Origin of the sequence: Bradyrhizobium sp. dw_78 (assembly GCF_018449525.1) — a bacterium.
Lineage (GTDB): Bacteria > Pseudomonadota > Alphaproteobacteria > Rhizobiales > Xanthobacteraceae > Bradyrhizobium.
On the sequence record NZ_JAAVUS010000007.1, the window covers coordinates 1 to 115,343 of the forward strand.

General features: G+C 60.8%; 107 protein-coding genes and 1 tRNA gene (1 of these 108 running past the window's edge). 30 read left to right on the forward strand and 78 right to left on the reverse strand.

Going from position 1 to position 115,343, the window contains the following annotated elements; all coding sequences use genetic code 11:
* Window positions 1-158: 158 nt before the first annotated feature.
* Window positions 159-464, forward strand: coding sequence for a hypothetical protein (locus HB630_RS18195; protein WP_213773661.1), 306 nt, complete (start codon window positions 159-161; stop codon window positions 462-464).
* A gap of 149 nt (window positions 465-613) precedes the next feature.
* Here HB630_RS18195 and HB630_RS18200 read toward each other — a convergent pair whose 3' ends face one another.
* Window positions 614-1,297, reverse strand: coding sequence for a TetR/AcrR family transcriptional regulator (locus HB630_RS18200; protein WP_213773662.1), 684 nt, complete (start codon window positions 1,295-1,297; stop codon window positions 614-616).
* 142 nt (window positions 1,298-1,439) lie between these two features.
* Window positions 1,440-2,009: an aldehyde dehydrogenase family protein gene (locus HB630_RS18205; RefSeq protein WP_213773663.1), complete on the reverse strand. Its 570-nt coding sequence runs from the start codon at window positions 2,007-2,009 to the stop codon at window positions 1,440-1,442.
* 172 nt (window positions 2,010-2,181) lie between these two features.
* Here HB630_RS18205 and HB630_RS18210 point away from each other — a divergent pair, with 172 nt between their 5' ends.
* Complete coding sequence (locus HB630_RS18210; RefSeq protein ID WP_213773664.1) at window positions 2,182-2,958, forward strand: aspartate dehydrogenase; 777 nt, start codon at window positions 2,182-2,184, stop codon at window positions 2,956-2,958.
* Window positions 2,959-3,050: 92 nt separating this feature from the next.
* On the opposite strand, the gene HB630_RS18215 is transcribed toward HB630_RS18210, so the two are convergent.
* The 16 genes from HB630_RS18215 to HB630_RS18290 all read right to left on the reverse strand — a co-directional run bounded on the left by HB630_RS18215 (window position 3,051) and on the right by HB630_RS18290 (window position 18,471).
* Window positions 3,051-3,551 carry a cupin domain-containing protein gene (locus tag HB630_RS18215; protein ID WP_213773665.1) on the reverse strand — a complete coding sequence of 167 codons (501 nt, stop codon included), beginning with the start codon at window positions 3,549-3,551 and terminating at the stop codon, window positions 3,051-3,053.
* 425 nt (window positions 3,552-3,976) lie between these two features.
* Entirely contained in the window at window positions 3,977-5,116 is a 1,140-nt protein-coding gene (locus HB630_RS18220; RefSeq protein WP_213773666.1) for a nickel/cobalt transporter, read from the reverse strand.
* 45 nt (window positions 5,117-5,161) lie between these two features.
* A complete protein-coding gene (locus tag HB630_RS18225; protein WP_213773667.1) occupies window positions 5,162-5,806 on the reverse strand; it encodes a DUF1007 family protein in 645 nt (214 codons plus the stop codon).
* 276 nt (window positions 5,807-6,082) lie between these two features.
* A complete protein-coding gene (locus HB630_RS18230; protein WP_213773668.1) occupies window positions 6,083-6,505 on the reverse strand; it encodes a DUF2946 family protein in 423 nt (140 codons plus the stop codon).
* 281 nt (window positions 6,506-6,786) lie between these two features.
* Window positions 6,787-7,395, reverse strand: a complete 609-nt coding sequence (locus HB630_RS18235; protein ID WP_213773669.1) for a thiamine pyrophosphate-dependent enzyme — start codon at window positions 7,393-7,395, stop codon at window positions 6,787-6,789.
* Window positions 7,392-7,892, reverse strand: a complete 501-nt coding sequence (locus tag HB630_RS18240; RefSeq protein ID WP_213773670.1) for a thiamine pyrophosphate-binding protein — start codon at window positions 7,890-7,892, stop codon at window positions 7,392-7,394. The genes HB630_RS18235 and HB630_RS18240 overlap by 4 nt, the downstream gene beginning before the upstream one ends.
* A gap of 19 nt (window positions 7,893-7,911) precedes the next feature.
* Window positions 7,912-8,403, reverse strand: a complete 492-nt coding sequence (locus HB630_RS18245; protein WP_213773671.1) for a nucleoside deaminase — start codon at window positions 8,401-8,403, stop codon at window positions 7,912-7,914.
* Window positions 8,404-8,439: 36 nt separating this feature from the next.
* Window positions 8,440-9,468 carry an ABC transporter substrate-binding protein gene (locus tag HB630_RS18250; RefSeq protein ID WP_213773672.1) on the reverse strand — a complete coding sequence of 343 codons (1,029 nt, stop codon included), beginning with the start codon at window positions 9,466-9,468 and terminating at the stop codon, window positions 8,440-8,442.
* Between the two features lie 46 nt (window positions 9,469-9,514).
* Window positions 9,515-10,279, reverse strand: a complete 765-nt coding sequence (locus HB630_RS18255) for an ABC transporter permease (protein ID WP_213773673.1) — start codon at window positions 10,277-10,279, stop codon at window positions 9,515-9,517.
* 3 nt (window positions 10,280-10,282) lie between these two features.
* Entirely contained in the window at window positions 10,283-11,074 is a 792-nt protein-coding gene (locus HB630_RS18260; RefSeq protein ID WP_346656114.1) for an ABC transporter ATP-binding protein, read from the reverse strand.
* Between the two features lie 348 nt (window positions 11,075-11,422).
* Window positions 11,423-12,346 (reverse strand): LysR family transcriptional regulator, encoded by a 924-nt coding sequence (locus HB630_RS18265; protein WP_213773675.1) that lies wholly within the window; start codon window positions 12,344-12,346, stop codon window positions 11,423-11,425.
* A 249-nt stretch (window positions 12,347-12,595) separates the two neighbouring features.
* The gene (locus tag HB630_RS18270; protein WP_213773676.1) at window positions 12,596-13,300 is read right to left on the reverse strand and encodes an ABC transporter ATP-binding protein; all 705 of its coding nucleotides are present in this window, start codon (window positions 13,298-13,300) and stop codon (window positions 12,596-12,598) included.
* Window positions 13,287-15,167, reverse strand: coding sequence for a branched-chain amino acid ABC transporter ATP-binding protein/permease (locus tag HB630_RS18275; RefSeq protein ID WP_213773677.1), 1,881 nt, complete (start codon window positions 15,165-15,167; stop codon window positions 13,287-13,289). The genes HB630_RS18270 and HB630_RS18275 overlap by 14 nt, the downstream gene beginning before the upstream one ends.
* Window positions 15,164-16,039: a branched-chain amino acid ABC transporter permease gene (locus tag HB630_RS18280; protein WP_213773678.1), complete on the reverse strand. Its 876-nt coding sequence runs from the start codon at window positions 16,037-16,039 to the stop codon at window positions 15,164-15,166. The genes HB630_RS18275 and HB630_RS18280 overlap by 4 nt, the downstream gene beginning before the upstream one ends.
* Before the next feature lie 8 nt (window positions 16,040-16,047).
* Entirely contained in the window at window positions 16,048-17,367 is a 1,320-nt protein-coding gene (locus HB630_RS18285) for a substrate-binding protein (RefSeq protein WP_213773679.1), read from the reverse strand.
* A 57-nt stretch (window positions 17,368-17,424) separates the two neighbouring features.
* Complete coding sequence (locus HB630_RS18290; RefSeq protein ID WP_213773680.1) at window positions 17,425-18,471, reverse strand: carbon-nitrogen hydrolase family protein; 1,047 nt, start codon at window positions 18,469-18,471, stop codon at window positions 17,425-17,427.
* Window positions 18,472-18,615: 144 nt separating this feature from the next.
* Here HB630_RS18290 and HB630_RS18295 point away from each other — a divergent pair, with 144 nt between their 5' ends.
* Entirely contained in the window at window positions 18,616-19,653 is a 1,038-nt protein-coding gene (locus HB630_RS18295) for a LysR substrate-binding domain-containing protein (protein ID WP_213773984.1), read from the forward strand.
* 11 nt (window positions 19,654-19,664) lie between these two features.
* On the opposite strand, the gene HB630_RS18300 is transcribed toward HB630_RS18295, so the two are convergent.
* Genes HB630_RS18300 through HB630_RS18335 form a run of 8 tightly spaced genes read right to left on the reverse strand, consistent with a single transcriptional unit; the run spans window position 19,665 to window position 27,527 of the window.
* Window positions 19,665-20,267, reverse strand: a complete 603-nt coding sequence (locus tag HB630_RS18300; protein ID WP_213773681.1) for a VOC family protein — start codon at window positions 20,265-20,267, stop codon at window positions 19,665-19,667.
* 50 nt (window positions 20,268-20,317) lie between these two features.
* Window positions 20,318-21,037: an SDR family oxidoreductase gene (locus HB630_RS18305; RefSeq protein WP_213773682.1), complete on the reverse strand. Its 720-nt coding sequence runs from the start codon at window positions 21,035-21,037 to the stop codon at window positions 20,318-20,320.
* Entirely contained in the window at window positions 21,034-21,891 is an 858-nt protein-coding gene (locus HB630_RS18310; protein ID WP_213773683.1) for an ATP-binding cassette domain-containing protein, read from the reverse strand. The genes HB630_RS18305 and HB630_RS18310 overlap by 4 nt, the downstream gene beginning before the upstream one ends.
* Window positions 21,888-22,775, reverse strand: a complete 888-nt coding sequence (locus HB630_RS18315; protein WP_213773684.1) for an ABC transporter ATP-binding protein — start codon at window positions 22,773-22,775, stop codon at window positions 21,888-21,890. The genes HB630_RS18310 and HB630_RS18315 overlap by 4 nt, the downstream gene beginning before the upstream one ends.
* Window positions 22,772-23,659 carry an ABC transporter permease gene (locus HB630_RS18320; protein WP_213773685.1) on the reverse strand — a complete coding sequence of 296 codons (888 nt, stop codon included), beginning with the start codon at window positions 23,657-23,659 and terminating at the stop codon, window positions 22,772-22,774. Before HB630_RS18320 ends, HB630_RS18315 begins: the two co-directional genes overlap by 4 nt.
* Window positions 23,652-24,659: an ABC transporter permease gene (locus HB630_RS18325; RefSeq protein WP_213773686.1), complete on the reverse strand. Its 1,008-nt coding sequence runs from the start codon at window positions 24,657-24,659 to the stop codon at window positions 23,652-23,654. Before HB630_RS18325 ends, HB630_RS18320 begins: the two co-directional genes overlap by 8 nt.
* Window positions 24,660-24,681: 22 nt before the next feature.
* Entirely contained in the window at window positions 24,682-26,226 is a 1,545-nt protein-coding gene (locus HB630_RS18330; protein WP_213773687.1) for an ABC transporter substrate-binding protein, read from the reverse strand.
* Window positions 26,227-26,285: 59 nt separating this feature from the next.
* Window positions 26,286-27,527 (reverse strand): dienelactone hydrolase family protein, encoded by a 1,242-nt coding sequence (locus HB630_RS18335; protein WP_213773985.1) that lies wholly within the window; start codon window positions 27,525-27,527, stop codon window positions 26,286-26,288.
* 175 nt (window positions 27,528-27,702) lie between these two features.
* Here HB630_RS18335 and HB630_RS18340 point away from each other — a divergent pair, with 175 nt between their 5' ends.
* Window positions 27,703-28,293: a winged helix DNA-binding protein gene (locus HB630_RS18340; RefSeq protein WP_213773688.1), complete on the forward strand. Its 591-nt coding sequence runs from the start codon at window positions 27,703-27,705 to the stop codon at window positions 28,291-28,293.
* A gap of 100 nt (window positions 28,294-28,393) precedes the next feature.
* On the opposite strand, the gene HB630_RS18345 is transcribed toward HB630_RS18340, so the two are convergent.
* From HB630_RS18345 to HB630_RS18375, 7 genes are all read right to left on the reverse strand, one after another.
* Window positions 28,394-29,695: an ArgE/DapE family deacylase gene (locus HB630_RS18345; protein ID WP_249780910.1), complete on the reverse strand. Its 1,302-nt coding sequence runs from the start codon at window positions 29,693-29,695 to the stop codon at window positions 28,394-28,396.
* A gap of 79 nt (window positions 29,696-29,774) precedes the next feature.
* Window positions 29,775-31,052: a 4-aminobutyrate--2-oxoglutarate transaminase gene (gene gabT / locus HB630_RS18350; protein ID WP_213773689.1), complete on the reverse strand. Its 1,278-nt coding sequence runs from the start codon at window positions 31,050-31,052 to the stop codon at window positions 29,775-29,777.
* An 80-nt stretch (window positions 31,053-31,132) separates the two neighbouring features.
* On the reverse strand, window positions 31,133-32,044 hold the full coding sequence (locus HB630_RS18355; protein ID WP_213773690.1) for a LysR substrate-binding domain-containing protein: 912 nt from the start codon (window positions 32,042-32,044) through the stop codon (window positions 31,133-31,135).
* A gap of 203 nt (window positions 32,045-32,247) precedes the next feature.
* The gene (locus HB630_RS18360) at window positions 32,248-32,955 is read right to left on the reverse strand and encodes a hypothetical protein (RefSeq protein WP_213773691.1); all 708 of its coding nucleotides are present in this window, start codon (window positions 32,953-32,955) and stop codon (window positions 32,248-32,250) included.
* A gap of 102 nt (window positions 32,956-33,057) precedes the next feature.
* Window positions 33,058-35,139, reverse strand: coding sequence for an alkaline phosphatase family protein (locus HB630_RS18365; RefSeq protein ID WP_213773692.1), 2,082 nt, complete (start codon window positions 35,137-35,139; stop codon window positions 33,058-33,060).
* Window positions 35,140-35,516: 377 nt separating this feature from the next.
* Window positions 35,517-36,893: a cytochrome c peroxidase gene (locus HB630_RS18370; protein WP_213773693.1), complete on the reverse strand. Its 1,377-nt coding sequence runs from the start codon at window positions 36,891-36,893 to the stop codon at window positions 35,517-35,519.
* Window positions 36,890-37,732, reverse strand: coding sequence for an EfeM/EfeO family lipoprotein (locus tag HB630_RS18375; protein ID WP_346656109.1), 843 nt, complete (start codon window positions 37,730-37,732; stop codon window positions 36,890-36,892). Before HB630_RS18375 ends, HB630_RS18370 begins: the two co-directional genes overlap by 4 nt.
* Window positions 37,733-37,976: 244 nt before the next feature.
* Between HB630_RS18375 and HB630_RS18380 the strand changes: the two genes are divergently transcribed.
* On the forward strand, window positions 37,977-38,468 hold the full coding sequence (locus HB630_RS18380) for an A24 family peptidase (protein WP_213773694.1): 492 nt from the start codon (window positions 37,977-37,979) through the stop codon (window positions 38,466-38,468).
* A gap of 12 nt (window positions 38,469-38,480) precedes the next feature.
* Here HB630_RS18380 and HB630_RS18385 read toward each other — a convergent pair whose 3' ends face one another.
* Genes HB630_RS18385 through HB630_RS18430 form a run of 10 tightly spaced genes read right to left on the reverse strand, consistent with a single transcriptional unit; the run spans window position 38,481 to window position 46,736 of the window.
* On the reverse strand, window positions 38,481-39,119 hold the full coding sequence (locus tag HB630_RS18385; protein ID WP_213773695.1) for a hypothetical protein: 639 nt from the start codon (window positions 39,117-39,119) through the stop codon (window positions 38,481-38,483).
* Complete coding sequence (gspM, locus tag HB630_RS18390; protein ID WP_346656110.1) at window positions 39,116-39,679, reverse strand: type II secretion system protein GspM; 564 nt, start codon at window positions 39,677-39,679, stop codon at window positions 39,116-39,118. Before gspM ends, HB630_RS18385 begins: the two co-directional genes overlap by 4 nt.
* On the reverse strand, window positions 39,676-40,773 hold the full coding sequence (locus tag HB630_RS18395) for a PilN domain-containing protein (protein WP_213773696.1): 1,098 nt from the start codon (window positions 40,771-40,773) through the stop codon (window positions 39,676-39,678). Before HB630_RS18395 ends, gspM begins: the two co-directional genes overlap by 4 nt.
* Window positions 40,773-41,702: a type II secretion system protein GspK gene (locus tag HB630_RS18400; RefSeq protein WP_213773697.1), complete on the reverse strand. Its 930-nt coding sequence runs from the start codon at window positions 41,700-41,702 to the stop codon at window positions 40,773-40,775. Before HB630_RS18400 ends, HB630_RS18395 begins: the two co-directional genes overlap by 1 nt.
* Window positions 41,699-42,457 (reverse strand): prepilin-type N-terminal cleavage/methylation domain-containing protein, encoded by a 759-nt coding sequence (locus HB630_RS18405; RefSeq protein ID WP_213773698.1) that lies wholly within the window; start codon window positions 42,455-42,457, stop codon window positions 41,699-41,701. Before HB630_RS18405 ends, HB630_RS18400 begins: the two co-directional genes overlap by 4 nt.
* Window positions 42,454-42,867: a type II secretion system protein gene (locus HB630_RS18410; RefSeq protein ID WP_213773699.1), complete on the reverse strand. Its 414-nt coding sequence runs from the start codon at window positions 42,865-42,867 to the stop codon at window positions 42,454-42,456. The genes HB630_RS18405 and HB630_RS18410 overlap by 4 nt, the downstream gene beginning before the upstream one ends.
* On the reverse strand, window positions 42,839-43,303 hold the full coding sequence (locus tag HB630_RS18415) for a type II secretion system protein (protein WP_213773700.1): 465 nt from the start codon (window positions 43,301-43,303) through the stop codon (window positions 42,839-42,841). Before HB630_RS18415 ends, HB630_RS18410 begins: the two co-directional genes overlap by 29 nt.
* Entirely contained in the window at window positions 43,296-43,805 is a 510-nt protein-coding gene (gspG, locus tag HB630_RS18420) for a type II secretion system major pseudopilin GspG (protein ID WP_213773701.1), read from the reverse strand. The genes HB630_RS18415 and gspG overlap by 8 nt, the downstream gene beginning before the upstream one ends.
* A 35-nt stretch (window positions 43,806-43,840) precedes the next feature.
* Complete coding sequence (locus tag HB630_RS18425) at window positions 43,841-45,052, reverse strand: type II secretion system F family protein (RefSeq protein ID WP_213773989.1); 1,212 nt, start codon at window positions 45,050-45,052, stop codon at window positions 43,841-43,843.
* Window positions 45,053-45,056: 4 nt separating this feature from the next.
* The gene (locus tag HB630_RS18430; protein WP_213773702.1) at window positions 45,057-46,736 is read right to left on the reverse strand and encodes a GspE/PulE family protein; all 1,680 of its coding nucleotides are present in this window, start codon (window positions 46,734-46,736) and stop codon (window positions 45,057-45,059) included.
* A 370-nt stretch (window positions 46,737-47,106) separates the two neighbouring features.
* On the opposite strand from HB630_RS18430, the gene gspD reads away from it, so the two are divergent.
* Window positions 47,107-49,425, forward strand: a complete 2,319-nt coding sequence (gene gspD / locus HB630_RS18435) for a type II secretion system secretin GspD (protein ID WP_249780911.1) — start codon at window positions 47,107-47,109, stop codon at window positions 49,423-49,425.
* Window positions 49,426-49,459: 34 nt separating this feature from the next.
* Window positions 49,460-50,035 carry a tetratricopeptide repeat protein gene (locus HB630_RS18440; RefSeq protein WP_213773704.1) on the forward strand — a complete coding sequence of 192 codons (576 nt, stop codon included), beginning with the start codon at window positions 49,460-49,462 and terminating at the stop codon, window positions 50,033-50,035.
* 29 nt (window positions 50,036-50,064) lie between these two features.
* On the opposite strand, the gene HB630_RS18445 is transcribed toward HB630_RS18440, so the two are convergent.
* Entirely contained in the window at window positions 50,065-50,259 is a 195-nt protein-coding gene (locus HB630_RS18445) for a hypothetical protein (RefSeq protein ID WP_213773705.1), read from the reverse strand.
* A gap of 637 nt (window positions 50,260-50,896) precedes the next feature.
* Here HB630_RS18445 and HB630_RS18455 point away from each other — a divergent pair.
* Both HB630_RS18455 and HB630_RS18460 read left to right on the forward strand, forming a co-directional pair.
* Window positions 50,897-52,543, forward strand: coding sequence for an alkaline phosphatase family protein (locus tag HB630_RS18455; RefSeq protein ID WP_213773707.1), 1,647 nt, complete (start codon window positions 50,897-50,899; stop codon window positions 52,541-52,543).
* A gap of 176 nt (window positions 52,544-52,719) precedes the next feature.
* Window positions 52,720-54,054 (forward strand): cytochrome c peroxidase, encoded by a 1,335-nt coding sequence (locus tag HB630_RS18460; RefSeq protein WP_276571612.1) that lies wholly within the window; start codon window positions 52,720-52,722, stop codon window positions 54,052-54,054.
* A 55-nt stretch (window positions 54,055-54,109) separates the two neighbouring features.
* On the opposite strand, the gene HB630_RS18465 is transcribed toward HB630_RS18460, so the two are convergent.
* From HB630_RS18465 to HB630_RS18480, 4 genes are all read right to left on the reverse strand, one after another.
* Window positions 54,110-55,423, reverse strand: coding sequence for an MFS transporter (locus tag HB630_RS18465; RefSeq protein ID WP_213773709.1), 1,314 nt, complete (start codon window positions 55,421-55,423; stop codon window positions 54,110-54,112).
* A gap of 144 nt (window positions 55,424-55,567) precedes the next feature.
* Window positions 55,568-56,002 carry a hypothetical protein gene (locus HB630_RS18470; RefSeq protein ID WP_213773710.1) on the reverse strand — a complete coding sequence of 145 codons (435 nt, stop codon included), beginning with the start codon at window positions 56,000-56,002 and terminating at the stop codon, window positions 55,568-55,570.
* A gap of 108 nt (window positions 56,003-56,110) precedes the next feature.
* Entirely contained in the window at window positions 56,111-56,848 is a 738-nt protein-coding gene (locus HB630_RS18475; RefSeq protein ID WP_213773711.1) for an IclR family transcriptional regulator C-terminal domain-containing protein, read from the reverse strand.
* Window positions 56,849-57,044: 196 nt separating this feature from the next.
* Entirely contained in the window at window positions 57,045-57,788 is a 744-nt protein-coding gene (locus tag HB630_RS18480) for a TetR/AcrR family transcriptional regulator (protein WP_213773712.1), read from the reverse strand.
* A 135-nt stretch (window positions 57,789-57,923) separates the two neighbouring features.
* Between HB630_RS18480 and HB630_RS18485 the strand changes: the two genes are divergently transcribed.
* The 4 genes from HB630_RS18485 to HB630_RS18500 all read left to right on the forward strand — a co-directional run bounded on the left by HB630_RS18485 (window position 57,924) and on the right by HB630_RS18500 (window position 63,501).
* Window positions 57,924-58,217, forward strand: coding sequence for a hypothetical protein (locus HB630_RS18485; protein ID WP_213773713.1), 294 nt, complete (start codon window positions 57,924-57,926; stop codon window positions 58,215-58,217).
* Between the two features lie 200 nt (window positions 58,218-58,417).
* The gene (locus HB630_RS18490) at window positions 58,418-59,590 is read left to right on the forward strand and encodes an HlyD family efflux transporter periplasmic adaptor subunit (RefSeq protein WP_213773714.1); all 1,173 of its coding nucleotides are present in this window, start codon (window positions 58,418-58,420) and stop codon (window positions 59,588-59,590) included.
* Window positions 59,587-62,370, forward strand: coding sequence for a ribosome-associated ATPase/putative transporter RbbA (rbbA, locus tag HB630_RS18495; RefSeq protein ID WP_213773715.1), 2,784 nt, complete (start codon window positions 59,587-59,589; stop codon window positions 62,368-62,370). Before HB630_RS18490 ends, rbbA begins: the two co-directional genes overlap by 4 nt.
* A 3-nt stretch (window positions 62,371-62,373) precedes the next feature.
* A complete protein-coding gene (locus HB630_RS18500) occupies window positions 62,374-63,501 on the forward strand; it encodes an ABC transporter permease (RefSeq protein ID WP_213773716.1) in 1,128 nt (375 codons plus the stop codon).
* On the opposite strand, the gene HB630_RS18505 is transcribed toward HB630_RS18500, so the two are convergent.
* Both HB630_RS18505 and HB630_RS18510 read right to left on the reverse strand, forming a co-directional pair.
* Window positions 63,486-63,704 (reverse strand): hypothetical protein, encoded by a 219-nt coding sequence (locus HB630_RS18505; protein ID WP_213773717.1) that lies wholly within the window; start codon window positions 63,702-63,704, stop codon window positions 63,486-63,488. The genes HB630_RS18500 and HB630_RS18505 overlap by 16 nt on opposite strands.
* Window positions 63,705-63,807: 103 nt before the next feature.
* On the reverse strand, window positions 63,808-65,613 hold the full coding sequence (locus HB630_RS18510) for a tannase/feruloyl esterase family alpha/beta hydrolase (protein ID WP_213773718.1): 1,806 nt from the start codon (window positions 65,611-65,613) through the stop codon (window positions 63,808-63,810).
* Window positions 65,614-66,399: 786 nt separating this feature from the next.
* Here HB630_RS18510 and HB630_RS18515 point away from each other — a divergent pair.
* The 3 genes from HB630_RS18515 to HB630_RS18525 all read left to right on the forward strand — a co-directional run bounded on the left by HB630_RS18515 (window position 66,400) and on the right by HB630_RS18525 (window position 68,386).
* Window positions 66,400-67,152 (forward strand): hypothetical protein, encoded by a 753-nt coding sequence (locus HB630_RS18515; RefSeq protein WP_213773719.1) that lies wholly within the window; start codon window positions 66,400-66,402, stop codon window positions 67,150-67,152.
* Between the two features lie 157 nt (window positions 67,153-67,309).
* The gene (locus HB630_RS18520) at window positions 67,310-67,627 is read left to right on the forward strand and encodes a hypothetical protein (RefSeq protein WP_213773720.1); all 318 of its coding nucleotides are present in this window, start codon (window positions 67,310-67,312) and stop codon (window positions 67,625-67,627) included.
* A gap of 249 nt (window positions 67,628-67,876) precedes the next feature.
* Window positions 67,877-68,386 (forward strand): hypothetical protein, encoded by a 510-nt coding sequence (locus HB630_RS18525; RefSeq protein WP_213773721.1) that lies wholly within the window; start codon window positions 67,877-67,879, stop codon window positions 68,384-68,386.
* A gap of 199 nt (window positions 68,387-68,585) precedes the next feature.
* On the opposite strand, the gene HB630_RS18530 is transcribed toward HB630_RS18525, so the two are convergent.
* The 4 genes from HB630_RS18530 to HB630_RS18545 form a co-directional block, all read right to left on the reverse strand.
* Window positions 68,586-69,863 (reverse strand): M20/M25/M40 family metallo-hydrolase, encoded by a 1,278-nt coding sequence (locus HB630_RS18530; RefSeq protein ID WP_213773722.1) that lies wholly within the window; start codon window positions 69,861-69,863, stop codon window positions 68,586-68,588.
* Between the two features lie 161 nt (window positions 69,864-70,024).
* On the reverse strand, window positions 70,025-70,690 hold the full coding sequence (locus HB630_RS18535; RefSeq protein ID WP_213773723.1) for an amino acid ABC transporter permease: 666 nt from the start codon (window positions 70,688-70,690) through the stop codon (window positions 70,025-70,027).
* A 62-nt stretch (window positions 70,691-70,752) separates the two neighbouring features.
* Entirely contained in the window at window positions 70,753-71,571 is an 819-nt protein-coding gene (locus HB630_RS18540; protein WP_213773724.1) for a transporter substrate-binding domain-containing protein, read from the reverse strand.
* 28 nt (window positions 71,572-71,599) lie between these two features.
* Window positions 71,600-72,400 (reverse strand): amino acid ABC transporter ATP-binding protein, encoded by an 801-nt coding sequence (locus HB630_RS18545; RefSeq protein WP_276571609.1) that lies wholly within the window; start codon window positions 72,398-72,400, stop codon window positions 71,600-71,602.
* A gap of 145 nt (window positions 72,401-72,545) precedes the next feature.
* Here HB630_RS18545 and HB630_RS18550 point away from each other — a divergent pair, with 145 nt between their 5' ends.
* Window positions 72,546-73,457, forward strand: coding sequence for a LysR family transcriptional regulator (locus HB630_RS18550; RefSeq protein ID WP_213773725.1), 912 nt, complete (start codon window positions 72,546-72,548; stop codon window positions 73,455-73,457).
* Window positions 73,458-73,478: 21 nt separating this feature from the next.
* Here HB630_RS18550 and HB630_RS28780 read toward each other — a convergent pair whose 3' ends face one another.
* Together HB630_RS28780 and HB630_RS18560 are read right to left on the reverse strand one after the other, a co-directional pair.
* Entirely contained in the window at window positions 73,479-74,207 is a 729-nt protein-coding gene (locus HB630_RS28780) for a GntR family transcriptional regulator (protein WP_213773726.1), read from the reverse strand.
* A gap of 121 nt (window positions 74,208-74,328) precedes the next feature.
* Complete coding sequence (locus HB630_RS18560; protein ID WP_213773727.1) at window positions 74,329-75,330, reverse strand: succinylglutamate desuccinylase/aspartoacylase family protein; 1,002 nt, start codon at window positions 75,328-75,330, stop codon at window positions 74,329-74,331.
* A gap of 203 nt (window positions 75,331-75,533) precedes the next feature.
* Between HB630_RS18560 and HB630_RS18565 the strand changes: the two genes are divergently transcribed.
* On the forward strand, window positions 75,534-77,528 hold the full coding sequence (locus tag HB630_RS18565) for an NAD(P)/FAD-dependent oxidoreductase (RefSeq protein ID WP_213773728.1): 1,995 nt from the start codon (window positions 75,534-75,536) through the stop codon (window positions 77,526-77,528).
* A 505-nt stretch (window positions 77,529-78,033) separates the two neighbouring features.
* Here HB630_RS18565 and HB630_RS18570 read toward each other — a convergent pair.
* The 7 genes from HB630_RS18570 to HB630_RS18600 all read right to left on the reverse strand — a co-directional run bounded on the left by HB630_RS18570 (window position 78,034) and on the right by HB630_RS18600 (window position 85,255).
* Window positions 78,034-78,987, reverse strand: a complete 954-nt coding sequence (locus HB630_RS18570) for a helix-turn-helix domain-containing protein (protein ID WP_213773729.1) — start codon at window positions 78,985-78,987, stop codon at window positions 78,034-78,036.
* A 114-nt stretch (window positions 78,988-79,101) separates the two neighbouring features.
* Window positions 79,102-79,992, reverse strand: coding sequence for a polysaccharide deacetylase family protein (locus tag HB630_RS18575; protein WP_213773730.1), 891 nt, complete (start codon window positions 79,990-79,992; stop codon window positions 79,102-79,104).
* Window positions 79,993-80,000: 8 nt separating this feature from the next.
* Window positions 80,001-80,642, reverse strand: coding sequence for an isochorismatase family protein (locus tag HB630_RS18580; protein ID WP_213773731.1), 642 nt, complete (start codon window positions 80,640-80,642; stop codon window positions 80,001-80,003).
* Between the two features lie 29 nt (window positions 80,643-80,671).
* Window positions 80,672-81,652, reverse strand: a complete 981-nt coding sequence (locus tag HB630_RS18585) for an ABC transporter permease (RefSeq protein ID WP_213773732.1) — start codon at window positions 81,650-81,652, stop codon at window positions 80,672-80,674.
* A 5-nt stretch (window positions 81,653-81,657) separates the two neighbouring features.
* Complete coding sequence (locus tag HB630_RS18590; protein ID WP_213773733.1) at window positions 81,658-82,650, reverse strand: ABC transporter permease; 993 nt, start codon at window positions 82,648-82,650, stop codon at window positions 81,658-81,660.
* Entirely contained in the window at window positions 82,650-84,179 is a 1,530-nt protein-coding gene (locus HB630_RS18595; protein WP_213773734.1) for a sugar ABC transporter ATP-binding protein, read from the reverse strand. Before HB630_RS18595 ends, HB630_RS18590 begins: the two co-directional genes overlap by 1 nt.
* Window positions 84,180-84,220: 41 nt before the next feature.
* Window positions 84,221-85,255: a sugar ABC transporter substrate-binding protein gene (locus HB630_RS18600; protein ID WP_213773735.1), complete on the reverse strand. Its 1,035-nt coding sequence runs from the start codon at window positions 85,253-85,255 to the stop codon at window positions 84,221-84,223.
* 435 nt (window positions 85,256-85,690) lie between these two features.
* On the opposite strand from HB630_RS18600, the gene HB630_RS18605 reads away from it, so the two are divergent.
* Entirely contained in the window at window positions 85,691-86,752 is a 1,062-nt protein-coding gene (locus HB630_RS18605) for an LLM class flavin-dependent oxidoreductase (RefSeq protein ID WP_213773736.1), read from the forward strand.
* A 62-nt stretch (window positions 86,753-86,814) separates the two neighbouring features.
* Window positions 86,815-87,309, forward strand: a complete 495-nt coding sequence (locus HB630_RS18610; RefSeq protein WP_213773737.1) for a flavin reductase family protein — start codon at window positions 86,815-86,817, stop codon at window positions 87,307-87,309.
* A gap of 74 nt (window positions 87,310-87,383) precedes the next feature.
* Here the strand turns inward: HB630_RS18610 and HB630_RS18615 are convergent, their stop codons facing one another.
* From HB630_RS18615 to HB630_RS18630, 4 genes are read right to left on the reverse strand one after another with little or no spacing between them, the layout of a single operon-like run.
* Window positions 87,384-88,853, reverse strand: coding sequence for an aldehyde dehydrogenase family protein (locus HB630_RS18615; protein WP_213773738.1), 1,470 nt, complete (start codon window positions 88,851-88,853; stop codon window positions 87,384-87,386).
* A gap of 57 nt (window positions 88,854-88,910) precedes the next feature.
* Window positions 88,911-89,759 carry an alpha/beta fold hydrolase gene (locus HB630_RS18620; protein ID WP_213773739.1) on the reverse strand — a complete coding sequence of 283 codons (849 nt, stop codon included), beginning with the start codon at window positions 89,757-89,759 and terminating at the stop codon, window positions 88,911-88,913.
* Complete coding sequence (locus HB630_RS18625) at window positions 89,749-90,147, reverse strand: carboxymuconolactone decarboxylase family protein (protein ID WP_213773740.1); 399 nt, start codon at window positions 90,145-90,147, stop codon at window positions 89,749-89,751. Before HB630_RS18625 ends, HB630_RS18620 begins: the two co-directional genes overlap by 11 nt.
* Window positions 90,148-90,167: 20 nt before the next feature.
* A complete protein-coding gene (locus HB630_RS18630) occupies window positions 90,168-91,310 on the reverse strand; it encodes an FAD-dependent monooxygenase (RefSeq protein WP_213773741.1) in 1,143 nt (380 codons plus the stop codon).
* Window positions 91,311-91,712: 402 nt separating this feature from the next.
* Between HB630_RS18630 and HB630_RS18635 the strand changes: the two genes are divergently transcribed.
* A complete protein-coding gene (locus HB630_RS18635; protein ID WP_213773742.1) occupies window positions 91,713-93,029 on the forward strand; it encodes a dicarboxylate/amino acid:cation symporter in 1,317 nt (438 codons plus the stop codon).
* A gap of 184 nt (window positions 93,030-93,213) precedes the next feature.
* Here the strand turns inward: HB630_RS18635 and HB630_RS18640 are convergent, their stop codons facing one another.
* Window positions 93,214-94,143, reverse strand: coding sequence for a LysR substrate-binding domain-containing protein (locus HB630_RS18640; protein WP_213773743.1), 930 nt, complete (start codon window positions 94,141-94,143; stop codon window positions 93,214-93,216).
* A gap of 374 nt (window positions 94,144-94,517) precedes the next feature.
* Between HB630_RS18640 and HB630_RS18645 the strand changes: the two genes are divergently transcribed.
* From HB630_RS18645 to HB630_RS18655, 3 genes are all read left to right on the forward strand, one after another.
* The gene (locus HB630_RS18645) at window positions 94,518-95,516 is read left to right on the forward strand and encodes a hypothetical protein (RefSeq protein WP_213773744.1); all 999 of its coding nucleotides are present in this window, start codon (window positions 94,518-94,520) and stop codon (window positions 95,514-95,516) included.
* Between the two features lie 80 nt (window positions 95,517-95,596).
* Window positions 95,597-97,117, forward strand: a complete 1,521-nt coding sequence (adh, locus tag HB630_RS18650) for an aldehyde dehydrogenase (RefSeq protein ID WP_213773745.1) — start codon at window positions 95,597-95,599, stop codon at window positions 97,115-97,117.
* A 70-nt stretch (window positions 97,118-97,187) separates the two neighbouring features.
* Window positions 97,188-97,568, forward strand: coding sequence for a DUF779 domain-containing protein (locus tag HB630_RS18655; protein ID WP_213773746.1), 381 nt, complete (start codon window positions 97,188-97,190; stop codon window positions 97,566-97,568).
* Window positions 97,569-97,586: 18 nt separating this feature from the next.
* On the opposite strand, the gene HB630_RS18660 is transcribed toward HB630_RS18655, so the two are convergent.
* Complete coding sequence (locus tag HB630_RS18660; protein ID WP_213773747.1) at window positions 97,587-99,074, reverse strand: aldehyde dehydrogenase family protein; 1,488 nt, start codon at window positions 99,072-99,074, stop codon at window positions 97,587-97,589.
* Window positions 99,075-99,191: 117 nt separating this feature from the next.
* Here HB630_RS18660 and HB630_RS18665 point away from each other — a divergent pair, with 117 nt between their 5' ends.
* From HB630_RS18665 to HB630_RS18675, 3 genes are all read left to right on the forward strand, one after another.
* A complete protein-coding gene (locus HB630_RS18665; RefSeq protein ID WP_213773748.1) occupies window positions 99,192-100,280 on the forward strand; it encodes a substrate-binding domain-containing protein in 1,089 nt (362 codons plus the stop codon).
* Window positions 100,281-100,405: 125 nt separating this feature from the next.
* Entirely contained in the window at window positions 100,406-100,786 is a 381-nt protein-coding gene (locus HB630_RS18670; protein ID WP_213773749.1) for a hypothetical protein, read from the forward strand.
* A 35-nt stretch (window positions 100,787-100,821) separates the two neighbouring features.
* Window positions 100,822-101,562, forward strand: a complete 741-nt coding sequence (locus tag HB630_RS18675) for a glutamine amidotransferase (RefSeq protein ID WP_213773750.1) — start codon at window positions 100,822-100,824, stop codon at window positions 101,560-101,562.
* Here the strand turns inward: HB630_RS18675 and HB630_RS18680 are convergent.
* Window positions 101,549-103,303 (reverse strand): cytochrome c biogenesis protein DipZ, encoded by a 1,755-nt coding sequence (locus tag HB630_RS18680; protein ID WP_213773751.1) that lies wholly within the window; start codon window positions 103,301-103,303, stop codon window positions 101,549-101,551. The genes HB630_RS18675 and HB630_RS18680 overlap by 14 nt on opposite strands.
* 222 nt (window positions 103,304-103,525) lie before the next feature.
* On the opposite strand from HB630_RS18680, the gene HB630_RS18685 reads away from it, so the two are divergent.
* Window positions 103,526-104,953, forward strand: coding sequence for an NAD-dependent succinate-semialdehyde dehydrogenase (locus tag HB630_RS18685; protein ID WP_213773752.1), 1,428 nt, complete (start codon window positions 103,526-103,528; stop codon window positions 104,951-104,953).
* 133 nt (window positions 104,954-105,086) lie between these two features.
* Here the strand turns inward: HB630_RS18685 and HB630_RS18690 are convergent, their stop codons facing one another.
* From HB630_RS18690 to HB630_RS18700, 3 genes are all read right to left on the reverse strand, one after another.
* Entirely contained in the window at window positions 105,087-105,956 is an 870-nt protein-coding gene (locus tag HB630_RS18690; protein ID WP_213773753.1) for an aldo/keto reductase, read from the reverse strand.
* 133 nt (window positions 105,957-106,089) lie between these two features.
* Window positions 106,090-106,827 carry an SDR family oxidoreductase gene (locus tag HB630_RS18695; protein ID WP_213773754.1) on the reverse strand — a complete coding sequence of 246 codons (738 nt, stop codon included), beginning with the start codon at window positions 106,825-106,827 and terminating at the stop codon, window positions 106,090-106,092.
* A gap of 28 nt (window positions 106,828-106,855) precedes the next feature.
* A complete protein-coding gene (locus HB630_RS18700; RefSeq protein ID WP_213773755.1) occupies window positions 106,856-107,914 on the reverse strand; it encodes an NAD(P)-dependent alcohol dehydrogenase in 1,059 nt (352 codons plus the stop codon).
* Between the two features lie 150 nt (window positions 107,915-108,064).
* On the opposite strand from HB630_RS18700, the gene HB630_RS18705 reads away from it, so the two are divergent.
* Window positions 108,065-108,970 carry a LysR family transcriptional regulator gene (locus HB630_RS18705; protein WP_213773756.1) on the forward strand — a complete coding sequence of 302 codons (906 nt, stop codon included), beginning with the start codon at window positions 108,065-108,067 and terminating at the stop codon, window positions 108,968-108,970.
* A 559-nt stretch (window positions 108,971-109,529) separates the two neighbouring features.
* Here the strand turns inward: HB630_RS18705 and HB630_RS18710 are convergent.
* From HB630_RS18710 to HB630_RS18720, 3 genes are all read right to left on the reverse strand, one after another.
* Window positions 109,530-110,186 (reverse strand): SDR family NAD(P)-dependent oxidoreductase, encoded by a 657-nt coding sequence (locus HB630_RS18710; protein WP_213773757.1) that lies wholly within the window; start codon window positions 110,184-110,186, stop codon window positions 109,530-109,532.
* A gap of 154 nt (window positions 110,187-110,340) precedes the next feature.
* On the reverse strand, window positions 110,341-111,234 hold the full coding sequence (locus HB630_RS18715; RefSeq protein ID WP_213773758.1) for an alpha/beta hydrolase: 894 nt from the start codon (window positions 111,232-111,234) through the stop codon (window positions 110,341-110,343).
* Window positions 111,235-111,294: 60 nt separating this feature from the next.
* Entirely contained in the window at window positions 111,295-112,158 is an 864-nt protein-coding gene (locus tag HB630_RS18720; RefSeq protein WP_213773759.1) for a type 1 glutamine amidotransferase domain-containing protein, read from the reverse strand.
* Between the two features lie 750 nt (window positions 112,159-112,908).
* Between HB630_RS18720 and HB630_RS18725 the strand changes: the two genes are divergently transcribed.
* Window positions 112,909-113,856 (forward strand): AraC family transcriptional regulator, encoded by a 948-nt coding sequence (locus HB630_RS18725; RefSeq protein ID WP_213773760.1) that lies wholly within the window; start codon window positions 112,909-112,911, stop codon window positions 113,854-113,856.
* Window positions 113,857-114,257: 401 nt separating this feature from the next.
* On the opposite strand, the gene HB630_RS18730 is transcribed toward HB630_RS18725, so the two are convergent.
* Window positions 114,258-114,334: transfer RNA gene (locus HB630_RS18730), tRNA-Arg, on the reverse strand.
* 192 nt (window positions 114,335-114,526) lie between these two features.
* Window positions 114,527-115,343: the 3' portion of a HAMP domain-containing sensor histidine kinase gene (locus HB630_RS18735; protein ID WP_213773991.1), read on the reverse strand. 635 nt of this gene lie beyond the right edge of the window; only the last 817 of its 1,452 coding nucleotides appear in the window; its start codon lies beyond the right edge, outside the window — the gene reads right to left on this strand; the stop codon is at window positions 114,527-114,529.

Sequence of the window (115,343 nt, forward strand, 5' to 3'; positions counted from 1 at the left end):
TTTTTCCAGGCCGGCAATGTGAATCATTGCCGGCTTTGCCGAACTAGTGGGAGCAGAAGCGCCATAAACGCTACCCGCCGGCTGAGTCTCCAAAGCGACCATTGTTCTTTCAATCCAGCGGCTGACAATCCTCTCACGCGAGATCGCGGGAGCAAGAATTGCGCCAAGGCGCCATATGCGCCGAGCTCTGTGTTGACCGCGTATCGCCCTATTTCTCGATCGTGCTGATCTATGTCTTCATCCTCGGCCAGACGCTGGGCCCTGGCTCGGTCTCGGCATCGCTGGCAGCACTGTCATATCCAGCCTTCCTGCGCGGCACCGGTGCCGGCCGGGCTCAGGGCATGGTCAGGATCAGCACCATCATCGGCCTGTTCTTCTTTCCGCCGCCGCTTGCCAAAATCGGCCTTTCAAGGCTGATGCTGGTGCTCGCTCTGATGCCGCTCACCGGCCTGCTATCGCTGTGAGCCATCAAATGGGAGCCAGTCGGAAGCCGAATCGAAGACGATATCATCCCGGCGCACGCGATTCCGGGAATCGAGCCGGCGATCTAAATCAGAAGCCAACCGGCGTTTGTCCGAAAATGCGCTGGCCACCCCCGGCCAACGGGTCAGGCTCAGCCGGCGCTGACCGCTGCGGATCGCACATTCGGCTTGCGATCCAGCGCTAGGCTAGGATCGGCCACGCAGTATTGCAAAACCAGACCGGTGACGTGCCGGAGCCATTGCTTGCGCGAGCTCACCGAGCTGAGATCCTTGTTAAGCGCGATCTCCAGCGTGTACTGGTTGGAAAGGTAATGATAGCACAGAGATGACAGCGTCACATAGACGACGGCAGGATCGAGCGCCGCGTGGAACACGCCATCTCTGCGGCCGCGTTCCAGGATAAAGCTTAGCGTCTCGACCAGCGGATTGTACAGCTCCCGAATCCGCTTCGATTTGCGAATATATTTGCCGCGGTGCTTGTTTTCTTCGTTCAGCAGGCGGATGGCGTTCGGGTTGCTCTCGAGCGCCGCGAACATGTGCTCGATAAGCTGTTCCATCGCCAGAATCGGATCGCTGGCACGCACCGACAGGTCGCGCTGCTGATCTCGAAAGCTTTCATACATCCGCTCGAGCGCAGCTACGAACAGCCCCTCTTTGGACTTGAAGTAATAATACAGCATGTTCTTACTGACATTGCAGCGCTCGGCGATGCGATCGACGCGCGCGCCCTCAAAGCCGACGCGGCCAAATTCTTCCATGGCCAGCTTAAGTATCTTCTCGCGAACGCGAGCCGGATCGCTGCTACGACGCGCCAAAACGCGCTCCCTCCGTCAATAAGGCGAGCTAAAAAACCGGTTTCGCAAATCCCGCCCCTCAAGCGAACCCACCGCGCTTATCGGGCCGAACCACAGTTCCGCTCGCTCTATTGTTGGGACGAAGCGCAACTGCCCGCGAAAATCAAATTGAAAATGACGAAGTCGCGGCACGGGCGGCCTCCGTCTCCTCGACCAATTGCCAGATCTTCGGCGGCGACAGCGGCAGCTCCATCGGCTGGAAGTTGAGATGCGACAACGCATCCGCGATCGCATTGGCCATCAGGCCGCCGACCGGAATCAGGCCGCCTTCACCGGCGCCCTTGGCGCCGAACGGGTTGTTCGGGCAGGGTTTCAGCTCGACCGTAATCGAACGAATATTAGGAAAATCCGGGACCGCAGGCTTCCGATGATCGGCAAACGACCCCGTCAGCAGCTGGCCTTCATTGTCATAGACCAGATGTTCCGGGAACGCGCCCGCCTCCTTCTCCATCGCGCTCGCCGCGCCGTTGAGCCAGGACGCGCGCTGATGGGCCGGCGTCTTGATGAATTGCCGGAATGCCGCCTTGGCGGCCTGCACGGTGCGGCCGACCTGATCGATGCCCACCGGGTGGACCGAGAAAGCGACGCCGCCGGCCCAGGGGTTCAGAACGGAAAATGCGCCGTCCATCGGCGCGGGCGGCGCAGCCGGGCTATTGACGCTATTCGTTGTCATTCGTTCTCAGTTCTGCTTTTGCTTTGCTGGCCCGGCTTTTAAGGTAGCGTATCAGGGATACGGTGTTTAAGAGTCAAACTTGACATCATGTTGACCACGCAGTCAACATCAGTGCCGTTATTTGCCGTGAGCCCCTGAATCGGGCCGCAGACGCAGACATTGGGGGAAGTTCTTGAAGGTTGCAGTCATTGGTTACGGAGCGATCGGCAGCTTTGTCGTCGCGCATTTGAACGCCGAGCCTTCGATCGAAGTGGCTGCCGTCTTTTCACTGCCGCCGCCCCTGACATGCCCCGCTCCCGGGGTCGGCAGCATCGAGGCACTGCTGGCGACACGGCCTGATCTGGTGATCGAATGCGCCGGACATCAGGCACTCAGGGAGGCCGGTGAAACCGTCATCCGCAACGGAACCGATCTCCTTGTCGTCTCGGTGGGTGCGCTGGCCGACGCCGCGCTGGAACGGACGCTGCGCGACGCTGCCGCCAGCGGCGGCGGCCGCTTGCTGATCCCCGGCGGCGCGCTCGGCGGCATCGATGCCATCAGCGCAGCCCGCGAAGCCGGTCTCGATTCCGTGGAATATTCCGGACGGAAGGCGCCGGCGGCCTGGAAGGGCACGCCCGCGGAGAAGATGATCGCGCTGAACGCGGTCACCTCGGCGGAAACGTTTCTCGAATGCGACGCACGAACGGCCGCGTTGCAGTTTCCGCAAAATGCCAATGTGGTCGCGGCGCTGGCCCTGGCCGGGCTCGGCTTCGAGAAAACCAAGGTGCGGCTGATCGTCGATCCTGCGGCCAACGGCAACAATCATTCGTTCGTGGCGCGCGGCGCGTTTGGCGAGATTACCGCCACGATCCGGTCGACGACATTGCCGTCGAATCCGAAAACATCGGTGCTGGCGCCGTTCAGTCTGATCCAGACCATTAAAAAACGGGCCGGCTTGATCCTGGCGTGATCGCCGACCCGTTCTATACCGCCTCAAGACCTGTCTTGAGGCTCATCTCAGGCTGTCAGGAAGCTTTCAAGTGCGCATCGCAGCGCTTATGCTTATAAAGCCTCGTCATCCAAGTAACCCATGGTTTCCGGCTTGCCGCGACCGAGCATCACCTGAAAATAAACCGGCTCCAGGCTGTTGTTCTCATATCCATGAATCACGTCCGCCGGGCAGGAAATGCATTTCCACGGTACCAGCGGTTTGGTGATCTTGCGGCCGTCCTCATCCTGCACGAAGACGTCGAGATAGCCCTGCAGGACGAAAAACACCTCTTCGACCTCGTGGGTATGCGCGGCATTGCCCTGGCCGGGCGGCACGAACATGATCGAAAGCGTAAAATTTCCAGCCGGGATCGCTGCGGAATCGTTGTGCTTGCCGGAGCCTCCGGCTCCGATGAAGCGATGCTGCGCGCGCTTGAAACCCTCGATCTTCGCGTCCTCGAACGCCGCCCAATCCGCGCGCCTATCGGCGAAACGCGCGACGTAACGATCGCTGATCTGCTCCAGTGAAGCCGATTCAAGCTCGTTGGGACGAGCGTGTCTTGCCGCAGCCATTTAGTTCTCCTGTAACCCTCAAGCGAAATCCGTAGCGGCGAGCGCGAAAGCGATACCGATCGCCCGTCGAACGCAGGCGTCCGGCGCCTTGCACGAAGACGACCGAACCGCACCTATTGGCGGCGCCCCGAACGGATTTTCCATCGACGCGCCAGTGGAAGGCTATTTGTAGTTGACCATTTAGTTAACAAAAAGGTGGCCGACCCCGGCGAATGAAACGGTCTATCATGCCGTGACGCTGGAAGCGGGACTAGATCATGATCCGATCAGGTCGAATCGGATCATGATCTCTTCTTTGTTTGAGCATGATCTTTTCGGAAAACCGGTTCCCACTTTTCCGGATCATGCTCTAGCTTGGCGTGGGCCGCCGATATTCGGGGACACGCCCTCGACATGCCGCGGCCGTACACGCCGCCTGGCCGGTACTAGCCGGTGAACATCCAAAGTTGCTCGCTTGCCATATAGCCGGCCAGCAACAGCGCGCCGAACGCGACGATGAGCACCGAGGCGCAAACCTCGATCGCCCTCATGGCGAGCATGCCAAATCCCGAGCGGGTCTGCGCGATGCGGCTCGCGATCTGGCGCGCGCCGACCGCGACGGTTGCGATCGCGGCGACGGTGATGGCCGTGCCCAATCCCATGATCAGCGTCGCGCCGATGCCGGTCCATAGCAGATCCTGGGCCAGCGCAAAGATGAGCACGATGATCGCGCCGGAACAAGGACGCAAGCCGACGGCCATGACCGCGGACAGGCCGCGGCGCCAGCCGCCCGCGCCGGCCAATTCCGCCGGCTCCGGCCCGTGCGCATGTCCCCAGGCCGATTCGTGATCGTCATGACCATGATCATCATGGCAATGAAAGCCGTGGGCATGATCGGTGTGTCCGTCGGCACCGCATTGTCCGCAGCGCATGGCCAGCGCAGCGTGAGGCAGGGAGCTCTTGCTGCCATGACTTGCTGAAACAGCCGCGTCGCCGGCCCCCTGATGCCAATCGAACTCGCGGCAGGCGCGAAGGAAGCTGCGGCCCTTGACGAACAGAAGCCGCAGCCCGATCAGAATGACGAGCGCGTAACTGACGATCTCGACCACATGAACGGTGAGTCCGATCGCCTTTGCCGTCGCGCCGAGCAGGATCGCCGCGATGGCCACGATGGCAATCGCAACGATGGATTGAATGGCCGCCGACACGAACGACAGAGCGACACCGCGGCGCCAGGTTTCTTCATTGGCGACGAGATAGGAGGAGATCACCGCCTTGCCATGCCCGGGGCCGACGGCGTGAAAAACGCCATAGAGAAACGAGATCCCGAACAGGCTCCACATCGCGGTGCCGTCGTCCTTGCTCGACCGAATGAAACCCGACAGCGCGCGGTAGAACGCCGCCTGCTTGGCGAACACCCATCCCATCACGCCCGATTGCGACATGAAACCTGCCGCCGGATGCGGCGCTCCGAACGGCGACGCGCCTTGCGCCCGCGTAGCGCCGATGGCGCAGATCGCCAGGATTGCAGCGAGCACCGCCATCCAGGCTGCACCGCGCGAAGAATTACCGTTGTAAGCGTTCATCGTTTGCTGACTTTCGTGTTTTGCGAACTGTCGATCGAGCGGGGATCACGGACATCTCACCAGCATCTTGTTGGCGAAGATTTCTCCGTAAGTGCTCGAGGCGTCGAGCGGCGTGGTATCGAGTTGGCTGAGCCGCAACTGCTCGGCAGGCGTCGGCTGGTGCGGCAGATCAACCGTCAGCAGGCATTGCTGCGGCGCTCCGTCCAGGGAAACCGGCTTGTCCTTGGCAAATTCGAAGTCCACGAAGATCGAGGGATCGTAGACTTCGATCTGCATCGCCTTTGCCGTCGCGGGAGCCTTCAAAGGCAGGGTGAAATGCAAAGTGAGCGTCGCATTCCTGTATTCGAGCCAATAGTCGACCGGATCGGAAAACTTCAGCTTCTTGCCGTCCGCACGCGCATAGGTGAAGTAGTCGTATTCCTTCAGCGAATCGACGTTCAACTGAGCCAGCGAGGCGAGTTCCTCGCGGGTGAATTGACCTTTTTTGGCATGGGGAATGCCCTGGGTCGCATAGGCGGAAAACATGTCATCGAACGTCCAGGCATGACGAACCCCGGTCATGGCGCCATCCGCCGCGTAGATCACGTCGCTGTGGAACGTGACCCAGACATGCGGATGCGCCTCCGCGCGCGCGATCGACAAGGACAGCAGGAGCACGGCGTAAAAATAGGAACCTGTGCGTTTCAACATGAGGGCGTCCACCGGCAAGGGTTCGGATAGGAACGGCCGCGTCAGAGATCGCGGCTGATCAGGTTTCAAAGATACGTCTCACGACGCACTGGCCCGATCCGGAATGCAGATCGTTGCGTGGCGCGCGAACCGCTGAAACCGCGTTGCCATCGCGGCACCGAACAGCATCGCTGACGGCTCTCAAACCGTGACTGCGGAAGACGTGGTGGTTTCAGTTCTTTGCGCAGCCGGAAGCGTGCATGGCACAACGTCCGAAGGTCGGGCGGCAAATACCTGTCAGCCCAAGGGCGGGGCGCGCGATTGAAATGGCGCGCGATGCGCCTCGACAGCGATATCGAAGGCGAGCGCTAAAAGACGATCGATATGGTTGAATTCGGACGACGGCGGTGGCCGCAGCGCGTCCGGGATGAAGGAGGTCGACAACAGGAAGGTCGACAGGCAGATCGGGCAATGGTCATCATCGTCCGCCAGTTTCGAGGGAAGCGGCGCCGATATTTCCAGTTTCGCGGGTCCATGCCAGCCGCCAACGGCGTCCGCTTTCACATCGGCAACTTCCGGATAGGCGATGCCAGCATGGAAATCTTGGGCATGAATATGCCCGAACGACAGCGCGAATTGCAGCATCAGGGCTGCCAGCGCGAGATAAACGCCGCACCGCTGCACGAAGGTTCGCAACAACGTTCCGTTGGCCTGCGCCAAAGTAGTCGCCTTTCCCCTCAGATCCCAGCGGGCGCGCCATATAACGTTATAACGTTACACGAGGCAATAGCCATCCCGACGATGCCGTCACCGCTCATGAACGCGCCATCGACATGGTTCCGCGAGAGGTTACCGGTCAGCCCCGGCGAACAAATAGATGTCGGACTCGCCGACCGTCTTGGGGAACTTGACGGAGTCGCCGATCTTCACATGCATCGCAATCATCGACTGGGCTTTATGCCTGCCGACGGCCAACATGCCGCACGGAAACCGGCGCGGGCTCAATTATGTTCGCTCGGTCCCATGATGACGATGCCTTCGGTGGCCTCGATATGGCGCACGAAGATGTATTTGTCTTCACGTCCATCGCTGTGCTTGCGATGGACGTCGCGCCGGACGCCTGGTTCGACTTTCGCGACGATGACATGGGGCACGCGGGCGGCGAGACCGTCCCGGCAGCGCGATTCGAAGGCGTCGAGATCGTACACCGTGTAGGAATGGCCGACGCCAGCGCCGCGGGCGATCGCGGCGATGTCGACCTTGCCCTTTGCGGTGTGGGTCGGGGGACCGCCGATCGACTGGTAGCATTCGTTGTCCCAGACGACGACCAGCAGATTGGCCGGCTGCTCGTTGCCCAGCGTCGCCAGAATTCCAAGATTGAACAGCATACCGCCGTCGGTATCGAGCGAGACGATGCGCCGGTGCGGCAGGCCGACGGCGAGGCCGAAGGCCTGCGGCGTGACGCAGCCGAGCTGCTGCTGGAACAGGCTGGCAGCGCGCATATGGGGCGCGGCGTTGTACCACTCGTCGACACTGCCGCCGAGCGACAGGATCACCAGTTCGTCCTTGAGCATCGCGCCGAGGCGCTCCATGCAATCATATCGCTTCATCGCACCAGCGCTCCGGTCAGCGCGATCGCCGAATGGTAATAGGCCGCATAGGACCATTGAAACGCGTCCCTGATCGAACGCTCGATCTCGTCCTCGCGATCGACCACGCGATAGGGAATGCGCATCGCCTCGAGCAGCGGCTCCATGGTCATGCCGTGCGGGATCGCCCACCAGTTGTTCTCGCCCAGATCGCCGCGATAGCTCATCAGCATCACAACCGGGATTCCGGCGCCCATACCCATCCGGGCCAATGGCTCGATCGAGGCACGCAGGCCCGAATTTTCCATGATCAGCGCCGCGCGCTTGCCCGACAGGAACAGGCCGCCGCAGATCGCCGCGCCCTCGCCCTCGTTGGTGACCTGGATGGTCCGGATATCGGGATCCTGATCGAGCGCCGGATAAAGCTCCTTGAACAGCGAGTCCGGCAGGTAGCAGACCACGCTGACGCCGGCGGCTTTCAGCCCGGCGATGACGCGCGCCACGACATTTGGTTGCATGTCGATGATATCCGAACTGTCAGCGGGTCAATTCGACCGCGGCGGTCGCGTAGAGCTCGATGCATTCGGGAGTCCTCACCCCCTCGATCACCTTCAGATCCCATCCGGTCATTTCGGCGAAACGCTCGACCGTATAATCATTGAAATTGAAAGCGATCTTGGCGAGTTGCTTGATGTCCCGGTTGCGCGCGCCGAGCACCAGCGTGTTGATGCCGCCGTTGAGGATGGCGCCGAGACACATCGGGCACGGCTCGCAGGTCGCATAGAAGGTGCAATCCGGCAGGGTCCGCCGCCCGAGTTTCTGGGTGGCGTATTTGACGGCAAGGGTCTCCGAATGGGCGGTGGCATCGCAGGCCGACACTTTGAGGCTGCGGCTCCTGACCACGACTTCGCCGTTCAGCGCCACCACCGCTCCGAACGGCTGTTCGCCTTGTGCCGCGCCGGCCCTGGCTTCCTCGATGGCAATCGCCATCAGGCGATCATGCTCGGCTGCCATGTTGTTCTCCGTCATTTTGCTTTCCATCCCGTCGTGAAATGAGCGCTTCGATCAATGGGCCGGCGGCAGAATGCGATCGGCCTTGGAGGGCAGGAAAGCGCGGCTGAAGACTTCGTCCATCGCAGGCGTGCGGGGCAGCGCATAGGCGTCCGCGACCGTCTTGATCGCAGCCTGCAGCCGGCCGTCATCGAGGTCGCCGAGCCCGAGCCGTGCCACTTCATCGGTCCGCAATTGCTGGTTCACGGTATAGACCAGCCGCTGTTTCTCGAGATCGACATTGGTCAGCGGCTCGACTTTCTTTAGCGTCGCGATGCCTTCGTCCGGATCGGCTGCAACCTCGAGGATGGCACGGTTCAGGGCCTTGACCAGGCCACGCACCGCTTCGGGATTCTCCTTCAGCAGTTTCTGCGAAACCAGGATGCCGTTGGAATAGAGATCAAGCCCGTTCTCGCTATAGAAGAACCATCGGAAGTCCGTCTCCGGCGATTTCTTCATCGCCAGAAAGTTCATGTAGCTGGTCGGCGCGAACTGCGCGATCGCATCGGCCTGGCCGTTGACCAGAAGCTGTTCGATCAGATTGGGCGCGGCGTTCAAAACCTTGACCTTGCCGGCATCGACGCCATTCTTGAGCGCGAGCGGCTTGAACATGCGCTCGGTCGCCGACCCCGCCGGAGCCGCCAGCGTGTGGCCTTCCATGTCCTTCAGGGTCTTGATCGGACCGTCCGCCTTGACGATCAAAGCGTAGGGCGCACGGTTGTAGAGCATGTACACCATCAGGGGCTGCTCACCCTGACGCTGCGCCGCGTTCTGGATGACGGCGTTGATATCGCCAAATCCGGCATCGTAGGCGCCGGTCATGATGTGACTCACGGCAGCGGCCGATCCGTCACCCTGGTCGATGGTGACATCGAGACCTTCGGCGGCGAAGTAGCCCTTGTCGCGTGCGACATAGAACCAGGCGCCCGGCCCCTGCGCCTTCCAGTCCAGGATAAAACGGATCTTGACCGGCTCGGCATTCGCCACGCCTGAAATCGCCGCGACGGCGAGGCAAGCCAAAGCCCAAACGAACAGGCGCTTCATTCGGAATACTCCATGCTGGTCGGAAACGAGGATGATGAGGGGAACATCAGGCAACCGCGCTCTTGCGGGTAGCCCAACCGGTGAAGCGCGCCTCGGCAAAGGAGAACAGGCCGTACAGCGCAATGCCGGTGATCGAGATCAGGGCAAGGCCCGCGAACAGCAGCGCGACGTCGAAATTGGCGGACGCCACCATCATGACGGTGCCGATACCGTAGTTCGAGGCGATCGTTTCCGATGTGATCGAGCCGATGAAGGCCACCGTGATGGCGACCTTGAGCGAGGCGAATAAATAGGGAAGCGTGCGGGGCAAAGCCACGTTCCATAGGATGTCGCGGCGGCTGGCGCCCAGCGCGCGCAGCACGTCCTCGAGTTCGGGTTCGCTGGTCGAGATGCCGGTCGCGACATTCACCACCACCGGAAAGATCGACAGCGAAAGCGCGGTCAGGATCGCCGGGATCGTGCCGGCGCCGAACCAGATCACGAAGATCGGAATGATCGCCACCTTCGGCACCGACGAGAACCCGATCAGCAGCGGATACAGCGTATCGTAGGCAAGCCGTGAACTGCCGACCATAACGCCGATCACCACACCGGCCAGCACGCCGAAGGTAAAGCCCGCCAGCGTGCTGGCAATGGTCTGAATGAGATGAGGCCAGAGATCGGGGAAGCGCTCAATCAGCGTCACCAGGATCTGGCTCGGCAGCGGCAGCACGAGGTCGCTGACGTGCAATAGACGGCAGAGCAATTCCCAGGCCCCGAAGAAGCCGAGGATGACGGCAGTGGCGGACAAGACCCGAGTGATGCGTGCCATGATTCAGGCGCTCCCGCCGGAGGTCTGAACCGGAACGATCAACTCGCGCATCCGCTTTCCGAGCGCGATGAATTCGGGCTCATAGGTGGTCTCGAGTGTTCTCGGATAGGCAAACGGAACCGGCGTGTCGCTGATGATTCGTCCGGGTCGCGCGCTCATCACGCAAATCCGCGACCCCAGATAGGCGGCTTCCCGCAGATCGTGCGTCACCAAGAGCACCGTCGGGCGCTTGTCGAGCCACAGCGCCTGCAACGTGCCCCAGAGCTCCTCCCGGGTAAACTGGTCCAGCGCGCCAAAGGGTTCATCGAGCAACAGCAGTTGCGGATCATGCACCAGCGCCCGGCAGAGATTGGCGCGCTGAAGCATGCCGCCCGACAATTGCCACGGAAAATGATCGGCAAAATCGCTTAGGCCCACTTGCGCCAGCAGGGCGCGAACACGGTCGCGAAACTCGCCCTTGCGCTTGCGGCGATAATCCGCCCGGAATGGCGGCACGATCTTGAGCGGCAGCATCACGTTTCGCTCGACCGTCAGCCACGGCATCATGCTGGCGTTCTGAAACGCCATGCCGATCCGCAGCGCCTTGACCCCGACCTCCCGGCCTCCGACCACCACGACGCCGTTGGTCGGGCGAACGAGGCCGCTGACCAGCCGCAGGATGGTCGACTTGCCGCAGCCGGAAGGTCCGACAAACGAAATGAACTCGCCTTTACGTACATCCAGCGTGGTTTCGCCTAGCGCCGTCGTGCCGCTGCGGCCCTGCCCGAACCGAACCGAGACCGCTTCGAGCTCGATCACCTTGCTGGGCTGTTCCGCGGAAGTCGCGGATCGGCCGGCCTCGACGGCAAATTTCGATTCTGATTGCACCGATTGGTCCATTGCGTTCGCTCGCGGGTCGCGGCTTGCGCGTGCAATGGACGGGCCACTATCCGAGCGGCGCGCCGGGCGATTGCCGGGACGACGGCGCTGAAACTGTACGGCTTCCCGAGAATGCATCCACCGATCCTGAGAGCGGAATCTTTTCGGAAAACCGGTTCTCCGGATCGCGCTCTGGCAAGCGGACCGTAGCGGCACGAAACCGTTCCAGATAGCCGCTAAATCATGATCGAGATGTTCTCAAAAATGCAACAAGTAAACGGTCTGTCACTGGCCGTCGAGCTGGCCGATCGCGGCGCTCAACAGTTTCGACAGCAGAGCCGGCGGCTCGGTCGGGAAGGTCTTGGCGCGCGACGCCAGCAACAGCCGTCGCGGACGCAGGGCCGGATCGCGCAGCGGCACAAATAGAAGCTCGCCGCGCAACAACTCGCTTTCGACGCCGACCCTGGTCTGGAAAGCCACGCCCAGTTTGGCCGTCACGCATTTGGCCATGAAATCGATCGAGTTGGTCACTGCCCGGGGATCGAATTCGATATGGCTGTCGAGCAGCGCCCCCTCGATCGACGACCGCAACGCCAGCGTCGCATCGGATAAAAACACACGCTCGCCCGCAAAATCATTCAACCGGACCTCGCGGCGCCCGGCCAGCGGATGGGCTGGCCACAACAGCGCGCCGAGCGACAGGCTCGCGCCGGCAAGCCGCTGGGTGCCCCGCGGTACGCGGGTATCGAATGCAATGCCGAGTTCGGTTTCACCCTCGGCGACCAATCGCAAGGCTTCGCTGGAGCCGACGGTCCTAACTTCGACCGCGACATTGGGAAGACGCTTCCAGAATTCGGCCAATATCCGCGGTAGCAGCCCCCGCGTCACGCTTTCCACCGTGGAGACCCCGATCTTGCCGCGCCGCAGGCCGGTGAGATCGTTGATGATGGCGCAGGCCTGGTTGAGTTCGGAGGCGCTCGCCCGGGCGTGATAAACCAGTATCTCTCCGGCGCTGGTCAGCTTGAGGCGCTGGCGGACCCGTTCGAACAGCGGCAGTCCGAGCGTGGCTTCCAGCGCCTGAACGGTCCGGCTGATCGCCGACGGGGCGACATTGAGGACCTGAGCCGCGCCCCGGATCGAACCGAGCTGGGCCACGGTCTGGAAATAATGCAGCCGCGCCGAAACCAGACCGAGCCGTTGCGCATCCATCGACGCTCTCCTGTCAAAGCCGCCGTCGGACGGATGCAGCTTCTTACGCTAATCGCTGCGGATTATAGCGCAGGCGCATGCCCGGTCGTTGCCTAAATCTCAACGAGAAGGATCAAAAAATACGCTGAATGAGAACAAGTCCGCCTCGCCGCGAGGCAAAGCTTGCCGCAAGAAATCTTCAGTGCTGTCCGGATATCGAAAAGAAAAAGGGGACGGTCGGGACCGCGCGCACGGGCCGGCCCGAACCCCTCAGACGCCGACGCCGAGAAAGTCCCGCATCAGGCCCGGATTGGCGGAAAGATCGGCCGGGGTGCCTTCGAACACGACATGGCCGTTGTTGAGGCCGTAGACGCGGTTGGCGAAGCTCAGCGCCGCCGTGACATTCTGCTCGACCACGATCATGGTGCGGCCCTCGGCGGCCAGGTTGCGGGCGACTTCGACGAGATCGCGCACGATCAGCGGTGCGAGGCCTTCAAACGGCTCGTCGAGCAGAATGATGCGGGCATCGCGGATCAGCGCGCGGGCGATCGCCAGCATCTGCTGTTCGCCGCCGGACAGGGTGCGGCCCGCCGATTTGCGCCGCTCCTTGAGTCGCGGAAACACTTGGTAGATCCGGTCAAACGGCCAGGCATTCGGTGCGGTCAGCGCGGCGACGCGCAGATTCTCCTCGACCGTCAGGCCGCCGAAGATGGCGCGCTCCTCCGGAACGAGCTGCACGCCCATGCCCGCGATGGCCGACGGCGGCAACCCGCCGATCGATTTTCCGTCGAACCGGATCTGGCCGCTCCTCGGCGCCAGCACCCCCATGATCGAGCGCAGCGTCGTGGTCTTGCCCGCGCCGTTACGGCCCAGCAGCGCCACCACCTCGCCCTGCTTGACCCGGAGCGACAGGTCGAACAGCACGTGGGAATCGCCGTACAGCGTGTTGATCCGGTCGACTTCAAGCAGGCTCATGCGCGTGCAGCCCCCCGAGATAGGCATCCTGAACCGCCTGGTTGCGCCGGATCTCATCGGGCGAACCGTCCGCCAGCAGCCGGCCTTCGTAGAGCACAGTGATGCGCTCGGCCAGGCCGAAGATCGCGTCGAGGTCGTGTTCGACGATCACGATGGTGCGCGTGCGCGCGATATCGCGAATGAAAGCGCAGGTGGCAACGCGCTCGTGCGGGCTCATGCCCGCGAGCGGCTCGTCGAGCAGCAGCACGTTCGGGCTGGTAGCGAGCGCCATGCCGATTTCGAGCCGCCGCTTTTCGCCATAGGCCAGGATATGTACCGCCGTATCGGCACGCTCGGCCAGATCGAGCAGCTTCAGAATGGCATCGACCTGCTGCTCCACCTCGGGCAGACTGTCGGCCGGCCGCAACAAATCGAGACGCAGCGGCCCACGGCGGCGCGCCAGCGCCGCGATGCGCAAATTGCTCCGCACCGGCAGATTCAGAAACAGCTGGTTGAGCTGGTTGCTCTTGGCGATTCCGAGTTGCGCGGCGCGGCTGACGCCGGCTCCGGTCACCCTGTCTCCGAACAGCAGCACCTCGCCGGAGGACGGTGAGACCTCGTCGAGCAGCATCTTGAACAATGTGCTCTTGCCGGCGCCGTTAGGACCGATCACCGCATGGATCGAACCGCGCCGCACCTTGAAGGAGACGCCATCGACGGCCTTGAGCCCGCCATAGTGGCGCGCTAGCGACCGCGCTTCGAGCGCGATATCGCTGTTGCCGGTCGCAGGCGCGGCAAGCGGCAGCGTGACGTCAACGGCTTGGTGTTCAGGCTCGACCGCAACGCCGTCGCCCGTCGCCTCGATCGCCGCCGTTCTGGCCTCCGCCGCACGCAAGGCGGCGAGATCGCGCCGCTCGTTCCACCAATGAAATATCTCGCCACAGATGCCGCGGCGCAGCCCGATCACTAGCACGATGAAAGCGATGCCGAGAACAAGCTTCCACAGCGTGGCAAGGCCCGGAATCAGTTGCAGATTATCGCGCAACCACAGCCAGACGGCGGCGCCGACCGCCGGCCCGATCAGCGTGCCCGCACCGCCGACGATGGTCTGAACGACGAGCTGCCCGGAGGTCTCCAGCGAAAAGGCGTCGGGCGGCATGTAGCTTTGAAACGAGCCGAGCAGGCCGCCGGCAAGCCCGGCATAGAGCGCCGCGATGACGAAGGCCGCCAATTTGTAGGCCGGAACGTTGTGGCCGAGCATGGCGACGCGGCCGGTGTTCTGCTTGATCGCCTTCAGCACCGCGCCGACCGGCGAACGGACGATACGGCGGGCCAGCACGTAACCGATGAAGAAGATGCCGGCGAACAGCACATACATCGGCATTCCCGCGCTGATGCGGATGGCGTGCTGGCCGAAGCCGATCACGGGCACCGGAACGCCGGGCAGGCCGTTTTCGCCGCCGGTATATTTCGACAGCGGCGAGTTCTCGACGAAATACGCCATCTGGCCGAACGCCAGTGTGATCATGGTGAAATAAATGCCGATCCGGCGCACCGCGAGCCAGCCGACCATAAGCCCGAAGACGCCCGCGGCGAGCGTCCCCGCCGCCAGCGCCAGCCATACGCTGCCGAGTGTGCCGGAGACCAAAAGATAGGCCGTGACAAAACCACCGGCGCCGTAAAACGCGGCCTGACCGAACGACAACAAGCCGGTCAGCCCGAACAGGATATCGAAGCCGAGGCCGATCAGGCCCCAGTTCAGGACTCGCGTCAGCAGATCGGTGGAAAAGCCGGCATGCGGCAGCACGACGGGTGCCGCGACCAGCGTGACGAGGACGGCGAATTCGGGAAGACAGGCCCGCAATCCCCCCGGTCGAACGCGCTTCATACCCGGCCTTCCGAACCGAACAGCCCCTGCGGGCGCAGCACCAGCAACAGCGCCATCAGTGCATACAGCATCACTTCGGAATAAGAGGAGTTGAACGCGCTGGTCAGGCTGATGATCTCGCCGGCGATCAGGCCGCCGACCACCGCGCCGGGGAATGAGCCAAGACCGCCCAGCACGATCACCACAAAGGACTGCGCCATGAAGTTCGCGCCCATGTCGGGCGTCACCGCGACGACCGGCGCGTACAGCATGCCGGCGAGGCCAACCGCGACCACGCCGACCGCGAACACCAGCAGGAAGGCGCGCCGGACGTTGATGCCGAGGATGCCGACCATTGCCGGATTTTCGATCCCGGCGCGGACGACGAGTCCCACCGAGGTGCGATACAGCACAAGATAGAGGCCGAGCAGCAGCATCGCGATGATCGCGATCAGCTGCAAACGATAGGTCGGATAGATCAGGAAACCAAGCTGGGTCGCGCCCCGCCCCCAGGACGGCACCGGGACGCGCTGGGCGTTGCCGCCGAAGGCCGCGCGGAGGCACTCCACCAGCACGATGCCGATGCCGTAGGTGACCAGGATCTGATCCTCGTCGGGCCGGTCGTAAAATAGCCGGATGATGACCCGCTCGAGCAGGATTCCGAGCAGCAGCATGACGCCGCAGCAGCCGAGCAGCGCCAATACAAAGGATGAAGTGTATTGCAGGATGACGAAGGCGACATAGGCGCCCACGGCGAACAAGGCGCCGTGGGCGAAATTGAGCACCCCGAGCGTGCCGAGGATGATTGTCAGCCCGCTGCTGACCAGCGCCAGCAGCGCGCCAAGTGCCAGGCCATTGAAGGCCTGCGAGACCAAAGCGGGCCAGCTCGGCATCACCGCGCTCAGATATACGGGCCGAGCTTACAGCCGAAAAAGTCCGGCGTGTTCATCACGCTCTCGCCGTCGACGACATCGACGACCTCGTAGAAATCCTCCGGATTTTTCATCTCCGCGGGCGCCTTGCCGCGAAGGATCGGAATCGGCCGCACCATCTGATGGTCCTCGGCACGGAAATAGACCTTGCCGATGGTGGTGTCATAAGGCTGCGCCTTGGAATTCTCCATCGCCTTGATCACATCGACCGGATTGAACGTGTTGACGCGCTCGACGGTGAGCGCCCAGAGATAGGTCTGCATGTAGGCGATGTGGGCGCCCCAGCGCGGATAGTATTTGTTCTGGGCGACGAAGGTTTCGACGAAGGTCTTGGCGAGCGGGTAGCGGTCCTGCAGGCTCCACCAGAAATCGCAACTGCCGTAGACGCCCTGCATCAATTCGGCGCCGAGTTCCTTGTCCTGGAACGACGACAGGTTGGGGACGACCAGCTTCATGCGCTTCAGCACGCCGAACTGCTCGGCCTGCTTGGTCGAGGCGATGGCGTCGCCGCCGAAGGCGATGTTGACGAAGACATCGGCACCGCTATTGGCGATGTTCAGGAGCGCCGAGCTGTAATCGGTGGTGCCGAGCGGCACGACCTCCTTGGCGACTTCCTGCCAGCCCTGCTCCTTGGAAAACTGGGCGAAGCTGTCATAGACGGTGTGGCCATAGGTGTAGTCCGGCACCAGGAAAGCAGCCTTGATATTCTTGCCCAGCGCCTTGGCCACGACCGGAGCCAGCGCCTTGGCGGCCATGTAGGCGTTCTGCTGTGAGCGGAAGCCGTAGCGCTGGCAATTCTTGCCGGTGATGTCGTTGGAGCCGGCGATGCCGACCATGTAGAGCACCTTTTCGCGGGAGCCCAGTTCTTCAAGCGCAATGGCGCTGGCGCTTGAGACCGAGCCTGCCAGCATGATCGCCTTGTCCTGCTGGATGAACTTGGTCGCGCTCTGCACATCGAGGTTCGGCTTGCCCTCGGTGTCCGAGACATTGTAGCGGATCTGGCGGCCGAGCACGCCCTTGCCTTTCAGGCTCCATGCCCGCGCGACATCGCTGCCGGCGTTGATCTGCGCGATCGCCAGTTCATAGCCGAGCTTGAGGTCGCCGCCGTCGCCCGAGAACACACCGGTCAGCGGGATGGTCAGGCCGACGAACACCGAATCCGCGGAGACGCCATCCGGAAACGTGCCGATGCTGGCCGGCGACTGCGCCATGGCGCCGACACCTGGAAGCATGAGCCCGGCTGCGGTGCCGGCTCCTCCGAGCAAAAGCTGCCGACGGTCAAATTTCATGACGCACTCCTTATCAGTTCGATCACCACCGGAACCAGCCGGTGACTGCGATCGGGGCTAGGCCCCAGCGAAAAATCCCTTGTCGTCCCGCGCACCGGTTTCGGCCTCGGCCAAAACGGCAGATAGCTCCGGTTCGTTGACGAAGGTGGCAGGACTGAGCCGACGGCGATTGACGTTGAGGTCGAAAATATCGAAGCGGTTATAGTAGCCGACCACGTCGTGAAACTGCTTCGGCTCGACACAACGGTTCAGATCGATGTCGGCGTAGAGGATGCCTTCGTCCTCGCACAGCGATTCGCCGATCTGTTCGCCGGTCGGATCGATGAAGAACGACGCCGCACGCGGCGTGGCGTCCAGCACGGCAGCCGCCGCCGGATCGCGCGCCACCAGCATATCCCGCGCCGCCTTGTCGAGCACACCGGCGGTAACCAGACCGAAGACCTTGGCCTCGAAGCAATGCGCGCTGGCGCGAATCCGGGTCGCGGCCGCGATGTGATAATTGCCGCCTTCGGCCGGACGGCGGGTCGGCCACACCGGCGGCCAGCTTGAAATATGGAACTGTTCGCCCTGCGCCATCAGCGCGTAGCGTGCCAGCGGATTGGTGTTCTCGCCGCAGATCAACTGTCCGACCCGTCCCACTCTGGTGTCGACAACGCGCAACCCGGCGCCGTCACCCGCGCTCCATATCAGCTTTTCATAGAAGGTCGGAACCAGCTTGCGGTGGTGGTTGAGGATTTCGCCATCCTCGCCGATCAGAAGGTTGCTGTTCCACAGGCCGCCGACGCTGGCCGTCGATTTCTCGCTGATGCCGATCGACACCAGGATTCCCAACGAACGCGCCTCGTCCCGGATCGCCTTCACCTCGGGGCCATCGACCAGGACGGACTGATCCGCCATGCGCACGAACAGGTCGTGGTTGTCGATCGGCGCCCACAAGGCGGCCCAAACCGGAAACGCCGGGATAAAAGTCTCCGGAAACGCCACGATTGCGGCGCCGGCTGCGGCGGCTTCCCGGATCAGCGAGATCGCCTTTTTCGTGGTCGCCTGCCTGTCCAGAAATACCGGCGCCGCATGTACCGCGGCAGCCTTGAAGCGAGCCAGCATGAAATCCGTCCTCTGTTGCAGGCAGGCTAGGTTGCTTTGCAGCGATCCGGGTAGAGGCAATCCTGCAACCGGCCTTGCAAACGCCCTGCCAGCCCCACGCCCGCCCAAATTGGCATAACTTTTGCCTATAAAATTGGCATGAACATACAAGACTTTAATTCGCTCGATTGGGACGACCTCAAGGTCTTTATCCACGCGGCCCACGGCGGAAGCCTGGGCAATGCGGCAAAACGTCTGAGGGTGGATCAATCCACCATCAGCCGCAGGATCGCGCATCTGGAGAGCACGCTCGGCGTCGCGCTGTTCGAGCGCCTGCCATCGGGATTGCGCGTCAACGAAGCCGGCGAGCGCCTGCTCTGCCATGCCGAGCGGATCGAGAGCGCCGTGATCGCGATGCGCGAGGACCTGCAATGCGGCGGCAGCCGGATGGCCGGCCGGGTGCGGCTTGCCACCATGGAAGGCATCGCCTCGCTTTACCTCGCCTCCCGCTTCGCCGGCCTGCGACAGCAGCATCCGAACCTGACCATCGAATTGCTGACATCGCCTCAGGCGATCTCGGTCAACCGGCGCGAAGCCGATCTTTTCCTGAGCTTCTTCCAGCCGCCCGGCCAGGGCATGGTGTCCGAAAAACTCGGCTGCTTCCAGCTCAGGCTATTCGGCTCGCAAAGCTATTTCGACCAGAACGGGATGCCCGAGAGCCCGTCGGATTTGGCCCGGCACAGCTTCGTCACCTATATCGACGATCTCATTCAGCTGGCCTCCGTGCGCTGGCTCGACGATGTCATCAAGAACCCGAAGGTCAGCTTTCACTCCAACAGCATGATCGCGCAGATGAACGCCGCGGCCGGCGGCATCGGGCTGGTGCTGCTGCCGAGCTTCGCTGTGGACGGCCGCGACGATCTGGTGCCGGTGCTTCACGACAAGGCGTCGACAGCCCGCGAAGTATGGCTCAACGTCCATACCGACCTGCAATTCGTGCCACGCATCCGCGCGGTGTCCAGCTTTCTCAAATCGACCTTCAAGGCCGATCCGATGATGCAGGCGGACACATCCGATCGTAAACCGGTCGAGCGGTTACGCAGCGTTCCGACCGAGAGCTTTGTCTGTCCGCCGGACCAGCGGCGCCAGAGCATGGGACGTAATGCTGCGGCGCTGTCATTCGAACGGGCGCGGATACGCTGACGAGAAGCGCCTTATTTCATCGGCTCCGTGGTCATCCAGAGCAATGATTTTGCGTCCTTCTCGTAAGCCATTCCCTTGGGATAGCTGATCAGCTCCATCTGCAGGCCCCATGGCGCGAAGAAATACAGGATCGACTGTCCCGCCGCGGGGCCTTCATTGATCGGGACCGGCCCTTGCATCGTCCTGACATTCTTTGACTTGAGATAGGCTGCCGCCTTGTCGATATCATCGACATAGAGAGCGATGTGGTGTCCGCCGATGTCGCTGTTCTTCGGCATATCCTTCGCCTGGTCGGGCGCCTTGTATTGAAACAGCTCGATATTGGAGCCATAGCCGCAGCGGACCATGCTGACCTCTTCGATGACGGCGCGCGGATTGACGTTGACGACATCCTGCATGAACGTTCCCTTGTCATCCGCGAACGGCCCGAACGACATCGCATGCGTACAGCCGATCACGTCGGTGAAGAAGGCAGTGGCCTCCTTCACATCCGGCACGGTGATGCCGGTATGATCGTGGCCACGCAGGCCGGGGATGGAGTCAGCCGATGCCGGCAGCGGCGACACGCCGATCACCAGTGCGGCGAGGGCGAGCAGGAATCCGGACTTGGTCATGGTCGTTTCCTTGTGGTTCGCGGGTTTCAAGCTCTTGAGGCCTTCGCGGATCAGCCCGGCGACGCCAATTGACGTTCGATGGCCTTCGGATCATGCGCGAGCCCCTGGGCGAGACCGCGCGCCATGTCTCCGACATAGATTTCTTCCTCGCCGGCTTCGAAGCCATCGAGGATCTCGGCTGCCGCCTCGGCCGGCGCCATTTTCGGAATCGTCAGCATCGCGGTCATCCTTGTATCGACCGCGCCGGGCAGCGCCGCGACAACACGAACGCCCTTCGGTACCAGTTCGCCGCGCAATCCCTGGGTCAGGCTGAGGGCCGCCGCCTTGGAGGCGCAATAGGATCCCATGAACGGCAGGTTCACCCGCGCCAGAATCGTCAGCAGGTTAAGCACGGCGCCGTGGTTCTTGATCAGCGCCGGCGCGAAGGCCCGCGTCACGCGCAACGGCGCAAGGTAATTCGCCTCGATCTCCTCGCGGGCGAACGCCAGATCGGGAGCCAGCATGAAGGCGGTGTTGCGGTTGACGCCGGCATTGTTGATCAGCAGCGTAACGTCGGTCGCAAGCGCAGCGGCCTTGGCGACCTCATCATCGCTGGTGACATCCATCTTGACCGGCACCAGGCCGGGCAATGCGGCGAGGGAGGAAACATCACGCGCGGCGGCGTAGATCTTGGCCGCGCCGCGGGCCACGAGCCCGGATATCAGCGCCTGTGCGATCGCGCCGGTGGCGCCGGTGATGAGAACGACGGAACCCTTGATGGTCTCGGTCATGCGGCTGATCCTTGCTGGTGAGGGATAACAATCGGGCTGGCATCGTCCAGCCAGCCCGGTTCAACGTCGGGCAGCGGAATCGCCGAGAGCAGCTGCCGCGTATAGGCATGCTGCGGGGCGCTGAAGATGCGGGTGACCGGTCCGTATTCGACGACCTCGCCGCGGTGCAGGATCGCGACATCGTCGCAGAGCACCCGGACGACCGACAGATCGTGACTGATGAACACCAAGGTGAGACCGAGTCTCGCTCGCAATTCCCGGAGCAGCAAAAGAATATGCGCCTGCGTCGACACATCGAGGCCGGATACGATTTCGTCGGCGACGATGAAGTCCGGCTCCAGCGCCAGAGCGCGGGCGATCCCCGCCCGTTGGCGCTGGCCGCCCGACAACTCATGCGGATAACGATCGATAAATCCCGTCGGCAGCCCGACCAGATCGAGCAAGGCCGCCGCTTGGTCACGCCGGTCCCGCCGTCCTTTCAAACGTCCATGCACCTGCAGCGGTCGTGTCAGGATGATGCCCAGCCGCAGCCGGGGATTCAGCGACGACTGCGGATCCTGGAAAATCATCTGAATCCGCGAACGCAGCGGCCGCATCTCCGCCTCGCTGAGGCGGCTGATCTCGACGCCGTCGAACTGGATGCCGCCGGAGGTCGGCTTCAGCAATCGCACCAGCAATCGTCCGAGCGTCGTCTTGCCGGAGCCCGACTCGCCGACAAGGCCGAGCACGGAGCCGCGCGGCACGGCCAGGTCGACGCGCTTGACCACCTCGCGCGGCACCGGCCGGCGAAACAGCCCAGCGCGCTCCGGATAGGCGAAGCTCAGGCTGCCGGTCCGGAGCAGGATATCGGTCATGCCGGCCCCGCTGCGGCCAACCGGTCGAACTGATGCGCTTCCGACCACAGATTTTCGATCAGCGACGGCGGCACCGGACGTAGCGCTTCGGCCGGACGATCGGCGCGCGGCGTCGCTGCCAGCAGCGCGCGCGTATAGGGATGGCCCGGCCTCGCCAGTACATGCGCCGTCTCGCCTTCCTCAAGAACACGGCCGGCATGCAGCACGGTCATGGTGCGGCAAATCTTCGCCACCACGCCGAGATCATGGGTCACGAACAACACCGCCGCGCCGTGGCGTTGCCGCAGCCGCTCGACCAGTTGCAGCACCTGGCGCTGCACGGTGACATCGAGCGCCGTGGTCGGCTCGTCGGCGATCACCAGACTCGGATCGCAGGCGAACGCCATCGCGATCAGCACCCGCTGCCGCATCCCGCCGGAGATCTCATGCGGATAGAGTCCGAGCACCCGTTCCGGCTCGCGGATCGCGACTTCGGCGAGCAGTTCGGCCGCGCGCTGCAGCGCCGCGCGTCTCGACGACGCGAGGTGATGCCGCAACAGAATCGCGACCTGCGCACCGATACGCTTCACAGGATTGAGCGAGGTCATGGGATCCTGCGGAATCAGCGCGATGCGGCGGCCGAGCAGGCTGCGTCGCTCCGGCTCCCGCATGGCGAGAAGATCGCGTCCTTCGAAGGCGATCCTGCCGGCGGCGATGGCCGCATTCGCAGGTAACAGCCCGAGCACGGCGCGGCCCAGCATCGATTTGCCGGCGCCGGATTCGCCGACCAAGCCGCGGACTTCACCGGGCTGAAGCTCCAGGCTGACGCCGCGCAGCACGTTGGCCGCACTGGTGCCTGCGCCGATCGTCACCCGCAGGCCCTGGATAAAAAGCGCCGGTGTCATCGCCGCTGCACCGGATCGAGCAGCAGGCGCAGGCCGTCGCCGAGCAGATTGAATCCGATCACGCTGAGGATGATGCAGCCGATCGGCAGTGCCATGATCCACGGCGCCTGATGCACAATCTGGCGGCCCTCGGCGATCATGCCGCCCCAGGTCGGGGTGTCGCCGGCCACCGAAATGCCGACAAAGGACAGGATCACCTCGACCAGGATCGCGATCCCCATCTCGACCGCCAGCAACGTGACCGTTAGCGGAACCAGGTTGGGCAGAATTTCAAGCCACATGATTCCGCCACGGCTCAGTCCGATCACGCGCGCCGCGGCGGCGTAGTCGCGCCGCAACTGCGTCATGGTCTCGGCGCGCACCACGCGGGCAAAACGGGTCCAGTCGACGACAACAATCGCCGCAATCACCGAGGTCAGCCCCGCCCCGATCACCGCCGCCAACACGATAGACAGCAGCACCGGCGGAAACGCCATCCAGACGTCGATCAGGCGCGAGGTGAGTTGATCGACCCAGCCGCCGAAGCTGCCAGCGATCAGGCCAAAGGCGATGCCGATCACCGCCGCGAGCGACGCCGCGATCAGCGCAACGACGACGGCGGTCCGTGCCGAATAGATCAGCCGCGACAAGACGCAGCGGCCGAGGCTGTCGGTGCCGAACGGATAGGCCGGCTCCCCGCCATTGATCCAGGCCGGGGGCAATTGCGCCGACATCAGATCCTGTTCGATCGGATCATGCGGCGCGATCAGCGGCGCCAGTAGCGAGACCAGCAGCAGGATGCCGACCAGCGCCACGCCGATCCAGAGCCGGGCGCCGCCCCGCTTCAGCCCGGCGACCAACCGCGACGAATGCCCGACGGAAAGATCGTGAGCCAGGTCAACCATGGCGCAATCTCGGATCGAGCAGCGTGACCACGAGATCGACGGCAAGATTGAGCGCGATGAAGAGCACCGCAAAGGTCAGGACCAGGCCCTGGATCAGCGGGAAATCGCGATTGATCACGGCGTCGATCGCCATGTTGCCGATGCCCTCATAGGAGAAGATGCGTTCGACCAGCACGGTGCCGCCGAGCAGCAGCGTGGCCTGGACGCCGCCGAGCGCGACGGTCGGGATCAGCGCGTTAGGAAACACCTCGCGCAGCAGGATTTCGGGGCGAGAAAAGCCACGGGCGCGGGCGATCTGCGCGTAATCCTGATCCTCGGCTTCCGCCAGCGAGGTCTTCAGAATGCGCGCCACCAATGCCGCAAAGGGCAGCGCCAGCGCCAACGCCGGCAGGATCATGTGGTGCAGCAGCGCATCGGCGACATCGAATCGTCCGGTCAGCAGGCTTTCGACCAGATAGAAATTGCTGTGAAAGCTGATGTCGAGCTGAGGGTCGATGCGGCCCGAAATCGGCAATAGCGGGATCAGCACGCCCAACAGCAGCAACAGGATCAGGGCCCAGAGAAAATCCGGAACAGCCAGCAGGACACCGATGCCGATATCGACCAACCATTCCATCCGCCGGCCGCGAAGATGGATGCCGATCAGCGCCGCGATCAGGCCTAGCCCCACCGCGATCAACAGCGCCAGCAACGCCAGTTCGAGCGTCGCCGGCAATCGCGCCAGCACCAGTTCGAAGACGCCCTGGTGTACGCTGATCGATCGTCCGAAATCGCCATTCAGCACCTGGCCGAACCAGGTGACGAACTGCTGCAGGATCGGTTGATCGAGCCCGTAGAACGCCCGCAGCCGTGTGATGTCGGCAGGCGTTGCGCCCGGCGGAATCATCATGGCGATGGGGTCGCCGGGCACCACGCGCAGCAGCACGAAGACGATCACCGCGACGCCGAAAAGCGTCGGCGGTATGAGGACGAGTCGCCTGATGATCTCGCCCCATCGCATCGCGGTATCGCCTTTTGCGTCCTTAAGCCGGCGTGATCAGTTGCGGAAGGATCATGCCGTTGGACTGCGCCACGACCTTCAGTCCCTTTTTGTGGAGAATCGGCTGCACATACTGGAACAGCGGGATCACCTCGCCTTCCTCCGCGATGTATTTGTCGACCGCCTTCCAGCCGGCGATCCGCTTGGCCTCGTCCTTTTCGCCCCACAACGGCCCGATCCGCTCGACCAGATCCTTGCCCTTCCAGGCGCAATGCGGCGATGGGCCGAACATCGCAAAGCCGGTGGACGTCGAGGGATCGCCGATCGCGTTGCCCCAGTTGTAGAACGCGGCCGGCGCCAGCGCGTGACGCGCGCGCAATTCGAAATGCTGCGCGATCTCGTAGACCTCGATGGTGGCGTCGATCCCGACCTTGCGCCACATCCCGACGATCGCCTGGATCATCTCGTAGTCTTTCGGCTTGAAGCCGCGCGTGGTCTGGATCGTGAGCTTGACCGGCTTCTCCGGCGAGTAGCCGCTCTTGGCGAGCAGGCTCTTCGCCAAATCGGGATCGTAGGCGACCTGGATCGAGGGATCGAAGGCGGCGTAGCCCGGCGCTTCCAGCGTTGCGATCGGAACGCCATAGCCCCTCAGCAGCCGGTCGACGATCGCCTTCTTGTCGATCGCATGATTGGCGGCGAGACGGACATTGCGGTCGAGCATCGGATCGATATCGGTGATGAAGATCATTGCGATATCTGACACCGGCTTGGTCTCGCCGACCAATTCCGGCTTCGCTTTCAGGCGGTCGAATTCCTCGTAAGGGATTTCGAACGTGACATCCGATCCGCCGGATTCCATCTCGGCGACGCGGCTGGTGGGGTCGGTGACGAATTTGAACACCACGGTCTCGAACGCGGGCTTGGGCCCCCAATAACCCGGATGCGCCTTGAGGCGGAGGAAGGCATTTCGCTCGAAGGCGTCAACCTTGTACGGCCCCGAACCGATCGGCGCCTTTTCAAAACCATCCGCGCCGACCTTTTCGTAATAGGCCTTCGGCAGGACGTAACCGGTGAGGAATGCCATCCATTTGAAAAGCGTCGGCTCGAATTCCAGCACGTCGCCGGTGATGGCGTTGCCGTCGATCTTGAAATTGCCGACCTTGGACCAGACGAACTGGATGGGATTGCCGCTTTTCGGATCGGCCGCGCGCTGCAGCGACCAGACCACGTCTTCAGGCGTGACCGGAGAACCGTCATGCCAGGTCGCGCCGGTGCGCAACTCCAGCATGATCTTGGTTTGGTCGGCGTTCCAGCCCCATTTCGTCAACAGGCCAGGCGTGAAGGATAAATCAGGCGCCTGACCGATATAGGGATCGAACACCGCCTGATAGATCGACTGGATGGTCGGGTTGACCGCAGACAATCCGACAGTCGGATCGAACGACGGCAAATTGACGTTGTAGGCGATGGTCAGCGTATCGGCGGCAGCGGCTTGCGCTTCGCCGCCGAGCAGGCCGGAGGAAAGCGGCAAGGCCGCCGCGCCGGCGAGCTTGAGGATGGTACGACGGGAAAGCGCGGAGGGCACCATGACCGTTACTCCATATGCGAGAACGGCGCCCGGGAGCGGGCGCCGTTGACTGACTGCGACTATTCGGCGGCCTGCGGCGCGCTTTCGGCCCAGCGCGCCATCAATGTGTTCGACGGCAGCGTCTCGTCGACGAGTTTCTTCGCTGTCTCTATGCCTGCCACCGGGAGCAAAGCAGGGTCGAGCAACCCGATCTGCACCAGCACCGAGGCCTGATCCCAGTAGATGTGTTCGTTGTAGAGCTTGTCGCCACGGAAGCGGACGATCGCGATCAGCGGAATCTCCACATATTTTCCGGTCGGCGGCACGCCCGGCAGCATCCAGTCGATCTCGATGTCGTGGGTGAAACAAAACAGCATCTCGTCGACGACGCGATCGGCGCCGATGGTGCGCGAGATCGGGATCAGCCTGGTGTCCTGCGGCGTCTTCGGAATGAAATGATTCTTGTAGAACCGCAGCAGGTCGCGATAGCCGACGCCCCCGGTCATGGTCGGGATGTGATTGACGTAAGGCTCTGCGACCATCGTCGCCATGGTCTGTTCGGCCGACCGCACCGCGAATTCCAGTTCGGTATGCCGGTCCCACAGCGCCGAGAGATCGTAATGCGGGCCCATCACCTTGCGGAATAGCGCGATCGAGCGCGAATGCGCCATCAGGGTCGCCGGCTTGTTGAAGCTGGCGCGCTCCGGAGCCGCGAAGGCGTGGTCACAGCCGGGATATATATAGAGTTCGACATCGGGGCGCTTGGCGAAGGCGGCCTTGACCTGCTCGCGCGCTTCCGCCGGCGCGAACCGGTCAAGCTCGGCGAAATGAAACACCATCGGGCCTTTGATCTGCGCGGCCTCGCCGAGATCGGCCTCGATGCCGACGCCATAGTAGGAGACGGCGCAATCGACATCGGTGCGGGCCGCGGTGAGATAGGCGAGCTTGCCGCCAAGGCAGAAGCCGAGCGCGCCGACCTTGCCGGTGCATTCGGGGCGCGCACGCAACACCTTGAGCGCGTCGGCGGCGTCCTTGATCGACTGATCGGCGTCGAAGCGCTGATAATAGCCAAACGCCTGGTTGAATTCAGCCTCGGAATAGCCGAGCTCAATGCCGGGCTCCAATCGCCAGAACAGATCCGGCGCCAACACCACGTAACCTTCCTCGGCATAATAATCGGCGACCTCGCGCATCGAGAAATTGACGCCGAAGATCTCCTGCAGCAGCAGGATGCCGGGTCCCGATCCCGAGGCCGGCACGGTCAGATAACCCTTGAAGCTGCCGCCATCCGCGGCAGCGATGTCGATCCATTGTCCCGCCATTGCATCGACCTCCCGTCTGAAACGCTTGACGCCCGTGCCTGGTATCGTCGCTTCGTATTGCCGCTTCATCGTACTTTCTTAATTGAATTTTTAATGTAAGAATCATACTTGTAAATGACATAGATTAAGCAGGGCATGCCTACGCCTTGAGCGCACGCGACATCGGGAGACCGTTTTGAAGAAGACCCAAAAGACCGCGCTGAAGAAAACCGGCAATGCTGCGAAGCCGCAAAATCATGCGGCCGTCACTGAGCGGCCGGGATCCTGGCATCTGGCGCGGACCGAGACGGAGCGGCGGCTGTCGGATTTCGAGTTCAGGCTGGAGCGGCTGGCGCAAGCTTACTATCGCTGGAAGGCGGCGTGTCTTGCCGCCGTCTGCGACGTGCCGCTCACGGGCGACGATGTCGCCGTGCTCAACGTGGTTCGGATGGGCGATGAGCCGAAGCGGCTTTCCGAGGTCGGACAGTTGCTCAACCGCGTCGATGTCCCCAATCTTCAATACGCCACGCGCAAGCTTGTTCGCGCAGGCCTGATCGAGACCGAGGGCAATTCATCGCGCAAGGAAACGCGCTACCGGGCCACCCCGGCCGGGCGCTCCGTCACCGAAGCCTACGCCGCCTTGCGCGCCGCGACGTTGCCGCCGATGCTCGAAGCCCTGGACGGCTGGGTCGCGAAATCCGAGACCACGAGCATCCATCTGGATTTGATTTCGAGCCTCTACGCGCAAGCCGCGCAGGTCGCGATCACAAAGCGGCATCAACCCTGAAAGCCCTAATCCAGAGCATCATCCTGAAAAGCATGCCCTCGGGCTACGACCGATGGCTGGAGACCGGCTTTCCGAAAAGATCATGCTCAAAAAGATGAGATCATGAAAGCCGGCTCAGGCCGCACCATTTGGCGATGAACAGAGCGAGGCTCAGCGTGGTCTTGCGCACGCTCTCGAGTTCGACCCGTTCATCGAACGCATGAGGTCCGATACCATAGGGGCCGTAACACAGCGCCGGAATGCCGAAATCGACGGCGTAATAGCGCGTATCGTTGACCGCGGTGGACAGCCGGTCTTCCATTCTCGTTTGAAAGGCGCTCTCATGCGCGATACGAAGCGTCGCTTCGGCTTCGCTACCCGGCTCGCACAGGGAGGGATCGGCCTGGAAACCGCTCCATTCCAATTCGGTCGGATTTTCCGACAGGAAACTGTCGTTCTTCTGTGCCTGATCAAGACAGCGCTCGATGCCGCGCATGGCCTCCTGCGGCGAAGAACCCGGCAGCAGACCGAGCCGGCAATCCAGGTCGCACCAGGCAGCGGTGGAACTCGCCCAGTCGCCGCCCTTGATGATGCCGACATTGAACTTGATCGGATCCTTGACGCCGCTGAACCAACGATCGTCGGCCGCCTTGGCGTTCAGCTCCTTCGTGTAGTCCTGAAACGCGCGCATCAGGTGCATCGCAGATAGGATGGCGCTGGTGCCGGATTCGGAATAGGCGACATGCACGGGCTTGCCGCGCACACGCAGCCGGAACCAGATCGCACCGACTTGCGCACGCGTCAGCGTGTGCCCGGTCGGCTCGGGAATCAGACAGGCATCGGCGCGATAACCACGCAATAAGGTCGCCAGCGCGCCATTGCCGGTGCTCTCTTCCTCGGTGACGGTTTGCAGATGGATCCGCCCCTCGGGGGCATAACCCGCGGCCCGGATGGCGTCGAGCGCGAAGATCATGGCCGACACGCCGGCTTTCATGTCCTGCGCGCCGCGGCCGATCATCCAGCCGTCGCGAACCGTGGCGGCATAGGGCGGATCGCCCCAGAGGCCGGCCGGACCTTCCGGCACCACATCGATATGGCCCTGGAGAATCAGACTTCGCCCATTGCCGTTTCGATTGCTGGTGGCGACGACCTGCTTCGATCCGGCAAGGTCGATGTCATCCATCGGCGCCGCCTTGGGATGCGCGGTCAGATTTACATCCGCGAGACTGAAAACATCGACCTCGTAGCCGCGATCGGCAAACCGCTCCGCCAGCCAGTTCTGGATCGGCGCCTCCTGCCCGCGCAGGCTCTGGAACTGAACCATGCGCGCCAGAAACGCGACTTGATCGTCGAAGCCACGATCAACGGCGGCGCGCAGGTTATCCGTGAGCTGATCCGGCTTGGTCATCGCGTCGGCTGCCAAAGGCTTCTCCTGTCAGGACTTAAATTTGCGTACGATACCACCGATATTGATAACACCGTTAGCGGACCCGGATGGCCCCTCAGGCGACAAGGCATGTCTCCAGAATGGCGAGGCCTTCGTCGACGATCGCATCCGACGCCGTCAGCGGCACCAGAATCCGGATCGTATTGGCCGTGGTCCCGCAAGACAACAGCACTAGGCCGCTTTCGTAGGCCAGCCGGGTCACCCGCGCGGTGGCCTCCGGGTCGGGCTCGCTGCCGCCGCGCTGCTTGAGAATGTCGAACGCGATCATCGCTCCGGGCCCCCGCGCCATCGAGATCGGCAACAGATGATTGGCAAGGGCGAAACGGTTGACCGCTGTGCGCACCCGTTCGCCGATCGCGTTGGCGCGCGCCAGCAGACCCTCGTGTTCGAAAACGTCAAGCACAGCCAATGCTGCCGCGCAGGCCAGCGGATGACCGGCATAGGTCCCGCCGAGCCCGCCCGGCTCCGCTGCATCCATGATGGCCGCGCGCCCGATCACTCCCGACAATGGGAATCCGCCGGCGAGGCTTTTCGCGACGCAGATCAGGTCCGGCTGCACATCATAGTGCTCCATCGCAAACATCTTGCCGGTGCGGCCAAAACCGGTCTGCACCTCATCGGCAATCAGGACGATGCCGTTTTCGTCGCAAATGCGGCGCAGGCCGCGCATCAATTCCGGCGGCGCCTGGTGAAAACCGCCCTCGCCCTGCACCGGTTCGATGATGATCGCTGCCACCTGCGAGGCGTCGATGTCCGCCTTGAAAATAAAGGCGATATAGCGGAGCGCGTCGTCGACCGTCACCTCGCTGCCGGCGACGGGGAACGGCACATGCCATACGCCGGGCAGCGGCGGCCCCAACCCTTTCTTGTAGGGCACGACCTTGCCGGTCATGGCCGACGCGAAGGCGGTGCGCCCATGAAACCCGCCGGTGAACGCGATCACCGCGCTTCGGCCGGTAGCGGCGCGGGCGATCTTGACCGCATTTTCGGTGGCCTCCGCGCCGGTCGTGAGCAGCATCGACTTGGCCGGACCATTGAGCGGCGCCAGCGCGTTCAGCCGCTCGGCGAGTTCGACATAGGAATCATAGGGAAGCACCTGGAAACAGGTGTGGGTGAAACGATCGAGCTGGTCGCGAACCGCCTGCATGATACGGGGATGCCGGTGGCCGGTATTGAGCACCGCGATGCCGCCGGCGAAATCGACATAGCGCCGTCCTTCGACGTCCCAGACTTCGCTGTTCAGCGCCTTTGCGGCAAAGACGGGCGTCGCGTGACCGACGCCGCGGACCACCGCCGCCTGCCTGCGTGACCACAATTCCGCATTCGACGCCATCGCCTGTCTCCCAAACAAGCGGCCAGCCTAGAAGGCGCGTGCGGCCGATCAATCAGCTTGTTTGTTCGCTCTGGTGGCTTCTATGCACCGTTCGGAGCATCGTGCGCGCCAGCAAGCACCCGCCTCAGCCAGTCCCGCAGCGCCACGATCGCAGGATCGTTCCAGCGCTCCTTCAGCGCGACAAGCTGATAAGTGCCCATATAGACCGATGTCGGGACGACTTCGACCAGCGTCCCGGCGCGCATGTCATCGCCGACCAGAACGTCGTTGGCGAGCGCGACACCCTGACCGAGCCACGCCGCCTCGATCGCGAGGTGGGCATGCCAAAGCCGCTGGCCACGCAAGGGAGGCAGGTCGGAGAGGCCGGCAAGTTCGAACCAGCGCTCCCACTGTTCGGTGGACTCTTCATGGATGAGCGCGATCGAAGCCAGATCGGCAAGGCTCCCGACCACAGGATAGCGCGCAAGATAAGAAGGACTTGCCACCGGAAAAACCCGGGGCCGCATCAGCGGCTCCGCCATCAGGTTGGCGTCCGACTCGATCACCCCGGCGTAGACGATTTCTGCATCCGCCTCCCCGCGCGCGAGATCCGGATGCGAAAGGGTCGGTTGCAGGTTCACGTCCCAATTGCGCGGCGGACCTGTGAGCTCCGGCAGCCGCGACAGCAGCCGGCGATTGGCGATGCCTGGAATACACCAGATATTCAGCGCAGATTGCGATGCCGGACGAACCGACGTCGTGGCACGGGCGATGATATCGAACGCCTGCGATATCATCCCGTGGAATGCAGCGCCGGCCTCGGTCAATGTCACACCGCGCCCTTCGCCACGGACCAGCACCACGCCGAGACTCTTTTGCAGGTTCTGGATATGACGCGACACGACGGTGTGACTGACCGCAAGCTCGTCCCCCGCTGCGCGTATACTGCCGGTACGGCCGACCGCTTCAAACGCGCGCAGCGCGACAAGGGAAGGCAGGCGTGGTCTGGTCATGCCGCGCTTGATTACAGTAATAATGTCTTGCCCGCGCTAATGAAAATGCCGATTCTCATCAAGAGAACTCATTTCGGCTTCGAATCAACTTCTATTTTGAGCAATTATCCACCCGGCCGGGAAATGCCGCGGCAGGCGTCAAAAAACGTGTCAAAATAAGAAGAACAGAGCTTGGGGTCTGATTCCGTCAGAACCGAAAGTCTCTAGCGATGCGAGGGATCAGGATCTTTTTTATCGTCGACCCACACGTCACTTTGCTTGATCCGCTGGATCAGGGCTGCGGGATCGAATTTCCGGGAGCCTGGTGGAATCTCGAATAATTGCGCCGGCTGCGGTTCGTCCCGAACGTTCCGGGCCGTAATGATGATGCCGTCCTCGGTCTTGATTTGCAGCGGGAATTTGCGCGCTGGATCAATCCAGCCGAAGAATTCCCGGCCGGGAGCCGGGATGGCGCGATAGGCGACGACGCTATTGCCGTCGATGGTCTCCGCTCCGACGCGCTCGCAGCGCCAATCTCCCTGATCCGCAATGCCAGCCAGTTTCGACATGGCCTCCCACTGCCCACATGGATTGTCCGGATCGACCGGCACGAATATCCGGGTCAGCCGGCTTGATTGGCGGGCGTCCATGAACAGCCGCGCGGCGGGCCGCACAAAAACGGCCACGGGCTTTGCGCCATCAATGACAAAAAAGCCGTCCGTCAGTTCCGGCGTTTCAATGCGCACATGGTCGCCGGCAACGCGCAGCTGGCCTGCCGGCTCCGCAGCGCCGTCGCCTTTCACCGCGACGAGATCGGCGGAAAACTGCTGCGCCCGTGCCAGAGCGCCGTTGAAGAACAGAATGCTCGCAAGGGCAAGCAAGCTCAACACCGACCTGTTGAGCGGAAAAACAATCGTCTGGCCATTGGCCATCGTCAAAATTCCCAGGGCATGCTCGCATGAGCCGTCGAAAAAAGCAGCGCCGACCGAGCCACCAGGCCCGGTCGGCGCCAACTCTACGAGTTCAGATCACAATCACTCGGTATAGGGCTGAGTGACCGCGCGGCTGAAGTCGAACGCGTCGAACAGGTCCGAAAGCGCCGGGCTGTTGGTCGGCACATAGGGATTGCTCTTCGCGAAGGTCGGGTTCGGCAGATTATCGCGGCTGCGGTTCGTGAGCGGCTTCAGGCTCCAGTTACGCTCGATGAACTTCAGCAACGACACCTGGTCGCCGTAGTTGTGGTAGACCTTGCCGCCGGTCGAATACGGCGAGAGGATCAGCATCGGGATACGCGGTCCGTCGCCGAAGAAGTCGATCGACTGGATGAAACCGGAATCCCAGTAACCGCCAGCTTCGTCCCAGGTGACGAACACCGCTGTTTCCGCCTTCAACTGCGGATTGGCGTCGAGCGCACCGAGAACGTTGAGCACATAGGCTTCGAACAGATCGACCTTCGAGCTCTGCGGATGACCGTCGAGCAGACCGTCCGGCTTGCCGAACGACACCGCATTCAAGGTGTTGTTCTGGATCGCCGTGATCAGATCAGCAGTGTCCTTGACATGCGCCGTCCGCACAGCCGGATCGGCCATGATTGAGGTCGCATACTGAAACGGATTGCAGATCTGGCAGTAGGCTACGCCGACGGCATTCGCCGGATCGGAGATCGCCGCTGCGGTCAGGTTCGGGCTGGTCGGATTCGCCGCAACCGCTTCATTCGAGAGCGCGACGGCCGCATTGTAGGAGCCGCCGTAATAAGCCCAGGAAATGTTCTTTTCCATCAGCTCATCGCCGATGGTCCGAAGCGGGGACGGCGGGAGGTTGCCAGTACCCGACAGCGCACCGTTCGGCAAGAAGCCGGGGTTGACGTTGTTGAGCATGTAGTAATGGTTGGGCTGGCAGTTCGGCTCCGCCGCGTAGGGCAGGTTCTCCAGGTAGGTTATGATCGGCTTGACACCGGGCTGGGACACGTCAGCGCAGGCGCTGAAGTTGCCGTCGACCATGTATTGGTTGACGGTGCCCGAGACCGGGTTCGGGTTCGCGATCTGGTTCGCCGGCGGGGTGGTCGGATTACCCTTTCCATCGCTCCAGAAAACAACGTCGCCAGTACCGAGCATGACGTGGTTGGCAGCGGTGCCGCCATGGAACGACTGATGGAAATTGTCGGTCAGGGTGAACCGGTCAGCCAGCTCCTTCAGGATCGGAGCCTCTTCCTGCTCCGCGTTGTAGAATCCCATCGAGTTGCCGAGGCTCTTGTTGCCCGAGGAGTAGGTCGCCATCACGAAAGGAAACAGGTCGGTCTTGCAGCCGGAGGTGTTGGTCTTGGTCACGTTGTCGAGGCTGCAATCATCCTGCTGCCAGTCCGTGTAGAAGCGGTGCGTCGTATCGCCGGTGTAGTCGTCGTCGGTGAGCTGGGGACCCTGCAGCTGGAACGGTCCCGTCAGAGTGCCGGCGCCCGGAACGCGAGTGTCCAGTGAATTGGCCGGCAGGTTGGTCGCTCCCGTGGTCAGGATGTCGAGAGACGCCGGATCCATATCCTTTTCGACGCTTGCTTCGGCGATCGTCTTGAACGGAGCGCCAGTGTCGCTTTGCGTCGCCGGAGTGCCTTCGGTGTTGGGCTGCGGCATCACGTTGGTCGCGCCATAGGGCGACTTGGCAATGGCCGGAGCACCGATGTAGTACGACGACTGTGCGGCGACCGAATACTGCTGAGCCTGAGCAAAGTTCGGGCCGGGGGTGCCGTCCTCGTTGACAATGCCTTTCGACAGCAGGTTGCTGATGGTCTGGCCGGCGCCCTTCGGCTTGTACACACCGAAGGTGTGATCGAGGCCGCGGTTTTCACCGATCAGGATGATGACGTGCTTGATCGGCGTAGCGGTCGAACCGGTCGGGCTCGTCCCCTTGCCACCAGCCTTGTTCTTGGCGAGCAGGTTCTGGAGATCCTGATCGATCTTGTTCTGAACCGTGCTGAGGAAGCGGTTGGGATGCGAACGCAAATCCCAGCTGCTCCGGCCCCAATTGCTTGCAGCGTAGCTGGCGGTTCCGACCGCCATCGTCGAAACGATGCACAGCGCGGTGGTGACCCGCCATCTTCTATTCAAATTGAACGTTGGTTTCATTTGTCGACCCCAAGGTTAAAGTTAACGTCGCGGTACTTAGTGGGTCAACATGACGCACGCATATCGATGATGTGAACGAGCGAAAGAAAATCAGAACGATTCAAAAAAGTTTCGTCGAAAAAATTTTCGACACATCCCGCGCAAGAAAATCCTGGAAAGAAATTTAAACTTCATCCGCCCGTCACCTGCGCCGGGGCAGCATTGATACGCGAATCAGCGCGCCATCTTCGCAAGATCGCTGAGCAATCTTTCGCCGTCGAATCTCACCAGTCGAATCCCGCGAATTCGGCGGCGCTAAATCCTCTCCAGAAAACTAAATTTCCCGATCGGAAAAGGTTTTTCGCACTTTACGCAAACGGCGCGGCGCAATATGCGCGTCAATGCGACATGTGCTTCGTCTGCAAGACCTGCCGCAGCGCCGCGTAATGCGAATCATGCACCGCGGGATTGAACAGCGACCACGGCTCGGCGCTGGCCAGCACCGCGGGAACGGCCGCGGCCATCAGCGAACGATAGTTTCTGAAATCGGTCGCCGCATCGGAAGTCCGGCCGTCTGCGACCGCCATATCGATTCGCCGCAAGGTAAGGACGAGCTCCTTCAGCGCCGTGCGCGCCAAGACCCTCTGTTGCTCGCCGCCCGACAGGCTGGTGTCCTTCCGGTCGGGATATTGCTCGGTCAATTCCCGCAGCTCATTGCCGATGGTGTCGACCGCGAGCGAAACGATTTCCTTGTTACCGGCCGGGATCGCAACCGCAAGAACGCTGGTGAAATCGTTGACTTCCCTCAGCGTATCGCCCGCGCCATCATGTTCGTAAGGCAGCGCGCCATCACCGACCACGGTGAGATAGGCGATAAGATCCTGCCTGTCCTGCGTGGATAGTCCGAGATCGAATACGCGGTCGAAATGCGCCACCACCTGGTCATAGCTGTCGAAACGGCCGTCGTGGAAATACGGCGCGTTGAAATCGGCATTACGCAGCGTCGGGGTCTTGAAAAAACCTCCCGAGCCGACGTCGTGCTGCTGATGATCGACAAACGTGGCCGAGGGAACGTGACAACCGGCGCAGCTCAAATTCGGATCGTGCGGAAACGGTTTTGAGAACAGGGCTTCACCGCGACGCTCCGAATCGCTGACCTTCCCGATCAATCGCCCGCCCGGACCGAGAGCCGCATTGGGCAGGAAATCGATGTCCTGGATATAGGCAACGAGGGCATCGAGGATGGCCGGCGACGGCTCAGGACCTGAAAATTCATTGACGATGACATTGTGGACGAAATCGCGCAGCGACGCAAAGCGACCGTCATGGCCATAGGGCGACAAATATCGCGCGCCACGCAGGCTGGGGATCGTGACCGGATCGAGCACGAAATTGTCGGCTTCCGGGTTGAACAGCGGCCCGGTGGTGTCGAAAGTGCCCGGGCGCGTCGACATCTTCGGCATGAAGAATTTGGCGTTGCCGGCGCCGTTGACGTGGCACGTCTCGCAGCTCACGCTGGCCTGCCGCGCCACTCCGCCGAGGATCGCCGGCGAACTGAAGGCCAGATTGCCGAGATTGATCATATACGACTTGCCGCCGGTGATTTCGGAGTGAAATATCTCGCGCGGCTTGTCGAGCGCGTCTTCGTTGAGCTCGGTCTTCGGCGGCAGCGTCGTTTGGTCGCCATCGACCGGAAAGGCCATGACACGCCCATACACACCAGCAAACAGCAGGCCGAACGCAAGAGCAGCAATTGCTGAGCGGCGAATCATCATCGCGACGCCGCCTCCAGCGTGGAGCGATGCAATCCCAGCTTGTTCGATGCGTCCTGCAGCGTGATCACCAGCTCTTCGCTGGCGCGACGCAATGCGGTGACATCGATATGCTGCAGATCGGGCGCCGCGACGATCGTCTTCAGTTGCGCGATTCTTGTATCCACTGCACCGGCGAGCTTGGCGTCGGCATTCTTGAGCGAGGGCGAGAAAATCGTCTGATAGGCGAATTCGATGCCGGCGACGTTGTTGCGCATGTCGTCAAGCGATGTTCCGCTGATACGCGATTCGCCGCCATCAGCCTTGCTCTCGCCGACCTCATAAGCCAGACGCACGGTACCGTCCAGGAGACCTTGCGGCGGCAACGGCATGTCGCGAAGCTTCGCGTGAAGACCGTCCAGATGTTCCACGAGCGCGTCGGCATCTTTGCCGACGTCGGTGCGGCCGGCGCCAAATAACGCAGCCTCGATGGCATGGTAGCCGCTATCCGCGTTGGGCCAGGCATCGATCTCGGCATCGAGTTCGGGAACAAAGCCGGCGGTGAACACTTCGGACCGTTCCCATCCGGCACGCGCCGAGACCCATGCCTTTTTCGCCCCCGCCAGATCTCCGGCGGCAGCGCGCTCGCGCAGATTCCGCGCACCTGCCAGCGCCTGGCCGATACCCTCAATCATGTAAGGCCGATACTGCTCCGCCGCGTCATCGAGCGCTGCTGCGCTTGCCGTGCGCACGCCAAACGCCAGCAGCGCAAGACACGCTGCTACTCTCGTATCGATCATCGTCTCAAAGCTCCTGGCCGCAACGAGTTCGCGGCCGCCACAGAACGTGGCAATTACCTGCACGCAATATTGCCAATTCACTATGCTATTTTGTGACGGTTTGTTTCACACTGCGAATTTTCCTTAGAATAAAGAAATTTTTCTACCGGAATAATCCGGCTGATAAAAATATCGCATGATCGACTGCTGTTCGTTTTCGGAAAAATAATTTCTTCAAGAAATTTGCGTATTCTCGTCACAAGATCGATACGTTGTCATCGCCTCGATCATCCCGAGCTGAATCTCCCGTCATCTTCGGCAGGACTCCATGCCTATCGATACCGAGTCTCTGCAACTCTCCGGATTGTTCGCCGCGCTTTGCCTGCTGTGCGGCGCGTTGGCACTGACCGATATTCGACGCGGCATTATTCCGGACGGGCTGAATCTGTCCATCGCCGTTCTCGGGCTGGTCAAAGCCGTCATTGCCGGGGACACAATGTCCGGCATCGGCGCCCTATATGAAGGCATGGCGGTCGGGCTGGTCTTCTGGCTGTTACGACGGCTGTATTTCATGTTGCGAAAAGTTCAGGGACTCGGCCTCGGAGACGTCAAGCTCCTTGCCGCTGCGACGCCGTGGATCGGCATCGCCGGGATTCCAATGTTGTTGCTGATCGCCACGCTCTCCGCGCTCGCCGCAATCGGCGGCCTGCAACTGGCCGGGCACGCCATGACGCGGCAGACGTCGCTGCCGTTCGGACCGTTTCTGGCGATCGGCCTGCTGTTGACCTTCACCGCACAGCAATTCCTCGGTGCGGCCTGACGCTCTCCCGAATCATTGTTGCATTACCACCGCCGGCCTCCCGGTCGCGTTCACCGGCAACAGATGGCCCTCGCCGCTCGACCCGCCGCCCGGCGGCGGCAATGTCAGCACGGCGGCTCGTTCGTCTTTTTCCATCGTCACTTCGCGCCCTCTGATGGCGCGCAGCTTCCAGCCTTGGTAGTCCTCGCCGATCTTCAAACGCAGTGCGGCTTTTGTCGACTGGTCGAGAAAAATCCCGAAGCTTTCGTCGTCGCTGGCGATGGTGCCGACCAGGGAAAGCGGCGGAGGCTCGATCTCCTTCTTCGGTGGCCGTAGTTTGACCGGCGCGGATTCGGCTGCGGCTGCGACCGGTGGCGGACGGCGCGAAGGCGAAAAGATCGGACGGTCGCGCGTACCGGACAATTGACTAAGTGGCACCGCCCACAGCGGATTGGCACTTGGCGTCCGCACCGCCGCGGCCGGCGGCGCCACGACGCGCACGCTCGTAACCGGTTCGGCTGGTGCGGCGGATACCGCCGGCACGACGGCGGATCGCGAATTATCGTCGAGGTTGGCGTCCAGCGCGTCGCCGGGAATGGCGGCAGCCGAAACGGCGGCGTCGAGAACCAGCGACACCAGCAATGCGAGGCTGATCATGAAGCTTCGCTTCATTTGGCACCTCGCCATTGCCCGGACACGGCAAGCAGGATTCTCAACCTCCCGCTGCTCGAGCCCGACGCAGTCAGCGGAGTCTGGACCTCGAGCTGGTCGATGAACAGGAAGGGCATCCCCGCCTCGAGATCGTAGAGCAATTGTTGCAATTGAGGCTGATCGACCTCGCAACTCGCGATCATGCTGAGAAACCCGGTCTTTGACGGCGTTCCCTCCAGGTCAAGCTGGGTCGACAGCACGTTGCCGCCGAATTTCACCACGGCGCCGGCCACGCGCTGCAACAACGTCGCGCCCGCGACCGTGACGGTCGCCCCCTCGAGATAGGCTGAGCCCGAAGGGACCGTGACGTCGCCGGCCGAGCCGCTGATAGCGGCGGGCTTGCGGCCGTCGAGTTGTTCCAGCATAGCCGATGCCGCCGCCACCTGCCCGCGCTGGTCGAGCACATCCGAGATCGATGTCACGATGAAGAACAACAACGCCGCCACGAGACCGGCATAGAGCGCGGCCGCCAGCAGGGGCGAAGTGACGATGGCGTTTTTCGATGCAGAGAATGCGTTCACGTGCCGGATCCAAAATAGGCGGTGATGTGGGCTTCGATATGGAAGCGCTCGCCCGGCTCGTTCGCCGCGCGCGTGGTCGGAGCGAAGAAGGTGGCGCGGGTGAATTGCGGCGACTGCTCCATCAGGCGAATCAGGGACGGCGCATCCTGCGTCATGCCCACGACCTGGACCTTGTCGCCCTCGATCCGCAGTTCCGTCACATAGGTGGTGTCGGGCAGCACGCGCGAGATGGCTTCAAGCACCATGACGCTCGATGGCGTCGCCTGCTTGCGCTTCGCCAACAGTTCCAGACCCGATCCGGCCCCATTCGAATCGAGGCGCAATGCGGCGCGGCGTTGCGAAATCTGCCGCTGCAATTCGCCGAGCTCCGATTGCAGCGAACTCTCGAAATAGGCCGAAATCAGCAGCGAGGCCGCAGCGGCAACACCGGCAGACAGCAGAACGGCGCGCAGAAGACGCGGTGTCCTCGCCGCCGACCCGGTCGCACTGCGCCACGGCTGGTCGAGGAGCTTGATCCTGACCGGCGCGCCGGCGCCATCGGAAGCGGTGGTGTAGATGGCGACGGAAGCGACATCCAGCGCTTGCGCGAAGTGAAGCAAAGGCTGCACCTCACGCTTCGACGTCGCTGCGAAGGTCACGTCGATCCGGTCGTTTGCCGCGACTACCGGCGGGCTCCAGCCGAACACCGCATCGCTGGCGGTCCAGGGCGTGAGGCGATCGATCTGTGTCCGGATCATGCCGTCGAGAAAATCACCGGCCTTGCTCGGGAAGTCGAGCAACGACGTCATCACATGATCGGCCTGCAATTGCGCTTCGACGCGGCTGCCGCGGAATGCAGCTTGCCAGGCTGCCGGCAATGGCGGATGGGGCCTGCCCTCATCGAGGCGGAAGGACAGATCGGGCAGCGCCTGCGCCTTCTTTCCCGGAACCGTCTTGTTTCCCGAAACCGTCCTGGCCGAATAGGCGCCATCCTCGCCTTCATGGAGCAAGATCCGGCGCGAACGCACGAATTTTTCCGTCGCCGCTTCGACGGCACTGGTCACGGCGGCAATCCATTCCGTGAAGAGCTGCTTCAATTCAGGGATCACAGCCATCATATCCCCCTGCGCCTTGGCGCGTCGCGGCGCGGCTCCATATCGTCCTGCCAGGACAACACGCGATATGGTTCCACCTTGTCACCGAGCACAACCACGACTTCCGAGGCGGTGCGGCGGCCGCTGCTGAAATGGATCGTGGCTTCGATCCGGTAGCATGGGCTTTTGACCGTCGGCACGTCGCTCTTGGCTGCCGCGGATGAAGATGAATTCATAGCCGCGAGCGGATCACTCGACGGCGCCGATGGCTGGCCAAGTGCATCGGCGGGCTTGTCCTGTCCGGTGACGGGCAAGGCAGCGACCACCTCGGGCGCTGCGATCGTGGCATCGACACCGGCCGAGCCGTTGAACACCGTGACGAAAGGCAACGCGCGGTCCACCAAGGCTGGCGGCAGGCCGACTACCAGCGCGAGTTCGTTCACATGGGTAAACAATGATTGCCGCGGTCCATAATTCAAGCCGGCCGCGGCATAGAGCGATGGCTCGTCGCCGGCGCTATCGGGCGCTGCACGAGTCCGCCAGCCGACGATCCGGTCCGCATCTTCCTTTGCCGCGGCCTTGCTCGCGCCGAGGCCTGCAAACAAAGCGGCGAGCACTTCCTTGGGCGCAAAATTCAGATCGATGCGGGCGGCCTCGGAAGTGAAGGTGACGAGGACATCGGCATCATCCATCCGGAAGTGGAACGATCCGCGCGAGGGCCGGTCCTTGTCGCCGGCGAGTGTCAACTGGTAGGCGGTGAGTTCGAGGCTCGCGGACACCAGCGCCTCGGTCTGGAGCGCGGTGTCGTTGAGCGCCAGTGCTTGCGCCGAGGCCGACAGATACACCGCGAAGATCGCCGCCAGCGCCGACAAAGCCGCGAGAATCCAGATCACGGCAACGAGTATGAAGCCGCGCTCCGGAGATGACGCGCTGGCGCGATCCCGCGTCATAGCGTGCCGCCCTGGTTCGCGATCCCGGCCCGGGCATCCGCGGGCGGGTTGGCTGAATCATCCGGCGTGTTCTTATCGGGCGTGTCCTTGTCACTGCACTTGCCGTCCGGCTGCAGGCAATCGCTCGGCACCTGAACGTGGACAGGCGCGATCGTCGACACCGACAAAACCCGTTCGGTGCCGCCGTCGCGAATGGTCAGCCTGATCATGGACGGCAGCTTATCGGCCCCGCTCCATGTGCTTTTCCAGATCCGGTCCAGTCCGGCATAGGCGAACGACAGGCGGTATGGCGCATGCAACAGCACCACCGGATCACTGAAATGTATCTGTTCCGACAGCGAGGCAGCCGATGGCAGCGGGGCGAATCGGGTCCGCGAACGCACCGTCACGAATTCGTGGCGCTCGGTCGTCTCGCCGACACGAACCAGATCCAGCCCGGGTCCGGTGTTCGGCCCAAGCGCGGTGCGCACGAATGTCACCGAGAGCTCAGATCCCTCGAACAGCGGGCGGCGCGAATCGCGATTGGCCGGAACATATTCGGCGGCGGCGAGGTCGGCGGCGATTCGCTGCAAAGCGATCCCGATCACCTCGCTGCGCTGGATCCGGCCGAGGCCGCGATTCCAGTTCGGCAGCCATTGCGCGGTGATGCTGGCGAGCGCGGAGAGCACCAGCCCCATCAACGCCAGCGCGACAATGGTTTCAATCAGCGTGAAACCGCGCTCGCCAACACGCTCCCGGATCGGCACGGTGCTCATTCGGAGGGCTTCTGCATCAGGCGGACGGTGCGAATGTCGGACACCGCACCGGAAGGAGATTGGACGCGCACCCTGACCAGTTCTGGCATCCAGGGAATATCGGCATCCGGCACCGTCCAGTCGCCGCCTAACGGCGTGACATCGACGGTCCAGCGGTAACCGTCCAGCTGTCCCGACGTGGTGCCGGGCTGCAGTTCGGCGTGCGACGGAAGGCCCGCGGCCATCACGGTGCGCGCCGCTTGCGTCAGCGCCACATGCCGCTCCAGCGACTGCACCCCGCGCACATTGGTCGCCATCAGCGAGCCGATCGCGACGATCGAGACGGCGACGATCGCAAGCGCGATCAGCACTTCGATGATCGTGAAGCCGCCGTCAGGGCGATCAGTTGCTGCTGGTGTCGTGGGGAACAATTTCGATCCTTCCGGTCAGCCAGTTGACGCGAATTTCATAGCCGGTATCGAAGCGGGTCAGCGTGATGGTGCCGCCGCATGAGGTGCCGTTGGCGAAAAAGCTGATGACCGACAATGCCGCCTGCTGCCGGCAGGTCTGCGGCAATAGCGCGTCGAAGCGCACGTCGTCGGGAACGCGGATTGCGCTCCGCGATGCGCCGGAATGAATCACGCGCCCTTGCGCATCGACGGCGGTAGAGACGCTGGTCTGATTGCGGATCGCCGCGTTGCGGTCCGACATCAGCAGCGCCGCGGCCTGCAGCGCATAGGCCTGCAGGCGCGACCGCGATGTCTCATGCGGCATGAACGGCAACAGAACGGCCGCCAGCAGCGCGATGATGGCGAGCACGCACACCATCTCGAGCAGGGTAAAGCCGCGCTCTGCACCATCACTCATTTTTCGCGGTGACGTTTTCGAGCGAAATGTCGGCGGCAACGCCGCTGCCGCCTTCCTGACCGTCGGAGCCGTAGGACACGATATCATACGGGCCATGCTCGCCCGGCGAGCGGTAGATATAGGCATTGTTCCAGGGATCGGTGGGAACGGTGCCGCCCTTCAGATACGGCCCGCTCCAGGCGGCAACGCCCGGCGTCTGCCGCACCAGCGCGGTCAATCCTTCCGACGTGGAAGGAAACCGGCCGGCGTCGAGATAGAACAGGTCGAGCGCGCTGGCAAAGCTCTGCAACTGAATCCTTGCGGTCTTGACCTTGGATTCGCTGAGATAATTCAGCACGCGCGGACCGATCAGCCCCATGATGAGGCCGATGATGGTGATCACCACCAGCATCTCGACCAGCGTGAAACCCTGTTGGCCGGTATCCGCCAGCCCGCTTCCGTCCCGGCCGGGCTCTTCAGTGCGCGTAACGAAAATTCCGCCGATGCTCTTGAGCGATATCATGATGAACCAACCTTTGATCTAGCCCGACCCTTGATTTAGCCAACGAGTTGCGTGACCGACAGCAGCGCGGTCATAACCGACACGATCAGCCCGCCGACGACCGTGCTGATGGTAACGATCGCGAGCGGGCCGACGATGCCGACGACCCGGTCGAGACTGCGCTGCAATTTTGCTTCGTAGAATTCGGCGACCCGGCCGGAAAGTGCCGGCAATTGCCCGGTCTCTTCGCCGAGGCGCAACATGCGGACCGCCATCGGCGGCAGGCTGGTCGCCACCGACAGCGCGTCGGACAGCTTGCCGCCATGACGGACGCGATCGGCCGCCGCGGTCCAGCTTGCCTCGCCTCCGGTCACCGCCATGATGTCGACCAGGATGCGCAAAGTGGCCGTGAGGTTGACGCCGCTTCCGAGCAGGACGCCGAGATTGCGGCAAAAAAGACTGGTGCGATAGAACTGGAAGATGCCGCCGATGCCGGGTACGTGCGAGATCGCGGTCATAATAGCAGCGCCCGCCCCCGGTCGGCGCAGCAGCCACCACACGCCGGCGATGACCGCCGCGGTCAGCAGCAGCGCGGCGGTGGCGTTGGCCCGCAAGAAGTCCGACAGCTTGATGAAGGTACCCAGCGTCGTATCCTGCTTGGCACCGAAATCCTGCAGCACCGTGGAAAATTGCGGTAGCACGAACAGAATGAAGAACAGCATGACGCCGGCGGCGGCGACCAGCACGAAGGCCGGATATTGCATCGCATCGGTCAATTTGCGCCGCATCAGTTCCGATCGCGCCCGCTCCGCGCCCAGCATGTCAAGCACCTGATCGAGCGTGCCGGAAACCTCGCCAACGCGCACCAGCGCCCCGAACATCGGCGGAAACAGCGCGGGGTGATCCGCGACCGCATCCGCCAGGCTTTCACCGCTGAGCAGCGCCGCGCGGAGCTTGCTAACCACGGGGCGCATCCGCCCGACATCGGCGTCGCCGGACAACAGTTCCAGCGCGTCGTCGAGACGCGCGCCGGCCTTCAGGAGCAGCGCCAGATCCCGCGTGAAGGTGGTGATCTCGGCTGAACTCGGCTTGCCGAACAGACCGAATCCGCCGGAGCTGGAAACAGCACGCTTGTCCTCGACGGTCTCGATCGGCAGCAGCCGCAGATATTCGATCCGGCGCGCGACTTCCGCAGATGTCGGCGCCGAGAGCGTGCCATTCACGATCTCGCCGTTCTGCGTCAGGGCCCGGTAGCGGAAATTCGGCACGCTTTCACCGCACAGTCGTAACACGGAGGATTTCGGCAGGCGAAGTGAGTCCGGCGCGGCATTTGGCGATGCCATCGTCGAGCATCGTCGTCATGCCGTCGCGGATCGCCATCGCGTCGATCTTCAGCCCGTCGGTCTTGTCCGAGATCAGTTCACGGATCTCGCCGGTCAATTCGAGAAGTTCGAAAACGCCCAGCCGGCCGCGATAGCCGGTGCCGCCGCAGCGTTCGCAGCCGCACGGCTCCTGAATCACCTCGCCGGCGCGGAGGCCTAGCGCTGTGAGCCGCGGATCTTCGGCAAAATCGGCATCGGTCAGCGCCCGCGGCGCCTTGCAATGCTCGCACAGCTGGCGAACCAGCCGCTGCGCGATCACGGCGCGCAACACCGATCGCAGCAAATAGCCCTCGACGCCAAGGTCGAGCAGCCGCGGCACCGCCGCCGCCGCGGTTTCCGTATGCAGCGTCGTCAGCACCAGATGGCCGGTCAGCGCGGCATGGACGGCGACATGCGCGGTCTCGGAATCGCGCACCTCACCGACCATGATGACATCCGGATCCTGGCGCACGAAGGAGCGCAGCGCGGCCGCGAATGTCAGCCCGATCCCCGGCTTGACCTGCGACTGATTGATTCCGGGGATTTCATATTCGACCGGATCCTCGATGGTCAGGATCTTCCGGACCGGTTCGTTCAGGATCGACAGGATGGTCGCAAGCGTCGTGGTCTTGCCGCTGCCGGTCGGGCCGGTGATGACGATCATGCCGTGCGGCAGCTTCAGCAGCCGTCGCAACGTGGCATCGTCGGGCGCTGAAAATCCCAGTTTTTCGACGACCAGCAGGCCGCGGTCCTTGGGCAGGACGCGGATGACGGCGGATTCGCCATGCTGGGTCGGCATGATCGCGACACGGATATCGACATCCCCGCGCCCTGCCCGCAGCCGCGCGGCGCCGTCCTGTGGCAGGCGTCGCTCGGCGATGTTGAGGTTGGCGACGATCTTGATGCGGGAGATCACGGCTTGCGGCAACACCCCTGTCGGCGCCGCCACCGGGCGCAGCAACCCGTCGATGCGCATGCGAACGACAAGGCCGGCGGAAAACGGCTCGATATGAATATCGCTGGCGCGCAGTTCAACCGCCTTTTCCAGCAGATCGTTGACCGCGCGCACCACCGGTGCGCCGCTGGCGAGATCCCGCAGACTTTCGATGTCGTCTTCCCGCGGCTGTGACGCCGGGTCCAGGGCGGGATCGACATCGTCTTCGCCCAGACGCTGGTTGAGAACGACCGCAAGGTCCTCCGACGTCGCGATCCTGATCACGATGCCCATGCCAAGCACGATCTGCGTCGCGCGCTGTGCCGCGACATCGCTCGGATCCGCGACCGCGAGCGTTGCCTTGCCATCGGACGACTGATACGGAAAAACCATCATCTCGCGCAGGAAACGTTGCGAGAACGACGCCACCAGCGGCGCTGCCGACATCATGTCCTGCAGCGTGACCCGCTCGAGTCCAAAAAACCGAGCGGCTTCATCCGCGAACCCGGCGGCTGACAGATCGGTCAGTTCCCAGAGCTTGGCCCGACGGCCGTCGGAAACGCCCGGCCCGGCCGCATCGTCACGACCGTCCGCGCTCGTCAAATGTTTGCCTTGACGCAAATATTCCACGAACTGCAAAGACAAGTCGCTGGCCATTCGCTGTTCCGGTCGTACCGCGTGTCAAGGGATCGGTCGGCGGATCATTGAACATCGCTCGACCGTCATTCTTCGTTATTGATCCGAAGTGTGACACCTGTACGAAGCGCCCGACGCGCATGCCGTTCAAAAAAAATTTGATCTCAATATTCTGCGGCGGGGCACAGCGTCATGTGCTCCGAAATCAACGCCGCAAAATGTTTGACGTGCGATCCCGCCGGCAATTATTTCTGTCACGATCCATCGCTAAGGATGCCCACCGGGGGGCGTGAGCGGATCGTCATGCATGATCTGCGGGCCTAAATGTCTTGAATGTATAGTAGAAATGGCGGGAACGATGGTACGCGTCGGCAGTCTGGGCCGGTACCTAATGATCGGTCGCGGCGCTCGCGCTGCCTTTATTATAATGTCTCTGGGCCTGTTAGCCTCGTGCAACTCGGCAACCGTCAATTCAACCAATGACGGCGCCCAGCTTGACATTATGGACAAGGTGCGTTCGGTGGATTTGCTGCCGCGTCAGCCGCAAGCCGTGGGCAGCATCTCCGCGACAGCTTCCGGCCAAGACCGCAGCAGCCGTCCGGTGATGTATGAAGGAGCGGAAGTGACGGCCGTCTCCGATGAACGGCCGCAACCGACCTCAAGCGGCAATGGATTCGATCTCAATTTTGAGAATACGCCGGTCGCTACCGTCGCCAAGGTGGTGCTCGGCGACATCCTCGGCGTCGGCTACACGATCGACCCTCGCGTGCAGGGCACGGTCAGCCTGGTCTCGGTACGGCCGGTCGCGAAATCGGACATCGTCTTCGTGCTGGAAAATGCCCTGCGGCTGAGCGGCGTCGTGCTGATCCGCGACACCGCAGGCTATCGCCTGACCCCGCTCAATGACGCGGTCGGCGCGGGCCGCGTCGATGCGGCCGGCGCCAGCCCCGAACCGGGTTTTGGCGTTTCCGTGGTGCCGCTGCAATATGTATCGGCGCAAACGCTCCTGAAGCTGATGGACAGCTTCGCCACCAAGGCCGGAACGGTTCGCGCCGATACGTCGCGCAATCTTCTGCTGATCCAAGGCAGCGGCGCCGAACGCCGCACCGCCGTCGACACCGCCCTGAGCTTCGACGTCGACTGGATGCGCGGCCAATCGGTCGGCATTTTCCCGATTTCGAGCGGCCCGCCCGCGCCGCTCATCGCCGAACTGGAAAAGATCGTGGACTCCGGCGACAACGGCCTCAGCCAGAATGTCATCAAGTTCGAGGCGATCGCCCGTCTCAACGCCGTGATGGTGGTGACCAAGCGTCCGGCGATGCTGCGCGATGCAGCGATGTGGATCAAGCGGCTCGATCATGTCGACACTGAGAGAACCAGTGTTCACGTCTATCAGGTGAAATACGGCGACGCCCGCCAGATCGCGAAGGTGCTGACCGAGATGTTCATCGGCAGTTCGTCTTCCAGCCTGCTCGATAGTCCGGACAATCAGCTTGCGCCGGGATCCGGCAGTTCGGCGACATCGAGCGGCGACCGCCTCTCGGCGAACGGCGGTTCGTCGTCGACAACCAACGGATTCGGCGCGCGCCCCTCTTCCGGTCCCGGCGGCACCACAGGTTTTGGCCAGCAAGCGGCGGGGGGCAGTGCAAACGGAAATGGAAACGGTGGTGCCGCGCTCGACAGCGGCCACGGCGCCGGCGCCGGCAATGGCCAGCCCCTGCTGCAAGGCGACGTGCGGATCACGCCCGACACCGTCAACAATTCGCTTCTGATCTATGCCGACCAGGCCAATTATCACATCATCGAATCCACGCTGTTTCAGATGGACAAGCCGGAGCTTCAGGTCGCGATCGATGCGACCATCGCCGAGGTGACGCTCAACAACGAACTGAGCTACGGCGTCCAGACTTATCTGACCAGCCACAATCTCGGGCTCCCAGCCAACAGCGGCACGATCCTGAACACGCAGGCAATAACCCCGCCGGCAACCGCCACCGATTCCACCGGAGCCGTCTCGGCCGTAGGATCGATTGGAAACGCATTCATCAACCAAGCGTTTCCGGGCTTCAACTTCCTGGTCGGATCCGCGACCCAGCCGAGTGTGATCCTCGACGCACTACATTCGGTCACCAGCCTGAAGGTGCTGTCCAATCCGTCTCTCGTCGTCGTCAACAACCAGGTGGCAACGCTGCAGGTTGGCGACTCCGTACCGATCTCCACCGGCAGCGCCACGGTGCTAACGACGAATAATACAGTCGTAAACACCGTCGACTATCGCAACACGGGCGTCATCCTGCGGGTGGCGCCACGCGTCAACGCAAATGGCAATGTCCGGCTCGATATCGAGCAGGAAATCAGCAATGTGCCGAACAACAACAACAGCCTGACGCCAACGATTTCGGAACGAAAGGTCAAGAGTTCGATATCGGTCGCAACGGGTCAGACGGTACTCCTCGCCGGATTGGTCAGCGAGCAGCAGTCCGGCAACCGCAGTGGTATCCCGGGCCTCGATCAGATTCCGGGGCTGGGCGATGCGTTCGGGCACCAGGACAACACCACGACCCGCACCGAATTGATCATCTTCATCCGGCCCCAGATCATCCGCAACGGCTCCGACGCGCATATCGTCGCCGAAGAACTGCGATCGAAATTGCGCGGCGATATCGCCACCACCGCCATCACCCAGGCAAAGACCACCAGTGTCCCTTAATAATACCGCAACCCGGCTTCCGCTCGCTTTGGTCATGCGCCGTCACCGTACAATCGCGGCCGTGTCGCGTTGCCTGCTGGCGGCCACGCTCGCCATGTTGATCGGCGTGAGTGCCGCGCCGCTCGCGCATGCCGACGCGCTGGGGCGTGGCACCACGGCCTACTCCCGTGGCGACTATGTTCGTGCGGCCCGGGAACTCACGCCGCTGGCGCAGCGCGGCAATGCCAGGGCACTCGGCCTGCTCGGCTTCCTTTACGAAAACGGCTTCGGTGAACCGCAGGCCTATGACGCTGCCGCCGATTTTTACGCCCAGGGCGCCGTTCAGGGAGATCCCTTCGCTCAGGCCATGCTCGGCCTGTCATACGACAAGGGCCACGGCGTTCCGCAGGATTTCATCCTCGCCTATAAATGGCTTAACCTCGCCGCGGCGCGCACGAACGGCCACGAACGCGACACCTATGCGAGGTTCCGCGACGCGGTCGCATCGAAAATGTCGAAGGATGAAATCCGCGTGGGGCAGCGGCTCGCCATATCCTGGATTCCGGTCCGCTTCGAGCCGTCGCTGCGGGCGGAGCGCGGTTCGTGGGATTCCCGGCATCCCTCCCCATAGCTTTCCGCAGTGCAGCCGTCGTCTTCCGGTCAACTCTGATGTTCGAGCGCGGGCAACCGGTCCGGCAAGAGTGACAGTGAAACGACGTCGTGGTGCGCGGCGCCGTGATGTGCGAGCGGGGACAGTTGCCGCCCGCTCAGCGCATGTAGCGCGACGTAGACCACGGGCGTCACGAGACCGAAGAAGGTCACGCCCAGCATGCCGAAGAACACGGCTACCTTCATGCGTGGCGTATCTCTCCGCGCCGACGCCGCTGGATGATGAGGCAATCGACATTGCTGTCGGATGAATTCGATCGGGCGCCGGACATCGCGTTCAGCAGTTGGTCGCGCGTTAGGATCTTGCGGATATTCCCGGTGAACAGGACCAGGAGCGACCACTCCGCGCGAGTGAATCTCAATTCCTCGCCATTTGGCCGCCGCGCGACCGAAAATGATGGGTCGAAAGTCAGATTCCCATACCGGGCACCGTCCTCCATCCCACGCCCTTGACCGCATCAATCCCGATGACCGTGCCGAGGCACCGCCACTGACGTAGCGCGCGTCCCGAAACTTGTCCGCCCCTGCGATCTTGACGTCCGCTTTTGCGCGCGAGGTAAAAGTTGTGAACAAGCGCCGAGGTCAGTCCGTTTTCCATGCCCGTGACGCAGCAAAATTGCGGATTTACTCCGCTCGCGCAACGCGCTTCATTTCTGATGGCGAAAGGCCGACTCTGAATTCTTAGTTGCACGCGCGTGTTTCACTCGCGCGTCATTTCCATGTCACGCGGTAAATTTATAACGCCATCGCCTAGCAAAGGCCGCCTCTGTCTTTCACCGAGACCGAAGGCGTTTATCCTTTTCAGTCAGAACGAGAGAGCTCCATGCAACGCAACGCTAGCAGGGCTGCGTCTGCCCTTTGTTTATCGCTATTGTTAACCGCTCAGGGCGAGTACCCGGCATTCGCGGCATCGCCGCAGGATTCACTTCAAACCACTACTCCGATCAAGCACGTCGTGGTGATTTTCGGAGAGAACGAATCTTTCGACCACTATTTCGGCACCTATCCGACCGCGACGAACCCGCCGGGTGAACCGGTTTTCACGGCGGCTCCGAACACGCCGAGCGTCCAGGGCCTCACCCCGGCCTTGCTGACCAACAATCCGAACCTGAATTCGGCCAACGGGACCGGCGCGACCAACCCGTTCCGTCTCGACCGCTCGCAGGCCCATACCTCGAGCCAAAACCATTCTTACGGGCCAGAGCAAGCCGCCTTCGACGGTGGCAAGATGGACCTGTTTCCCAAGAACACCGGAGCGGCCGGCACCGGTGGCACCGGCGTTTTCAACACCAAGGGCCTCGTGATGGGCTACTATGACGGCAATACCGTCACCGCCCTGTGGAACTATGCGCAGCATTTCGCGCTGAGCGACAATTCGTACAGTTCGACATTCGGTCCCTCCTCGCCCGGCGCTGTCAACCTGATCTCCGGACAGACCAATGGCGCAGTGGGCTTCGCCCCGAGCAATGGGTCCAATCCCAGCAACACGATCAACAACATCGTCGCTGACGGCCAGGGTGGCTTCACGATGTTCGGCGACAGCGATCCCCATGGCGATGTCTGCTCCTCGACGACGAGCCCGACGACCGAAATGACGGGCAAGAACATCGGCGATCTCTTGAACGCGAAGAACATCAGCTGGGGCTGGTTTGAGGGCGGATTCAATCTCCAGGCCATCAACGCCAACGGCACGACGGGTTGTCAGCGCAGCACGTCCTCTCCGACGGTCGGCTCCAATGTGAACGACTATGTTCCGCATCACCAGCCGTTCCAATACTACCCCTCGACACGAAACCTCAGCCACACGCGGCCGACCTCGGTCGCGTCGATCGGGACTTCGTTCGACGGCGGCGCCAATCACCAGTATGACACCAACGACTTCGTCGCTGCGGTTCAGGCTGGCAACCTCCCGTCGGTGAGCTTCCTCAAGGCTCCGGCTATCCAGGACGCTCATCCCAGCAACTCGGATCCGCTCGATGAGCAGACTTTCGTGGTCAACATGATCAATCTGCTGCAGCAGAGCCCCGAGTGGAAAAGCACTGCGGTGATCATTGCCTATGACGACTCGGATGGCTGGTACGACCATATGAACAACGTCATAAACCCGTCGTCCAGCGCGCAGGACTCGCTCATCGGACCGCAGCAGTGCGCTCCGCTGCCCGGGACTTCCGGCGCGCTTGCTACGCCGCTGCCCGGCATCAACGGCCAACCGGTCAACGGACGCTGCGGTTACGGTCCGCGTCAACCGCTGCTGGTCATCTCGCCTTTCGCGAAGCCGAACTTCGTCGATCATACGCTGACGGATCAGTCCTCGATCATTCGCTTCGTCGAAGACAACTGGCTCAACAGCCAGCGGATCGGCCAGGGTTCGTATGACTCGATCGCGAATCCGATCACCAACATGCTCGACTTCAACCAGACGCCGAATCCGAAGCTGGTGCTCAACGCAAGCCTCGGCACAAAGCAGTAACAACTGAACTAATCGGAACTCGATACCTGGACGGATGGAGATAATCCATCCGTCCAGATTTTGTAATTCTGTTCTTTCTCTGATCTGTACCGGGCTTTCCGATGAAGCGTCCCTCAGAGCGTGTAGCAACGTCATTCCGCACATGGCGCATCCGGCTGCCGGTCCTGCTCTCCGCGATGCTGACGATATCCTTTTCGGCCGCGGATCCCCTTGCTCCGGCAGGCGACGCTCCCAACAGTCCAGAGGCAACGCCCGAACTTTCGGCGGTCGCGCAACTCGGCCGCAAAATGTTTTTCGACCCGTCATTATCCGGGTCCGGGCAGCTCTCCTGCGCGTCCTGTCACAGTCCCGCGCATGCCTACGGCCCCCCGAATGACCTGGTGGTGCAATTCGGTGGACCGGACCTGAAACGGCCGGGTATCCGTGCGGTCCCGTCGCTACGCTATCATGAGCACACTCCGAACTTTTCGATCGGTCCGGGCACCGAGATGGCGGATAACGATCCGCCTCCGCCGGAAGACGTCGCCCCGGCGGCCGAGCCGGCGGGCGATATCAAGGTTGCCTCGGTTGCCAAGGCCGACGCCAATAGCGCGGCGCGAGCGGCGGCGGAGGCAAACGTCCCGCGAGGTGGGCTCGACTGGGACGGCCGGGCCAACACCTTGCAGAGTCAGGCGCTGGGGCCGCTACTCGATCCAAACGAAATGGACAACCACAGCGCCGCGGACGTTCTTGAGCGAGTGAAGCATGCCGCGTATGCCGATGACCTGAAGAAATTGTTTGGCGAGCATATATTCGACGGGCCAGAGCTCGCACTGGATGAGGCCCTGTTCGCTTTGGTGCGCTTCCAAACCGAGGATCCGAGCTTCCGCCCGTATGACAGCAAATACGACGCCTTTCTTGCCGGCAAAGCCGAGCTCAGCGCCGCGGAAGCGCGCGGCCTGAAATTGTTCGACGACCCGAAGAAGGGCAATTGCTCGTCCTGTCATATCGACAGAGCGACCCGCGACGGCGTATTCCAGCCCGCGTTCACCGACTACCAGTTCGAGGCGCTCGGCGCTCCCCGCAATCGCGATATTCCCGCCAACCGCGATCCACGCTTCTATGACCTTGGCCTTTGCGGCCCCCTGCGCACAGACTACACGACTGCCGCCGCATATTGCGGCCTGTTCAAGACTCCAACGTTGCGCAACGCGGCGACCCGCAGCGTGTTCTTCCATAACGGCGTATTCCATTCGCTCGAGGAAGTGATGCACTTCTACGTCGAGCGTGAAACCGAACCGGCCAAGTGGTATCCGAAACTGCCGAATGGTGAGGTCGATCGCTATAACGACTTGCCGCCGGAGTATCGGCGCAATATCGATATTGTCGATGCGCCGTTTGACGGCAAGCAGGGTGACCCGCCTGCGCTCAATGACGCGGAAATCGCCGACGTGATCGCGTTCCTGAAGACCTTGACGGACGGCTACCAACCGGACCAACCCTCGGCAGGCATGACGCCGGCGGCTCGTTAAACCGGAGAACCTGCGGCAGGCGCCCCGCGCAATCGTCGACCGATGGACCGATGCATTACGGCATCGAACGATTAGGCACCATCAATTCGGACGCGGGTGCCCGCTGCCGCAGAGTCAAATGCAGGACGCCCATCGCAAGGACCAGCAGCAATCCCATTGATCCCAGCGACTCATAGAAGCTGCCCGTCAGGTCCTTCATCCAGCCGATATAGATCGGGCTGACCACTCCGCCGGTCGCGCCGATTGAACTGATCAGAGCCAATCCTCCGGCCGCCGCAGGGCCTTGCAGATAGGCCGATGGGATCGTCCAGAACAGCGCCAGAAATGCGAACACCGCGACGGATGCGATCATGAGTATGGCCGTGGTCAAGGCCATACTGCCGGCTGCAAGCGGAAGGAGCATGAAGCAGGCACCCGAGACAACGCCGCAGCAGATCACATGCCAGCGCCGCTCGCCTTCGGCGTCCGAATGGCTGCTGACCAGCTGCATTCCGACCATCGAAACCAGCGAGATGGCGCCGCTGATCCATCCGATCTGCATGATGCTGACGCTCCCGACCCCGCGCAGCAATGTCGGGATCCATACCAGCAACGCATTCTCGACGCAGTAAAAGATGAAATAGCTGAAGGCCAGGCCCCACACCCGTTTGTCCGCAAGCGCCGCCGCGAAGCTGCGGGGGTGTCCGTCAGAGAGTCTTCGACCTGACGCAATGTCCCGTGCCAGCACGGTTCGCTCGGATGGGGTGAGCCAGGCCGCGTGATCGGGATCGCGCGCAATAAAGAAATAGGCGAATACGCCGAGCGCGATCGCCGGAACACCTTCGACCAGGAAGAGATATTGCCACCCCTTGAGACCGTGAGCGCCGTCCGTCGCGGTCATGATCCAGCCCGCGAGCGGACCTCCGATGATGCCGGATACCGGAAGAGCCGCCATGAACAGGCTCGTCATCCTGCCCCGCATCCGCTCCGGAAACCAAAAGGTCAGGTAAAGCAGGACGCCGGGAAGAAAGCCTGCTTCGGCGAGGCCGATCAGAAATCGTAGTCCATAGAAATGGAATTTGCTGTCGGCAAAAGCGAGAAACAGTGTCGCCACGCCCCACAGCGTCATGACGCGCAACAGGGTGATGCCGAGCCCCGCCTTTTGCATCATGAGATTGCTGGGCACCTCGAACAGAATGTAGCCGGCATAGAGCAGACTTGCGGCAATGCCGAATTGCGTCTCGGTAAGATGAAGGTCGGACATGAATTGAAGCTTGGCGAAGCCGACGTTCAGTCGATCCACCATCGCGATAAGATAGCAGACGAATAGAAATGGGATGATCCGTAACGTGACCTTTCGATAGAGCTGGTCCGTTGCCTGGCGTTCCATCGTATTCTCCCTGATTGTTGTTCTCGTTGTGATCTTTTTGCTTATGGCGGTTTCAAGCGAAGCGGATTCCGGTTCGCATGAAGAAAACGCGTCAAACCGAAATAGCAGAGCCCGGCTCTGATTGAATCAGAACCGATAAGGCATCTAGGGACCGAAGCTGGATCGAAACTGCAGCTTCCAGTCGCCATCGATGGCGGTGAAAACGTAGAGGGAATCGAAAACCCCGATCACCGAACCGTCTGCGCGATAGCGCGTATATTGAACGGCGTAATGTGCCTTGATCGGTGACGATTGCAGCAGCCTGATCTCGGTCCACGCGCTGTGGTGCCAGCCCTGAAGCTCGACCAGCTTTTTGAATACATCCATCGGATTGCTGCCGGGCGCATCATAGATGAACAACTTGTTGGCGGCGGCGCGGACATGCGGAAAGCGCATCACGGCGTCCATGCCCGCGGCATCATGGTGGTTCAGAGCGTCCATCCACTGCGCGAGGAGTTGTTCGCACCGCCGTTCGTCGCTCGGACTCATTTTGCCGTCGCGCGCATCGTAAGTGTCTTTAAGGCTCTCCACAGCCAGCATCTGTTTTCCTCCCAAAACATTTGTACAATAATCGTACAAATGTACGATAAATGAAGGATGCGGCAGCCGCCGTGATCCGTCAAGTCACGGATCGTTGCTATTACCGGTTCAGGTGCGGAGCAGAGGGGCCAGTTCAGCCTGCAACTTGCGCAGCTTGGGGAGGGTTTCGTCGATCAGGCGCTTGGAGGAAGAGCGTTCGACGTGACCGCCGACATTGACGGCCGCAACAACTTCCTGGCGGGAATTGCGGATCGGGACGGCAATGGTGAGAAGCCCGAGTTCGAGCTCGGCGCGGACGATGCTGTAGTCCTGCTTCCGCACCCGATCGAGCTCAGCCATCAGATCTGGCAGCTTGGTCAGCGTCGCCTTGGTACGCTGGATCCGGTCGGTCCTCTTGAGGATGTCCAGCGCCTGCTCCGACGGCAGAGCCGCCAGCATGACGCGCCCCATCGCGTTGCAATAGGCCGGCAACCGGGAGCCGACCCGGAGATCGACGGAGATGATACGCTCCGTCGCCACGCGCGCGATATACAGTACGTCGGTGCCGTCGATCACCGCGGCCGAACAAGACTCATTCAGGATCGAACTTAACCGTTCAAGGGCGGGCTGCAGGATCTGCGGAAGATCGGCTTTGGACAGATAGGAAAATCCCAGACGGAGCACCCGTGGCGCCAAGCGAAACAACCGTCCATCTGACGTCGCATAGTGCAAAGTCACCAGCGTCAACAGACAGCGCCGGGCGGCCGGACGCGACATCCCCGTGAGCTGGGCGACTTCGGAGACGCTCAGGGCGTCATGTCCATCGAAACATTCGATGACCGAAAGTCCTCGCTCGAGGACCAGCATATGATCGGCGGACCGTATGGTTGATTCGGAATTCTTTGTCGGCACCATCGATGCATGATGCCCACCGCGGCGCGATCAGGCAAGAGCACCCGCGATCTCCTCCATCGAGCCGGCACGCACTCGCCATATCTGATGATTAAACCATCCCGGCGCGACCGCGTTGACCTCGCAGGATCGCGTCGATTTCCCTCCCTTGTTACTGCATATCCTGGCCACCACTATTGTCGGCGCGCGCCGAGCGAACAACCGCGGCCCGAACGCGTCGCCCTCCTCCTGCGCCGCGCCTGGCAGGAATCCCGGCGCCAACGCGAGGATCGAGAGCGCTCCGGTCCGTTGCAGCCGACCCGACCGTCGACGGATTGGCTTCGCCGCTATCATCCAGGCACATGTTGAGAATTTTTTCGATCAAGGGCTGACTCTCCGCTCTCGATCGATCAAGGAGCGGCCTGACCTTCAGGACATCGCGCAGGATGCTGACTCCCACCAGGCATGCGGTTATCAGGGCAGCGCGCTGCGGCGCGCGATCGTCAAGTTTGGCAGCCAGCGGCCTGATAAAATCTTTCAGGACAAAGGTACGCAGGACTTCTCTGGCCTGGGGGCTGGATAATGAATGAACGAAGATCTGGAGCGCAACGGCATGCCCCGAAGCCGGGTCATTGCCGCGTTCAAAGATATTCCTGGTAAGGGCGGCACCCAATTCCGTCGTCTTTGAAGACAACAGACGTTCGGACTGGACCGCCGCCTTGAACGCCTCGGCGAAGAGCTTCTCCTTCGAGCCGAATGACCGATGCACGAGGGCAACGTCAACTCCTACATCCCGCGCGATGTCGCGCAGACCGACTTCCTCGTAAGAGACCTCCGCAAAGCGGGCCAACGCCGCCTTCAGAATGCGCTGACGTGTAAGGCTTGCGGATCGTTTCCTTGGTACCGCTGCCGGCATACGTGACCTCTTTTTCAACTATTCGGAACCATAATTCTCAATTAGTCAACAGCCGTTGACATAGATCAAGATGATCCGTCCGAACTCCGGCTCATATGATTTTGTTCAGACACTCATGACATTGGAGTCTCGATCATGGCCGCCGAAAACGCGAACTCGCCGATCTCATTTGGACTGCCTCCATCGTTCCTGCCGCAACTGGAGCAATCGAAGAAGCTGGCGGAAACCGCTGCACAATACTGGTCCAATCTGCTTTCCTTTGCCGCGAAACGCAGGCAGGCTGAAGCCGAGTTTGTCCAGAGCCTCGCTCATTGCGACGGCGTATCGGATCTGTTCAAGCGCCAATCAGAATTTTTCCAGGCATCCTGGACCGCCTACTCAACCGAATTGCCGAAAGCCCTCGGATTTCCAGCAAAAGACCCGGCTTGAGCATTTGATCTGGAGCGATGGCCGTTCTGGTTGGCGACCATCTCTCGGAACGATGCTGAAACGGTATTCCGGGCCCGTCAATCCTGGTGGGATTAACGCGTCTCCGATTCCAGTTAAGCCGCCGGTACACGCTCCGCAAACCCCGCCGAGCCGGAACGGCGGCGTGAGGATGTCTTCGTACTTCTTGATGTGAGGATCTGATGCAGGATGTGAAGCCCGACGGCAACCGCACGACCGCGCCTGTGCAGTCCCGCACACCCGATGCAGCGGCTCCTGATGCTGCGTTTCCGGTAGCCAGCCCGCCGGCGCTGATTCCACAACCGCCCCCATCCTCGGGCAAGCCTGGGGGGCGGTCGAAAATGCAGCTTTGGCTGGTCCTCGCCGGACTGCTCGTGATCCTGGGCGGCGGCGCTGGGGGCTGGTACTGGTGGACGCACCATCAGGCGGCATTGCCCGATGGCATCGTTTGGGGCAATGGCCGTCTCGAGGCCGACGATATTGACATCACCCCAAAGTTTCCCGGACGCGTCGCCACGCTGCTGGTCGACGAAGGCGACCTTGTCAAGGCCGGGCAAGTTGTCGCCCGCATGGACACCCGCGATACGGAAGCGACGCTGCGAAAATCAGAGGCGCAGTTGACGCTGGCAGAGCGCTATCTCGATGAGGCCTCGGCCAATCTGGTGCAGCAGAAGACCCTGCAGAAGCTCGCCCAACAGGAGTTCGATCGCACACAAACACTGGTTCAGAAGGGATTCGCGACCGACGAGCTGCTCGACCAGCGCCGGCAGGCGCTGGAGGGCGCCAATGCGGCGCTGAACGCTGCGACAGCCAGGATCGGCGAGACGGAACAAGCCATCGCCGCAGCGACGCAGGATGTTGCCTATAACAAGATCGAGATCGCCGATGGCGTGTTGGTGGCCCCACGCGATGCCCGGGTGCAGTATCGACTCGTCAATACCGGCGAGGTGATCGGCGCTGGCGCCAAGATATTCACCCTGCTCGACCTGTCGAAGGTCTACATGACGATGTTCCTGCCGACCGAGGATGTCGGCAAGATTGCTCTCGGCTCGGAAGGGCGGATCGTGCTCGATGCGCTGCCCAATCTGGTCGTGCCGGGCAGCGTCTCCTTCATCTCGCCGACATCGCAATTCACCCCCAAACCCGTCGAGACGCAGTCGGAGCGGGACAAGTTGATGTTCCGGATCAAGGTGCAGGTCGACCCCAATCTGCTCGCGGGCCATATCGCGGAGGTGCGCACGGGCCTGCCAGGCACCGCCTATATCCGCTTCGATCCCAACGTCGTATGGCCAGCGCGTCTACAGTCGAAGCTGCCGGCCGATACAGGCTCGAGCGCCGGCGCGGTGCCGAAATGAATGAGCCGAACGGGCTTGCCGCGCGGCTGACCGATGTGACGCACCGCTACGGCGCCGTATCGGCGCTCGATAACGTGACGCTCGATCTGCCCGCAGGAATCATCGTCGGATTGATCGGGCCGGATGGCGTCGGCAAGTCGTCGCTGCTGGGCCTTATTGCCGGTGCCCGCAAGTTGCAATCCGGACAGGCAACAGTGCTCGGCGGCGATATCTCCGACGCACGGCACCGACGCGCCATCTGCCCGCGCGTCGCTTACATGCCCCAGGGACTTGGCAGCAATCTCTATGCTGAGTTGAGCGTCGCCGAAAACGTCGATTTCTTCGCCCGCCTGTTCGACCAGGCCGCCGCAGAACGCGCGGCTCGAATCGATGAGCTGTTGCTGAACACCGGGTTGACAGAGTTCCGCGATCGGCCCGCACGCAAGCTATCGGGTGGGATGAAGCAGAAGCTCGGCCTGTGCTGCGCGTTGATCCACGACCCCGATCTGTTGATCCTCGACGAGCCGACGACGGGCGTCGATCCGCTATCGCGCCGCCAGTTTTGGGAGTTGATCGACACCATGCGCGCCAGGCGGCCAGGCATGAGCGTGGTGGTCGCGACCGCTTATATGGAAGAGGCCGAAAGGTTCGACTGGCTGGTCGCGATGGATGGCGGGCATGTGCTGGCAGCCGGCAACGCTTCGACGCTCAAGGCGCGCATGGGCGCCGCCACGCTCGAGGCCGCCTTCGTCGCGCTGCTGCCCGAGACGGCTCGCGCCGGCTACAGGGCCGTCGATATCCCGCCACGCCAGAGCAGTCCGGGCGCGCCAGCCATCGTAGCGCGCGGCCTGACGCGCCGCTTCGATGATTTCGTTGCCGTCGATCACATCGATCTCACGATCGAACGCGGCGAGATCTTTGGATTTCTGGGGTCCAATGGCTGCGGCAAGACGACCACGATGAAGATGCTCACCGGCCTTTTGCCGGCGACCGAGGGCGAGGCGCTGCTCTTCGGCCACAGCATCGATGCCGCCAATATCGATATGCGCCGGCGCGTCGGGTATATGTCGCAATCCTTCTCGCTCTATGGCGAACTGACCGTCCGGCAGAACATGGAACTGCACGCGCGGCTGTTTCAAATCCCGGCAGACCGAGCAAAGACGCGAATCGCCGCGCTGGTCGGGGATTTTCACCTCGCCGGGCTTCTCGACGAGAGGTCGGATCGACTGCCGCTCGGCATTCGTCAACGCCTCTCGCTCGCGGTCGCCGTCATCCATGAGCCGGAAATTCTGATCCTGGATGAACCGACCTCCGGCGTCGACCCGATCGCACGGGAGGAGTTCTGGGCGCTGTTGGCCGATCTTTCGCGCAACCAGGGTGTCACGATCTTCATCTCCACCCACTTCATGAACGAGGCGGCGCGGTGCGACCGGGTCGCGCTGATGCATGCCGGGCGCATTCTGGCGACTGCGGCGCCGACGGAACTGATCAGGGCGCGCGGCACTGTCACGCTGGAAGAGGCCTTCATCGCCTATCTCGAAGAGGCGACCGACCAGGCGCGACCGGCAGCAGAGCGCTTCGCGGTAAAGCCGGAGGCCGATATCCAGGCCGGTTCATCGAAACCGGACCTGGCCGCATCCGTGATATCCGGTCACATGGCGGTGACGGCCGCATCGCTGAGCCCCCGGCGGCTCATCGCCTACGCCCGCTGCGAGATGCTGCAGATCCTGCGTGATCCGGTCCGGCTGGCGATCTCATTCTTCGGCACCGCACTCCTGATGCTGATCTTCGGTTACGGCATCACCTTCGATGTCGAGCATTTGACCTTTGCCGTGCTCGACCGGGATCAGACGCCGGAGAGCCGCAACTATATCGAGGAATTCGCCGATACGCGTTATTTCGACCAGCGGGCGCCGCTTGCTGATTATGCCGCGCTTGATCGCGGGCTCAAGAGCGGCAAGCTTTCCTTCGCGGTCGAAATACCGCCCGACTTCGGTCGCGACGTGAAGCGGGGCACCGCGACCGAGGTCTCCGCCTGGATCGACGGCGCCATGCCTTTCCGCGCTGAAACGGTTCAAGGCTACCTGAACGGCGTGCATTTGAGCTACCTGACGCACCTCAATCTGCGCATGACCGGGGCGCAGACACGCTGGCAGCCGGCCCAGGTCGCGACCCGTGACCGCTACAACCAGGACTTCAAGAGCATCTACGCCATGGTGCCCTCGGTCATCGGCCTGCTGCTGATCTTCATCCCGTCCATCTTGATGGCGCTCAGTATCGTGCGCGAGAAGGAACTGGGCTCGATCGTCAACCTCTACGTGACGCCCGTGAGCCGGCTCGAGTTCCTGCTCGGCAAGCAACTGCCTTATGTCGGCCTGGCGATGGTGAACTACGTCTCCATGGTGATGCTCGCCGTCTTCCTTTTCCAGGTGCCGGTCAAGGGCAGTTCACTGACGCTGACGCTTGCCGCACTTATCTATTCGATAGCGACCACCGGCCTTGGGCTGCTGGTCTCCGCGTTTACCACCACGCAGGTCGCCGCGCTGTTTGGTACCGCCATCCTGACTATCCTGCCCGGGCTGCAATTCTCCGGGTTGATCATGCCGGTCTCTTCGCTCTCAGGCATTGCGGCGACGATCGGCTATGGCTTCCCAACGACCTATTTCCTCAGAATCAGCGTGGGCACCTTCACCAAGGGGCTGGGCTTCGCCGATCTCACCGGCAATCTACTGAAGCTCGCTGCATTCGTTCCCGTGCTGACCGTGGTCAGCCTGCTCCTCCTGCCAAAACAGGATCGCTGAATCATGCACCGGGTTTCGAATATCTGGTACCTTGGAATCAAGGAGTTGCGCAGCCTGGGCCATGACGCCGTGTTGCTCGGGCTGGTCGTCTTTGCTTTTTCTTACGCGATCTACAGCCTGGCGACCGGCATTTCGTTCGAGCTGCGCAACGCGTCGGTCGCCATCGTCGATGAGGACCACTCGCGCCTATCGAATGATATCGTCGCCGCGCTGCTGTCACCCCAGTTCAAGACGCCGGAACAGATCGCCTTCAACGATATCGACCGGCGTCTGGACAGCGGTCGCGACACCTTCATCCTCAACATCCCGCCCAAGTTTCAGGCCGACGTCTCGGCAGGCCGCTCGCCCACGGTCCAGGTCAATGCCGACGCCACGGCGATACTGCAGGCCGGTATCGGCGCTGGCTATATCGAGCAGATCGTAACTGACGAAGTCAACAAATTCTACTATGGAACGGACACCCAGCCTGACCCGCCGGTGGCGCTCCGCCTGCACATCACGTTTAACGAGAACCTGGAATCTTCATGGTTCATGGGCGTCGCCTGGCTGATCAACATCGTAACCATGCTCGCCATTGTTCTGTCGGGCGCGGCTGTGATCCGCGAACGAGAACACGGCACACTCGATCACCTGCTGGTCATGCCGCTATCGCCCTTCGAAATCGCCATGGCGAAGGTCTGGGCCAACGGGCTCGTGATCATGATCGCCGCCGGGCTCTCGCTCATGATCATCGTGCGCGGCGTGCTGGGATTGCCGGCCGCCGGGTCGTTGATGCTGTTCCAGATGAGCGTGATGCTCTACCTCTTCTTCGCCACGGCGATGGGCATCCTTCTCGGCACGGTCGCGCGCTCCATGCCGCAATTCGGATTGCTTTTCATCCTTGTCGTGCTGCCGATGGTCCTTCTATCCGGCGGATATACGCCGCTCGAAAGCATGCCGCGGTTGCTGCAGATCGTCATGCAGGCGGTGCCGTCGACACATTTCGTCAAGATCGCTCAGGCGATTCTGTTCCGAGGTGCTGGACTGGACATCATCTGGCCGAACCTAGCGGTGATTGTGGGGGTCGGCGGCCTGCTTTTCGTCCTGGCGCTATCGCGCTTCCGGGCTTCTATCTCTCAGGCCGCCGGATAAACAATGCATTTCCCGGTTCGCCTACGGAAATTCCGTATCGTGCTTTGAATATTTTGCAGAATGAGCCCACCCTGACGGGCAATTTCACCCATCGACAGATGGAACTTGCCGGTGAAACCTGCCGGCGTCAGCCAGAGCGGGATGACTTTCTTCGAATCGTCATTCCCGCTCTGGCTTTTTGACTGAGCATGATCTTCCTGCACGAACGCCTTCCGCGTTTGTCGCGAGGGGAAACCAGTACCCCCTTGCGCTGACACGGCCCTCCGGGTCCGGATCATGCTCCGGTTCGCTCAGCGGCATTGCCCCTTACTGACAGGTAAAGCTCGCTGCGGCATCAACGTCACCCGAGCCCGAGTAATGTGCCAGCTTCGGATAGGGACAAAGCGGACGGCTTCGCGCGACGGCGTTGAAGTAGGACGGCGTCGACGCAGTCGCCGGGACACTGTCCGGAGCAACCCCGTTCTCCACCCAATTGACGAGAGGCGAAAGCATATCGAATCGGTCGGTGGCCGGCCCGCCTCTGCAATGATTCATTCCCGGTACAAGGAACAGGCGACTGAAATCAGCCGTGCTGCTGCCGTTTACGGCCGTCAACGCCGTGTACCAGGATATTGTATCGTTGGCAGAAAACGCGGCGTCCGAGAGTCCATGAAAGAGAATCAACTTTCCGCCGTTGGCTTTAAACTGGCTCAAATCGGTGGACACGGTCTGATCCCATTGCATCGACGATTGTGGATAGGCATCAGCCGTCGCGAATATCTTTGGAGCATCGACATCAAAATTGAATTGCAGAATCCGGGTGCCAATTGCGCTGTTCCCGGGGGAAGCCGCAAAAAACTGCGGCGGCGTCGAGTACACCGCCAACCACCTTCCCTGTGAGGCGCCCGTATATCGCTGTGCATCACTTTGGGCTGCAGCATAGCTTCCGAGCCACCACATCCGCCATCCCTGGTTGTAGGTGCCATTGGATATGCCGCTGATTCCAGCATCCCAGGGCCACGATGTATAAAGCGCTAAACCGCTGGAATTAACTGGGGCTGCGAAAGCACGCTTAAGCGCACCGATCTGCCCAGCCGTGAGACATGAATCCGTCTTGGCGCCGCTGCAAAGCAAAGGCTGCGAAGTGACAGGATTTACCGCCGTCGCTGGGTCAAAGCTTGCCTGACACGCGGCGCTATTGTTGATCAATCCATCGGTCAAGCCGTCGAGTGCGTCACATTTTCCCAGGATCGCATTCCTCACCAGCATCAAATCGGGGTCGCTGAACGATTTCCCGATAGCGGGGAGACCATTTGCATCTGCAGCCGGGGCGACTGCCGCAAATGCCTGGCTCGTCCAGGCGCCGTCGATGCCCAATTTCGGTAGCTGCATGCCCGGATCGCCCGCGACGATACCGTCATAATACGTCGGAAAGCGCTGCGACATCATCATCGCTTCGCGGCCACCTTCAGAGCATCCCATGAAATAGGACTTGGCCGGCGGTTTACCGTAGTACATTGCAACCGCGGCCTTGCCAAACTGTGTGACCAGATCATAGGAATTATATCCGAAATCCAGACGCGCCTGATGATCTGCCCCAAACGCCTCGCCGCCCTGTGCGTTCGGGTCACTGTCGATAGAATTGTCGTGGCCGCTATCGGTACTGATAACCGCAAACGAATGTGCAAGGGCGTTATCGGAGGGGAAGTTCAGAAGCGAGCCAAGGGCATCAGATAATATTCCATTCGAACTGCCTCCGCCTTCCATAAAGAACCTGCCATTCCAATTGGTAGGCATGCGCAAGTGGAATTTAATGGAGTAAGGCTTTCCATCCGTACCCACGCGTTTGTTCATAAACCCGATGACTTCGCAGTGCTCAGGCACGGCAGGAGCCGCGGCACTCGCAGGCGAAGCGGCGTTGAACGTTGCAGCAGTCAATACAGTGGTGGGATTTGGCCACACCTCGGATGCAGCCGATGCCAGTTTCTGACAGGCCTGACCATTCGCTGTCTGTGTGGACGGCGCGGGAGCCGGCGGCGACGCCGAAGCATCGCTACCGCTGTAAGCGGTAAGGCTCCCAATAGCAGCAACCGCAACCACGGTTTTGCGAAAAGAATATCGTCCTGCGCTCATACGGTTTCCTGTTCGGTTGATATTGAATTAAGCCGCAACACTCATTGACAATTGCCTTCACACCGAAGCGACAGCCTCCATCGGAGGCCATCTTCCGTTTGGGTCGATATTGTTGGAAAACTTCGGCTTGTGAGCAATCAGAGGCGCGGGTTCACTGAGGAGGCTTGTCGAGCGAGGACACCGTAATGGCTTCCCTTTCCCGAACCAGATCGACTTAAAGACCGCGGTTCATTTTCTGTGACGAGGCGTCCAGAAACGCTAATTCGACAACGAGATTATTTTGGTTGACTAAATAGTCAACATAATTCTGTGGCCGGACCGTCACGCCGGGAGCGCTGGTTCAATTTTCCGACTGCCCTAACGAGGGGCGAACATCAGAATCGGACTACTAACCCCTATTGCTGTCCTTGCGACAGTCTTGTCGGAGCTACGACATCGCTGCGTTAGATCAGACATAGCGCTATCGTTGCAAGCTCGCGACTTCTGGTCGCCCGATGCCTCCCGTTCAACGTGCGGGCGCACCAGCGCAATCCTTCGCAGCAAAACGGCAGGCAAGCCAAGCGCTGGTCGAAACGGACGGGCTTCCTGATGCCGATCCGGGATCGTCCCACCGATTCCCGCGCTCGCATCGGCCCGGCCGCCACAGGGATACGGCTGCCAATAGCTGGCATTGGTTTTGCTGCTCAAGTGCTGAGCCGGTTAGAGCCTGCTCCCGCACTTCGCTCCGTCGGAGTTGCGTCACGGTTTGCGTGAAAGCCGACAAAAAGTCGAACAGCAGAGTAAGTCATGACCGACATGGCGGAACTGAAAAAACGAAAAATGCCGCTCAATCTGGCGATTGTGCATACGGACCCCGACATGTTCATCGCCAATTTGATGAGCTGGCTGGAAATCACCGCCTTCATTACCGCGCAGCGGGCCGGCGAAGCCGAGGTCCCCCCGGACGGGGAGACACCAAAACTCTCGCCGGAGCAGTTGCGAAAAGCCGGCGTTCATGAGGTCGGAAACGACGCGATCTTTGCCTTTTGCATGACAGCCGCGATGAAGGCGGACAAGGCCGCGGTGGACAAGGTGGAAGCCTCCCTGGTGGAGAGCATGGGCAAGGAATTCCCCGGCTCGTTCGGGCTGTGGCATTTCCGCTCCCAGATCGACGCGCCGATCACGCTGGAAGACTTCGTTGGACAGGCCGGCAAGAAAATGTTGCTGGGCGACATTCCACCGCCGCCGCTACGCTCAAAGGAAAACTGGAACACCGGGCTGCGCTTCTTCGAGAAGGCGCGCAAATCCAATTTCATCCACGAGGTCATGTATCCGTTGGCGAACTGGACCCGAGCGCGCTGGACCGAGACCCTGGAGAAAGGCGTCGCGTTCCTCCAGCACATTGAAGACAATGTTCCGGTCCTGCGCGCGGTTCTGGACGAGCCCCGCAATGACCAGCCCTTCATCGCGAACGCGCTGCTTAGCCTGGCTCCCGCGGTGGATATGGAGCTGACCGAGGAATATCAGGGATTCCTGCGATCCCTGGCGCGCCGGAATTAACGTCAACCCACGGGTTCGTTGGTCAACCTCGCCGACGCCCGCCCGGTTCGACAGGAATCGAGGACGAGATGATCGAGCCGACCGCTGCCGAAGCGCCGATACGAATACGGCCGGCGATGACGAGGCGACCACGACCGAATCCTTGAAGGCTGCCATATTGCCTGATCGTAGCGTCGTCGCCATCGGCGGGCCCGACCGCGTCAAGTTTCTGCAGGGGGTGATGACCAACGATATTCGGCAGCTCGCCGCGGACCGAACGCTGTATGCGGGCTTGCTCACAGGCCGGGGCAAGTTGCTCTACGACGTCTTCCTGATTCAGGATGGAGAGCGCATCCTGATCGACATCGCCGCCAATGCCGCCGCGGATTTCATCAAGCGCCTGACGGCTTTCAGGATACGCGAGGCGGTGGAGATTGCCGAGACGGCGACGAGGATTCCGGTTCGCGTGAGAAAACGCGTCAAAACAAAGGAGTAGAGCCCGGTTTTGATTGCATCAGAACCGATAAGTTTCCAGGCCACGGCAGTTCGGAATGTTGGAATTGCAACGCTCCCAGTGTCGGATTCCGCCCATTTCCGATGGGCGGCCGCAAAACTCTGAGCGACGCCGTGGCGAAGACAAGATGGCGTCGGTCGAACCACTGCTCACGCAGAGCCAATGCCTGGTCGAATTGTAGGCTGCGTTGAATTGAACGCTGTCTGAAGCTGAAAACTGTCAGGATTGAAAATGGACCTGCACCCGCAGGCGACCACCATCCGTGCCGTCCCGGCCATATGGCTCGATTGCGGTTTCCGGCTGCTGGTGCTGCGGCAATTCCATGTCGAGAGCGCGCCGCCGGCCTTCGCCTGGATCGAACAGCGATTGTTGCGCGCGCCGCAGCGCCTCGGCCGCCACGGACTTTCCTTTGCAAATACGTTCCTGCCCGAGGTCATGGCCTGGCTCGGTGACGGCCTGGGACGCCCATCGCTTCACGACAGGACCGGACGCACCCATCGCAATCCGCGATGGCCGGTCTTGAAATGGCACGGCGAAGACCGAGCATGGCCGGACGGGACGCACACAACGGAATGGTTCGTCGACGTCAGCTTTCAAGACGAAAATTCGTGGAGCGCATTTCGGCAGCGCTGGTACGAGCAGTTGACCTCGCGCCGCCCGGACGAAGGAAAGCACACCTCTCCAAAGGCCGCTCCGAAATCCCAAACCAACGGCCAGCGTAAAGTACACAACACGCCATGAGACGATTTGGATCGGTGGAGTTTCGGTGCCGCTTTCGATACGAAGACCATCATTTGACGATAGGCAGTCTGGGTTGCGGCAGGGCTATTATATTGTTTGTCGGACCGGCGACCATTCAGGCATGCACGAGCCGCGAACCGTTAGAATCTCGTCATTGCATTTGCCGGACTCAGGTCGGGGCGTTCGGCGACTTGGGAGTTCAGCGGTATTTATGCAGGTAGTCAAACGCGGTTGAGACGAGGAGAGCGGTAAGGATAGGCAGCTCCGACATATCAAGCTTTTCGTCAGGCGCCCCCAAATTATAAGGTGTCAAGCCGCAAACAATCGTAGGCATTCCCGCGCGTCGCCACAAGCGCGCATCCGAAGCGCCGACCCTCATATTAACGACAACCTCGGCATCCAGCACATCCTGCGCCGCGGCGCGAGCCGACAGTACGATTGGATCGTCCGCATTGGTCCACGTTGCTTCATATCGGCGCGTTATATCAGCCGAAACGGAGGGGAATGCCAGAAGGTGCGCATTGATGCGCTTCTCGACCTCAGCCACGGAAACCCCAACAGGAATACGAATGTCCAGATCCGCCCACGCGGTCCCCGGTACGAGATTTGGTGAAACTCCACCACCGATGCGGCCAATATTGACCGTCACCCGGCTCATGGTTTCTTTCTCTCCTGCGCCACCTAAAGGCTCCGATATATGCGCCGCTTCGTCCATAACCCGTACAGCAGGGTGGGCGGGATCTATACGAAGAGCTTCGAGCGCCTTCAATTCGGCCAGCGCGGATATCAGCGTATCAACCGCGTTGACGCCGCGATGTGTGTGAGCGCCGTGGGAGGCTTTGCCGGCGACTTCCAGGCGAAGCCAAATCATTCCTTTCTCACCTATGCGGAGGACGTTTGGTGAACCTACATCCGGCACAATAACCGCATCACCGCGACATTCGGGAATGCTGTCAATTACTGCTTGCGTCCCCAACTCCCCCATGGACTCTTCATCGCCGGCAAGCACCAGCACGATCTCTCCGGGAAAAGGCATTGCTTGCTCTGCAAGAAGTCTCATGGCCATGATCGAAGCAGCAATGCCGCCTTTCATGTCACAGGAGCCGCGGCCATATAAAAACCCATCATGGGTCTCGGCGAGATAGGGAGGCCTCGTCCACTGCCTCTCATCTCCCACCGGATAGGTGTCGAGATGGCCGGAGAAGATGAGGCGGCGTCCCGGCTGTCCGCCAGCGAGGCGCGCGACCAGATTAGCCACAGGGTGAGCCGCCATATGGAGCGAGACTATCTCGATACCAGGTATGGTCTGAAGCAGACGCAAGGCGGCGTCACGGACCGCTCGCGTATCGCTTGGCGGCGTCTCACTCCGCTCGCGAACAAGTGTCGCTGTCATCGATACCACGGTCTCGCCCGAGGCAAGCGCGCTCTCACGTAAAGCCTGGCGGCGCGACGCGAACACATCGTTTCTTGATTTCATTATTTGGAGCCTTTGCGCCTTAGTTCTTCAAGGGCCTTTGCAGGAACTTCCGAGAGCCCCTCCACACGAATGTCGTCCCTATGGGCGAGCACGATCATCGCCCGATTACACTTCCCGCTGGGTCCAGCGCCGGATAAGCGAGCGGAGATTTTTCATCGTCCCTAGCGAAGGGCGATACGTCTTTCCCATAGGCGGATGGCCATCGAGAGAGGCCAACAGATGAAGAAATAGACGATTGCGATGAAAGTGAATATCTCCAGCGGACGAAACGTAGACGCTGAGAGTTCCATGCCTCGCCGGGTTATTTCGCTTACTGATATAATAGCACCCATGGATGAGTACTTGATAAGCTGAACGAAGTTGGCCGCGAGGGGCGGAAGCGTCATGATTACGGCTTGCGGCAGAATGATCCGCCTGAAGCACTGAAAGTCGGAAAGGCCAAGCACCTTTGCTGCCTCCTCATGCCCCTTTGGAACAGCTTGAATGCCAGAGCGGTAAACCTCTCCTATGAACGCAGATGAGTAGAGAGAAAGGGTAATCACCAGAGCCGCAAAGGCCGTGAGATTAATCCCGAAAACGATCGGCAAAACGTAATATACCCACAACAGCTGGACGAGAACCGGCGTATTTCGAATGATTTCGCCTACGGCGATTCCAATGACGCGCAGAGGCCAGTAGCGCGACATATCGAGGACGGCGACAACCAGTCCGCCCAACATCGCCAGTAGCAGAGTGACGCCGGAGATGATCAGGGTATTTTCCAGACCCGTCATAATGAATGACAGATTCTGCCAGATCACATCCCAGCGAAAAGTGTAGGTGACCATGCCGCTCTCCGATGCTGAGCGATCCGACATGAGACACGACCGGATCGCTCTCTTGGGCTCAATCAGGGAGCAAGGATGGGGCCAAGCTGATATTTTTCAGCGAACGCCTTTAAGCGGCCGTCGGCCTTGACCGTGTCGATGAAAAGATTGATGTAGTTCAACCACACTTGATCGCCCTGAGGCATCACATAGGCGTATGGCGTTTGACGAAGAGGCTTGTCCGGCGCAACAACTTCGGCCCAGTCGAACTCGTTCTTGGTGCGGATCGCTGAGGCGTAATCTCCAATCATCGCATCGCCGCGGTTAGCCGCAAGTTCGCCTTCAATGGTTGCCGGCGGCGCAACGCTCGTCAAAGTCGCCTGCTTGAAGTAGCTGCGCATGAAAGTATCGGTGTAGCTGCCGAGCGGGGCGCCAATCCGCACACCCGGCTTGTCGATATCGTCCCAACTCTTGATCTTGCCGTCCTTGCGAATGATGGCATAAAGGCTTGTCAGCAAATAAGGCTTTGAGAACTCAACGACCTGGGCCCGCTTCAGCGTCGCGGCAATTCCGAACATTCCTATGTCGCACTTGTCGGCCTGAAGGTCGGCGATGAACGTCGCGAAATTTGATTCCACAACCTCAAGCTTGGCTCCAAGCTCCTTGGCAAGTTCTCTGGCGAGATCAGCATCGATACCCTCAAGCTGATCGGTCTTGGGGTTGCGATAGGAAACGGCATAGTAGCTGGTCGTCTGGCACACACGCAGAACACCGGTTTTGGTAACTCTGTTGAGCCGAGACTCCTGCTGTTGCGCAAAAGCGCTTGTCGAGGACGACACGGCGATCAACACGCCGCAGGCAGCGACCAAAGCCGCCACAGTTCCAGCCTTTGCAGTCCTCATCATCATCTCCGTTCCATATCCCATCCGGTTACACTTCGATCTGTCTCAGGAAACGTGCCGCACGCTCAGTCTCTGGTTTCTTGAAGAAAGCTCCGGGCTCCCCGACCTCCACAACCCGGCCCTGATCCATAAAAACGACCCGCGAGGAAACGTCTTGAGCGAAACGCATTTCATGGGTGACGACAGCCATCGTCATCCCGTCCACGGCGAGCTCACGCATGACCTGCAACACTTCATGACGAAGTTCTGGATCGAGTGCGCTCGTCGCTTCATCAAAGAAAATGACTTGCGGAGTCATGGCAAGCGCACGGGCGATGGCCACTCGTTGCTGCTGACCGCCCGATAGACGTGATGGATAAGCGTCGCGCTTGTCGGCAAGACCGACCTTTGCGAGAAGCTCCGACGCCAAAGCGGTGGCGTCCACCGGCTTGAGCTTTCTCACGCGCATGGGCGCTTCCGTGACATTTTGCAGAACGGTCATGTGCGGCCATAAATTGAAGTGCTGGAACACCATCCCGATGTCCGGCCGCACCTTCGCGGCAGCACGACGAACTTCCGGTCCGTTCAAGCCGTCGGAAATCACCTTGCCTTGCATGACGATGCGGCCGGCCGACGGTTGCTCAAGCAATGCAAGGCAGCGAAGCAACGTGGTTTTCCCGGAACCGGAGGGACCGATGATGCTCACCACCTCGCCAGCCCGGACGGCAAGGCTGACATCCTTCAGCACCTCCACGGCGCCAAAACTCTTGCTGATCCCTTGGGCCGCCATAAGGGGCGCATCCCCGATCGGAGCAGAGCTGCCGCTGGCCTTGACTTGGCGCACCAGCATCAAAAAAATCCCTTATGCTATAGCGAATTATGCACCGATTGTTGCGCATTATTTCCAGTAAGACTATGTTCTAGCAATATAATCCTCAATAGATATTTTTTATGCAAATGCGCACATAATCTGTGCGACGGAGGGAAAGTTAGGCATGGACATAAAGCTGCTGGATGCCTTTCGGACAGTCGTAAGCAACAACTCGGTTACAAAGGCGGCAGAGGTTTTAGGTGTTACACAGCCTGCAGTCAGCGCACAGATATCGCGCCTTGAGGCATCAATCGGCTTCAGCCTCTTTGCGCGCAACGGCGGGCGCCTCACGCTCACTGTCGAAGGGCAACAGTTTTACACCGAGGTAATTCACGCGCTGGGCCAACTCCAGCGCCTCGATCGAATCGCCGAAGGCATTCGTGAAGGGAAATCAGGAAGGCTTGTCGTCGCGAGTCATCCCAGCGCGTCGATTTCCTTCCTGCCAGTGATGACGGCGAAGTTTCTTCGAGACAATCCCGATGCCCACATACGAATGATTAATCGCACATCGGAAGAGGTACGCAGCTTCTTTCCCGCAGCCTCCATCGATATCGGAATCGCCGAGCTGCCCGTGGATATTGGCGGGGTACATGTGCAGAAGTACGCGCACGAATGCATCGCTATCGTTCCCAACAATCACCCCGCATCGGCCAAGAGCGTGCTCACGTCGGCAGACCTCTCCGAAGAACCTTTCATCGCAATGCCCCCTGAGCGCATGATATCGCACCGAATACGCGAGGCGTTCGCCCAAGAGGGCGCAACCCTCAATGCAATTGCGGAGGTCGACTTCTTCAGCTCGATATGCGCAATGGTTGCGGCAGGCTACGGCGTCTCCATCGTAGATGCTTGGTCAGCACGAATGTTCAAGGGACTGGGATTGGAGACACGCCCGTTCCGCCCCGCCATTCCCTATGAAATTGGCGTGATTACAAGTTCGGAACGGCCGTTGTCACGGCTCGCGCAAGCGTTCCTCGCGCTCATTGACAAATCCCTCAACGAGAAAGCCAACGATCAAGGGTCTGTGCAGCAACGATAATCCGTTGTGAATCGAAAACCGTCAGTTCTCTGTGGTTATTTCAAAACGTATGCGATCCGACCTTGTTGCCGTCCGGCCGGACAGCAACGGAGCACCGTCAGCATCAAATACGTCATAGCGCTCGACAATGAGGGGGAAGGGAGACGCACCACCCAGCAGCTCGGCCTCGCGAGCGCCGGCGAGAGCCCCCTCAAAGTCTCGCTTCACCACGCCGAGCCTGATCCCAAATTTGGATAAGAGCACAAAGAGAAAATCCCCGGCGAGGCCCTCACGTAGTATCTGAGCGAGGCGCGGCGGCAAGTGTACCGTGTCCAGAGCAAGCGGAATCCCATCTGCAAGTATAATTTTCTCGTGCTGATAGAGCGCCGCCCTTCCGCGCAACCCCAACCGTCTGAGAATATCCGGATCCGGCTCGCAACGGCCAAATGAAACTTCTCTTATTGCCGGCTCCATACCGGCGTGAATGATATCTTCACGGATAGAAGCAAAGTGTCCCGTTACCAAGGTGCGCACAATCTTGCGCCGGTCGGTAACGAACACTCCCAAGCCTTGACGGGAGTAAAGCAGGCCTTCGAACGTCAACTCTCGAATCGCACGACGGACCGTAATGGGACTAATCCCGAATTCTTCAACCAGCTCCGACTGGCTCGGTATGGCTGCATGCGGAGCGTAGGCACCAGACGTAATTTTCTCCCGCAGCGCGTCAGCAAGCTGTGTATAGAGCGGCGAGAGGTTTCCTACGTTGATCACTAAGACGCCCTTTCCTCCACATGTCTAGGGACGCATGGAGGCGTCCCGTTTATTCGGCTCCAGCCTCGTCGTCCAATAAGTCGCCACCCTCGATTCGGCAATCGGCTTGCCTGATTATTGCTCAGACAATGCCAAGCGTGGCGACGCGTTCGCCGGTAGACACAGTTGATAATGTCGTGAGGCGGACGGCATATCCATCGAGGGGCGCCGTCACCCTCTCTACCTCGTCCCCGAAGACATTGACGATCGTCACGAGCAGATCGCCACGGTTTACCCGCTGCCCTAATTTCACGTGATTGTAGAGGAGGCCGCCGGCCCGCGCGCGCAGCCCGACAAATTCTTTCATAAGGTGCGTTTCAGCCGGATCCTTGCGCGAAACGCTCAACATCCCGAGGGACTGCAAAGCATTCAGGATGCAACTCTTCCCCACCTCCACCACATCCGGCTCAAGCCGGCCGCCTTCGCCGATCTCGAATGTGAATCCGGGAATGCCGATCCTTGCAGCCTCTACGCATAATATACCCGGAGCGACATAGAAATCGCTGCTCGAGCGCATGATCCATCCATTGCCAAGCCCTTTCGCGAGCTGCAGGATTCGCCCGTCCTTGTCCAAGGACTCCGGAGGCAGAATCGCAATCGGGACGTAGCGCCCCCCTCGGGTCGGCGTGTGAATGTCGATGACATAATCGCATTCGCGGATAAAGCCGAACAGGAGGTGAGCGAGCTGTTGTGCGGGATTGCCGTCTTGAGATCCGGGAAAACAGGTCCATGCGTCGGCCGGCGCCTGATCCAGGGGAGATTTCAAGAATTGCGCCAGCGGCAGACGGTGATCGGCATAAAGCGCCAATGGATGCTGCACCGGCACGCAGACGATTTGCCCCGAGAGATCGGCCGGATCCAGTCCCCGCAAGGCTTCGAACAGGATCGCGATCCCGTTCACTTCGTCGCCATGGATCGCGGCGCCAAGATAGATGCGCGGGCCAGGCTTTGCGCCGTTGAGAAGCGCAAAGGGAATATCCACCGAAGCGCCGTCGGACAGTTGCGCGAGAGCCACTTTGCCGCGAATCCTCTGTCCCGGCTCCGCACTCACGCCCGCTATCGTCATTACCTTTGGCTGCTTCATGGCCTTAACTTTCCCAATGTCAAAGAACGCATCAATTTCCATATACTTCACATACTTATTATACTAGGTATTATTTATTTCTTGACGTTCATTTGCCGGCACCAATAGGATTGGGGATCGGCGATACCAGGGGATGCAGGCACTCGCACGCCTGCTGACGCGCAACTCCCCGCAAGATGACAATCGGAAGCAAGCAGGCAGAGATGATTACCCAGGCTACGAAATTGCAGTTTCCCAATACCGAAACTGATCCAGACGTGGTTCGGGAATATTACGGGCGCACCCAGCCTCTCGACGGCAGCGACGCCGCGATTGAGGATGCGGTCGCGCAAGCGGAACTGCCGCCGTTGCTGGCGGCCCTTTCCGTGATCATGCAAGACGACTCCCTGATTTCAGAAGATCTGATGCCGCCGACACCTCTGTTGCTGGCAGCAGCGGTGCCGCAGGGCGGGATGTCGCAGGAAGCTCAGGCGAAGGCCCGGGCCCTGGCCACCGGGGCCTTGATCAGGGCGCGCGACAAAGGTTGGGGCAATCTGTCGCCAGATGCCGACCTTATGAGGCCCGCCCTCAAATACATCACCAAGAATGCAAGTGACCACCACCTGCCACTTCTGTTCAGCGAGCTTGGCCTGCCATTCGACCCCCGCCGGCCAGCCTGGCAGAAATCTGAGCTCGCCCCTGGGCGTGACTTCAGCGCGATCATCATCGGTGGCGGGCTAAGTGGCATCGCTGCTGCGTACCGGCTGTCCCAGGCGGGTATCCCGTTCATTGGATTCGAAAAAAGCTCCGAACTCGGAGGCGTATGGTGGAACAATACGTATCCCGGATGCCGCCTGGATACGCCGAACTACGCCTATAGCTACTCCTTTGCACCCAAGAGCGACTGGCCTCAGGCGTTTTCGCAGCGTGGCGAGATCTTTGACTACATCCAGGATGTGGTCGAAAAGGCCGATCTTCGCGCCTGCTACCGTCTATCGAGTGAAGTGCAGAGCATGCGGTTTGACGCAGCCAGCGGACTTTGGACCGTGAAAATCCGCCGCGACGGGAAAATTTCCGAATACCAGGCCAATGCAGTAATTGCAGCCTGCGGTGGTCTCAATCGTCCGCGCATTCCCGAGATCGAAGGACAAGAGCGGTTCAAGGGCGCGGTGTTCCATTCGAGCCAATGGCGTCATGACGTCGATATTTCCGGCAAGCGGGTAGCCGTCGTCGGTACCGGGGCCAGCGCCTTTCAGATCGTGCCGTCAATCGCGGAGAAGGTCGAAAGCCTGTTCGTCTTCCAGCGAACGCCGCCGTGGATGCTCCCTACGCCGAGTTATCACAAGGACATCGCACCGGGAATGTTGTGGCTGCTGGCGCGCGTACCCGGCTACGCTCGCTGGTTTCGGTTGTGGCAATTCTGGCTTGGCTCTTCGGGGCGCTTACCCGCGGTGAAGGTCGACCCAAAGTGGAAACATCCGGTATCTGTCAGCGAGCTCAATGAACGTCTGCGCCAGGAAAGCCTCGCCGGACTTGTGAAGCACGCCGGCGACCGGACGGATCTCATCGAAAAACTGACGCCAAACTACCCGCCCGGCACGAAACGCTTGATGCGCGACGATGGATCGTTTGTCAGGGCCCTCAGTCGCCCCAATACCCACCTGATCACCGACGGGATCGCACGTTTAACCGAGACCGGGATCGAGACAAAGGACGGAGCCCACCACGAGGTGGACGTCATCGTCTTCGCGACGGGCTTTCGAGCATCGGAATTCCTGGCCCCGATTGAGATCATTGGTCTCGAAAATGAAGTTCTGCATGAGCGCTGGGCGGAAGAAAGCCGCGCCTACCTTGGGATCACGATTCCAGGTTTTCCAAACCTGTTTGTCATCGGCGGCCCCAATAGCGGCAAGGTCATCAATGGAAATGCCATCAATACCGCGGAGTTCGTCGTAAATTATATTGTCGATACCTTTCAGTACATGCTGAAAAACGCCGTGAAGAGCGTGGATGTACGCTGGGACGTGCATGATGAGCTGAACGCCGTCGTGGATGCAGTCAATCGCATGCGGGCTTGGGGCGCACCGGGCGTGACTACCTGGTATCAGGGCAAAAGCGGGCGTCCTGCAATCCCATGGCCGTTTTCGATGTTTGACTACTCAGCAAAGACAGAAAGCTTCCGGGCGGAAGAATACAGCATCACAAAGATCGATGCATAATTTGGCTTACGCCGGTGTTGAAAGTGATTGTCGCCTCGCGCTGGCCAAGTCCATGCCTCCTAATGCATCCGGCCTCGCCTCACGTAATCCAACTGACAAAAGACTTGTCCCGGCTTGCCGACACCACATCATTACGCCGCCGGCCCCACTTTCGATCGGCCCTTCTGCCCACAACACGAAGGATAGAGACGCTTCGGGCCTCCGCATTGACATTGACCGCGTGGGCGCCGACATGGCCTTTCGTCACTTCACCTAGACCCGACCGAAGACTGGAACTTGCGCTTAAGGGCGCCCCCCGTAGCGACTGCCTTCAGTAATTTCGAATTCCACTTTCATGAGACCGTCAAGCAGCATGGCGTAACCGCTATCCGGCAATTCGGGCGTGGTGGTTCTCGGCATAGGTTTTTGCGTAAAACGAGGGCGATCACCGCCCTGATTGCCGCTTACGTGGACGGATACATGGCTACCCGCATCGGCTGTGCAGGCTACAATGCCATAATAATATTCAACGTAGTTGCGCTGACCGCCGCCATTCGCCCGCGGAAATTCCGTATCGTGTTTTGAATATATTTGCGAAATGAGCCTGACTTCGAAACCCGGCCTGATACGCAATTTCACCGATCGAAAAGTGAAACTTGCCGGGGTCAGCCAGATCCCGGTGGCATTTCTCCAAACGGGCGTTGCGCAAGAAAGTGCCCACAGGTTCTCCGACATCCTGAAACAGGCGATGTAACGACCGCACGGATAAGCCTGCCGTGCGAGCTATTTTCTCTGGCGTGAGATCGTCGGCCAGATTGCTCCGGATCAGATTCACGCAGTTGCGGTAACTCGCCTTGCGTGTCGTCTCCGTGCCAAGCGACACACCATCTTCGTCGCCGATCTCAATCGCGACTCCCAGGAGTTCGATCAGTTGCGCCGCCAGGGTATGGGTCGCGGTCAGGGGAATGGAATGACACTGCTGGCTGAGAGAACCGAGCATATCCGACAGAATCCGCCATACCCCGTTCTGTCCGGATTGAGGCCGCAACAGATACGAGTCGATATTGCGCAACCGGGCTCGTAGCGCCGCGGCAGGAATAGCGACGCTTCTCACCGAAGCGCTGTCGCGATGCTCCCACTCAAACGGCACATCCGTCCGATACAGCGTCAGCGAGCCCGCCGTCATTTCACATTCCGACCTCTGCTGCCGGAGACGGACGATGCCGCTTCTGACATTCACCAATATATATTTGTCCTGAGGATCCTGCCGAACGTGTTGCGGCGTCCGGCGAGATGCCTCGCGCAAGCTTTGCACATTCGTGAGATGGAGGCTCCCAAGACCGAAAGACCTGACATCTCCCTCAAAATAGCAATCGTCTCCAACACTCGCATCGTGGCTGCCAATCAGCTCTCTCAGCTTGGCTTGCCACAACCCGCTTATCGATAAGCCCCTGACCTGATGATGAACAGACGCAACCATGGCTGATCTCCTTAGGAGGTCCCACCACGATTAAAGCAAAAACCATACCAGCCAGCAGGAACGCCTCGCCGACAAGGGCCTCAAAAGCCTTCAAGGCATTCCATGAGCGAATTCCTAGCCATTGTTTTGTCGATACCAGTCGATGATCTCGGATCCGGTCGCCAGCCACACGTCCTGTCGGGAGGTAATATGCTGTAATGCTTCGGCAAAATACTTGCTCCGGAACGGGTGACCGATCAGAAACGGATGGAGACAAATAGACATCACACGCCCGGTTGACGCGCCATCTTCGTAAAGAACGTCGAACTGGTCCTTGATCATCTGTCCAAACGACTCCGCACTTTGTTTTCCGTCGAGGATCGCAGGGATATCGTTGACCTCGCTGGAATAGGGAATCGAAAGCAAAGACCCGCTCTTGACCCGGATCGGATATGGCTGCTCGTCATTGACCCAGTCACACACATATTCGATCCCGGCTTCGGCAAGTATATCCAGCGTATTGTGCGTTTCGGTGAGCGCCGGACCGAGCCAGCCTCGCGGGTGTTTTCCCGTCCCGGCCGTGATCGTCTTGACGACGTGACTGATGAGATCCCGCTCTTCGTCCTTGTCCTTCTCCGCCATGAGGATGGAGTTGTTCTTGCCATGCCCCATCCATTCCCAACCGAGATTGTTGCCTTCCTCGATGATCCGCGGATAATGTTCGCAGACATCGGAATTCAGCGCGACCGTACCCCGGATTCGATATTTCTCCATCACCTCCATCATTCGCCATATACCGACGCGCACTCCATAATCGCGCCATGAATAGTTAAGCACGTCCGGCACAAAGCGGGTCGTAACAGCGGTAATCGATGTCGAAGGCCGATCGAACATGAAATGTTCAATATTCGGAATCACCCAGACCGCAACGCGCGCGCCATTCGGCCATCGAAGAACTGGACGATCAACGATAGGCGAATAGTCAAATCGATCATGGGTGATCGGATTGCTCGCTGCTTTTGACATAATGTTTCCTATATTCCACGGAGATAATTCAGCGTTTCGTCGAGAGAAACGACGTCGGCATATTTGGCGTCGAGATCAAACAGGCTCTGTTTGTGCGCGCTGGCCGATCGGTCACCGACGCATTCCCGCACGACCATTGGACGGAATCCGCTTTGGACGGCATCGACCGCGGTCGCGCGGACACATCCGCTCGTGGTGCAACCGGTAATGATGAGCGTGTCGACTTCCCGGCTGAGCAACCGGGAAACCAGGTCAGTTCCGAAGAAACATGACGCGTATTTCTTGACGAGCAGACTATCCGTAGGACGATAATCGAGGCGTGGGTCGATATGAACGCTATCCCCTCCGCCTTTGAGCGTGACAACGCCTTTTTGCTTCAACGCCCAGATGCCGGCGTCACGGAAATCAACGTCATTGTAGATGACGGTTGAAAACAAAATCGGAGCATTGCTCCCACGGGCAGCCGTCAGCAGCGGCGTGACCGCTGCGATTTGTGAATCGAGATTTGCACCGAGCATCATCGATGGATCGGTAAAAGCCTTGATCATGTCGATAACGATCAGCGCGGGCCGCTTCCCAAAGCCTATTCGCAGACCGAATCCGCGTTCCCGAAAGAAGGCATCGTCGTTGTTTTCCTGAACATCAGTCATTTGGGATCCTTACTTAATGGACGAAAACGTCATTTGAGGTCTGCCGGGTCACCGAGGTGCATCAGACGCCGAAAACGTCCCGCAAGGGCCGGCGCGTCCAGCACAGAAACAAAAAGAAGCGCAACGCTGGTGGTTATGTCGCTAACCCATGGCTCGGCGCCGATGGCGCTGAAACCGGATCGAAATGCGGCAAGCGTCAGCACGCCGGCTGCGATGCCAAGCGGCCGTCCGGTTCCCCCACCGAGCGAAACGCCACCGATGATCGCGGCGGTGGCCGCGGGGACGAGGACATCGGACAACCCTGCCGGGGACGCCGAAGCCAGGCTGTAACTCAGCAGCGCGCCGGACATCGCGGAAAGCGCGCCTGAAAACGCGAAGATGCCGACCAGAATCCCACCGACATTGACACCCGCGACAAGCGCAGCATTCCGGTCGCTTCCCGTGGCAACAACATCACGGCCGATGCGTGTAATGGAGGCCAGCACGGCAACGATCGCAAACACGGCAATGGTCATCAGCGTGCGCGAGGTAAAGACGCCGGCATACTGGTCATTCATCGCCAGGGCTACGTCGAGATTATCGTAAGGAATCGAGGCGCTGTCGGTGAGCACATACGCTACGCCGACGGTGATGAGCAGCCCTCCCAGGGTCACGCCTATCGAGGTCAACCGAAGACGATGAATGAGCAGACCCTGGATAATTCCAGCCGACAAGCCCGCGAGGACAGCAAGCAGAAAACCCATCGCCGGGTGTTCGACACCGGACAGCACCGCGATGCAGCCCGCCATGCCGAACACACCTGGAACTGACAGATCGAACTCGCCGATGACCATCGTCGCGCCGAGGCCGAGCGCGACTAGCCCGATCGTGCAGAACGTGTCGAGTTCGCTCGTCAGCGTCGCAATACTGAGAAATCGCCCCTGATTGAAATCGAAGAGCGCGAAACAGGCGAACACGGTCGCAAGAAGGACAACAGGCCGGGTGTGTTGATTGTGGGAGAGCAAGCGCAAGACGACTATCTCCCCGCCGGGGGACTAAGCAAGACGACCCCAAGGACGATCACGCCAGTAATGAGATATTGCCACTCCTGCCGGAAGCCCTGAAGCAGAAGCACAACCTGAACGATGCCAATGATCATCATCCCGGCAAATGTCCGTATCGCCGAGCCTTGCCCTCCGGAAATTGCGGTACCGCCCACAAGCACTGCAGCTATCGCTGAATAATCGTATCCCAGGCCGAATTCCATGCTCGCGCGTCCATAGCGAAGCGCCAGCATGATGCCGGCAATCGCACTGAATGCGCCCGCACAGGAATAGGCCCCGATGATCGTCGCCCATGGCCGGAGACCGGCTGCCCTGGCGGCGTTGAAGCTATCGCCGACCATGAAGACATTTCTGCCGAACACGGTGAAGGAGAGAAGAAACTGGCAGATGAGCAGGATGGCGACGAACACCACGAACTCGATCGGCATGCCGAGCAGGCGCGCGTTGAGTAGCGAGTCGGAGGTCGGATAAACCGCATAGAAAGCAGCATTCCCGGTAATGGGCTGCGCGGCGCCGTAGATCAGGACCGAGGTAGCGATGGTGACGATAATCGGATTTGCACGCAGGCAGCCGATCAAGGCTCCCTGGACTGCCCCGACCATTGATCCAAACATTAAGGCAAGCGGAATAGCTTCTGCCAGTCCTGAACGGTTTGAGGCCGCTATGACGACCAGCGCGGATGCGCCGACTGTTGCTCCCAGACTGAGCGCGAGGATGTTCCCGCTGATCGTAACAAGCGTCATCCCAACGGCGACACACCCGATGAATGATATCGTCGTGAGAAGCGACTGAAGGGCGGGACCGGAGAGAAAACCGGGAGTAGCCAGGGCCGCAATCATCAGCGCGAGGATAAAGACCGCATGCAAAATGGCGCGAATTTGGGATCCATCCAGCCTGCGGAACCGGTTCAGTGGCGTGATCGAACCCATCGCCGGAGGAACCAGACGCAAAATTGCTTTCCGCATCACGCGACCTGTCCGTCCGGGATGTCTGGATTGGCGATGTCCCGGAGTATCGATGGCATCCGGACGGCCGCGCCCTCGTAACAGGCAACGACACGGCCGCGATACAGCGTAACAACAATGTCCGCCATGCCTACGACCTCCTCGATGTCGGAGGACGCCATCAACAGAACGTACCCCTCACCGCAAAGCCGCCGCATCAAACGATAGATTTCCGCGCGGGCGCCGATGTCGATTCCCCTTGTCGGCTCATTCATCACGAGAACCGCGGGGGTCGCGCGTCCCACGGCCCGCGCAAATAAAAGTTTCTGTTGATTGCCCCCGCTGAGATACCCAGACTTGATGCCCAGATGAGCGCATGTGACGGTCACCTGCGCCGCGAGATCGTCCGCAAGCTTGCGGACCGCCCGCCAGGAGATGACGCCCCATCGGCTGCATATGGCCAATTTCGAGACAACGAGATTGTCGCGCACCGGCAGTTCCGGAAAGATGCCCTCACCCGCCCGGTCCTCGGTCACGAAGACAACTTCACCCGCCAAAATCGGGCGCGCCGATCCAAGCCGAATCGTGCGGCCGTCGATCGATATGTCGCCAGTGGCCTTGTCATGAAGACCCGCAAGAGCCCGTGTGACCGCCGTGGCGCCGGAGCCTAGCTGCCCCGCAAAGCACAGGATTTTTCCTCTTGGCGCCGTCACAGACAGATCTTCGACAGCGCCCGGAACGTGCAGGTTCTTGATCCGCAGGCCGCCGTGGTGAGCGGCGGATGCGTCCGCGCGCTCCGGATACATTTCCTCGAACGCCCGGCCGAGCATCAACTCGATCAGGGATTCCCGGGTAAGTTCGCGAACCGGTTTGGTAACGATGTGCTCCCCATTGCGCAGAACCGAAACCGAATCGCAGAGCTCGAAAACCTCACCGAGGCGGTGGCTAACATAGATAATGCTGTGTCCCCGCGCCTTGATCGCCCGCAGGACCTGCATCAACTTCTCGATTTCAATATCCGAAAGAGTGGCGGTTGGCTCATCCAGAATGAGAACGCGCGCCTTCCTCGCGAGCAATCGTGCGATTTCGACGATCTGGCGCTGTCCGATCGAGAGCGCCCCAACGGTTCTATCAAGATCCCAGTCTCCGACACCCAGTGTTGCAAGCGCCTGCTGCGCGCGCGCGCGTAGCGAAGACCTGCGATGGAAAAAAGGCACCTCGGTACTGCCGAGCCAGATGTTGTCAAGGACCGAAAGATCAGGAGCCAGACTCAATTCCTGCGCGACGAGGCCGAGGCCAAGGCTCTGCGCCTGCAGTGCATCGCGAATCTCGTGTGCTGTCCCCGCCACCGAGATGATTCCGCCATCTGGCTGAACAATGCCCATCAGCATTTTGACAAAGGTGCTTTTACCGGCGCCGTTCTCGCCACAGATCGCGCGCACCTCACCGGCCTGCAAGGTGAACGAAACATTATTCAGCGCCGTCGCCCCGGCGTATCTCTTGGTCAATCCCCGAATTGACAGTATCGCGCCCGAGCCGGACTGCTGCATATCGCTGAATCCAGAATGCAAATTGCGAACGCCACCCGCGCTCAATAATGGCAAGGCCCATCCCATTTGGCCATGTTCTGCATCGTGATAGTTTCGATTGGCTGATAATCGAACTTCGGCAGCGTTTTTCCCGCGAAGTGATCATCGATCAACTGCGCCAGACCTTCGCCGATACGGACAGGCACCTGAACACCCGTGCTGTACTGCTTGCCGGCCTTGATCATCTCAATGCCACGGACGAGGCAATTGCCTCCTGTGACGATCAGCTGTCCCGGCTTCAACCCGAGCGGTATCCCGGCAGCTTCGGCGGCGCGGATAACCGCGACAGATAGATCGTCATTCATTCCGTAGACCACATCCAGGCCACCCTCAGGCGCGAACCGGGCAAAGAGCTGGCCTGCGATGCGCTCGCCTTCAACGGGATTCCAATGCGCATCCTCGATGGCGACGATCTTGACCTTCGGGTTCGTCTTTAACACCTCTTGAATACCCGCGACCCGTTGAGGGCCCACACCTTCCTGCAGAGATCCCGTGACGAGAGCAACCTTGCCTCCGTCCCGACCGCTCTCTTTCAAAGCCTGCAGGATCGATTGTCCTGCCAAGCGTCCCATCTCCGTTGCATCCTCGCCGATGAATGACAAATAGAGATCCTCAGATCCCTGCTTCGGCGCGGAATTGAAGACGATCACGGGAATGCCCGCTCGCTTGGCCCGGACGAGCGCCGGCACGATCGCCTGCTCGGACGCGGGCATGATAGCGATGAGATCGAATTTCCGGGCAATAGCGTCGTCGAATTGCTGAACCTGACGCGCCGCATCGAATATCTGTTCGAAACTTGTGACATTCATCCCGAACTTCTTCGCGCTGTCCATGAAGGCGTTTTTCATCGCACCGGGATAGGGCGTATTGGGTGCAGTGACGAGGAACGCGATCTTCTTGCCAGTGCTGGCGCTGGCATGGACCTGCGCGGTGCTCGCCGAGAGCGCCATGGCCGTCGCAGCGCCCATGATCATCAAGGTCGATAAGGTCGGGACGATGCGCCGGGCGCTTCTGTATATGACGTTCAATCGAAACATTTTTTCCTCTCGAACCTGATGTGGATTCCGATCATGTCAGGGGCGGTCGAAGCCATCTGATGCACAATTCCCGAACTCGCCTCTCGCGACGTTGCCGCTTGATGAAGCGATTGGTCTTAAGGGCTAGGATGCGGGTCGGGCGTAAGCAATCAAATACTTGCCGTTGGCACGCCGACACAAAGAGTCGGCGTCTTTCCGCAAATACCGTCTTCCACATCAGACCTATGCTGGCAATGCGCGGACACACTTTGTGTCACGCCGCCGAACAATTGCGCGAGCACGCAATCATGGAAAACGGCGTTGCGCGGCCAAACGACGGCTGGATAGCATGCCGGTCGAAAGTCCTGTCGTCTGACATGATGGACGTCGGCGGCACGCCCATGGACCAACTCCACGACGTCTGTGGAGCGGTTACAACGCCAGCAAGAGGCTCGCATGAAATTCGGTATCTTTATGCCCAATGGCCGGAACGGTTACATCATGTCCAGCGCCAGCCCGCAGTACATGCCGACCTTCGCCCACAATAAGGCCATCGCCATAGAGGCGGAAGCGCAGGGGTTCGACATGATCTTGTCGATGATGAAGTATCGCGGCTTTGGCGGCGATACCGGTTACTGGGATGCATGCCTTGAGACGTTCACCTTGATGGCCGGACTTGCGGCCGCCACATCGCGGGTAGAATTGTTTCCGTCCGTTACACTTCCCGCCCTGCATCCGGCGATAGTCGCGCGCATGGTCTCCACCATCGACGACATCAGCGGAGGCCGATGCGGGCTGAACATCGTCACCGGCTGGAACAAGGCCGAATACGAACAGATGGGGCTTTGGCGCGGCGATGCTTATTACAAGCAGCGATATGAATTCGCCAAGGAGTATCTATCGGTACTCCGATCGCTTTGGGAGAACGGCAGCACCACTTACCACGGAGCCAATTTCGATCTGGATGACTGTCAGTCGTCCCCCCTGCCCAGGCACAGGATTCCAATTGTATCCGCGGGACAATCGCCCGCAGGCATGCGCTTCGTTGCGGAATTCGGAGACAGAAGCTTTGTTCAGGCAGGCCCCGACCGTCTCAAGCAGATCGTGGCCAACCTCAAGAACGCGGGCAAAGAGTTCGGGCGGCAAGTTGGCGCTTATGCTGTATTCCAGGTCATCGCCGCTGAGAGCGATGCCGAAGCTGCCGCGATGACGCAAAATATCGTCGGGCATGCCGACACCACTGCGATCGCCAACATGATCGGCAGCGCGATGCTCGATACCAACCCAAACGGGATTTCGGAATATCAGACCCAGGGCATGACACGCCCCGTCAAAGACGGCAACAGCGCCTTCATGACGATACCTGCCGTGTACGGCTCCTTCGAGGCGGTGGCCCTTCAGCTCGACTCCATCATCGCTGAAACGGGTATTGACGGCATGCTGTTCAGCTTTCCCGATTTCGTCACCGGCGCCCGGAACTTTGGGGAGAAGATCCGCCCGCACATGAAAAACGGCTGATCAGCGATGTGCGAACCTTAGACATGCAGGATGTTCCACGAGCCGGCAAAGGATGACTTGGCGTGATTGGATCCGACACGTTCAAAGTCGTTATGCGGATACATGCGGCACCGGTTGTGTTGATCTCAGTGCGACTGAAAGACCGCCCGCATTTCATGACGGCGACGTCTTTTGTGCCAGTGTCGCTGAATCCACCGCTCGCCCTGTTTTGCGTGAATCGCACCAACGATACACATCACCTCATTGAGCTGGCGAACATTGTGGGAATAAGCCTTTTGTCGCGCGGTCAGGAAAGCATATCGCGGCGGTTCTCCACGAAAGGCCCGGAACGCCATCAAGTCGACGACCTCGCCATCGTCTCAGGCCCATGCGGCGCGCCTCTTGTCTCCACCGCGGGAGCGACGATGGAGCTAAGGTTGACTCAGCGATACGAAGCCGGCGACCACTCGATCTTTGTCGGCGTAATAACATCAGCCAATGCGCGCTCCGAAGCGTCGCCACTCCTATACTACTCCGGCGAGTACGTTTCGGTCATGCAGTACGATCCGTTGCGATGACCGACGCCAGTTAACGCTGGCGGGTTGGCGCTCGCGGCCTTGTTCCGAATGGTGGCAATTTGGCGCGCCCGAATTCAGTTGTAATTGATGACAAGATGCTTGATTTCGGACATCTCGTGCATCGCATAGCGCGTGCCCTCGCGGCCAAGACCGGATTCCTTCCAGCCGCCGAACGGCATGTTGTCGATGCGGTAGATCGGAACGTCGTTCACCATCAGGCCGCCGACATCCCAATCCTCGAGCGCCCGGAAAGCCCGGCGAAGATCGTTCGTGAACATACCACCTTGTAGCCCATAGCGTGTGGCGTTGGCGCGCGAGATGGCTTCCGCGAAGTTGTCGAACGGATTGACCGTCAGCACGGGTCCGAAGATTTCCTCATCCTCGATCAACATACCGGGCCGGGTGTTGCTAAGCACTGTCGGTTCCACGACCGCACGGTCCCGCTTGCCGCCCGCCAGTACCGAAGCGCCGCTCGACTTGGCCGCGTCCACCCAGCTTTGGATCCGTATGGCTGAGTTCTCATCGATCACAGGACCGACATCGATCCCTTCTTCCCCCGGATTACCCACCCGGCAAGCCCCGACCTTCGCAAGCAACAGAGCCGAGAAGTCATCATGAACCGACCGTTCGACCAGAATGCGTTGAACACCGATGCAATATTGTCCGCCGTAAACCACGCCGCCGCGAACGCATCGCGTGGCGGCCAGTTCAAGATCGGCATCCTCGAACACGAGTACGGCCGCATTACCGCCAAGCTCGAGAGCAACCCTCTTGCGGCCGGCGATCTCCTTGATGTGCCAGCCGACCTTTGCCGATCCGGTAAAGGTGACCATCTTAAACCGCTCGTCCTTTACCATCTTTTCGGCAAGCGGCACCGGACAGTGGACGACGCCGAGCGCGCCATCCGGCAATCCGGCCTCACGCAGTATTTCGGCCAGCAAAAGCGAGGTAAGCGGGGTTTGCGGCGCAGGCTTCAGCACGACGCTGTTTCCGACGGCGAGCGCCGGCGCCACTTTGTGGAGCACCAGGTTGAGGGGGAAGTTGAACGGCGCGATCGCAAGGATCGGCCCGATCGGGAAACGGCGGGCAATTCCGATGCGCCGGGATCCGGCCTGCAATTGCTCGGCGTCAACATTGCTGAGGTCGATGCGTGTACCATCCGCGCCGGTGGTCTGGTACTCGAAGATGCCGGCATCCATGTCGAGCGGAACCTCTTCGCCGGCGATCCGGCGCGCTTCCGCAGCAGCATTGGACAGATTGAAGACCGCCCGCGAAACTTCGCCCCGTGCATCGAAAAGCGGCTTGCCGGCTTCCGCGGAAATCACCCGCACAGCCTCGTCGCGCCGGGCGCGGAGGATTTCCGAGGCGCGTTGCAGGATGTCGGCCCTGACGAACCGCGGCAACCGGCGCATCGTCTCGAAACCGCGCTGGGCCGTTACGATCGCGGCCTCGACCGCGCTTTCGTCGGCAATCGGCATCTCGCCGACGATCGAGCCGTCGTAGGGCGACCTGATCAGGTCGACCCGCGCCTTATCTGCATCCATCGTTCCGATCCCCAATTCCGCGAGGCGGGCTGCGGAAAAACCTGCAAGCGCCGCCGGTCAACTCGCCCTGCTGGCCTCCTGCAGATGGCCCATCAGCACCGCTTCCATCTCGTCGGGACGATCGAGCTGCGGCAGATGCCCTGCTCCGTTGATCTCTACGAGCTTGCTGCCAGGCACGATGCCGGCAAGATCGCGCATCGGCTGCAGCAGCAATTCGTCATGCGTGCCGATCGCAAGTGTCACGGGCACGGAGATGCGATTGACCATATCGAGATAGGCAAGTCCCTGGATGGCACGCGCGCAACCGACAAAGCCGACCGGACTGGTCTCGAGAATGCATTCATGAAGCGCGGCGGCGATGGCCGGATGGCCGTCGAGAAACGCCTGTCCAGACCAGCGAGCCGCCGTCGGCCGCGCCAGCGGTGCAACGCCTTCCCGTTGAACGAGGGCGATCCGATCATCCCAGGCCGCAGCGAAAGGCGCGGGTGCATCGGCACGGGCGGCGATGATGCAGAGGCTGAGAAGCCGATCGGAATGATGGCTGCCGAGGCCGAAGCATGTCATGCCGCCGAGCGACACGCCTACCACATGCGCCCGCTTCACCGCGAGGGCGTCGAGCACCGCAATGTCATCGGCCACGAGGTCGTCCATCGCATAAGACCCTGCCGGCGCCGCCGACTTTCCATGTCCACGCATATCCAGACACAGGACACGCCAGCCGCTCGCGGCGAGCCGCGCGGCCTGGCGGTGCCAGATCGCGCTGCTCGTGAGGATCGAGTGGTTGAACAGAACAGGCGTTCCGTCCACGGGACCACCGACGCGGACACTCAGGGTTCCCGCCCGCGTGGCCACCGGAATCCGGGTGAATCCCGGCCAGTCACCGATAACGATCGGCTCAATCGTCAAGACCCATCTCCTTGAATACTTCCCTGGCGAGGCGGAAACTCTCAAGACCGGCCGGCATGCCGCAATAGACCGTGACCTGCATGAACACCTCACGCAGCTCCGCCTTGGTCAGACCGTTATTAAGCGCGCCGCGGATGTGAGCCTTCAGTTCGTGCGGGCGGTTCAATGCCGAAATCATCCCGAGATTCAAAAGGCTGCGACTGCGCTTGTCGAGATCTGGCCGATTCCAGATCTCGTCCCAGCAATATTCGGTGGCCAGCTGCTGCGCTGGCCAGCTGAAGTCGTCGGCGGCCTTCAGCGACCGCTCGACATACTCCTCTCCCAGCACCGCCTGCCGGGTCTTAAGTCCTCGCTCGAACTTCTCGCTACGCGGCCTATTGGCGCTCATTTCGTTGCCTCCGCTTTGCTTCATGCGAGTTCGAGATCGGCGAGCGGCTCATGCCAGGCGTCATAGCCGTAGACCCAGTCAGGATTGGTCGGACTCTTCAGCCAAGTGTTGGCACGGGCGCTCAACTGAACGCGCGACGTGCGCGGCTTGCGGGTTGCTTCGAAACGACGGAAAGCATCAGAGACGCCAGCGCGATCGACTCCCTTGAGGCACCTCGACAGCACAGCAGCGTCTTCGATTGCCATGGCGGCTCCCTGCGCCATGTAGGGCGTCATCGGATGGCAGGAATCGCCGAGCAAGGTGACGTTGCCATCACTCCAGCGCGGCAGCGGATCGCGATCGACCAGCGCCCACTTATGCACGGACGGACAGGCTTCCAGCACGTGCTGAACCTGCGGGTGGAAGCCCTTGAACGCAGCGCGCAGTTCACGCACGTCACCCATGGTGGACCAGGACTCGATGTTGAAGCCGGGTTCGGGCTGGCTGGTCACGAAATAGACTTCGCTACGGTCCGGCTTGACGTAGTAGATGACGATGTGTCGGTCCGGTCCCCACCATTTGGTGCAATCGTCGATCGGATAGCCGTTGAGCAGCGATGCCGGAAACACCGTCCGGTAGGCGATGCGCCCGGTGAAATTGGGCTTATTGTGGCCGAACAGGGTTTCCTTGACGAGAGAATGCACGCCATCGGCAGCAACCACGGCATCGAAGCTTGATTTCTGCCCGTTGGCAAATTCAAGATCGACCGCGCCGTCTGCACGCTGGGCAAGGCCGACCAGCTTATGGCTCAGCTTGACGATATCGGCCGGCACGGCACTGGCAAGAGCTGAGTGCAAATCGCCCCGGTGGCCCAACAGATAAGGCGCGCCGTACTTCTCCTCCGCCGACGGTCCGAACACCATGTCGAACAGAACCTCGCCGGTGTCGTAAGCCTTGTTATTCCATGAACGCGGATAGAAAACCTCACGCCGAAGCATGGGCTCGAGCCCCCACTCGCGCATGACTTTCATGGCGTTGCAGCCGATCTGGATGCCGGCGCCGAGCCGACTGAATTGCTCGGCCTGTTCATAAACCTGCACGGTCACGCCAGCGCGCGTAAGTGCCGCCGCGGTCGCGAGGCCGCCCATGCCGGCCCCGATCACAGCTACTGAGAGTTTGCTCATAACAGTTGTCTTTCCTCGTTGTGCGGTGCCGGTCTCGGCCGGCCTCGGAACGGTTTGTCATCCAAGGCAGGCCGCAGCCGCAAACGAGTAATGCTGACTTGATGTGAGTTATTCTCACAGGTCAGGACGTTGGTTGATCCAATAACGCTCAGGGGATCTCGGTTTCAACGTTCCCTTAAGCCTGTTTGAAGTGCAGATGGCAGGATGAACGATGCAGCGACACCGGCAACATGAGCCGACGAGGCCGCGCGGCTCGAGACTGTGACTTATATTCACACTGCTTGAGCTTAACTCGTTTGCACTTGCAGGTCCCACCCCCCACCTTCGCGGCCAATCAGACGCCCCGCGCCGACCGCGCGTTGGGACCAGACGACGCATCCAAAGGGGGGAAGCGAAAAGACCATGTCAGCCATCACCAGTGACAGCACCGCCGGCGCTCAAATCGCGACGAAGCGGTGGTACGGGCAGCTTTACATCCAGGTCCTCATCGGTATCGCACTCGGCGCATTGATCGGTTACGCTTGGCCTGATGCCGGCATAGCGCTCAAGCCGCTCGGCGACGCCTTGATCAAGATGATCAAGATGGCGATCGCGCCGATCGTGTTCCTCACTGTCGTGCATGGCATCGCGAGCCTCGGCGACATGCGCAAGGCCGGCCGGATCGGCGTCAAGGCCCTGCTCTATTTCGAGGTCACCACCACCATCGCCCTTATCTTCGGACTCATTGTGGTCAACGTCCTTCGACCCGGCGTCGGCATGCATGTATCGCCTGAGTCGCTCGATTCAAAACTCGTCGCCTCCTACGTCACGCAATCTCACGATCAGTCCATCGTCGCGTTTCTGATGAACGTAATCCCGTCCACGGTCGGAGAAGCCTTCACGAGCGGCGATACGCTGCAGGTGCTGTTCATCGCCGTCCTGTTCGGCGTCGCATTGCAGCGGTTTCAGGACAAGGGCAAGCCAGTGCTCGATTTGATCGAGCGGCTTTCGCGCGTTTTCTTTATCCTGATCGGCATGATCATGCGGATCGCGCCGATCGGCGCGTTTGGCGCCATGGCGTTCACGATTGGCAAATACGGCACCGGCACCATTTTGACGCTATCGCAATTCATGCTGACGTTCTACGCAGCATGCCTGCTGTTCATTTTCGTGGGGCTCGGAGTCGTGGCGCGGCTTGCTGGATTCAGCGTCGTCAAGCTGGTGCGCTATCTACGGGAGGAATTGCTGCTGGTGTTCGGTCTCTCCGGATCGGAATCGGTCATGCCGCGCTTCATGGCCAAGATGGTGGCGGCAGGCTGCTCCGAATCGACCGTGGGCCTGGTCATACCCACCGGATACACCTTCAATCTCGATGGCACCTGCATCTATCTCACGATGGCGGCGGTATTTCTTGCCCAGGCGACGGATACTCCGCTGTCGCTTTTGCAACAGATCGGCATCATCGTGGTCTGCCTGCTTACTTCGAAAGGCGCTGCCGCAATCCCCGGCAGCGGCTTCATCGTGCTTGCCGCGACACTTGGCTCGGTCGGCCACGTGCCGGTGGCCAGTATTGCGCTCCTGCTCGGCATCGACCGTTTTATGTCGGAAGCGCGGGCATTGACCAACTTCATCGGCACCGCGGTCGCTACCATCGTTGTCTCGAAGTGGGAGGGCGAACTCGACGTCGAGCACCTCGCGCACGTTCTCGACAATCCAAACGGCGTCAAGCTGTCGTTTTGACGACAACGATCGACTGCGCGGAGATCATGCTCAAACAACAAAACAGGGCGCGATGGCGATTCGGCCTGAAGCTATCGCGCTCCATAGCGTTTTCGAGCGAAGTGGATTCCGGTTCGCGTGAAGAAAACGCGTCAAAACAAGAATCTAGAGCTTCGGTTCTGATGCAATCAGAGCCGATAAGGCACTAGAAATCCCATCCCATCGATCGCGCCCAGTCACGCATGAATCGTTCGGTCTCACGTCCGGCATCGGCAAGCCATGTGGTGAAATCGGCGATCGCCGGAAGATTATCATTCTCGGTCTGATAGAATGAGCGATATTCGCGCTTGCGCAGGCCGAGTTCGCCGAACGGCAGGCACAACTGCCCTGCCATCAGTTCGTCGATAACCAGGAACAGCGGAAACAATCCGATTCCCATGCGCTCCTGGGTCGCCTGCAGGGCAAAGAACATCTGCTCGAAGCGCAGCGTCTCCTGTTGCGGTGTCATCACCTCGCCAGCTTGCGCCAGCCACTGACTCCAATCATAGGGCTCGGTGAGATAGGTAATCAGCGTGTGGTGGTGCAGGTCATCCGGCGAGTTCAGGCGTCCGCGCGCGAGCAGATCCACGTGACATACCGGCGCGATCCGCTCGGTCATGAAGTATTGCGACGCCCAGCCCGCGGGCTCGGCGACGTTCCCACGGATAGCAACGTCGAAACTGGTGTCGTGGACGTTGAGCGGTCCGATGGAAGTGGTCAGCCGTAGCTCGACATCGGCGCGGATGCGTTGAAACTCAGAACTGCGCCGAATCAGCCAGCGCATGGCGAAGGTCGGCGGCGCGCTGATCCGAAGCACCGACGGCGAGCCGTACTGCTTCATGTCCATGGACGCCAGCGCGAGGCGATCGAGCACGGCGGTAACCTCACGATAGTAAGTGAGCCCGGCCGCGGTGAGCGTGAGCTGCGACGGCGCGCGGCGAAACAGCTTCACACCGAACCAATCCTCCAGCAGGGCAACCTGCCGGCTGACGGCGCCATGCGTGACGTGCAGTTCCACGGCAGCCTTGGTGAAGCTGACATGGCGCGCAGCCGCCTCGAACGCTCTTACTGCGTTAAGTGGCGGCAGTTTTCTCATGCCCGATAAGCCTCCTCGGACAGACTTTCAGAGTCGGCAGATGCCGGCCATGGAGCCAGAAAGACCGTTTCCATTCCAATCAGGCCGGGGATTTGAATTTGAACTGACCATGTCCAGAGGAGAACGTGGTGTTGGGACGAATCCGGCATCCCGCTGTTTCAGCGGGGTGTCGCGTCGGCTCCCGGTTCAAGTACAGCAGTAGTGTTGACATTTTATTCTACTTGGAATCGTTATATTTGTATGTATATATCGATACCAATAAAGCGAGCCGAAGGAAATACGGAAGACTTTCACCTTCGTTTTGCGCCGTAAGCGTTGATTCCTGACCATGATCACGAGGATGTTAGCCTCGTTGACCCGCAAGGATTTCAACCATGAAACAAGAACACAGCGTTACGTTGTGCAGGATGGGAGGCTTGCTCGGGAACCGGGTGCTTTGCACGGCCGGAGCGTTATGCCTGCTTGGCGCCATTTCCGGAAGAGGCACGCTTGCCCAGGAAGTGCTGATTACCCTCCCCGACAGGAGCTTTCCCGAAAGCCTGACATCGACCGGCGACGGAACGATCTATGCCGGAAGTTTCAACAACGGCGGCGTGTTGAAGGTTCGGCCTGGCGGACAGGCAGAGGAATTCATCAAGCCAGGCATGGCAGGTAGCCGTTCCACGCTCGGCGTGCTTGCCGACGAAAGTAGCGGCACGCTCTATGTCTGCTCCAATGATTTAAGCGGCCTGGGTGTCGCCGGCCCCGGCGATGCCAGGGGCGCGGGACTCAAGACATTCGATCTCAAGACCGGGGCGCCGAAAGAGAGCTTTGCGCTTCCCGATCCGAAGTCGTTCTGCAACGACATTGCCGTTGGCAGCGACGGGACAGCCTATATCACCGACTCCTTCACGCCCAATGTCTACAGCCTGAAACCAGGCACCAAGGCGCTTGAAGTCTGGGCAACCGACCCGGCCTTGACGCCGGCCAAGGAGGGTGTCGGCCTCGACGGCATCGCCATCGGCTCGGACGGCAATCTCTACGTCACAACCTACATCCCCGCGAAACTGTTCAGGATCGCCGTCAAGGATGGCAAAGCCGGCGCGGTCACCGAACTCACCCCGTCACGCCCGCTGGATCATGCGGATGCAATGCGCACCTTCCGCGACGGCCTCCTGTTGATCGAGGGCAACGGCAAGCTCGACAAGGTCTCTGTCAAAGGCGACGAAGCGACGATCGAAACCATCAAGGACGGCTTCGCCGAGCCGGTTTCGGTGACGCAGATCGGCGGCACTGCCTGGATTGCGGAAGGCAAGCTCTCCTACATTGTGGGCGACAACAAGGGCAGGGACCCGGGCCCGTTCACGCTCAAGGCCGTTGCACTGCCAAAGTAAGCCTGGGCTTGCACCCCGCCATATACCGCTTTCACCGATACAGACGCCAAAAAGGCGCTGTCACATCAGGAGGAGATGCTATGTACCAACAGGCTTTAGACAAAGTCTCAAAGCAGGTTCTGATCCACGACCGTTACGACAATTTCATCGGCGGCAAGTGGGTCGCGCCGGTCGAGGGAAAATACTTCGATAATCCAAGCCCGATCACCGGCAAGCGGCTGTGCCAGATTCCCCGTTCCACTTCGGCTGATATCGAGCTGGCGCTGGATGCAGCGCACAAGGCAAAGGACGCTTGGGGGCGCACGCCTGTTCAGGAGCGTTCCCGCATCCTGAACAAGATTGCCGACAAGATCGAAGCCAATCTGGACCTGCTTGCGCTGGTCGAGACCCTCGATAACGGCAAGCCGATTCGGGAGACCACGCATGCCGACATGCCGCTTGTGGTCGATCACTGGCGCTATTTCGCCAGCGTCGTGCGCGCTCAGGAGGGCGGCATCTCCGAAATCGATCATGACACCGTCGCCTATCACTTCCATGAGCCGCTCGGCGTCGTCGGTCAGATCATCCCGTGGAATTTCCCGATCCTGATGGCGACCTGGAAGCTCGCCCCGGCACTGGCCGCCGGCAACTGCGTCGTGCTGAAGCCGGCGGAGCAAACCCCGCTCGGCATTCTCGTCGTCATGGAACTGATCGCCGATATCCTGCCGCCCGGCGTGATCAACGTCGTCAACGGTTTCGGCATCGAGGCGGGCAAGCCGCTGGCGCAGAACAAGCGCATTGCGAAGATCGCTTTCACGGGCGAGACGACAACGGGGCGCATGATCATGCAATATGCCTCCGACAATATCATCCCCGTCACCCTCGAACTCGGTGGCAAGTCGCCGAACATCTTCTTTGCCGACGTGGCGGCGGAAGACGACGACTTCCTCGACAAGGCGCTCGAAGGCTTTGCCATGTTTGCCCTGAACCAGGGCGAAGTCTGCACCTGCCCGAGCCGCGTGCTGGTGCAGGAGACGATCTACGACAAATTCATGGAGAAGGCCGTCGCCCGCACCAGGAAGATCAAACAAGGTCACCCACTTGATCCCGAGACCATGATCGGCGCCCAGGCATCGAACGATCAGTTGGAGAAAATCCTGTCCTATCTCGACATCGGCAAGCAGGAAGGCGCCAAGGTGCTGACCGGCGGCCAGCGCGCCAGGCTGGATGGTGAGCTTGCCGAAGGATATTATGTTGAGCCCACGATCTTCGAAGGCAACAACAAGATGCGCATCTTCCAGGAGGAGATTTTCGGGCCGGTCGTTTCGGTCACGAAATTCAAGGACGAGGAAGATGCCCTCTCCATCGCCAACGACACGCTGTACGGGCTTGGCGCCGGCGTCTGGACCCGTAACATCAACCGGGCCTACCAGTTCGGCCGCGCCATCCAGGCGGGACGGGTCTGGACCAATTGCTATCATGCCTATCCCGCTCACGCTGCTTTCGGCGGCTACAAGCAATCCGGCATCGGGCGGGAAACGCACAAGATGATGCTGGATCACTACCAGCAGACCAAGAATATTCTGGTCAGCTATTCGACCAAAGCGCTTGGCTTCTTCTGAGACGCATCAGCGAAAAGCGCAGGCGCGAGATCCGACCGCGCCTGCGGCTCACCGTGGCGAGTGACGAGAGATGGTAAACAGGGTCGAGATTACGGAGAAGGCGGTTGAGGTTGTCGAGCGCCTGAAAGCCCGGCATGGCGCGCTCATGTTCCACCAGTCGGGCGGTTGCTGCGACGGCTCGGCACCGATGTGCTATCCGCTGGGAGACTTCAGGGTAGGTCCACAGGACGTGCTGCTGGGAAGCATTGCAGGCTGCGAATTCTATATCGGCGCTGCCCAATTCGAATATTGGCGTCACACCCAACTGATTATCGACGTTGTACCTGGCCGGGGATCAGGCTTTTCCGCCGAAGCTCCGGAGGGAGTCAGATTTCTGACTCGCAGCCGGGTATTCACCGATGCCGAGGTCGCCAAACTCGAAGCCGCGGGCCCTCCGGCCCGCAGCGCGTGAGCAGCGAACTGAACGCTATCAGACGTTCAGGTTCATCCAGACGGCTTTCGGTTCGGTGAAATTCTCGATCGCCACCGTGCCATGTTCGCGACCGAGACCGGAATCGCGCACGCCGCCCCACGGCAACCGAACATCGGTATAACCGTAGGTATTGATCCAGACCATGCCCGCCTTCGCCCGCTTGGCGAAGCGCTGCACCCGGCCGATGTCGCGGCTCCAGACGCCGGCCGCAAGGCTGTAGACGGTGCCGTTCGCGATCCGCAGGGCGTCCGCCTCATCCTTGAACCTGACCACACTGACAACGGGGCCGAAGATCTCTTCCTGCGAAATCCGCATCTCGTGCTTGACGTTGGCGAACACCGCGGGGCTGATGAAATAGCCGCGATGGCCGACCCGTTCGCCGCCGGTCACCAGAGAAGCTCCCTCCTTTTGCCCGGTAGCGACATAATCGAGGATCGTCCCCATCTGCTTTTCGGAGATCACCGGACCGAGCGAGGTCGCGCGGTTCAGTGGATCTCCGATTCGGAGCGACTTGGCGCGGGCCATGAGCCGATCGACCACCTCGTCATAAGCCTTTTCCTGAACGAGCACGCGCGAACCGGCTGAACATACCTGCCCGGCGTTGAAGAAAATACCTGCCGCAGCGGCTTTGGAAGCGGCATCGAGATCGGCATCGTCAAAGATGACATTGGCGGATTTTCCGCCAAGCTCGAGCGTGACACGTTTGAAGTTGCCCGCAGCCGCCTTCATGATGCCGCGGCCAACGCCCGGCGATCCCGTGAACGTCACCTTGTCGACGTCGGGATGATTGACCAGCGCCTCACCGGCGACCCGCCCCAATCCCGGAATGATGTTGAGCACGCCCGGCGGCAAGCCGGCCTCCAAGGCCAGTTCGCCGATCCGCAGGGCCGACAGCGATGTCTGCTCGGCAGGCTTCATGATGACGGTACAACCGCACGCGAGAGCAGGCGCGAGCTTCCACATCCCGATCATCAGCGGAAAGTTCCACGGTACGATCGCCGCCACCACGCCAACCGGCTCTCGCACCGTGTAGGTGAGCGCATCGTCGCGCGTCGAGATCACCTCGCCGCTGATCTTGTCGGCCCAGCCGGCATAGTAAATCAGCGTATCGATCGCGGCCGGAAGATCCTGGCGCAACACCGCGGCGATGGGCTTGCCGGCGTCCAAACTTTCGATCTCGACGATTTCATCGGCATGCTGTTTCAACAGCTCGGCCCATTTAAGCAGGATATTTCCCCGCTCGGCGGCACGCATGGTGCGCCAGGGCCCCTCGAAGGCGCGCCGCGCCGCAGCGACGGCGATATCCACGTCGGCCTCACTGGCTTCGGCAATCGTGGCGATGACCTGCTCATTGGCGGGATTGAGGGAGTTGAAGGTGCGGCCGGAAACCGACGGCACATGACGACCATCGATCAGGAGCTGCTGCGGCCTCGCCAGAAACGCGGCAGCGGGCGTCTGCTGCGAAAAATCATGTGCAATGGACATCATATTTTCTCCGTCTTCTATCGCTCAGCCTAGGAGGATATCTCCTCCCGTAAATATGATATCGTGTGCTTATGGCTTGGTTCATATATGAATTAAATTTCATAACTAGGGCCTGACATGCTGCATATCGAGATCGAAGCCGTCTGGCGATTTCACAAGGAAGGCAGCCCGCAGAGCGTGGTGGTCATGCTCGGCGTCCTCAACGAAATCCGTAAAACCGGAAAGATCACGAGTGCGGCGCGCGACGTCCGCCTCTCTTATCGGCATGTCTGGAACCTGATCGAGCACTGGTCTGAATTTTTCGGGGCGCCGCTGGTCGAGACCCAGCGCGGCAAGGGCTCGAGGCTCACCGCGTTCGGCGAGAAACTGGTCTGGGCCGGCGAGCGGATGCAGGCGCGGCTTGGACCCCTGCTTGAAAATCTCGCTCAGGAGCTCGCCACCGAGATCAAGCCGTTCCTGCAGCCACGGCCGGCCGTCATCCGCGTTCATGCCAGCCATGGCTTTGCGGTGTCGAGGCTGCGGGAGCTGCTCGACCGCGAACCCGGCATCGGCGTCGACCTCCGCTATGTCAGCAACCAGCACTCGCTGGTCTCGCTCGCCCAGGGCGCATGCGATCTGTCAGGCGTTCACTTGCCGCGCGGCGAACTGCGCGCACAAGGCATCCAGGCTTGCAAGGAATGGCTGGATCCGCGCCAGGATCGCGTGATCAGTTTCGTCACGCGCGAGATGGGGCTGATGGTCAAGCGCGGCAACCCGCTCGGGATCACCTCGCTTGAGGACATCGCCGACCGCAAAGCGCGCTTCGTCAACCGCGATCACGATTCGGGAACCCGTTTGCTATTCGATCAGCTGCTGGCGCTGCATGGAATTGACCAGGCGCGGATCAACGGCGCGCAACAGATTGAATTTACCCATGCGGCAGTCGCAGCCTACGTCGCCAGCGGGATGGCGGACGTGAGCTTCGGCGTCGAAGCGGCCGCCCGGCAATTCGGCCTCGATTTCGTTCGTCTCCTCACCGAGGATTATTTATTCGTATGCCGGCAGGCGTTTCTGGAATCCGAGCCGATGCAGCGGGTGCTCGACATCATGAAAGGAAAAGAATTTCACACGGCTATCGCCGCACTGCCCGGATACGAGGCGACCGACACCGGCGCCGTTCACACCGTTAAGGAATTTCTGAACCGGCTTGATGCCTTTGGCCTATGAGGCCGGTCCTTGTGAGATCGGTCCTCGCGACCGCATCGGAGCACGGCCCCCCAACTACCGGCTAGACGGCGCTTGGTCAGCCACGCTATATTTTAGTGAATATAACGAAATTGAGCCGTACCCAGATGGAAATCAAACCTCAATCGCTGACAACCTGCGAAGTCGCGCCGGACGGCAACACCGTGGTCCTCGGCTTTACCGATGCCAATGGCGCTCCGGCTCAGATCAGGCTGTCCCTCAATCAGGTCGGCGCGCTGGCCATGACGTTGCCCAACCTGATTACCAAGGCCATCCGTTCGCGCTACGGAGATCATTCGCTGAGATACGCCTACGCGCTCGCATCCTGGACCGTCGAGCAATCATCCGATCCCCAAACCAGAATGGTGACGTTGCGCACAATTGACGGATTCAGCGTGTGCTTCTCGATGCAGCCCCAGCTGCAACACCAGCTTGGCGAAGCCCTGGCATCCGCCCGCTCAGCGCCGGCTCAGATACTCGCAAACTAGTTGGTAATGTCCTCTCCCTGGCAAGGCTTCCTCCAGTGATCCGATCTCGACGATCCGCCGTCGCGCTGAGACATGTGGCATTTGAGGATTTAGGTCTCCTGGCACCCGTCATGGAGCGCGAAGGATGGGATGTCTCGTTCTGCGAAGCCGCCGTCGATGATCTCACACATCATTCGATCCGAAGCGCTGATCTGATCATCGTTTTGGGCGGCCCGATCGGCGTCTACGAAACGGACGACTATCCGTTCCTGACGTCCGAGCTCGCGCTGATCGAATACAGATTGTCTAGAAACCTTCCCACGCTGGGCATTTGCCTGGGCAGCCAGTTGATGGCCAAGGCACTCGGCGGCCGAGTCTTCAAAGGCCCGGTCAAGGAGATCGGCTGGGGTAGGGTTCAACTGACTGAAGAGGGCATGTCGTCTTGCCTGGGCAGCCTCCAAAGTGACGATGCTGTCGTTCTGCACTGGCACGGCGATAGTTTCGATCTTCCTTCGGGCGCCACGAGGCTGGCCTCGAACGAAAATTACGAGAACCAGGCGTTCGCCTACGGCAACACCGCGCTGGCACTTCAGTTTCATCTCGAGGCCGATCCGCGGCAGCTCGAAGAGTGGTATATCGGCCATACCGTTGAGCTGGCGGCCGCAAAGGTCTCCATTGCCGGGTTGAGAGCGTCCGCGCGTCGGCACAGCAATGATTTTGCCATTCGCGCAGACCGCGTCTTCAGTACCTGGTTGAGCCAGATCAGCCCGTCGAACGACATCGTCATCCGAAGGTGAAAGCGTAAGCCTGCACGCCGGGATCGAGGAAGCGGATCTCGAACGTGTGATCGGCGACGGCTCCCGGGGCGCGGACCAGTTGGTACAGCCGCTGCGTGGTGACCACTCCATTGCCCTCGGCATCGGTGTCCATTCCGTGCGCCTCGCCGGGCGGCTTGCCGTCGATCGTGATCCGAAACCGGATCTTTTCCCCTTCTGTCGAGGGACCGAGGACGAGGTGCAGATCGCGGGCGTGGAACCGATAGACGATGCCGCCGTCCTTTTCGTCCAGTTGCGCACGTTCGTTTCCGATCGTCCATTGCCCGACCAGCGACCATTCGTTGAGCTGCGGCTCGCCCGCGGCATAGACATGGCTGGCACCCTGCACCACACCATCAGGTGAAACGAACCGTTCGCTCCGGTCAGAACCGATATAGGTCTCGGGCGAATTGACATCGGTCTTGTCGGAAGCCGCCTCAGCACCCGACGCATTCACGGTGACGATGTCGTCAGGAACGTTCTTGTTGCCGGCATCGACCAGCAGCTTCTGGATGACACGTTCCGACTCGGCGTATTCGCCTTCGCCGAAATGGTGATGGCGGACCTTGCCACTGGCATCGATGAAATAATGCGCCGGCCAGTATTCGTTCTCGAACGACCGCCAGATCTTGTAATCATTGTCGATGGCGACAGGATAGCGAATCCCGAGCGTCGCGATCGCCTTCTTCACATTTTCGACGTCGCGCTCGAAGGCGAATTCCGGCGCATGAACGCCGATCACAACCAGTCCATGGTCGCGGTATTTCTCGGCCCATGCCCGGACATAGGGAATGGCGCGCAGGCAGTTGATGCAGGAATAGGTCCAGAAGTCGATGAGGACGACCTTGCCTTTCAACCCCTCGATGGTGAGCGGATCGGAATTCAGCCATTGTTGGGCCCCGGCAAGCGAAGGCATCAGGTCCTCGACCGGCAAATCCTCGGATAATTGCGCAGTCGGCTTGGCCTGCATCATCGACGGCCCCGACATCGCCGCCTTCTGGTTCGGACGAAGCTTGTCCAGAAGGCCCTGCTCCAGAGCCGTCGTGCCGCCGACCGACAGGTTGGTGAGAAAGCCGGTGTCAGCGCCGAGTGCGATTGCCACGACGGCCGCAAGCACCGCCACTCCAAGTCCCCGGCGTATCCATTCGCCGGCGCCGATGGATTTTTTCATCGCCACAAAAACCCGCCCCCCGACCAGAAGCGCAAGCGCCAGCGAGGTCGCCGCCCCCGCGGCGTAGGTCAGCAGCAACAGCGTGGTCCCGACGCTCGCGCCTTGCAGCGCCGCTCCGGTCAGAATCAGGCCGAGAACGGGACCGGCGCACGGCGCCCAGAGAAAGCCGGTGGCAACGCCGAGCACCAGCGGCGCAAGCAAGGTTTCCTCCCCGGCCTGTTCCGCGGAACTGGATATCCGCGCCCCGACCGCCACCAGCGGACGCATCAGCCGATCCGCCAGTTCGGGGAAGACCAGAGTGAGCCCGAAAACGGCGAGCAGAACCAATGCCGCCGTCCGCCCATACTGGTTGGCTGAGACGACCCAGCCGCCCGCGACGGATGCAAGGCTCGCGACAATGGCGAAGGCCAGGGCCATCCCGATAAGCATTGGCAGGCCATTACGGAGGAATGGCCGGTCGGCGCGCGCCAGCACGAAAGGAATGACCGGCAGGATACACGGGCTTACGATCGTCAACACGCCGCCGAAATAGGCCAGGACAAACAGGACCATGAGGAATCATTCCATCAGAAGGCGCGGCCGGCAGGCACGCAGCACCGAAAACAGCGCGTCATGAAGATCTGCCATGCTTTGACTGTAGTTACGCAGCACACCTTTATATCGTTACAGATATAACGGCGTATTCATCGATTTATTCCCGCACTATCCTCGCTACCCCTTGCGGATTCGAGTTTATCCGCCTCGTCAATAACCGACAACATCCAGGGAGATCACATGGCAAGCTACCCTCAGATCGATCTTTATATCGACGGCCGCTGGAAGCGCGCGGACGGTCAGCCCGTGATCAATCCGGCCGACGAGAGCGTGCTGGGCACGGTCTCGGCTGCGACGCGGGCGGATCTCGATGACGCGCTTGCCGCGGCCGAAAAAGGATTTGCGCTCTGGCGCAAGACTGCGCCGGCAAAGCGCGCCCAGATCATCCTGAAGGCGGCTTCGCTTATTCGCGAGCGCGTCGACGAGATGGCGGTCGCGATGACCCTCGAGCAGGGAAAACCGATCGAGCAGGCAAAGCTCGAAATCCTCCGGGGCTGCGACATCATCGAATGGGACGCCACCGAGGGGCTCCGGCTCTACGGACGGGTGATCCCGAGCGAGCCCGGCATGCGCCACACCGTATTGCGGCAGCCGATCGGTCCGGTCGCGGCGTTTTCACCGTGGAACTTTCCAATGAGTTCGCCCGCGAGAAAAGTCGCGGGCGCGCTTTCCTCCGGCTGCTCGATCATTCTTAAGGCTTCGGAAGAAACGCCGGCGGGCGCCGTGCAGCTGGTTCGCGCCTTCCACGACGCGGGCCTGCCCGCGGGGGTGTTGAACCTGGTGTTTGGCAATCCGGCCGAAATTTCCGAATACCTCATTCCGCAGTCGCGTATTCGGCTCATCACCTTTACCGGATCGATTCCGGTCGGAAAGCATCTGGCCGAGATGGCCGGACGTCACATGAAGCCCGCGATCATGGAGCTTGGCGGCCATGCGCCGGTGATCGTCTGCGACGATGTCGATCCGGCCACGACGGCCGCCACCTCCGTCACCGGCAAGTCGCGCAATGCCGGACAGGTTTGCGTCGCGCCAACACGCTTCTTCGTGCAGGAATCGATCTACGAACCATTCGTCAATTCGTTCGCGGAAAGAGCCAGCCAGCTCAGGATCGGGGATGGCCTGGACCCGTCCAATCAGATGGGACCGCTGGCCAATTCCAGGCGGATCGACGCGATGGAAACGATGGTCGCCGATGCCAAATCAAAGGGCGCACGCGTCCTGTCCGGCGGCCACCGGATCGGCAATCGCGGCTATTTCTTTCCGTTGACGGTTCTCGCCGATGTGCCGGATGACGCGCGGGCCATGTACGAAGAGCCGTTCGGGCCTTTGGCGCTGGTCAATCCGGTCAAGACCGTCGACGAAGCCATCGAGAAGGCCAACTCCCTTCCCTATGGCCTGGCCGCCTATGCGTTCACGCGCTCCGCTCGCAACGCCGACATGCTGGCCGATGGCGTCGAAGCCGGAAACCTCTCCATCAACCACTTCGTCGCATCGGCCGCGGAAACGCCATTCGGCGGCGTGAAGGACAGCGGCTATGGCCGCGAAGGCGGTACCGAGGGATTGCAATGCTATACCGTCGTGAAGAACGTCTCACATAAGACGGCATAGAGCATGATCCGGAAAAATGGGCACCGATTTTCCCTCGCGACAAACGCGGAACGCGTTTGCGCAGGAAGATCATGCCCAAACAAAGAGGATGGAAGACGGGCATGATTCAATTCCGTTGAATCATGCGATGACGTCAGTTGCGGTTTTTGGCCGCCTTGTCCAATTCGGAAAACTCGGCTTCCGTCAGGTGAATTCCGGCTGCCGCGACGTTTTCTTCGAGATGCTTCACCTTGGAGGTACCCGGAATCGGCAACATCACAGGGCTTCTCTGCAGCACCCATGCCAGCGCGATCTGACCCGGGGTTGCTTTTCTTCCACTGGCGATATGGTCGAGCAGCGAGCCGGGCTTTGCGAGGTCGCCGGCAGCGAGCGGAAACCAGGGGATGAATCCGATCCCCTTGCGTTCACAATAATCGAGCACATCTTCGCTGCCGCGATCGGCAAGATTGTAGCGATTTTGCACGGTGGAGACTTTGAAGAATTTCGAAGCAGCTTCGATCTCGGCGACCGACACCTCACTCAGGCCGGCGTGGCGCACCAAGCCTTCCTTCATGAAGGAAGCGATGACGCCGAACTGTTCTTCGGCCGGAACTTTCGGATCGATGCGATGAAGCTGCCACAGATCGATCTGCTCCACCGCGAGCTGTTTCAGGCTTTTTTCCAGGTCCGACCGAAGGGATGCCGGCCGCCCATTCGGTACCCATATATCCGGGCCCGGGCGCTCCAGACCGCCTTTCGTCGCAATCAGCATACCGCGATAGGGATGCAGCGCTTCCCGGATCAGGTTTTCGGATACATCCGGACCATAGGACGCGGCGGTATCGACGAAATTCACTCCCAATTCCGGCAACCTCTTCAGGGTTCGGATTGCCTCTTCGCGATCGCGCGGCTGTTGCCAGATGCCATCACCGGTAATACGCATGGCACCGAAGCCGAGCCGGTGAACGGCGATATCGCCGCCGATCTTGAAGCTCCCCGAAGCTGCTGCATCGATCGTTGTCATGGCCTGCCTCCGACGAAAATGCGCGAACCGCCCGATAAAAAACCTAAGCAGTCTTAACTTAACGCTATCTTGATGACTTTCATGAGCGAGAACTCCTGCAATCCGGAATGTCTCCCCTGCATGAACGCCGGCGTCAGGTCGGCTGCGACGTGGGCCTCACCAGGATCTCGTTGATGTCAACATTAGCCGGCTGGCCGATCGCAAAGGCCATCGCCCGCGCGATCGCTTCGGCCGGGATCGCAATTTTACGATAATCGTCCATCCGCTTCTTGAGCGCCGGATCAGAAATCGTCTCGGCAAGCTCGGATTCGACGGCGCCGGGCGAGATGATCGTTACGCGGATCTTGTCGCCCGCCTCCTGCCGAAGGCCTTCGGACAGCGCCCGGACCGCGAATTTGGTCGCTGAATAAACCGCTGTGTTCGGACCGACCCGGTGACCGGCCACCGAAGAGACGTTGATGAAATGGCCGCTCTGCTGCTTGCGGAACACAGGCAGCGCGGCGGCGATCCCATAAAGCACGCCCTTGATATTCACATCGATCATGCGGTCCCACTCCTCGACCTTGAGGTCGTCGAGCGGAGACAGCGGCATCAGGCCGGCATTGCTGATCAGCACATCAAGACGGCCGAAGCGCTCCTGGGCAAGACTGACCAGCCGCTCCAGGTCTTCGCGGCGAGTCACGTCGATCGCCTGAACTTCAACCTCGCCTTTTGCTTTCCTGATGTCGGCGGCAACGGCCTCAAGCCGATCGGCCCGCCGGGCACCCAGCACCACCTTGGCGCCGGACGCCGCCAGCAATTTCGCGGCAGCCTCACCGATCCCGCTGCTGGCACCGGTGATCGCGACAACCTTTCCATCCAGATCAGACATCTTCAGTCCTCCATCGTCTCTTTTCGGGTTACGCCGCTTGCTTGAGCGAGGCCATGTCGATCACGAAGCGATACTTCACGTCATTCTTCAGCAGGCGCTCATAGGCCTCGTTCACCGACTGGATCGCCACCATCTCGATCTCGCTGACGATGCCGTGCTCGGCGCAAAAATCGATCATCTCCTGCGTCTCGGCCATGCCGCCGATGGCGGAACCGGCGATGCTCTTGCGTCCGAAAATCATGCTGATCCCGGTTGGCGGCGGCGTCAATTCGGTCAGAACGCCGACCAGCGCCATCGTGCGGTCGAGCTTGAGCAGGGTCATGTAGGGATTGACGTCGTGACCCACCGGAATCGTGTTCAAGAGGAAATCGAAACTTCCGGCATGCGCGGCCATTGCCTTCGGATCGGTTGAAATCAGGACTTCGTCCGCGCCGAGAAGCGTCGCGTCCTTACCCTTGCCCGGCGATGTCGTGATCATCACCACATGGGCGCCCATCGCCTTGGCGAATTTGACGCCCATATGGCCCAAGCCACCGAGCCCGATGATACCTACCTTCTGGCCTGGCCCGACCTTCCAGTGCCGCAGCGGCGAATAGGTCGTGATACCGGCACAGAGCAGCGGCGCGACCGCCTTGAGGTTCATCGTCTTCGGAATTTTGACGACGAAATGCTCGTCGACGACGATCTGCTCGGAGTATCCGCCGAACGTCAGCTGTTCGCTGTCGCGCTCTTTTGCATTATAGGTCCAGGTCGCGTTGAACTGGCAATATTGTTCAAGGTTGCCGTTACAGGCGGAACAACCCCGGCATGAATCGACCATGCAGCCGACGCCCGCATAGTCGCCTTCCCTGAGGTTGGTGACCTCGGCACCGACCCGAACCACCCGGCCGACGATCTCGTGGCCCGGCACCATCGGATAGAGCGAGTTGCTCCAGTCGTTGCGGGCCTGATGCAGGTCCGAATGGCAGATGCCGCAATACAGGATTTCGATCTGGACGTCGCGCGGCCCCGGCTCGCGCCGCTCAAAGGTGAATGGTGCAAGAGCCGAAGCGGCATCCTTTGCCGCATATCCGCGAACCTTCAGCATGTTGATTTCTCGGTGTTTGTTGTCTGTCTCACCCGCCGGATCGGCGCGCGACGACGAAGATTTGTTTAGGCTAATGAGATAATTGGGGTCGGTATGGTGTTGAAACAAACGTGATTTCTGGGATGTGTTGTTGAGTGATATTCAACAATCATGTCGCACCCCAGCCTGTCTCATCTGTCAGCCTTCGCCGCCGTGGCGCGGTCCCTGAGCTTCCAGCGCGCCGGCGCGGAAACGGGAATGTCGACGTCAGCGGTCAGCTACGCCATTCGCGGGCTGGAAGAGCGGCTCGGCGTCAGCCTGTTTCATCGCACGACGCGAAGCGTCGCCCTGACGGAGGCCGGCCGGAGGCTGTTCGAGCGGCTGCAGCCGGCGCTGCGCGACGTCGGCGACGCCGTGGAAGAGATGAATAATTTCAGGACGACGCCGACCGGAACGCTGCGCATCAACAGCTCGAGGTCTGCTGCAAGCCTGCTGATCGCCCCGCTCATCAAGCGCTTCCTTTCGACCTATCCGGACATCCATCTCGAGCTCGTCGATGATGATGGGTTTACCGACGTGGTCGCGGCGGGATTCGATGCCGGCGTGCGGCTGGAGGAAAGCATTCATGAGGACATGGTCGCGGTACGGCTGGGGCCCCCACAACGCTTTGCCGTTATCGGAGCACCGGAATATTTCAGCCGCTATGGAATTCCGAAACATCCGAACGATCTTCATCAACACCGGTGCATTCGCTACCGCTTCCCGAGCGGGCGGATTTTTTGCTGGGAGTTCGAAAAGGACTCCGTGTCGGCCGATATCGACGTCAAGGGGCAGCTGACGTTGAGCGACCAGCGGCTCATGCTTGGCAGCGTTCTGGATGGAATCGGTCTCGGCTATATCTTCGAAGGGCTGGTTATCGACGAGATCGAGGCCGGACGCCTGGTCCGGTGCCTGGAGGACTGGTGTCCGTCTTTTCCCGGATTCATGCTCTATTATCCGCGCCAAAGGCGCATGCCCTCGGCACTGCGCGCTTTCATTGATTTGGCAAAAATCGAAGATAACGGCCCTCGACCCTAGGTGTTTGATCTCGGGCTTTGATGCTGCATTCTTGTCGCGAGATTGGAAGGATGCGCCTCGAAATGAAATTGCAGTCCGATCGCCGCCAGGCCGTCGCCGCCCACCTCTTACTCGATTAGCGCCTTCCGGCCGGGCCGTTGAGCATCACCTGCCCTTGCTACAATTTTTGTCGGAGTCCCGACATCGTTGTATTTAATCCGACATAGCGATGGTCGAGAATAAATCGCTTCGCAAAATTTGAGATCGTGACATGTCGATATATTCATATGTATATATCGTATTTATTGAAGCTCGACCGATTGTATTCGGTGCATTTGCTGGGGAAATGCGATGAACTTATTAGGTTGCAGAAACGAAAATCGCCGCCATTTTTCTTCGCCGAAAAACTTGCCCCCATCGGTTCCCGGCGTGACGTTCTACCCTCTATCGCCGTCGTTCGATGGCTCTCATCCACAGGACACAGCAGCGTTTTACTGTTCGGCCCCGATGACACTCGAAGGGGAGGGAGCCGCGGAGATGCGAGCTCGGCTGATATTGAAATTATTTCATAATTTCAATATCAGCCGACGGGCGTATATACGGTCTCCACCCGCCATGAACCGGCCGGCTGACTATGCAGTTGCCAGAACTGTTCGGCGACGGCGTGGGCGTCTTTGCTGTTCATGACGAGGCCTGCGACGGTAACGGTCGCGACGTGAACGCCTTTTTCCCGGAACGGCTCGAAGATGCCTTGCGCCAGCGCGCGAATGCCTGCCTTACCGATGCTCAGAGAGAGAAAATCCGGGTGCGGCTGAAGGCCGAAGCCGCCGCCCGTGAACAGGATGGAGCCTGAGCCTCGTGCGATCATGCGGGGCGCCGCAGCCTGCGCAGCGACCATGGCGCCACCGATATTAACGGCGAGATCATAGTTGAACGTATCGCGCGGCTGACCTACCAACGTAGCCTTTCGCAGCGAGGCCGCATTGAAGTGCAGAACATCTATTCCGGCGAACTCGCTTTCAACCTGCGATACGAGCGCTGCGATGCTCGACGATTCCGCCGCATCGACCATGCGTACGCCGACCTTATGGCCCTTCGCCTCGAGCTGCCCCGCAAGCTCCTTTGTCTTGGTCTCGTTCCGGGCGCTCAAGATGACCCGGAATCCTTCGCCGGCAAACCGCTCGGCTGTCGCCAGGCCCATACCTGGACCAGTGCCAATGCTAAGAAACGTCTTCATGATCTACCTCCTCGACAATGGGACAACCCCAAATGTTCATCTTCGGTCGACGCCAGGAAGCGCTCGAGATGCGACGCTTCAACGCGACCAGTGAATCGAAACGCCCGCTGACCAACAGGGTGCTTCGCGCCAGGCGAGCATTGCCGCTTCCACCTCAAGCGGCGGAGCGAGCCGTTGATAGGGTCTCAATAAGAATTCGGGCGAATTCTTCCGGCCTCTCCAGCGAAGCAATATGTCTGGTGTCCTTGAGGACGATCATCTTCGCATGCTTGATCCGAGCCCGATTTGCTTCGCGCTCGGCCGGGCGTGACCAATCATGGTCGCCATAGACAAGCGTCACCGGGACGTCGATCCGGGCATAATACGATCTCGCCGCGACATAGCTCGCAAGGCCTTTATAAACGGCACGCGCAACGTTCGAATAGCCCGGCCGTTTCCCACCTTTCACCAATTCGTCGATAAAGTCCGGCGGCAAGCGGCGCGGGTCGTGGAAACCGCCTTTCAAGATACCGGCGAGAGTGGCCCGGCTTTCCATGGCGGCGAAAATCGGCCCGATGAGGGGTGCGCGAACGTGTTTGATAATAAACGACGCAAGTAAATTCGCCCGCTCCACACCTGGAAAATAGTCATAAGGATTGAAGGCGACGACCTGTTTCACGCGATCCCCAAGCACCGCTGCCGTCGTCAATGCCAGTGTGGCGCCCAATGACTCGCCGATCAGAGTAACGTCGCGCAAGTCGAGCCGTTCGATGAAGTTAACGACGTGCTCTCGCATCACCGGTTCTCGATAGTCAGCGCCCGGAACGATTTCCGACCAGCCAAATCCCGGATAGTCGAACGCGTATACGGTAAAGCGATCGGTGAGCTTCGGGATCACCCGTTGAAACAAGTCGAGCTGAGTACGGATCGAATGCAGCAGGACCAGCGCCGGACCCTGGCCGGCCTGTAAATAGCGGACCTTTGGACCGGCGGGGGTTAACGACAGAAACTCCGGCTTCTGATCGGGCCACCATCGCAGCGTATAGTCGAACTCATTTTGACTAACCATGAGCTTCCTCGTTCGTTATGTCTGAAAGTCGAGTTGAAGGTTCTGCATCGTCGTGATCGGTCACGATGCCTTCGCCTCGAGCATCTCGGCGAATGTGCGGGCAAAGCTATGGGTGTCGCCGGGCCAGCGTGCCGAGACATAATTTTCATCCCGCACCACCCAGGCGGGGCGGTCGTTCGTCACCGTGTCGCGGGCTGTGCCGCTCGTCTTGCGCTTGAACTCGGGGTCGCTCTCGGGAACGTCGATGAAATCCGCAGAACTGGCCAGTGCGCGCGTAACCTCCTGCTGCACGGACATGTATCCTGCGGGTTGCCCCGCCGCCTCAGTGTAGGTGCGATAATAGTTGCGGTCCCAGAAACGTCCGACATGAGCGAGAGCGCTGCCCTTGCGTTCCAGTGCCCAAGGCAGCGCCGCGGTCTTTCTTCCGTACAGCACGGACCGGCCGTCGGCCCGCTTGCTGCGGGCGGCCAGCAGGACTCCATGACAGATCGCAGCTACCGGCTTTTCATCGGCGAAGAACTCGGCGGTGATCCGCTGGAGAACAGTGCTTTCGAGATATTCGCGCATACCGCGCGCCCGGTGCCCACCGCCCAGCAGCAGGCCGTCGAAGTCCCTGGACTCGATCTGGTCCCAGCGCATCGGGCTATTAAAGGCCGGATCGCGCAGCATTTCGGCATAGGCGTTCCGTGCATCGGAATTGGCGCTCAGCAGGAGGCCCAGGACGCGGATATTGCGGAGCACCGGGATGCCGCTCCAGAGATCCAGCCCGATGCCGGAGAGCATGATCTGGTCGCTGGCACCCGGCTTGCCGTCGGGCGTCGCGAAAACCACCCGATGACCGCGCTGCGTCAGTATCTTCCAACTCACCGCGACTTCTGTGGGGTCGAAATCGCGGCTGGGGATCGGGAGCAGAACGCGGCTCATGGCGAGAGTCCTTTAGACGGGAACGGATGGCCACCCGTGGATCGAGATCGACTGCTCGCGCTGCCAGACCCGGCGCGCAATTGAGCCATCAAGATAAGCGGATATGACGAGGAGCATGACCGGCACCCCCGACACGCCTGACCGATCTTTCCGTCGGGTTCGGTCGGCTGGCCGTGGCCGCCGATAGCTATGAAGCCGAGGTGAAACCGACGACGACCACCGATGTTTTCACCGGTGGAAAGCTGCTCTCCATCAGTATGGAGCGGCGGTGAATCGACGGACAAACCATTCTCCTGGGGTGGCAACTCGGGTACAGCTTCAGCCATCCAGGCGTTGGCTACTTCTGTGCATCTAAGCCAAATGCTGCGCAGGGTCTTTTCAAATCCCACGCGCGGCATTTCAAAATCTTGCTTTTCTGAACGCTGCCTTCTCAAGGACCGCCGCATTCCTTCGCCTCGGACGCGCAATCGCGCCTCACCTACTCACCGCGCCGTTATTACAGATTCTTGCTTTTTCGTTCCTTCCACAGGAAGGCGGTCATCAGATCGCCGAGTCGCCAGCGCAACCGTTCCGGCTTGCCGATTTCCTCGACGGCGGCATCGCCTCGCTGCGCGTACCGGACCGGCCAACGACCAACCAAAATCGCTGATCAAAATACTTGTCTCGGGGACCTTCAGTTCAATGAAGAACACCTATCTATGATAGGAACATGCGTTGGCGCGCCATACGTCGTGCAGAGGTGGTTGTTACATGCCGAAGGACTCGTCGATCAACTACGACAAGATGCTCACAGCAAGCCGGCAGGGTCTTAATGTCTGTAGCCCCGCCGCGTCTGATGTTACGCCGCGCTACCTCGCGTGCGACGTCATCGCACCCGTCCGGACGATCGGTGTCGGCGCGAACAGCTCTTTGAAGGCGACATTCTGGCATTCCACGGTCGAGACATGTGACAATGACGGCGACCCCGACTTCGTCTGCATCGCATTGAATACAGGCGGCGGACCCATCTGGCGCAACAATGAGACGATACCAAGCCAGGTTGGATCTGTGGCAATGCAGCCCTTCGAGGGAGCGCGCTGGCGATTCGAGCACCCTGTCAGCTTCGTTCAGCTATATGTGCCTTTCACCCTTCTCCAAACCGTCGCGGAGGACCTCTTCAACCGGGAGCTTGCGCACGACAAGCTGCGGATGCCGTCAGGCATCGGAGGCGACAGACTATGCAATGCCGTGCGGTCGGTTCGATATGCCCTCTCTTTGATCGAACCGACAAATCTCATTCTCGATAGCTGGGCGCTGATCCTGTCGGAAATCCTGGTGCGCCAATTCTCAAGCCATAGCGACAAGCATCCTCGCACTTCATTCGGAAAGATTCCCGCTCTCGGGGTCGCACGCGTGGTTGATTATATCGAAGCCAGTATTGATCGAGATCTCGATTTGGCCTCGCTTGCGGGCGTTGCCTCAATGAGCGTCTATCATTTCGCGCGCCGGTTCAGGGAGACGATCGGCATGAGTCCTCACGCGTATGTTCTGTGCCGGCGGATTCGCCGTGCGCAAGAAATGCTCGATCGTGGCCGAAGCAATCTCACGCAGGTGTCAGCGGCCTGCGGCTTCTCCAGTCAGGCGCACTTGACAGCGGTGTTTCGTCGTAGCCTCGGCGTAACACCAGGCGAATACCGGCGCGCGATATCGCACACGTGACGTAGGTCATCTCTTGATGGCCGACGAGGCCTGCTTCGGACGCGACTTGCCAATCGGCGGCTGGAAGTTTTCGGCGTGCGAGAAGGAGTTGTGGTCCGAGCAAATGACCGTCTCGCCTTGAAATGCGCCCGAGACAAGCCAATCAAAGCGCTGGACTACGCGAAGAAATCGGGCCTCGATCCGATCGAAATCGATCCCGTCATTATTGAGCGTTTTATGCGGTTGATGCGTGAAAAGCTCGTCTCTGGGGATGCCGCAAGCCGCAAGGCTTATCGCAGCGCAATCATCGGCTCAGTCGTTGTCTCGGACAACACGATCCGATTACCGGCTCAAACGATAATCTCCGGTCAACGCTGGGACCGAATGGCCAACCGCCCCCGGCTCGTAAATCTGTTCAAGAATGGCGCGCCCGAAGAGATTCGAACTCCTGACCCCCAGATTCGTAGTCTGGTGCTCTATCCAGCTGAGCTACGGGCGCGTTTTTCGCGGAGCATTTCAGGGCAGAGCCCACCGATGCCGCGTGCTATCGGGGAATATAAAGGCCGCGAAAGCGCGCCATAGCTACCGGCTCCGGACGGCCTTGGCAAGGTCCGATCAGCCAGGATTTTGCCGATCGGTTGACGCCGGGTTATCCGCGCAAGGGGATGAAAACACCCGAAACCGGCGATGTTTACGCCCGCGCCCGCTCGTTGCGCACGGTGAGCAGTTCCACCGGCCGGTCGGGGATGGCGATCCGGAAGGTTGCTCCGATGGTGCCTTCGACCAAATGAATATCGCCGCCATGGGCGCGGATCAGTTCGGCGGCGATCGCAAGCCCCAGGCCGCTGCCGCCGGGCCGGCCCGAAGTCTGGAAAGCCTCGAACAGATGCTCGCGGGCTTTCACCGGCACGCCGGGCCCGGTGTCGGAAACCTCGACGATCGCAACAGTGCCTTCACGGCGCCCGGTGACGCGGATCTGCCGGCTTGCCACATCGCCGTTCGGACGGCCCTCGAGCGCCTGCACGGCGTTGCGCACCAGATTGAGCAGCACCCGGAACAAATGATCGGAATCGGCGTCCATGGATAGGCCGCGCTCGATCGCGCTGATCCAGCCGATCGAGTTATCCGACGCCAGGCCGGCGGACTCGCGCACCTCCATGACAATCGGCTCGATCAGGATCATCCGCCGATCCGGGGCCGCTTCCTGGGCGCGGCCATAGGACAGCGTCGACTGGCAGAACGCGATGGCGCGCTCCAGCGAACGCATCAGTTTCGGCGCGAACCGCTGGACCCGCGGATCGGGCACGCTGGCGAGCTGATCGGAAAGCAGTTGCGAGGACGCCAACAGATTACGCAGATCATGGTTGATCTTCGACACCGCGAGGCCAAGGGCGGCGAGCCGGCTTTTTTGATGCAGCATCGACACCAGGTCGCGCTGCATGTCGGATAATTCGCGCTCAACGACGCCGATCTCATCGCCGCGCTGGCTGGGGACGATGATCCGGGCC

Bases quoted from the DNA above. Each gene is read 5' to 3' on its own strand.
- HB630_RS18330 (WP_213773687.1), bottom strand. From the start codon at position 26,226: ATGGTGCCCTCCGCGCTTTCCCGTCGTACCATCCTCAAGCTCGCCGGC.
- HB630_RS18560 (WP_213773727.1), bottom strand. From the start codon at position 75,330: ATGAAGCAGCCAAAGGTAATGACGATAGCGGGCGTGAGTGCGGAGCCG.
- HB630_RS18290 (WP_213773680.1), bottom strand. From the start codon at position 18,471: ATGCTGGCTCGCTTCAAGGCTGCCGCGGTACATGCGGCGCCGGTATTT.
- HB630_RS18545 (WP_276571609.1), bottom strand. From the start codon at position 72,400: ATGCTGGTGCGCCAAGTCAAGGCCAGCGGCAGCTCTGCTCCGATCGGG.
- HB630_RS18720 (WP_213773759.1), bottom strand. From the start codon at position 112,158: ATGAGCCGCGTTCTGCTCCCGATCCCCAGCCGCGATTTCGACCCCACA.
- HB630_RS18465 (WP_213773709.1), bottom strand. From the start codon at position 55,423: ATGGAACGCCAGGCAACGGACCAGCTCTATCGAAAGGTCACGTTACGG.
- HB630_RS18515 (WP_213773719.1), top strand. From the start codon at position 66,400: ATGACCGACATGGCGGAACTGAAAAAACGAAAAATGCCGCTCAATCTG.
- HB630_RS18695 (WP_213773754.1), bottom strand. From the start codon at position 106,827: ATGTCTGATCTGGATGGAAAGGTTGTCGCGATCACCGGTGCCAGCAGC.
- HB630_RS18600 (WP_213773735.1), bottom strand. From the start codon at position 85,255: ATGTTTCGATTGAACGTCATATACAGAAGCGCCCGGCGCATCGTCCCG.
- rbbA (WP_213773715.1), top strand. From the start codon at position 59,587: ATGAATGAGCCGAACGGGCTTGCCGCGCGGCTGACCGATGTGACGCAC.
- gspG (WP_213773701.1), bottom strand. From the start codon at position 43,805: ATGATATCGCTCAAGAGCATCGGCGGAATTTTCGTTACGCGCACTGAA.
- HB630_RS18220 (WP_213773666.1), bottom strand. From the start codon at position 5,116: ATGAACGCTTACAACGGTAATTCTTCGCGCGGTGCAGCCTGGATGGCG.
- HB630_RS18360 (WP_213773691.1), bottom strand. From the start codon at position 32,955: ATGGCCAATGGCCAGACGATTGTTTTTCCGCTCAACAGGTCGGTGTTG.
- HB630_RS18715 (WP_213773758.1), bottom strand. From the start codon at position 111,234: ATGGTTAGTCAAAATGAGTTCGACTATACGCTGCGATGGTGGCCCGAT.
- HB630_RS18470 (WP_213773710.1), bottom strand. From the start codon at position 56,002: ATGCTGGCTGTGGAGAGCCTTAAAGACACTTACGATGCGCGCGACGGC.
- HB630_RS18645 (WP_213773744.1), top strand. From the start codon at position 94,518: ATGAAACAAGAACACAGCGTTACGTTGTGCAGGATGGGAGGCTTGCTC.
- HB630_RS18385 (WP_213773695.1), bottom strand. From the start codon at position 39,119: ATGAAGCGAAGCTTCATGATCAGCCTCGCATTGCTGGTGTCGCTGGTT.
- HB630_RS18685 (WP_213773752.1), top strand. From the start codon at position 103,526: ATGGCAAGCTACCCTCAGATCGATCTTTATATCGACGGCCGCTGGAAG.
- HB630_RS18625 (WP_213773740.1), bottom strand. From the start codon at position 90,147: ATGAGCGCCAATAGGCCGCGTAGCGAGAAGTTCGAGCGAGGACTTAAG.
- HB630_RS18315 (WP_213773684.1), bottom strand. From the start codon at position 22,775: ATGACACCGGCGCTTTTTATCCAGGGCCTGCGGGTGACGATCGGCGCA.
- HB630_RS18535 (WP_213773723.1), bottom strand. From the start codon at position 70,690: ATGGTCACCTACACTTTTCGCTGGGATGTGATCTGGCAGAATCTGTCA.
- HB630_RS18630 (WP_213773741.1), bottom strand. From the start codon at position 91,310: ATGAGCAAACTCTCAGTAGCTGTGATCGGGGCCGGCATGGGCGGCCTC.
- HB630_RS18660 (WP_213773747.1), bottom strand. From the start codon at position 99,074: ATGTCCATTGCACATGATTTTTCGCAGCAGACGCCCGCTGCCGCGTTT.
- HB630_RS18400 (WP_213773697.1), bottom strand. From the start codon at position 41,702: ATGACGCGGGATCGCGCCAGCGCGTCATCTCCGGAGCGCGGCTTCATA.
- adh (WP_213773745.1), top strand. From the start codon at position 95,597: ATGTACCAACAGGCTTTAGACAAAGTCTCAAAGCAGGTTCTGATCCAC.
- HB630_RS18460 (WP_276571612.1), top strand. From the start codon at position 52,720: ATGCTGACGATATCCTTTTCGGCCGCGGATCCCCTTGCTCCGGCAGGC.
- HB630_RS18510 (WP_213773718.1), bottom strand. From the start codon at position 65,613: ATGAGCGCAGGACGATATTCTTTTCGCAAAACCGTGGTTGCGGTTGCT.
- HB630_RS18265 (WP_213773675.1), bottom strand. From the start codon at position 12,346: ATGGATGCGCAACGGCTCGGTCTGGTTTCGGCGCGGCTGCATTATTTC.
- HB630_RS18275 (WP_213773677.1), bottom strand. From the start codon at position 15,167: ATGAAGCGCGTTCGACCGGGGGGATTGCGGGCCTGTCTTCCCGAATTC.
- HB630_RS18280 (WP_213773678.1), bottom strand. From the start codon at position 16,039: ATGCCGAGCTGGCCCGCTTTGGTCTCGCAGGCCTTCAATGGCCTGGCA.
- HB630_RS18430 (WP_213773702.1), bottom strand. From the start codon at position 46,736: ATGGCCAGCGACTTGTCTTTGCAGTTCGTGGAATATTTGCGTCAAGGC.
- HB630_RS18415 (WP_213773700.1), bottom strand. From the start codon at position 43,303: ATGAGTGATGGTGCAGAGCGCGGCTTTACCCTGCTCGAGATGGTGTGC.
- HB630_RS18440 (WP_213773704.1), top strand. From the start codon at position 49,460: ATGCGCCGTCACCGTACAATCGCGGCCGTGTCGCGTTGCCTGCTGGCG.
- HB630_RS18580 (WP_213773731.1), bottom strand. From the start codon at position 80,642: ATGACTGATGTTCAGGAAAACAACGACGATGCCTTCTTTCGGGAACGC.
- HB630_RS18725 (WP_213773760.1), top strand. From the start codon at position 112,909: ATGCCGAAGGACTCGTCGATCAACTACGACAAGATGCTCACAGCAAGC.
- HB630_RS18565 (WP_213773728.1), top strand. From the start codon at position 75,534: ATGATTACCCAGGCTACGAAATTGCAGTTTCCCAATACCGAAACTGAT.
- HB630_RS18710 (WP_213773757.1), bottom strand. From the start codon at position 110,186: ATGAAGACGTTTCTTAGCATTGGCACTGGTCCAGGTATGGGCCTGGCG.
- HB630_RS18405 (WP_213773698.1), bottom strand. From the start codon at position 42,457: ATGAGCACCGTGCCGATCCGGGAGCGTGTTGGCGAGCGCGGTTTCACG.
- HB630_RS18480 (WP_213773712.1), bottom strand. From the start codon at position 57,788: ATGCCGGCAGCGGTACCAAGGAAACGATCCGCAAGCCTTACACGTCAG.
- HB630_RS18615 (WP_213773738.1), bottom strand. From the start codon at position 88,853: ATGGATGCAGATAAGGCGCGGGTCGACCTGATCAGGTCGCCCTACGAC.
- HB630_RS18665 (WP_213773748.1), top strand. From the start codon at position 99,192: ATGCTGCATATCGAGATCGAAGCCGTCTGGCGATTTCACAAGGAAGGC.
- HB630_RS18380 (WP_213773694.1), top strand. From the start codon at position 37,977: ATGCCTATCGATACCGAGTCTCTGCAACTCTCCGGATTGTTCGCCGCG.
- HB630_RS18335 (WP_213773985.1), bottom strand. From the start codon at position 27,527: ATGGCGGGACAATGGATCGACATCGCTGCCGCGGATGGCGGCAGCTTC.
- HB630_RS18445 (WP_213773705.1), bottom strand. From the start codon at position 50,259: ATGAAGGTAGCCGTGTTCTTCGGCATGCTGGGCGTGACCTTCTTCGGT.
- HB630_RS18575 (WP_213773730.1), bottom strand. From the start codon at position 79,992: ATGTCAAAAGCAGCGAGCAATCCGATCACCCATGATCGATTTGACTAT.
- HB630_RS18570 (WP_213773729.1), bottom strand. From the start codon at position 78,987: ATGGTTGCGTCTGTTCATCATCAGGTCAGGGGCTTATCGATAAGCGGG.
- HB630_RS18700 (WP_213773755.1), bottom strand. From the start codon at position 107,914: ATGCTGAAGGTTCGCGGATATGCGGCAAAGGATGCCGCTTCGGCTCTT.
- HB630_RS18635 (WP_213773742.1), top strand. From the start codon at position 91,713: ATGTCAGCCATCACCAGTGACAGCACCGCCGGCGCTCAAATCGCGACG.
- HB630_RS18240 (WP_213773670.1), bottom strand. From the start codon at position 7,892: ATGCAACCAAATGTCGTGGCGCGCGTCATCGCCGGGCTGAAAGCCGCC.
- HB630_RS18215 (WP_213773665.1), bottom strand. From the start codon at position 3,551: ATGGCTGCGGCAAGACACGCTCGTCCCAACGAGCTTGAATCGGCTTCA.
- HB630_RS18245 (WP_213773671.1), bottom strand. From the start codon at position 8,403: ATGACGGAGAACAACATGGCAGCCGAGCATGATCGCCTGATGGCGATT.
- HB630_RS18205 (WP_213773663.1), bottom strand. From the start codon at position 2,009: ATGACAACGAATAGCGTCAATAGCCCGGCTGCGCCGCCCGCGCCGATG.
- HB630_RS18655 (WP_213773746.1), top strand. From the start codon at position 97,188: ATGGTAAACAGGGTCGAGATTACGGAGAAGGCGGTTGAGGTTGTCGAG.
- HB630_RS18305 (WP_213773682.1), bottom strand. From the start codon at position 21,037: ATGACCGAGACCATCAAGGGTTCCGTCGTTCTCATCACCGGCGCCACC.
- HB630_RS18530 (WP_213773722.1), bottom strand. From the start codon at position 69,863: ATGAAATCAAGAAACGATGTGTTCGCGTCGCGCCGCCAGGCTTTACGT.
- HB630_RS18640 (WP_213773743.1), bottom strand. From the start codon at position 94,143: ATGAGAAAACTGCCGCCACTTAACGCAGTAAGAGCGTTCGAGGCGGCT.
- HB630_RS18325 (WP_213773686.1), bottom strand. From the start codon at position 24,659: ATGCGATGGGGCGAGATCATCAGGCGACTCGTCCTCATACCGCCGACG.
- HB630_RS18300 (WP_213773681.1), bottom strand. From the start codon at position 20,267: ATGACCAAGTCCGGATTCCTGCTCGCCCTCGCCGCACTGGTGATCGGC.
- HB630_RS18485 (WP_213773713.1), top strand. From the start codon at position 57,924: ATGGCCGCCGAAAACGCGAACTCGCCGATCTCATTTGGACTGCCTCCA.
- HB630_RS18490 (WP_213773714.1), top strand. From the start codon at position 58,418: ATGCAGGATGTGAAGCCCGACGGCAACCGCACGACCGCGCCTGTGCAG.
- HB630_RS18680 (WP_213773751.1), bottom strand. From the start codon at position 103,303: ATGGTCCTGTTTGTCCTGGCCTATTTCGGCGGCGTGTTGACGATCGTA.
- HB630_RS18320 (WP_213773685.1), bottom strand. From the start codon at position 23,659: ATGGTTGACCTGGCTCACGATCTTTCCGTCGGGCATTCGTCGCGGTTG.
- HB630_RS18395 (WP_213773696.1), bottom strand. From the start codon at position 40,773: ATGGCTGTGATCCCTGAATTGAAGCAGCTCTTCACGGAATGGATTGCC.
- HB630_RS18525 (WP_213773721.1), top strand. From the start codon at position 67,877: ATGGACCTGCACCCGCAGGCGACCACCATCCGTGCCGTCCCGGCCATA.
- HB630_RS18590 (WP_213773733.1), bottom strand. From the start codon at position 82,650: ATGCGGAAAGCAATTTTGCGTCTGGTTCCTCCGGCGATGGGTTCGATC.
- HB630_RS18355 (WP_213773690.1), bottom strand. From the start codon at position 32,044: ATGACCAGACCACGCCTGCCTTCCCTTGTCGCGCTGCGCGCGTTTGAA.
- HB630_RS18540 (WP_213773724.1), bottom strand. From the start codon at position 71,571: ATGAGGACTGCAAAGGCTGGAACTGTGGCGGCTTTGGTCGCTGCCTGC.
- HB630_RS18255 (WP_213773673.1), bottom strand. From the start codon at position 10,279: ATGGCACGCATCACTCGGGTCTTGTCCGCCACTGCCGTCATCCTCGGC.
- gspD (WP_249780911.1), top strand. From the start codon at position 47,107: ATGATCGGTCGCGGCGCTCGCGCTGCCTTTATTATAATGTCTCTGGGC.
- HB630_RS18270 (WP_213773676.1), bottom strand. From the start codon at position 13,300: ATGAGCCTGCTTGAAGTCGACCGGATCAACACGCTGTACGGCGATTCC.
- HB630_RS18365 (WP_213773692.1), bottom strand. From the start codon at position 35,139: ATGAAACCAACGTTCAATTTGAATAGAAGATGGCGGGTCACCACCGCG.
- HB630_RS18595 (WP_213773734.1), bottom strand. From the start codon at position 84,179: ATGCAGCAGTCCGGCTCGGGCGCGATACTGTCAATTCGGGGATTGACC.
- HB630_RS18455 (WP_213773707.1), top strand. From the start codon at position 50,897: ATGCAACGCAACGCTAGCAGGGCTGCGTCTGCCCTTTGTTTATCGCTA.
- HB630_RS18475 (WP_213773711.1), bottom strand. From the start codon at position 56,848: ATGCTGGTCCTCGAGCGAGGACTTTCGGTCATCGAATGTTTCGATGGA.
- HB630_RS18310 (WP_213773683.1), bottom strand. From the start codon at position 21,891: ATGACCGATATCCTGCTCCGGACCGGCAGCCTGAGCTTCGCCTATCCG.
- HB630_RS18670 (WP_213773749.1), top strand. From the start codon at position 100,406: ATGGAAATCAAACCTCAATCGCTGACAACCTGCGAAGTCGCGCCGGAC.
- HB630_RS18370 (WP_213773693.1), bottom strand. From the start codon at position 36,893: ATGATGATTCGCCGCTCAGCAATTGCTGCTCTTGCGTTCGGCCTGCTG.
- HB630_RS18605 (WP_213773736.1), top strand. From the start codon at position 85,691: ATGAAATTCGGTATCTTTATGCCCAATGGCCGGAACGGTTACATCATG.
- HB630_RS18690 (WP_213773753.1), bottom strand. From the start codon at position 105,956: ATGACAACGATCGATGCAGCAGCTTCGGGGAGCTTCAAGATCGGCGGC.
- HB630_RS18500 (WP_213773716.1), top strand. From the start codon at position 62,374: ATGCACCGGGTTTCGAATATCTGGTACCTTGGAATCAAGGAGTTGCGC.
- HB630_RS18550 (WP_213773725.1), top strand. From the start codon at position 72,546: ATGGACATAAAGCTGCTGGATGCCTTTCGGACAGTCGTAAGCAACAAC.
- gabT (WP_213773689.1), bottom strand. From the start codon at position 31,052: ATGGCGTCGAATGCGGAATTGTGGTCACGCAGGCAGGCGGCGGTGGTC.
- HB630_RS18250 (WP_213773672.1), bottom strand. From the start codon at position 9,468: ATGAAGCGCCTGTTCGTTTGGGCTTTGGCTTGCCTCGCCGTCGCGGCG.
- HB630_RS18235 (WP_213773669.1), bottom strand. From the start codon at position 7,395: ATGAAGCGATATGATTGCATGGAGCGCCTCGGCGCGATGCTCAAGGAC.
- HB630_RS18705 (WP_213773756.1), top strand. From the start codon at position 108,065: ATGTCGCACCCCAGCCTGTCTCATCTGTCAGCCTTCGCCGCCGTGGCG.
- HB630_RS18225 (WP_213773667.1), bottom strand. From the start codon at position 5,806: ATGTTGAAACGCACAGGTTCCTATTTTTACGCCGTGCTCCTGCTGTCC.
- HB630_RS18285 (WP_213773679.1), bottom strand. From the start codon at position 17,367: ATGAAATTTGACCGTCGGCAGCTTTTGCTCGGAGGAGCCGGCACCGCA.